Origin of the sequence: Haladaptatus sp. SPP-AMP-3 (genome assembly GCF_049568665.1) — an archaeon.
In the GTDB taxonomy this organism is placed as follows: domain Archaea; phylum Halobacteriota; class Halobacteria; order Halobacteriales; family Haladaptataceae; genus Haladaptatus; species Haladaptatus paucihalophilus.
The window spans coordinates 230,686-346,028 of the sequence record NZ_CP145902.1; the positions used below are offsets into that span (position 1 = coordinate 230,686).

Annotated in this window: 106 protein-coding genes, 1 tRNA gene and 6 pseudogenes (2 of these 113 only partly in view); 60 read left to right on the top strand and 53 right to left on the bottom strand. The window is 54.0% G+C overall.

The features are described 5' to 3' along the window. Positions 1-846, top strand: partial view of a hemolysin family protein gene (locus V5735_RS23940; RefSeq protein ID WP_423747255.1) — the 3' portion only. It extends 495 nt beyond the left edge of the window; only the last 846 of its 1,341 coding nucleotides appear in the window; its start codon lies beyond the left edge, outside the window; its stop codon occupies positions 844-846. A 169-nt stretch (positions 847-1,015) separates the two neighbouring features. Here the strand turns inward: V5735_RS23940 and V5735_RS23945 are convergent, their stop codons facing one another. After that, a complete protein-coding gene (locus V5735_RS23945) occupies positions 1,016-1,885 on the bottom strand; it encodes a universal stress protein (RefSeq protein ID WP_423747256.1) in 870 nt (289 codons plus the stop codon). 96 nt (positions 1,886-1,981) lie between these two features. After that, complete coding sequence (locus V5735_RS23950) at positions 1,982-2,836, bottom strand: DUF7351 domain-containing protein (RefSeq protein WP_423747257.1); 855 nt, start codon at positions 2,834-2,836, stop codon at positions 1,982-1,984. A 94-nt stretch (positions 2,837-2,930) separates the two neighbouring features. Between V5735_RS23950 and V5735_RS23955 the strand changes: the two genes are divergently transcribed. The 7 genes from V5735_RS23955 to V5735_RS23985 all read left to right on the top strand — a co-directional run bounded on the left by V5735_RS23955 (position 2,931) and on the right by V5735_RS23985 (position 7,828). After that, complete coding sequence (locus tag V5735_RS23955) at positions 2,931-4,322, top strand: serine hydrolase (RefSeq protein ID WP_423747258.1); 1,392 nt, start codon at positions 2,931-2,933, stop codon at positions 4,320-4,322. Positions 4,323-4,670: 348 nt separating this feature from the next. Next, on the top strand, positions 4,671-4,916 hold the full coding sequence (locus V5735_RS23960) for a hypothetical protein (protein WP_423747259.1): 246 nt from the start codon (positions 4,671-4,673) through the stop codon (positions 4,914-4,916). Between the two features lie 126 nt (positions 4,917-5,042). Then, a complete protein-coding gene (locus V5735_RS23965; protein ID WP_423747260.1) occupies positions 5,043-5,345 on the top strand; it encodes a CopG family transcriptional regulator in 303 nt (100 codons plus the stop codon). Continuing rightward, positions 5,346-5,870: a hypothetical protein gene (locus V5735_RS23970; RefSeq protein ID WP_423747261.1), complete on the top strand. Its 525-nt coding sequence runs from the start codon at positions 5,346-5,348 to the stop codon at positions 5,868-5,870. It abuts the gene before it with no gap. Between the two features lie 96 nt (positions 5,871-5,966). Next, positions 5,967-6,185 (top strand): SWIM zinc finger family protein, encoded by a 219-nt coding sequence (locus V5735_RS23975; RefSeq protein ID WP_423747262.1) that lies wholly within the window; start codon positions 5,967-5,969, stop codon positions 6,183-6,185. A gap of 132 nt (positions 6,186-6,317) precedes the next feature. After that, positions 6,318-7,262 carry a VOC family protein gene (locus tag V5735_RS23980; protein WP_423747263.1) on the top strand — a complete coding sequence of 315 codons (945 nt, stop codon included), beginning with the start codon at positions 6,318-6,320 and terminating at the stop codon, positions 7,260-7,262. Between the two features lie 20 nt (positions 7,263-7,282). Continuing rightward, the gene (locus tag V5735_RS23985; RefSeq protein ID WP_423747264.1) at positions 7,283-7,828 is read left to right on the top strand and encodes a YdeI/OmpD-associated family protein; all 546 of its coding nucleotides are present in this window, start codon (positions 7,283-7,285) and stop codon (positions 7,826-7,828) included. Between the two features lie 145 nt (positions 7,829-7,973). Here the strand turns inward: V5735_RS23985 and V5735_RS23990 are convergent, their stop codons facing one another. The 11 genes from V5735_RS23990 to V5735_RS24040 all read right to left on the bottom strand — a co-directional run bounded on the left by V5735_RS23990 (position 7,974) and on the right by V5735_RS24040 (position 21,113). Next, positions 7,974-8,372, bottom strand: coding sequence for a PIN domain-containing protein (locus V5735_RS23990; RefSeq protein WP_423747265.1), 399 nt, complete (start codon positions 8,370-8,372; stop codon positions 7,974-7,976). Further along, positions 8,369-8,614, bottom strand: a complete 246-nt coding sequence (locus V5735_RS23995) for an antitoxin VapB family protein (RefSeq protein ID WP_423747266.1) — start codon at positions 8,612-8,614, stop codon at positions 8,369-8,371. The genes V5735_RS23990 and V5735_RS23995 overlap by 4 nt, the downstream gene beginning before the upstream one ends. Before the next feature lie 130 nt (positions 8,615-8,744). After that, positions 8,745-9,197 (bottom strand): universal stress protein, encoded by a 453-nt coding sequence (locus V5735_RS24000; RefSeq protein WP_423747267.1) that lies wholly within the window; start codon positions 9,195-9,197, stop codon positions 8,745-8,747. A gap of 126 nt (positions 9,198-9,323) precedes the next feature. Continuing rightward, positions 9,324-11,417 carry a dipeptide ABC transporter ATP-binding protein gene (locus tag V5735_RS24005; protein ID WP_423747268.1) on the bottom strand — a complete coding sequence of 698 codons (2,094 nt, stop codon included), beginning with the start codon at positions 11,415-11,417 and terminating at the stop codon, positions 9,324-9,326. Further along, on the bottom strand, positions 11,414-12,334 hold the full coding sequence (locus V5735_RS24010) for an ABC transporter permease (RefSeq protein ID WP_423747269.1): 921 nt from the start codon (positions 12,332-12,334) through the stop codon (positions 11,414-11,416). The genes V5735_RS24005 and V5735_RS24010 overlap by 4 nt, the downstream gene beginning before the upstream one ends. Continuing rightward, complete coding sequence (locus V5735_RS24015) at positions 12,334-13,317, bottom strand: ABC transporter permease (protein ID WP_069451222.1); 984 nt, start codon at positions 13,315-13,317, stop codon at positions 12,334-12,336. The genes V5735_RS24010 and V5735_RS24015 overlap by 1 nt, the downstream gene beginning before the upstream one ends. 6 nt (positions 13,318-13,323) lie before the next feature. Continuing rightward, positions 13,324-15,144: an ABC transporter substrate-binding protein gene (locus tag V5735_RS24020; protein ID WP_423747270.1), complete on the bottom strand. Its 1,821-nt coding sequence runs from the start codon at positions 15,142-15,144 to the stop codon at positions 13,324-13,326. A gap of 296 nt (positions 15,145-15,440) precedes the next feature. Further along, positions 15,441-15,947: a helix-turn-helix domain-containing protein gene (locus tag V5735_RS24025; protein WP_423747271.1), complete on the bottom strand. Its 507-nt coding sequence runs from the start codon at positions 15,945-15,947 to the stop codon at positions 15,441-15,443. Positions 15,948-16,252: 305 nt separating this feature from the next. Further along, positions 16,253-18,427, bottom strand: coding sequence for an acetate--CoA ligase family protein (locus V5735_RS24030; RefSeq protein WP_423747272.1), 2,175 nt, complete (start codon positions 18,425-18,427; stop codon positions 16,253-16,255). Positions 18,428-18,540: 113 nt separating this feature from the next. Beyond that, entirely contained in the window at positions 18,541-18,915 is a 375-nt protein-coding gene (locus V5735_RS24035; protein WP_423747273.1) for a hypothetical protein, read from the bottom strand. Between the two features lie 41 nt (positions 18,916-18,956). After that, positions 18,957-21,113 carry a dipeptide ABC transporter ATP-binding protein gene (locus tag V5735_RS24040; protein WP_423747274.1) on the bottom strand — a complete coding sequence of 719 codons (2,157 nt, stop codon included), beginning with the start codon at positions 21,111-21,113 and terminating at the stop codon, positions 18,957-18,959. Between the two features lie 270 nt (positions 21,114-21,383). Here V5735_RS24040 and V5735_RS24045 point away from each other — a divergent pair, with 270 nt between their 5' ends. Beyond that, a complete protein-coding gene (locus tag V5735_RS24045; protein ID WP_423747275.1) occupies positions 21,384-21,785 on the top strand; it encodes a VOC family protein in 402 nt (133 codons plus the stop codon). Positions 21,786-21,865: 80 nt separating this feature from the next. Here the strand turns inward: V5735_RS24045 and V5735_RS24050 are convergent, their stop codons facing one another. Both V5735_RS24050 and V5735_RS24055 read right to left on the bottom strand, forming a co-directional pair. Then, complete coding sequence (locus tag V5735_RS24050; protein WP_423747276.1) at positions 21,866-22,372, bottom strand: VOC family protein; 507 nt, start codon at positions 22,370-22,372, stop codon at positions 21,866-21,868. A 95-nt stretch (positions 22,373-22,467) separates the two neighbouring features. Next, complete coding sequence (locus V5735_RS24055; RefSeq protein WP_423747581.1) at positions 22,468-23,382, bottom strand: glycosyltransferase; 915 nt, start codon at positions 23,380-23,382, stop codon at positions 22,468-22,470. Between the two features lie 99 nt (positions 23,383-23,481). Between V5735_RS24055 and V5735_RS24060 the strand changes: the two genes are divergently transcribed. The 4 genes from V5735_RS24060 to V5735_RS24075 all read left to right on the top strand — a co-directional run bounded on the left by V5735_RS24060 (position 23,482) and on the right by V5735_RS24075 (position 28,203). Further along, the gene (locus tag V5735_RS24060) at positions 23,482-24,144 is read left to right on the top strand and encodes a helix-turn-helix domain-containing protein (RefSeq protein ID WP_423747277.1); all 663 of its coding nucleotides are present in this window, start codon (positions 23,482-23,484) and stop codon (positions 24,142-24,144) included. 371 nt (positions 24,145-24,515) lie between these two features. Further along, the gene (locus V5735_RS24065; protein ID WP_423747278.1) at positions 24,516-25,577 is read left to right on the top strand and encodes a complex I subunit 1/NuoH family protein; all 1,062 of its coding nucleotides are present in this window, start codon (positions 24,516-24,518) and stop codon (positions 25,575-25,577) included. Between the two features lie 572 nt (positions 25,578-26,149). Continuing rightward, positions 26,150-27,538, top strand: coding sequence for a GntP family permease (locus V5735_RS24070; protein ID WP_423747279.1), 1,389 nt, complete (start codon positions 26,150-26,152; stop codon positions 27,536-27,538). 440 nt (positions 27,539-27,978) lie between these two features. Next, positions 27,979-28,203, top strand: coding sequence for an SWIM zinc finger family protein (locus tag V5735_RS24075; RefSeq protein WP_423747280.1), 225 nt, complete (start codon positions 27,979-27,981; stop codon positions 28,201-28,203). Between the two features lie 31 nt (positions 28,204-28,234). Here V5735_RS24075 and V5735_RS24080 read toward each other — a convergent pair whose 3' ends face one another. The 4 genes from V5735_RS24080 to V5735_RS24095 form a co-directional block, all read right to left on the bottom strand. After that, positions 28,235-28,654: a DUF3995 domain-containing protein gene (locus V5735_RS24080; RefSeq protein WP_423747281.1), complete on the bottom strand. Its 420-nt coding sequence runs from the start codon at positions 28,652-28,654 to the stop codon at positions 28,235-28,237. 62 nt (positions 28,655-28,716) lie between these two features. Next, positions 28,717-29,949 carry an MFS transporter gene (locus tag V5735_RS24085; protein ID WP_423747282.1) on the bottom strand — a complete coding sequence of 411 codons (1,233 nt, stop codon included), beginning with the start codon at positions 29,947-29,949 and terminating at the stop codon, positions 28,717-28,719. Then, positions 29,946-30,362, bottom strand: coding sequence for a luciferase family protein (locus tag V5735_RS24090; protein ID WP_423747283.1), 417 nt, complete (start codon positions 30,360-30,362; stop codon positions 29,946-29,948). Before V5735_RS24090 ends, V5735_RS24085 begins: the two co-directional genes overlap by 4 nt. After that, entirely contained in the window at positions 30,359-30,946 is a 588-nt protein-coding gene (locus tag V5735_RS24095) for an NADPH-dependent FMN reductase (RefSeq protein WP_423747284.1), read from the bottom strand. The genes V5735_RS24090 and V5735_RS24095 overlap by 4 nt, the downstream gene beginning before the upstream one ends. 277 nt (positions 30,947-31,223) lie before the next feature. Here V5735_RS24095 and V5735_RS24100 point away from each other — a divergent pair, with 277 nt between their 5' ends. Then, the gene (locus V5735_RS24100) at positions 31,224-31,853 is read left to right on the top strand and encodes a helix-turn-helix domain-containing protein (RefSeq protein ID WP_423747285.1); all 630 of its coding nucleotides are present in this window, start codon (positions 31,224-31,226) and stop codon (positions 31,851-31,853) included. 205 nt (positions 31,854-32,058) lie between these two features. Here V5735_RS24100 and V5735_RS24105 read toward each other — a convergent pair whose 3' ends face one another. From V5735_RS24105 to tenA, 5 genes and pseudogenes are all read right to left on the bottom strand, one after another. Then, complete coding sequence (locus V5735_RS24105) at positions 32,059-32,610, bottom strand: hypothetical protein (protein ID WP_423747286.1); 552 nt, start codon at positions 32,608-32,610, stop codon at positions 32,059-32,061. Beyond that, positions 32,607-33,931, bottom strand: a pseudogene (locus tag V5735_RS24110) (divalent metal cation transporter). The gene V5735_RS24105 and the pseudogene V5735_RS24110 overlap by 4 nt, the downstream one beginning before the upstream one ends. A 212-nt stretch (positions 33,932-34,143) precedes the next feature. After that, on the bottom strand, positions 34,144-35,706 hold the full coding sequence (locus V5735_RS24115; protein ID WP_423747287.1) for a sodium:solute symporter family transporter: 1,563 nt from the start codon (positions 35,704-35,706) through the stop codon (positions 34,144-34,146). Beyond that, complete coding sequence (locus tag V5735_RS24120; RefSeq protein ID WP_423747288.1) at positions 35,706-36,458, bottom strand: TenA family protein; 753 nt, start codon at positions 36,456-36,458, stop codon at positions 35,706-35,708. Before V5735_RS24120 ends, V5735_RS24115 begins: the two co-directional genes overlap by 1 nt. Next, on the bottom strand, positions 36,455-37,120 hold the full coding sequence (tenA, locus tag V5735_RS24125; protein WP_423747289.1) for a thiaminase II: 666 nt from the start codon (positions 37,118-37,120) through the stop codon (positions 36,455-36,457). Before tenA ends, V5735_RS24120 begins: the two co-directional genes overlap by 4 nt. Positions 37,121-37,295: 175 nt before the next feature. Between tenA and V5735_RS24130 the strand changes: the two genes are divergently transcribed. The 5 genes from V5735_RS24130 to V5735_RS24150 all read left to right on the top strand — a co-directional run bounded on the left by V5735_RS24130 (position 37,296) and on the right by V5735_RS24150 (position 41,578). Further along, entirely contained in the window at positions 37,296-37,538 is a 243-nt protein-coding gene (locus V5735_RS24130; protein ID WP_423747290.1) for an SWIM zinc finger family protein, read from the top strand. 476 nt (positions 37,539-38,014) lie between these two features. Then, on the top strand, positions 38,015-38,305 hold the full coding sequence (locus V5735_RS24135) for a HalOD1 output domain-containing protein (RefSeq protein ID WP_423747291.1): 291 nt from the start codon (positions 38,015-38,017) through the stop codon (positions 38,303-38,305). 186 nt (positions 38,306-38,491) lie between these two features. Next, the gene (locus tag V5735_RS24140; RefSeq protein ID WP_423747292.1) at positions 38,492-39,151 is read left to right on the top strand and encodes a helix-turn-helix domain-containing protein; all 660 of its coding nucleotides are present in this window, start codon (positions 38,492-38,494) and stop codon (positions 39,149-39,151) included. Between the two features lie 96 nt (positions 39,152-39,247). Next, complete coding sequence (locus V5735_RS24145; RefSeq protein ID WP_423747293.1) at positions 39,248-39,610, top strand: DUF7344 domain-containing protein; 363 nt, start codon at positions 39,248-39,250, stop codon at positions 39,608-39,610. A 570-nt stretch (positions 39,611-40,180) separates the two neighbouring features. Next, positions 40,181-41,578: a M14 family zinc carboxypeptidase gene (locus V5735_RS24150; RefSeq protein ID WP_423747294.1), complete on the top strand. Its 1,398-nt coding sequence runs from the start codon at positions 40,181-40,183 to the stop codon at positions 41,576-41,578. Between the two features lie 36 nt (positions 41,579-41,614). Here V5735_RS24150 and V5735_RS24155 read toward each other — a convergent pair whose 3' ends face one another. Then, the gene (locus V5735_RS24155; protein ID WP_423747295.1) at positions 41,615-42,193 is read right to left on the bottom strand and encodes a GNAT family N-acetyltransferase; all 579 of its coding nucleotides are present in this window, start codon (positions 42,191-42,193) and stop codon (positions 41,615-41,617) included. 160 nt (positions 42,194-42,353) lie between these two features. Here V5735_RS24155 and V5735_RS24160 point away from each other — a divergent pair, with 160 nt between their 5' ends. After that, a complete protein-coding gene (locus V5735_RS24160; RefSeq protein ID WP_423747296.1) occupies positions 42,354-42,857 on the top strand; it encodes a GNAT family N-acetyltransferase in 504 nt (167 codons plus the stop codon). A gap of 82 nt (positions 42,858-42,939) precedes the next feature. Here the strand turns inward: V5735_RS24160 and V5735_RS24165 are convergent, their stop codons facing one another. Then, positions 42,940-43,446 carry an NUDIX hydrolase gene (locus tag V5735_RS24165; protein WP_423747297.1) on the bottom strand — a complete coding sequence of 169 codons (507 nt, stop codon included), beginning with the start codon at positions 43,444-43,446 and terminating at the stop codon, positions 42,940-42,942. A gap of 479 nt (positions 43,447-43,925) precedes the next feature. Between V5735_RS24165 and V5735_RS24170 the strand changes: the two genes are divergently transcribed. After that, the gene (locus V5735_RS24170) at positions 43,926-45,902 is read left to right on the top strand and encodes a hypothetical protein (protein WP_423747298.1); all 1,977 of its coding nucleotides are present in this window, start codon (positions 43,926-43,928) and stop codon (positions 45,900-45,902) included. 1,021 nt (positions 45,903-46,923) lie between these two features. Here V5735_RS24170 and V5735_RS24175 read toward each other — a convergent pair. Further along, a complete protein-coding gene (locus V5735_RS24175) occupies positions 46,924-47,586 on the bottom strand; it encodes a hypothetical protein (RefSeq protein ID WP_423747299.1) in 663 nt (220 codons plus the stop codon). A 220-nt stretch (positions 47,587-47,806) separates the two neighbouring features. On the opposite strand from V5735_RS24175, the gene V5735_RS24180 reads away from it, so the two are divergent. Beyond that, positions 47,807-49,705, top strand: a complete 1,899-nt coding sequence (locus V5735_RS24180) for an ABC transporter permease (RefSeq protein WP_423747300.1) — start codon at positions 47,807-47,809, stop codon at positions 49,703-49,705. Here the strand turns inward: V5735_RS24180 and V5735_RS24185 are convergent. Both V5735_RS24185 and V5735_RS24190 read right to left on the bottom strand, forming a co-directional pair. Further along, the gene (locus V5735_RS24185) at positions 49,702-50,613 is read right to left on the bottom strand and encodes an ABC transporter ATP-binding protein (protein WP_423747301.1); all 912 of its coding nucleotides are present in this window, start codon (positions 50,611-50,613) and stop codon (positions 49,702-49,704) included. The two genes, V5735_RS24180 and V5735_RS24185, sit on opposite strands and share 4 nt — an antisense overlap. Positions 50,614-51,008: 395 nt before the next feature. Continuing rightward, positions 51,009-51,173, bottom strand: a complete 165-nt coding sequence (locus V5735_RS24190) for a hypothetical protein (protein WP_423747302.1) — start codon at positions 51,171-51,173, stop codon at positions 51,009-51,011. A 203-nt stretch (positions 51,174-51,376) separates the two neighbouring features. Here V5735_RS24190 and V5735_RS24195 point away from each other — a divergent pair, with 203 nt between their 5' ends. The 4 genes from V5735_RS24195 to V5735_RS24210 all read left to right on the top strand — a co-directional run bounded on the left by V5735_RS24195 (position 51,377) and on the right by V5735_RS24210 (position 55,327). Then, a complete protein-coding gene (locus tag V5735_RS24195) occupies positions 51,377-51,700 on the top strand; it encodes a HalOD1 output domain-containing protein (protein WP_423747303.1) in 324 nt (107 codons plus the stop codon). A gap of 676 nt (positions 51,701-52,376) precedes the next feature. After that, the gene (locus tag V5735_RS24200; protein WP_423747304.1) at positions 52,377-53,366 is read left to right on the top strand and encodes a linear amide C-N hydrolase; all 990 of its coding nucleotides are present in this window, start codon (positions 52,377-52,379) and stop codon (positions 53,364-53,366) included. A gap of 383 nt (positions 53,367-53,749) precedes the next feature. Then, complete coding sequence (locus tag V5735_RS24205; protein ID WP_423747305.1) at positions 53,750-54,226, top strand: HdeD family acid-resistance protein; 477 nt, start codon at positions 53,750-53,752, stop codon at positions 54,224-54,226. A 225-nt stretch (positions 54,227-54,451) separates the two neighbouring features. After that, positions 54,452-55,327, top strand: coding sequence for a hypothetical protein (locus tag V5735_RS24210; protein ID WP_423747306.1), 876 nt, complete (start codon positions 54,452-54,454; stop codon positions 55,325-55,327). A gap of 241 nt (positions 55,328-55,568) precedes the next feature. Here V5735_RS24210 and V5735_RS24215 read toward each other — a convergent pair whose 3' ends face one another. Continuing rightward, positions 55,569-56,342: a TrmB family transcriptional regulator gene (locus V5735_RS24215; RefSeq protein ID WP_423747307.1), complete on the bottom strand. Its 774-nt coding sequence runs from the start codon at positions 56,340-56,342 to the stop codon at positions 55,569-55,571. Then, on the bottom strand, positions 56,335-60,096 hold the full coding sequence (locus tag V5735_RS24220) for an MMPL family transporter (RefSeq protein WP_423747308.1): 3,762 nt from the start codon (positions 60,094-60,096) through the stop codon (positions 56,335-56,337). Before V5735_RS24220 ends, V5735_RS24215 begins: the two co-directional genes overlap by 8 nt. 669 nt (positions 60,097-60,765) lie before the next feature. On the opposite strand from V5735_RS24220, the pseudogene V5735_RS24225 reads away from it, so the two are divergent. Together V5735_RS24225 and V5735_RS24230 are read left to right on the top strand one after the other, a co-directional pair. Further along, positions 60,766-60,864 (top strand): annotated as a pseudogene (locus tag V5735_RS24225) (type II toxin-antitoxin system death-on-curing family toxin); the annotation flags it as partial. Positions 60,865-60,882: 18 nt separating this feature from the next. After that, entirely contained in the window at positions 60,883-61,068 is a 186-nt protein-coding gene (locus tag V5735_RS24230) for a hypothetical protein (protein WP_423747588.1), read from the top strand. Positions 61,069-61,334: 266 nt separating this feature from the next. On the opposite strand, the gene V5735_RS24235 is transcribed toward V5735_RS24230, so the two are convergent. From V5735_RS24235 to V5735_RS24250, 4 genes are all read right to left on the bottom strand, one after another. After that, a complete protein-coding gene (locus V5735_RS24235) occupies positions 61,335-61,766 on the bottom strand; it encodes a GNAT family N-acetyltransferase (protein ID WP_423747309.1) in 432 nt (143 codons plus the stop codon). Between the two features lie 462 nt (positions 61,767-62,228). Continuing rightward, the gene (locus tag V5735_RS24240; RefSeq protein ID WP_423747310.1) at positions 62,229-62,699 is read right to left on the bottom strand and encodes a DoxX family protein; all 471 of its coding nucleotides are present in this window, start codon (positions 62,697-62,699) and stop codon (positions 62,229-62,231) included. A 214-nt stretch (positions 62,700-62,913) separates the two neighbouring features. Beyond that, positions 62,914-63,150, bottom strand: coding sequence for a hypothetical protein (locus V5735_RS24245; protein ID WP_423747311.1), 237 nt, complete (start codon positions 63,148-63,150; stop codon positions 62,914-62,916). A gap of 1,781 nt (positions 63,151-64,931) precedes the next feature. Beyond that, positions 64,932-65,666, bottom strand: a complete 735-nt coding sequence (locus V5735_RS24250) for a helix-turn-helix domain-containing protein (RefSeq protein WP_423747312.1) — start codon at positions 65,664-65,666, stop codon at positions 64,932-64,934. Positions 65,667-65,756: 90 nt separating this feature from the next. Here V5735_RS24250 and V5735_RS24255 point away from each other — a divergent pair, with 90 nt between their 5' ends. The 4 genes and pseudogenes from V5735_RS24255 (at position 65,757) to V5735_RS24270 (ending at position 68,847) form a co-directional block, all read left to right on the top strand. After that, on the top strand, positions 65,757-66,035 hold the full coding sequence (locus V5735_RS24255; RefSeq protein WP_423747313.1) for a rhodanese-like domain-containing protein: 279 nt from the start codon (positions 65,757-65,759) through the stop codon (positions 66,033-66,035). 4 nt (positions 66,036-66,039) lie between these two features. After that, entirely contained in the window at positions 66,040-67,329 is a 1,290-nt protein-coding gene (locus V5735_RS24260; RefSeq protein WP_423747314.1) for an MFS transporter, read from the top strand. Between the two features lie 168 nt (positions 67,330-67,497). After that, positions 67,498-67,722 (top strand): annotated as a pseudogene (locus V5735_RS24265) (aldo/keto reductase); the annotation flags it as partial. A 327-nt stretch (positions 67,723-68,049) separates the two neighbouring features. Continuing rightward, a complete protein-coding gene (locus V5735_RS24270) occupies positions 68,050-68,847 on the top strand; it encodes a hypothetical protein (protein WP_423747315.1) in 798 nt (265 codons plus the stop codon). A gap of 116 nt (positions 68,848-68,963) precedes the next feature. On the opposite strand, the gene V5735_RS24275 is transcribed toward V5735_RS24270, so the two are convergent. Both V5735_RS24275 and V5735_RS24280 read right to left on the bottom strand, forming a co-directional pair. After that, complete coding sequence (locus tag V5735_RS24275) at positions 68,964-69,311, bottom strand: hypothetical protein (RefSeq protein WP_423747316.1); 348 nt, start codon at positions 69,309-69,311, stop codon at positions 68,964-68,966. A gap of 600 nt (positions 69,312-69,911) precedes the next feature. Next, positions 69,912-70,502, bottom strand: coding sequence for an AsnC family transcriptional regulator (locus V5735_RS24280; protein WP_423747317.1), 591 nt, complete (start codon positions 70,500-70,502; stop codon positions 69,912-69,914). Positions 70,503-70,681: 179 nt separating this feature from the next. Here V5735_RS24280 and V5735_RS24285 point away from each other — a divergent pair, with 179 nt between their 5' ends. Then, a complete protein-coding gene (locus tag V5735_RS24285; RefSeq protein WP_423747318.1) occupies positions 70,682-71,026 on the top strand; it encodes a four-helix bundle copper-binding protein in 345 nt (114 codons plus the stop codon). Positions 71,027-71,166: 140 nt separating this feature from the next. Beyond that, positions 71,167-73,404, top strand: coding sequence for a copper-translocating P-type ATPase (locus V5735_RS24290; protein ID WP_423747319.1), 2,238 nt, complete (start codon positions 71,167-71,169; stop codon positions 73,402-73,404). A gap of 596 nt (positions 73,405-74,000) precedes the next feature. On the opposite strand, the gene V5735_RS24295 is transcribed toward V5735_RS24290, so the two are convergent. Together V5735_RS24295 and V5735_RS24300 are read right to left on the bottom strand one after the other, a co-directional pair. Beyond that, complete coding sequence (locus V5735_RS24295; protein ID WP_423747320.1) at positions 74,001-75,032, bottom strand: hypothetical protein; 1,032 nt, start codon at positions 75,030-75,032, stop codon at positions 74,001-74,003. 639 nt (positions 75,033-75,671) lie between these two features. After that, positions 75,672-76,075, bottom strand: a pseudogene (locus V5735_RS24300) (DUF302 domain-containing protein). A gap of 774 nt (positions 76,076-76,849) precedes the next feature. Between V5735_RS24300 and V5735_RS24305 the strand changes: the two are divergent. Further along, a pseudogene (locus tag V5735_RS24305) lies at positions 76,850-77,290 on the top strand (HAD-IC family P-type ATPase); the annotation flags it as partial. 21 nt (positions 77,291-77,311) lie between these two features. Beyond that, positions 77,312-77,536: a DUF7123 family protein gene (locus V5735_RS24310; RefSeq protein WP_423747321.1), complete on the top strand. Its 225-nt coding sequence runs from the start codon at positions 77,312-77,314 to the stop codon at positions 77,534-77,536. A gap of 232 nt (positions 77,537-77,768) precedes the next feature. Here V5735_RS24310 and V5735_RS24315 read toward each other — a convergent pair whose 3' ends face one another. Further along, complete coding sequence (locus tag V5735_RS24315; RefSeq protein WP_423747322.1) at positions 77,769-78,506, bottom strand: DUF4396 domain-containing protein; 738 nt, start codon at positions 78,504-78,506, stop codon at positions 77,769-77,771. A gap of 414 nt (positions 78,507-78,920) precedes the next feature. On the opposite strand from V5735_RS24315, the gene V5735_RS24320 reads away from it, so the two are divergent. Both V5735_RS24320 and V5735_RS24325 read left to right on the top strand, forming a co-directional pair. Continuing rightward, the gene (locus V5735_RS24320; RefSeq protein WP_423747323.1) at positions 78,921-80,333 is read left to right on the top strand and encodes a permease; all 1,413 of its coding nucleotides are present in this window, start codon (positions 78,921-78,923) and stop codon (positions 80,331-80,333) included. A gap of 183 nt (positions 80,334-80,516) precedes the next feature. Next, the gene (locus tag V5735_RS24325; protein ID WP_423747324.1) at positions 80,517-80,873 is read left to right on the top strand and encodes an SHOCT domain-containing protein; all 357 of its coding nucleotides are present in this window, start codon (positions 80,517-80,519) and stop codon (positions 80,871-80,873) included. Between the two features lie 110 nt (positions 80,874-80,983). Here the strand turns inward: V5735_RS24325 and V5735_RS24330 are convergent, their stop codons facing one another. Both V5735_RS24330 and V5735_RS24335 read right to left on the bottom strand, forming a co-directional pair. Further along, a complete protein-coding gene (locus V5735_RS24330) occupies positions 80,984-81,256 on the bottom strand; it encodes a DUF7521 family protein (protein ID WP_423747325.1) in 273 nt (90 codons plus the stop codon). Beyond that, positions 81,256-81,618, bottom strand: a complete 363-nt coding sequence (locus tag V5735_RS24335) for an ArsR/SmtB family transcription factor (RefSeq protein ID WP_423747326.1) — start codon at positions 81,616-81,618, stop codon at positions 81,256-81,258. Before V5735_RS24335 ends, V5735_RS24330 begins: the two co-directional genes overlap by 1 nt. 280 nt (positions 81,619-81,898) lie before the next feature. Here V5735_RS24335 and V5735_RS24340 point away from each other — a divergent pair, with 280 nt between their 5' ends. Then, a complete protein-coding gene (locus V5735_RS24340; RefSeq protein WP_423747327.1) occupies positions 81,899-83,221 on the top strand; it encodes a permease in 1,323 nt (440 codons plus the stop codon). Between the two features lie 175 nt (positions 83,222-83,396). Here V5735_RS24340 and V5735_RS24345 read toward each other — a convergent pair whose 3' ends face one another. Together V5735_RS24345 and V5735_RS24350 are read right to left on the bottom strand one after the other, a co-directional pair. After that, complete coding sequence (locus V5735_RS24345) at positions 83,397-83,669, bottom strand: hypothetical protein (protein ID WP_423747582.1); 273 nt, start codon at positions 83,667-83,669, stop codon at positions 83,397-83,399. Between the two features lie 318 nt (positions 83,670-83,987). After that, the gene (locus V5735_RS24350) at positions 83,988-84,347 is read right to left on the bottom strand and encodes an SHOCT domain-containing protein (protein WP_423747328.1); all 360 of its coding nucleotides are present in this window, start codon (positions 84,345-84,347) and stop codon (positions 83,988-83,990) included. Between the two features lie 189 nt (positions 84,348-84,536). On the opposite strand from V5735_RS24350, the gene V5735_RS24355 reads away from it, so the two are divergent. Continuing rightward, on the top strand, positions 84,537-84,935 hold the full coding sequence (locus tag V5735_RS24355) for a DUF302 domain-containing protein (protein ID WP_423747583.1): 399 nt from the start codon (positions 84,537-84,539) through the stop codon (positions 84,933-84,935). 170 nt (positions 84,936-85,105) lie between these two features. Here V5735_RS24355 and V5735_RS24360 read toward each other — a convergent pair whose 3' ends face one another. After that, positions 85,106-85,336, bottom strand: coding sequence for a cation transporter (locus tag V5735_RS24360; RefSeq protein ID WP_423747584.1), 231 nt, complete (start codon positions 85,334-85,336; stop codon positions 85,106-85,108). A 22-nt stretch (positions 85,337-85,358) separates the two neighbouring features. On the opposite strand from V5735_RS24360, the gene V5735_RS24365 reads away from it, so the two are divergent. Further along, entirely contained in the window at positions 85,359-86,792 is a 1,434-nt protein-coding gene (locus tag V5735_RS24365) for a multicopper oxidase family protein (protein ID WP_423747329.1), read from the top strand. A gap of 291 nt (positions 86,793-87,083) precedes the next feature. On the opposite strand, the gene V5735_RS24370 is transcribed toward V5735_RS24365, so the two are convergent. The 3 genes and pseudogenes from V5735_RS24370 to V5735_RS24380 all read right to left on the bottom strand — a co-directional run. Next, positions 87,084-87,605, bottom strand: a complete 522-nt coding sequence (locus V5735_RS24370; RefSeq protein WP_423747330.1) for a DUF411 domain-containing protein — start codon at positions 87,603-87,605, stop codon at positions 87,084-87,086. A gap of 50 nt (positions 87,606-87,655) precedes the next feature. Beyond that, a complete protein-coding gene (locus V5735_RS24375; protein ID WP_423747331.1) occupies positions 87,656-87,949 on the bottom strand; it encodes a DsrE family protein in 294 nt (97 codons plus the stop codon). Positions 87,950-88,257: 308 nt separating this feature from the next. Beyond that, positions 88,258-89,124 (bottom strand): annotated as a pseudogene (locus tag V5735_RS24380) (MFS transporter); the annotation flags it as partial. Positions 89,125-89,251: 127 nt separating this feature from the next. Between V5735_RS24380 and V5735_RS24385 the strand changes: the two are divergent. Further along, positions 89,252-89,440 carry a hypothetical protein gene (locus V5735_RS24385; protein ID WP_423747332.1) on the top strand — a complete coding sequence of 63 codons (189 nt, stop codon included), beginning with the start codon at positions 89,252-89,254 and terminating at the stop codon, positions 89,438-89,440. Between the two features lie 41 nt (positions 89,441-89,481). Here the strand turns inward: V5735_RS24385 and V5735_RS24390 are convergent, their stop codons facing one another. Continuing rightward, positions 89,482-90,297, bottom strand: coding sequence for a hypothetical protein (locus V5735_RS24390; protein ID WP_423747333.1), 816 nt, complete (start codon positions 90,295-90,297; stop codon positions 89,482-89,484). Between the two features lie 149 nt (positions 90,298-90,446). On the opposite strand from V5735_RS24390, the gene V5735_RS24395 reads away from it, so the two are divergent. Next, positions 90,447-90,520, top strand: a tRNA-Thr gene (locus tag V5735_RS24395). Positions 90,521-91,316: 796 nt separating this feature from the next. On the opposite strand, the gene V5735_RS24400 is transcribed toward V5735_RS24395, so the two are convergent. Continuing rightward, the gene (locus tag V5735_RS24400) at positions 91,317-91,607 is read right to left on the bottom strand and encodes an SWIM zinc finger family protein (protein WP_423747585.1); all 291 of its coding nucleotides are present in this window, start codon (positions 91,605-91,607) and stop codon (positions 91,317-91,319) included. Positions 91,608-92,237: 630 nt separating this feature from the next. On the opposite strand from V5735_RS24400, the gene V5735_RS24405 reads away from it, so the two are divergent. After that, positions 92,238-92,468, top strand: coding sequence for a hypothetical protein (locus tag V5735_RS24405; RefSeq protein WP_423747334.1), 231 nt, complete (start codon positions 92,238-92,240; stop codon positions 92,466-92,468). Position 92,469: 1 nt separating this feature from the next. Here V5735_RS24405 and V5735_RS24410 read toward each other — a convergent pair whose 3' ends face one another. Then, positions 92,470-93,618 (bottom strand): LEA type 2 family protein, encoded by a 1,149-nt coding sequence (locus V5735_RS24410; RefSeq protein ID WP_423747335.1) that lies wholly within the window; start codon positions 93,616-93,618, stop codon positions 92,470-92,472. A gap of 104 nt (positions 93,619-93,722) precedes the next feature. On the opposite strand from V5735_RS24410, the gene V5735_RS24415 reads away from it, so the two are divergent. The 4 genes from V5735_RS24415 (at position 93,723) to V5735_RS24430 (ending at position 99,566) form a co-directional block, all read left to right on the top strand. Further along, positions 93,723-95,453 (top strand): alkaline phosphatase D family protein, encoded by a 1,731-nt coding sequence (locus V5735_RS24415; protein WP_423747336.1) that lies wholly within the window; start codon positions 93,723-93,725, stop codon positions 95,451-95,453. Positions 95,454-95,571: 118 nt separating this feature from the next. Beyond that, a complete protein-coding gene (locus V5735_RS24420; RefSeq protein ID WP_423747337.1) occupies positions 95,572-96,471 on the top strand; it encodes a lamin tail domain-containing protein in 900 nt (299 codons plus the stop codon). A gap of 423 nt (positions 96,472-96,894) precedes the next feature. Further along, positions 96,895-97,974: a TrmB family transcriptional regulator gene (locus V5735_RS24425; protein ID WP_423747338.1), complete on the top strand. Its 1,080-nt coding sequence runs from the start codon at positions 96,895-96,897 to the stop codon at positions 97,972-97,974. A gap of 257 nt (positions 97,975-98,231) precedes the next feature. Beyond that, entirely contained in the window at positions 98,232-99,566 is a 1,335-nt protein-coding gene (locus V5735_RS24430; protein ID WP_423747339.1) for a glycoside hydrolase family 68 protein, read from the top strand. Positions 99,567-100,158: 592 nt separating this feature from the next. On the opposite strand, the gene V5735_RS24435 is transcribed toward V5735_RS24430, so the two are convergent. Both V5735_RS24435 and V5735_RS24440 read right to left on the bottom strand, forming a co-directional pair. Then, the gene (locus V5735_RS24435; RefSeq protein ID WP_423747340.1) at positions 100,159-101,379 is read right to left on the bottom strand and encodes a Tm-1-like ATP-binding domain-containing protein; all 1,221 of its coding nucleotides are present in this window, start codon (positions 101,377-101,379) and stop codon (positions 100,159-100,161) included. Between the two features lies 1 nt (position 101,380). Beyond that, positions 101,381-102,214, bottom strand: coding sequence for a phosphoenolpyruvate hydrolase family protein (locus tag V5735_RS24440; protein ID WP_423747341.1), 834 nt, complete (start codon positions 102,212-102,214; stop codon positions 101,381-101,383). Between the two features lie 183 nt (positions 102,215-102,397). Here V5735_RS24440 and V5735_RS24445 point away from each other — a divergent pair, with 183 nt between their 5' ends. The 12 genes from V5735_RS24445 to V5735_RS24500 form a co-directional block, all read left to right on the top strand. Next, on the top strand, positions 102,398-102,811 hold the full coding sequence (locus V5735_RS24445; RefSeq protein ID WP_423747342.1) for a cupin domain-containing protein: 414 nt from the start codon (positions 102,398-102,400) through the stop codon (positions 102,809-102,811). 284 nt (positions 102,812-103,095) lie between these two features. Beyond that, the gene (locus V5735_RS24450) at positions 103,096-103,341 is read left to right on the top strand and encodes a hypothetical protein (RefSeq protein ID WP_423747343.1); all 246 of its coding nucleotides are present in this window, start codon (positions 103,096-103,098) and stop codon (positions 103,339-103,341) included. Between the two features lie 116 nt (positions 103,342-103,457). Beyond that, the gene (locus tag V5735_RS24455; protein ID WP_423747344.1) at positions 103,458-104,432 is read left to right on the top strand and encodes a transcription initiation factor IIB; all 975 of its coding nucleotides are present in this window, start codon (positions 103,458-103,460) and stop codon (positions 104,430-104,432) included. 210 nt (positions 104,433-104,642) lie between these two features. Then, on the top strand, positions 104,643-105,842 hold the full coding sequence (locus V5735_RS24460; protein WP_423747345.1) for an MFS transporter: 1,200 nt from the start codon (positions 104,643-104,645) through the stop codon (positions 105,840-105,842). A 295-nt stretch (positions 105,843-106,137) separates the two neighbouring features. Further along, complete coding sequence (locus V5735_RS24465) at positions 106,138-106,332, top strand: hypothetical protein (RefSeq protein WP_423747346.1); 195 nt, start codon at positions 106,138-106,140, stop codon at positions 106,330-106,332. 144 nt (positions 106,333-106,476) lie between these two features. Next, entirely contained in the window at positions 106,477-108,288 is a 1,812-nt protein-coding gene (locus V5735_RS24470) for an ABC transporter substrate-binding protein (protein WP_423747347.1), read from the top strand. 6 nt (positions 108,289-108,294) lie between these two features. Continuing rightward, a complete protein-coding gene (locus tag V5735_RS24475) occupies positions 108,295-109,320 on the top strand; it encodes an ABC transporter permease (RefSeq protein WP_423747348.1) in 1,026 nt (341 codons plus the stop codon). Further along, complete coding sequence (locus V5735_RS24480) at positions 109,317-110,432, top strand: ABC transporter permease (protein WP_423747349.1); 1,116 nt, start codon at positions 109,317-109,319, stop codon at positions 110,430-110,432. Before V5735_RS24475 ends, V5735_RS24480 begins: the two co-directional genes overlap by 4 nt. Continuing rightward, complete coding sequence (locus V5735_RS24485) at positions 110,429-111,496, top strand: ABC transporter ATP-binding protein (protein WP_423747350.1); 1,068 nt, start codon at positions 110,429-110,431, stop codon at positions 111,494-111,496. The genes V5735_RS24480 and V5735_RS24485 overlap by 4 nt, the downstream gene beginning before the upstream one ends. Next, complete coding sequence (locus V5735_RS24490; RefSeq protein ID WP_423747351.1) at positions 111,493-112,587, top strand: ABC transporter ATP-binding protein; 1,095 nt, start codon at positions 111,493-111,495, stop codon at positions 112,585-112,587. The genes V5735_RS24485 and V5735_RS24490 overlap by 4 nt, the downstream gene beginning before the upstream one ends. Next, complete coding sequence (locus tag V5735_RS24495) at positions 112,580-115,288, top strand: glycosyl hydrolase (RefSeq protein WP_423747352.1); 2,709 nt, start codon at positions 112,580-112,582, stop codon at positions 115,286-115,288. Before V5735_RS24490 ends, V5735_RS24495 begins: the two co-directional genes overlap by 8 nt. Before the next feature lie 17 nt (positions 115,289-115,305). Next, positions 115,306-115,343, top strand: the beginning of a protein-coding gene (locus V5735_RS24500) for a glycoside hydrolase family 3 N-terminal domain-containing protein (RefSeq protein ID WP_423747353.1). Its footprint extends 2,149 nt past the window's final position; the window shows 38 of its 2,187 coding nt (coding positions 1-38); it begins with the start codon at positions 115,306-115,308; its stop codon lies off the right edge, out of view.

A 115,343-nucleotide genomic window follows, 5' to 3' on the forward strand; every position in this document is an offset into this window, starting at 1 on the left:
TTTACCCGACTCCTGGGTATCTCCCCAGCCTCTGAAAGTGAGGAAACCCATTCCGAAGAGGAAATCCGGATGATTCTCACTCGATCAGAGGAAACGGGGCACATCGATCTTGACGAAGTCGAGATGATTGAAAGCGTCTTCGAACTTGGGGACACCATCGCTCGCGAGGTCATGATCCCACGCCCTGATGTAGAAACTGTGGTCGCTTCGATGCCCCTTTCAGAACTTCGATCAGTTGCCGCCAATGGGACCTATACGCGATATCTTGTACTCGATGAAGAGGGCGAACATCCAGTCGGATTCACCCACGCAAAGGACATCCTCCGAGCAATCGAAACGGAAACGAATCAAGATGACTCTCTCACGGCTCGTGACCTCGCACGAGACGTGCTCGTAGTCCCGGAAACAAGGCGGATCGACGAGATCCTTGCGGAGTTTCAGACGCACGGGGGCGGGCAAATGGCAGTTGTGATCGACGAATGGGGGGTTTTTGAGGGAATTGTGACCATTGAGGACATTCTCGAAGAGATTGTAGGTGATATCCGAGACGAATTCGACACAGCACCTCAAGAACCATTCATCGAAACGCAAGATGATGGAACATACATCGTCGATGGGAGTGCCCTTATCCAAGAAGTAAACAGCTGGCTGGATACTGAATTCGAGGCTGAAACCGTGGAGACGATCGGAGGGTTCGTTTTCAGCAATTTAGGGCAAGCACCCAAGGTCGATGACCGGATTGAACAGGGAGGATACATTTTCAAAGTGGCTGCTATTGATGACGCTCGTATCACCCGTCTTGAAATCCAACAAGTTCAATCAACTCAAGAAATGGATGATGAATGATACATATACATGAATATTATGACTTAATCGCATGATCGTAGAGTTGCCGCAAATCTACCTCTCTTTGATATCATTCGGACTGGGAGGCCCCCGCGTCTCACTTTGTGTCTACTGACTCTACGGGTCGTGTCTTGATAGTATTATATACACCGAAAGAAAGCTAATCAAATTATGAGTTACCAGCAACTGTAATCACCGGAACTGGAGCAGAACGCACGGTGGTTTCGGCAACACTGCCGAGCAGTATTCGATCGATTCCTTGTCGTCCAGTCGTCCCCATGATGACAGCGTGAATATCATTTGATTCGATGGTGCTCTGTATCTCCGTAGCAGGGGATCCTGACCCGATATGACCGATTACGTCTGTAAGACCACGCGTTTTAGCCTCGGTCACGATCTGGTCAACCGCTTTTGTTGCAACTTGTTCGAGTTCCTCCGTCAAAAGTTCCGATCGGATATCAGGGCCTAGCGAAGCGTCATCGACCACTGATAGAACATGGACGGTAGCGTTGAGGGATTTCGCGAGTTCGAGTCCATGGTCGGCAGCGGTCGTTGCTTCCGCGCTTCCATCTGTGGGAATGAGGAGATTTTTATACGGAAATTCCAATTGTTCGTCTGGTTTCATCCGAGCGGTTAGCACGGGAACCGGAGAGAGACGGACGACTTTTGCGCTGACACTTCCGTGAAGATACCGTGACACACCTCCGCGACCATGAGAAGGAACTACAACTAAATCATGATTATATCGTTCAGCATAGTCTACAATGGTCGGCGCAGGATTTCCTTGGACTACGTCAGTAGTGTACTCGACACCAAGCGAATTCAGGGTCTTCCCTGCCTCCTCAACGACTTTTTCTCCCTCTTGTACCAACGTGTCGACGACCGTATTTTCGACGACAGCGACACTGTCCCGTGTTGTATCCGCCACGAACAGGAGTCGAACGGTCGCGCTTGTCCATGTGGCAATTTCACCAACATGGTGAAGGATTTCCGCTGCGTCGTCATTTCCATCGACCGGTAACAGGATGTTTTCATACATGGTCCTATATGCCAGTATACGAGCGGCTGTTTCTAAGGTATTTCCTCGATATCCTTCGAGCAGTCCGAGCCGTCTCTGTCACCTAGTTGTCAGAAGTTACGCACCATCCTTCGCAACATCGATAACCGTCGCCGAGTCGTCCAACGTGAGCTTCAACTGCTCTCCTTCTAGGGAGACACCGACCTGAACGCGGAGTGGTTCCTCGGTGCATACTGCTGCAATTCCGACGTTCTCGACGAGTATCTCCCAGCTATGCTGGAACACGTCAACGCCATGCTGGTAACAAAACCCAATGACCGCGGGATGAAAAAGGACACAGCCCCCAGCGCTGTTCTGAAGGAAGATACCGCATTTGTTGCACGACCATTCATAGGAGACGGGGACAGACTCACCGGGAAAACGGGATACTGTCCCGGCGGTCTGTCCTTCACAGTACGGACAGACTCCGTCCATCGTCGATTTGGCTTCCAACAGCGTCCGGCGAGTCGCTATGTTGAGTGCGTTTGTCATCGAGTGTGAATCGAGGAGTTCAGGCCCGACGTTCAATATCGAAGTGTGGTCGTTTTTACAAACCGTCCGGAGCGACCCGTTCTCGTAGGTGACTGTCGCGGATGTTCCACACACCAGACATGAGGTCTCGATTTCGGGAAACTCTTGTCGCCTATTGGGGTCGAAACGACCGGAGCGAAGCACCGCGAGGAAGTGATGACCCACGTCCGAAAGCCGGTACTCCTCGCCAGTTTTCTCCACGAACGTACCCAACAGCCGTTTGAGATGGTAGTTGAAGTTTCCCGGGTCGTCGTGCCCAACTCGATCACGTAACTCCGCGAATCGGAGCGTCTCATTGCGGGGTCGTTCCTGCATCCGCTCGGCGAGAGCCAGCAAAATTTCTGCACGAACCTCGTGGCTTATAAGATCAATCCCTTTACTGAGTGGCTGATTCGCCGACATGCTGTCTCGATAATTGGCTACCACACAGATGTAAATTTGTATATAGTAATCTATTGCTGCAGACACTTATCTTATCATGTGATTTTCATCATGTATGGCCACAACGAAGCCGACAACAATCGAGGTCGAACAGCTCGAAGAGAGAGCACGAAAACTCCACACAGAGCAGAGCTGCCCGGGAATCAGCGTCGCAGTCGTCGACGGGACAGAAACCGTGTTTGCGGACGGGTTCGGCAAACGACAGCTCGACCTGGAAGCACCAGCAACCCAGGATACGCTGTACGGAATCGGCTCGTCAACGAAACCATTCACGGCGATGGCAGTGATGATGCTGGTCAACGACGGCAAAATCTCACTAGACGACACCGTGTCCTCGTATGTCCCGTATTTCGAGGACGCTCCCGGGGAGCCGATTCGAGTGCGCGAACTCCTCTCGCACACGTCCGGGATGCCGTCCGACGATACTGCCACAATCATACTGATGGGCACAATCCTCGGTAACGAGTTCGACGATTCGCTGAACGGCTGGGAGGAGTTCCGGGAGTATGTCGACGGCTCGGTCGAACGCCGCCGACTCGACGGGAATCGGTGTCTGTACTACAACAGCGGATATATCGTGTTGTCACGACTCATCGAGGTAGTCAGCGGTACCCTGTTTGCCGAGTACGTCGAAACGAACATTCTGGAGCCCCTTGGAATGAATCGGTCGACATTCGATGTGGATGTCCTCAATAGCGACACGCACGACTCTATGACGCCATACTACGAAAAAGACGACAAGATGCACGGCGTCAATCTCCCGGACGATCCCCTGTTCGAGGGTCCCGGCGGGTTGCAGGCTCCAGTGACGGACTTGGCGAAGTTCATCGCAGCGTGGAACGAACGGGACATTCCAGTCGACGACGATCTCGCTACAGAGATGGTCGAACCAGTCACGGTATTCAGGACGCTTCTTGATGGAACGGAGATTGGCTACGGCTATGGATGGATGACTCGCCCATTTGGAGACGACATGCTGATCGGTCACAGCGGAGGAACTGGTGTTTCCGCGGGATACTTGGGGTTCCTCAAAGACCGAGGGATAGGCATCGCACTGGGCTGTAACGCACAGCCGAACACATCGCCAGAGAGACTGGCAATCGAGCTCCTGGCGGAGATAACGGGAACAAAACCGGAGAAGGTATTGCCGAAACGGGAAATCGAACGAAAAGAGCGTCGTGTCACAGGCGAGTACACAGCCTACGGCGAGATCCAGGAAGCAACCGTCTCCCGAACTGATGAGTTCCTCGAAATAGAGTACAGCAGTCCGTTGGGAGCAGAATCGATGCGACTGATGCCGACTTCATTTGATCCACACGACTACACCTTCCGGGTTGCAAAGCGAAGCGGGAAACGAACCACTGTAGAGTTTTTCGTCGAAGACGACGGTGTCGAACTGCTTATCAACCGTAACCTCTACGAACGCGTCGGTGAGCTAGACGAATAGAATTCGTCCTAAATTCCCTCGTCGGGTGTGAGAGGCATCTGGGAAACGAGATTGTATCGAGAACTAATCCTTCGATGTGCTTGCAATCATTTTTCAATTATCCACTGTGACTTCCGTTTTCCATCCGTCAGTCGGAACCACTGCATCTGCTTCAATTTCGATCAAAGCGTTGTCATGCGCTAAGTCAGAAATCTCAACGAACGTGCTCGCGGAATAGCGTGGCTGAGTAAAAAATCGGCTCGAATTTTATGAATGAGACGCCGATTCTTGGCCGATCATCTATTCCTCCGGAGCCCACCAGATCACAACCCGCGGACTCAACTTCCCACGTTCCAGCTCACCCTGTTCATGCAACTCCTTGAGTCGCTGATGCACTGGCCTCCGTTCCATCGCAACCGTATCTGCGACCCACCAAGCGGTCACCGCCGGAAACTCGGCCACCGGAACGCCGTCTGCAAACACATGGCCGCCGTCGAGAACGCAACCGACGACGGGACGCTCAACGCCTTCCCGTCCGAGACAACGATGCCGAACCCGACAACTGCAACTGCGCTGGCCTCGGTGACTTCCCGTGCTGGCCGTGTGTGCGAATAGGACGAAAAGAACTGCCGAACTAACAACGGATTCTGACGCTGATTATTTTCTCTTCATCCACTGGCCCATTAGCTCACTAACTGTCAGAGAACCTTTTTGCCCCTGTAGGTACAACGTACCCACACCATGAGTACTCGGAAAGTCAACTTTCGTCTTCCAGAAGAGCTCGTGACTCATGCCGATATCGCTGCTGAAGTCACGCACAAAAACCGAACCGAACTCCTCATCGAAGCACTCCGAGAATACCTCAAGGAAATCGAATCAGAAGAGAGCTTTCAGGAAGCAGTCGTTGAGCTCTACCTCGCAGACGAACTTGATTTCGAAACCCTCATCGACATAATCGGTCGTCAGGACGCAGAAGCAGTTCGTACCTCAAAGCAACTTCTCGATCGGGGAGACGACCTCGCCGACAAACTTGCAGATTTGTAAATGCTGGTTATCGATACAAGCGCGTTCATTTCCCTTGCTATTGGTGATGCCCTCGATAACGTGCTAGTCGAATACGACGTCGTAACTACGACACTCGTCATCGAGGAACTTGAATCGACTGCAGAATATGATGATGTCCATGGCCACGGGGCACTAGCCGTCCTCGAACGTTCCGACTGCTTCGAGATTCTGGATACCTCTGCACCAGAATTTTCCTCAAGTCGAATCGATGCTGGCGAGGCGAGCTGTGTCGCGGCCGTTGAAGAGACCGATGCAGCGTTTCTCATCACAGATGACTTTCGGGCACTTCCTGAACTCACTACTCTTGTCTCGACCGATGTTGCTCTTTCACCAATTCTTCTCCGCGCACTCGTCAAACGTGGTGTCCTTACTGATTCTGAAGCTCGATCTGCACTCGATACTATTGCACGTGATCGGGACTGGTTTGGTGCGCCAATCTATCGATATGCACAACGTCTCTTTGAAGGAGAGCCGAGGACAGAATCACCCGATAGCGACTACTGAATACGGGTCGCAAAAGAACTCGAGGGGAAGAACGATGTCCCCGGACTCATCAACATCACTAACGAGACGCCTGAAGACCACCAATACGTCGTCACGATGCATGACGTGATAGCGTGCACCTGCCCGCACCACATCCACCGAAACGTATTCTGCAAACACATGGCCGCCGTCGAAAACGCAACCGACGACGGGACGTTCGATGCCTTCCCGTCTGAGAACGACGATGCCGAACCAGACAACTGCGACTGCGCTGGTCTCAGTGGGTTCCCGTGCTGGCCGTGTGTGCGAATAGGACGAAAAGAACTGCCGAACTAACCGCCGCTACAGCTCTTTTAATATATCTAATTTTAGGGAGAATGGAGAGGCGAGTAATGCTGGTTCACTTTCACTGCACTTGGTGCGTTTATATGACGCTTGCTAGCCTATCTCTACTGGAGAGGTGTAGGGATGACATCATATCCTGAAACGGAAAATGGGGTCGAGTCCAGGCAAAAAATCACTCCGAATCTCTGGTTCGATGACCAGGTAGTGGAAGCCGCAGAGTTTTACACCTCCGTGTTTGAAAACGCGGAGATCAAGGGCACGACCCATTACCCGGATGCCGGGCAGGAGATAACCGGCAGGGAAGCCGGCAGCGTGATGACGGTTACCTTCCAGGTTGAGGGGTTCACGTTTGTCGCGCTCAACGGCGGGTCAGAGTTCAGTTTCAACCCGTCGATATCGTTTTTCGCAAGTCGAGAAACAAAAAAGGAAATGGATGAGTTATGGGCACGGCTTGTCGATGGTGGGGAAGTGCTCATCCAGCTTGATAAACACCCGTTCAGCGACTATTACGGGTGGGTGCAGGATCGATATGGCGTCACCTGGCAGCTCATCCTCCCCAGCAACGACGGCGACTGGCGGCCGGATCTGGTGCCGTCCCTCATGTTTACGCAGGATAACGTCAACAAAGCCGAGGAAGCCATCGATTTTTACACCAGTGTCTTCGCTGACTCCGAACTGGGACACCTGGAACGATATCCGGAAGACACCGGTCCAGCGAAAAAGGGGGCGCTTGCCTTCGGAGATTTCAAAGTCGAGGACGTCTGGCTGGCCGTTATGGATACCGGCGTCGAACAGGACTTCGCGTTCAACGAAGCCATCTCACTCATCGTCAACTGTGAAAGTCAGGACGAAATCGACGAACTCTGGGGCGCACTCAGCGCGGCACCCGAAGCCGAGCAGTGTGGCTGGCTGAAGGACAAATACGGAGTCTCGTGGCAGATTACGCCGACGATGCTGAATGAACTGCCGGACGACGACCCCGAGGCCAATGCGCGCCTGATGGAGGCACTGCTGGAGATGAAAAAGCTCGACATCACAGAATTGCAAGCAGCATATGACGGAGACTAACCTGCTTTAACCAAAGAACAATGTCAAAATCAGAAACCCACTTTACCGCTCAACTGGTTACAATCGGCTCGCGGACAGTCCTCAGGCTACCTGAGCGCGCGAGTGAGAAGCTCCCATCACGCGGCATGGTAATGGCCCGCGGAACCATCAACGGATTCCACTTTCGGACCCCGCTTGAACCAGACGGTGAAGGAAGCCACTGGTTCGAGGTCGACAAATCCATACGTGAAAACGCTGGAGTAGACGCTGGCGACACCGTGACACTGGAGATTGAGCCGGTAAGCGAATGGCCGGAACCCACGGTGCCAGCGGACGTGGAGAATGCTCTTGCAGACCATCCAGAGGCACAGACTCTCTGGAAGGATATCACGACGAAAGCTCGCTGGGAATATATCCGCTGGATCCGCTCAGCGAAAAAGTCTGAGACGCGAGAGCGGCGGATCGAGACGGCCTGTTCGAAACTGGCGGATGGTCAGCGCAGACCATGTTGTTTTGACCGCAGCGCCTGTACCGTCCCCGACATATCGAAGAGTGGGGTGCTGATTGAGCCGATGGAAAATCGGTGACGTGGGACGTCTACGACTCGCATGGCTGGGAGCGATTTGACGAGCAGTTCGTGCAGATGGTTGAGAGGTGTTAGAATCCGCTGGATGGGTCCAGCGAACGCTCACGGAGGGTGTAAATGTGGCGACTAACGACTTCCCAAGAGACTTATCGGTACTTTTCGACGTCAATCACTTTCCGTGTCTCTTCATGAGTCAGGTCACCATCTCCTGAAACTATTGGTGCATCGAGTTCACGACCAACCGCAGCAATAAGAGCATCAGGTCCGTCGAGATACGGACCACCGGGAGCGATCTCGTCTACAATTTTCCCGGCGGCAATCGCTGTTCGCTTGTCGGTGGTATATACTCCTCCCCAGGAGAGAGCAGCACGCACTCCGTCGACGTCACCATTTGGAAGGTTGCCCGCTCCGACAAGCACCTCGGCATACGCAACGAGAGGGATGATCCACTGCTCTTCGGCACCACCTGCTTCCTTGTAGAACGTCTTAGTGGACTCAACACCTGCGAGGTAGTCGATTAGAAACGATGTGTCGAGAACCTTCACGCGTCGCCTCTACCGAGTTGTTGCATTCGTGCCTTTCGCTTCTCTTTGGCCTCTTTGCGACCCTCACGGACACGTTCAGCCTCTTCGTCCGACCAGCGACCAAATCCATCAGCGAAATCGCCGCTATTGTCGCCGAGCATACGCTCAAGAACGTCGTTGTAGCTCTCACCTTCCCGCTTCCGACGTTCTAATTCCCGCTTCACAGTATCGCTAACGCGAATCTGCTCGTTTGCCGTGCCCATCGTGCGTTGACATTCGTGTTGACGCTACTTCGTCTTTGTGTTTGTGGGATCCGATTCAGGCACATTCGTTGTAGTTCGATAGGGGCAAGAGGTGTGAGACCACTACCTTAACAGCCAGCTCTTTGCGCCTCTATTCGCCGCCGTCGATCGCAGACACAACAGGACAAGGCGCATTCAACAACAGTCTCTGGGCCGTGCTCCCGAAGACTGCTTTCCCGACTGGTGACCGTTGCCGTCCACCAATCACCAGATATCTGGGCTCGCTGTACTCGACTTCGGCCAGTATCTTGTCGGCAGGGTCGCCGACACGACCTCGAGTTTCGATTCGATCCATGTCGTAGTCGTCGAGTAATTCGTGGATGGCCTGACGGGCGACTTCAGCCCCACTTTGCTCCTCCTTACTGATGGCAAAGTTATCGTACGCGGGCGTGCCTTTGACCGCTTCTTTGTGTTTGTTGAAGTTCTCTTTCGGGATCACGTGCAGGACGACTAACTGCTCGTCGTAGGTCGTCGCGAGATCGTACCCGACCGTGAGCGGTTTGTTCGAGTGCAGTTCCTCTCCGACAGCTGTGAGTATCGACATGTGTAGTCTCCGTGAATGGTTCGCTGTGAGACCACCGGCGGATTCAACTTCGCACCGCCACCGATGGACTACCGGATGGTTGCTCGCGCTGTTCCGTGATTCGAACGCGGGTGACGCGGGTATCGTCTACGCCTCCTTGGCGGACTCACGCTCGCTTCGCTCGCGTTCGCGTGCGTAGTGGGCCAGCAGTTCGCTTTCGATGTCTTCGACAGGGAAGTGACACGCCGCCTCGTGATCGTCGTCCTCGAACGTCGAGCGGGCGGGGTCTTGTCGTCGACACTCCTCGGTGGCTTTCGGACAGCGGGGGGCGAAGTTACAGCCACCCGGAAGCTCGATCGGATTCGGCGGTTCACCCGGGAGCAACACCCGTTGACGGTTAATCTGCGGGTCGGCCTTCGGTGACGCTGAAAGGAGAGACGCCGCATACGGATGCCTGGGGTTCTCGACGACCTCGTCAGTGGTACCCATCTCGACGATTTCGCCGAGGTACATCACCGCCAACCGGTCGGTGATCTGCGAGAGGCTCGCCAAGTCGTGGGAGATGTAGACGATGCCGATGTCTCGCTCGTCGGCCATCTCGCGCAGGATGTTGAGGATGTTCGCCTTCAACGAGACGTCGAGCATCGAGGCGGGTTCGTCACAGATGAGCAGTTTGGGCTCGAGCACCAGCGCCTGCGCAATTGCCACGCGTTGGCGCTCGCCCCCCGAGAGCTGGCCGGGGTGTTTGTCGAGGTACTTTTCGGGGGGATTGAGCCCCACGTCTGCGAGCGTCTGGCGGACTCTCCGGTCGATCTCGTCGGGGGTGTGTCCTTGAATTTTCAGTGGTTCGCTGACCGCGGCCCGCACCCGCTGTCTGGGGTTCAACGAGTCGAACGGGTCCTGAAAGATGAACTGGACCTGCGAGCGGAACTCCTGGGCGTCCTCCTCCAGCAGGTCGTCAACCGGGTCCCCGTCGATGAGGATATCCCCACCAGAATGCGACTGGAGCGCCGAGATTACTTCGGCAAGTGTCGATTTCCCGCAGCCGGACTCGCCGGCGACTCCCACAATCTCGCTCTCACGGACATCGAGGTCGACGCCGTTGACGGCTTTGACGTAATCCGGTTCCTCGCCGAGAAGGTCCTCGATGATGGGCTGTGACTGCTCGAACCACTTCTCCAGACCGTCGGTCTCGACGATAACCTCGCCCAGATCACGCGACTCGGATTCTTCGGGCACGTCGATGCCCCACGTTTCGGGATCACTCGCCTGCTCTTGCATCTCGTCCGCCTCGTCGGCGTAGTAACAAGCGGTGACCTGTTCGCCGCTTTCGACGAGGGGCGGGTGCTCGCTCTCACACTGTTCGGTCGCGAACGGACACCGGTTACGGAAGACACATCCCGTCGGTGCCTCGGCGAGGTCCGGAAGCGAACCAGGGATGGATATCGCCTGTTCATCGAACTCGTCGACCTCCGGGAAGGCGTTCTTTAGCCCCATCGTGTACGGATTCCGGGGGTCGTGGAAGACGTCGAACGTGTCTCCCTGCTCCATTACCTTCCCGCCGTACAGCACCGACACCTCGTCACAGGTTTCCGCGACGACGCCGACCTCGTGGGTGATCAATAGTAGTGAACTGTCGATCTCCTCTTGAATCTCCATGAGCTTGTGGACGATCTTGTCCTGGACGATGACGTCCAGCCCGGTCGTTGGCTCGTCCGCGATGATGAGGTCTGGGTCGAGTGCGAGCGCCATCGCGATGGTGACGCGCTGGCGCATGCCACCGGAGAACTCGTGAGGATACTCGCCCGTCCGAGCCGGGTCGAGGCCGACGATCTCGAAGACTTCCGCCACTCGCTCGTTGGCTTTGGCCTTCGATATGTTCTTGTGCTTGCGAATCGCCTGGCGTATCTGTGCACCGACATCCATCACCGGGTCGAGCGAGTCCATCGCACTCTGGGGAATGTAGGCGATTTCCTCCCAGCGGACGTCCCGCCACTCCGCTTCGGACAGGCCGACGAGGTCGCGGCCTTTGAACGTGACACTCCCAGATCGGACCGCACCGTTGTCGTCGAGCAGTCCAAGAACGGCCTTCGCGAGAGTCGACTTCCCGGAGCCGGACTCGCCAACGAGGCCATAGTTATCACCCTCCTCGATGGAGAAGGAGGCGTTGTTAACGGCGTGGACTTCGCTGTCTGGGGTCTGGTACGTGATCTTGAGATCGTTGACTTCGAGTAGACTCATTCTTGTTCAGTCTTGAGTTCGGGGTTGACGATCTCCTCGAGCGCACGGCCGACGAGGAAGACCGCGGTAGTCACTGCAGCGATACCGAACGCTGGCGGGAGGACCCACCACCAGGCGACCCGGATCGCACCCGAGCGGAACACCTGCTGGAGCATTCGCCCCCACGAGGTCGTCGTCGGGTCGCCGAAGCCGAGGAACGCGAGCGACGCCCCGACCACGATGGACCACCCGACTGCGTACGCCGTGTACAGGAACCCGATGCCCAGTACGTTCGGTGCGACGTGTAGGAACATCGTTCGGAGGTGGCCCGCCCCTCTCGCCCGGGCCGACTTCACGAACGTTCGCTCTTTGACTGTCATCACCTCTGAACGGATGACTCGCGCAGGCATTTTCCAGAGGAAGATCACGAGGATAGCGGTGATGAGCCAGACATTCGGCGTCACGAACGACAGTATCACCAGCGCCATCGGCAGGAGCGGGAGCGCGAAGGTGAGGTCGGTCAGCCGCATCAGGCCCTCGTCGACCCGGCCACCGAAGTAGCCGCTCGTGAGTCCGACGAGGAAGCCCAACACGCCGGTCCCGACGCCACCGAAGAATCCCATGATGAGCGTTGGCCGGGCACCAGCCAGAAACTGACTCAGGACGTCCTTGCCGAAGGCCGTCGTCCCGAAGAGTGCCTTCGAGTTCGGACTCTGCAGTTTCATAATCGAGTAATCCTGGCGGAGCGTGTCCTCGATCGGATGGTGCGGGGCGATGTGCGGGCCGAACAGTCCCATGAACACGAAGACCGTGAGGATGATGAGGCCGACCTTCGCGGCGGTGTCCTGCCAGATAACACTCATGAGATGGTAGGAACGGTCGAGCTCGGTACGGAGACGGTCCCTCACGGTATCGGCGTCGAGCGAGTATCCAGACATCAGACATCACCTGCTTCGATGGTCGGGTCGAGTTTCGCGTACGCCAAGTCGGCAGTGAGATTCATCACGATAACCGCCAGCGCCATGATGAACACGGCGGCCTGGACGGTCGGATAGTCCTGGTTGAGTATCGCCTGGACGAGTGCGCGACCGATACCCGGCCACGCGAAGACCACTTCCAGGGTGATGACACCCTGGAAAATCATCCCCGTCCGGAGAGCGAAGTAGGTCACCAGCGGAAGCAGAGAGTTGCGACCGGCACGGGCGAGCTGCTCTCGCTCCGAGAGCCCCTTAGCACGATGGAGCTTGAGAAACTCGGAACCCTTTCTCTCGACGATGGAGTTGCGGGCCAGCATCAAGAAGTCGCCGCTGAAAAACAGCACCGACGCCGTGAAGGGGAGGATGTAGTGTTTCAGGAAGTCGACGGAGAGGAACTTTTCTGCGTACCCCTGTGGGTTCGCCATCGGGCTGCGCATCCCGAAGGCGGGCAGCCAGTTCAGTCCGTACGAGAAAATGATGAGCAGGAAGATGCCGGTGACGAAAATCGGGGTCGCGCGGAAGAACGTGGTCGTCACGATAGACCACTGTTCGAACCACGACCCGCGGTTCCAGCCGGCGTACATGCCAGCGATGGAACTGACGATCGCCGTGACGACGAGCGCCGGCAACAGCAGGACGAGCGTGTTGACCAGTGCGGGGACGACGATGGTTCCGACCGGCCGTTGCTGCGTGAGAGAGACCCCGAACTGGAACGTGAACAGGTTCCTGACGTACTTCAGGTACTGCACGTATATCGGTTCGTCGAGGCCGTACATCGCGCGCAGCTTCGTGACCTGATCCGCCGTCAGCGAGCCGGACGCGACCAGACCGCTGAACGGGTCGCTCGGAAGGAGCCGAAGCGTCGCGAAGATGATACTGACCGACACCAGGGTTAGTATCGCCGCGATCGCGGTCCGTTTGATGAGGAATCTTCGAAAACTCATGGGTGATCAGGAGAAGTCGGGCTGGTCGAGCCCTGTGTGGGTGGCGTGACCGTTCTCGACGCGCTTGGCGAAGGCGTCCCAGGCGTCACCCTCCGGCCAGACGAGGGTGTCCTCGCCTTCGAACGTGTATCCCGCCTTCTGGAGCATCGTCTTGGCCTTGCCGACGTTGTACTTGTACGGGTCCGTCTCGGCGGCGAAGGGCGTCAACAGGCTCGTAATCAGACGCTGCCCCTCGATGGCGGTACCCCGCCCGCCGAGCACGTTCTCGACGAATCCCTCCTTGTCGACCGCGTGGCTGAGCGCCACGCGGAACGTTTTGTCCCGGAACAGCGGGACGATGTGGTTGAGGTGAACGTCCGTCGGAACGTAGTTCTTGGCAGTTTGCTTCTCGACCCCGTTGGCCTTGGCCGCGCGGTCGGCTTGCTGGTTCGAGACGGTCGTCCCGATAGCGTCGATATCGCCGGATTGCATCGCGCCGATGAGCGTCGAGATGTTCCCGACATTGGTCTCAACCAGTTTGTCGATACCGTCACCGGGGACGAAGTGCTTGCCGAGCATCTCCTTGCGGATGTCGTCGTCCCAGAGCCAGTGGTCCTCGTGCTTCTCGAGCCTGAACTCGGTTCCCTGCTCCCAGTTGACGAACTTGAATGGGCCGGTCCCGATGGGATTCTTCGGGTTGTGCTGGCCAGGGCTGTCGATATCCTTCCAGCGGTGTTTCGGGATGATGGCGCTTCGGACGGCCCGTTGAGTGAGGAAGGATGCGTCGGGTTCGGTGAGGTTGAACTGGACGCGGCCGCCGCCGCTGTTCGACACGACTTCCACGCTGTCGATGGTCCGGTAGAACGGTCCCTGCTGGGGTGCCGTGTGCTGCTTGTATTTCTCGACGCTGAACTTCACGTCCTCGGGACTGAACGATTTGCCATCGTGCCAGGTGACGCCTTCGCGGAGGTCCATCTCGACGGTGGTCTCGTCTACGACCTCGTGCTTGGTCGCGAGACCTGGGACGATTTCCAGTTGTGGGGACGCGTCGTAGAGGCCGTCGTAGACGTTCAACAGACGCTTCTCCTCCATTCCCCCGGTCGACCAGGGCAGATTCGTTCCTTGCATTCCGGTGAGGACGCCTTTGACCCACGTAGTCGAGTTGCCCTGGGGCTGAAGATTCACCTGCGTCCAGATGAACGAGTCGCGTGTCGTCCCGTTCCCCGGCGTCGGAACGTATCCCTTCCAGTCGGCGGTGTTGGCCACTGTGATCACGTCGGGGAAGTTCGAGGCGATAACGTACGCGTCCTTGCTGAGTTTCTTCTGGATCTTCTTACAGAGCTCGGCGCGTTTTTCCACATTGCCAATCGTCGCGGCCTGTTCGTCCAGCAGTTCCGTGATTTCGTCGTTCTTGTAGTTGTAGTAGTTCCCTCCCGTCTCAGGATGTGCGCGCATCAGGAACGGATTCGGGTCGAGTCCCCGCTGTGGGTCCGGTCCGTGGAGGTTCATAACGACGGGCGTCGGGTGTCCGATGTCGGCACGCCAGTACTCGCCGTATCGGGTGCTCGGCTGGACGTTGACGAGGTTCGTCGGGACACCCAGAGAGTTGAACGAGTCCTTAATCATCAACGCGTGCTCGCGCATCCACGGCGTCTCCGACTGCGCGAAGTGTATATCCACGGCGGACACCGGCCGCCCCTCGACCGCGTTGTACTCGAACTTGACGGCTTTGTCGTTGACCGATTTCCCCTTCGTCTCGACTGGCCACTCCTCCCAGAACTTGGTCTTGATGGTGCGGCCATCGCCACCGCTACCGTCGCTGTTGTTGTTGCTCTGGCACCCGGCCAATCCAGCGATCCCAGCTGTGCCTGCGATCCGGATGAATCTGCGCCGAGAAGCAGAACCTGTCTCAATTTCGAATTGTTTTCCCTGCGTCATTGCATGCCATCCTTTCCCACTTACTGGCGTGAATCTACTCCCGATGCCGGTCAATCATCATCATATTTTATATACACACCCGTACTCACCGGATTCACCCGACCCGCGGCCACAGCACTAACGATACCATTACATACATATTCAGTGATTAGTAAAATTATATACGTATTCGGGGAGGGGGTGCGTTCCAGGCTGGGTCACGCCGATTATTTGTCGCCTGACTCAGCGTTTGACGACTCTTCATCGGTGGAGAAGACGAGGTCGAAGAGTTGCTTCTCGGCGAACCGGAGACGTTCGCTGAGCGTCGACTGGGCGATGTCCAGTTCCTCTGCAATGTCGTCTGCCGACGCCTGTCGTGGCACGTCAAAATAGCCCATAGAGTGGGCGGCCCTGAGGACGGTCAACTGTTGCTGCGAAAGTTCATTCCGGAGGACGCGGCCGAGCTGTCCGCTTCCGAGCGGTTCGCCTGTCGTCTCTACCTGATTCACGCTCAGGAGTTCGAACCGGCTGAACTGCTCCTGAATTCGGTCCGCCAGCCGCCGGAAGTCTTCCCATACCTTTACCGTGACGACCCCGTCGAAGTGGTCTCCGTGTAGTTTCAGCCGGTTCGGCACACCCTTCTCCCGTAGAATCACACCAAGGATGAACGGGTATGGCTCGTGAGCGACGATGGTCAACCGGTAGGTCGGCTGTTCGGAGGTGTCCGTCGACACCTTTTCGTGGTGGAACAGTTCTGCCCGGGAGAGAGATTCAATTGCCGCTTCCAGGTCACGCTCACTATCAGTTGTGACCAGAAGGGATTCGATCCAGTCGCCTTCGTCGGCGTAGAAGGCGTTCTCAAATTCGATTCGACGAACGTCAGGGACCTGCGTCCTGAAGTCGTCGATGACACCGGACGGGGTGGTCTGGAACTCGATGCGTAGAATATTGAATCACCCTGGTCAGATGTACACTCCCTTCGAGTGTACTATATAAAACGTTGGTCACTTAGTTAAGATTCGCCTCTGGCTGTGTCGGCTCACTCACCAGTGCGGACGAGTGCGTCGACGGCGATGGGGCCGTCTTCAGTGACGACGACAGGGTTCAAGTCGAGTTCGACGACGCCGCCCACGGAGTGAGCTAGGCCCCCGACGTTCACGAGCAGGTCGACGACCCGATCGACTGGCAGCGAGCCACCATCTCGTCGGTCGATGAGCAGGTCCTCAAGGACCGTCTCTTTGACCGCTCGCCGCGCGTCCGACCGCGAGAACGGCGGGACCAGTGTCGCGCTATCGTCCAGCGCTTCCACGAGGACACCACCGGCACCGACGGTGACGAGCGAATCGAACACGTCCCCGGGGGCAACCCCCACCATCGTTTCGACGCCGTCGTCGACCATGGGCTGAACCAGCACGCCTTCGATGTCGCTATCGTCGACGTGGGACCGTGCTGCCGAAACCACGTCGTCATAGGCCTCGCGTGCTTCCATGGGAGAGTCGACACCGAGCAGGACGGCGCCGGCGTCGGTCCTGTGCGGGAGTTCCGGCGAGTCGATCTTGAGGGCGGCAGGTCCGGGTATCGACTCGACGGCGGCGGCCGCCTCGTCAGCGTCGGTGGCCAACCGGGTCTCGACCGTCGGGACGTCGAACGCGGAGAGCAGCGACTCGGCCTCCGTCCACGTGAGGACCCGTCCTCGCGGCAGGTCGCCATCGAGTACGTCGGTACCGGGGTTCCCTGAACCGCTTTCACCGTGAGTGGTGGATAGCGAGTGCCGTGGCGGCCGGTCGGCGAGGCGGTCGCGGTCGGCAGCGAAGTCACACGTCGACGCAACGGCGTCGAGACACCGGCTCGGGTCCTCGTAGACCGGCACCGACTGGCGCAGCCGAGCGTAGGGTGGCGTCTCAGTCGGGTCATCGGGTTCCTTGCGTCCAGTCCAGAGCACGTACACCGGGTCCTCGGCCCGGTCGGTGATATCTTCCAGATCGGCGGCGATGTCGGCTGCGCGGTCATCGACCCCCGAGAGACCGATGGCGAAGACGTACGCGTCGAAATCGTCGTCAGCGAAGAGTGCATCGGCGATTTCGGGAATCGAATCGGCACCGTACCCCCGAATGTCAGCGGGATTGTGTAGTTCGCCATAGGTCAGGAGTTCGTCCATCTCCAGTAGCACACGTTCGGTCTCCCCATCGATGTCAGGGAGAGAGAGGCCACGCTCAGCAGCCATGTCGGCGAGCAGGCTCGCGAGACCACCGCTGGTCGAGGCAATACAAACGCGGTCACCGTCCGGGGCGTCGTAGGCAGTATGCGCGTTCGCAAGGGCGAGGAGGTCGGGGATGTCAGGGACACGCTGGACCCCCGCCTGGGCGAAGGCCGTCGCCCAGGCGTCGTCGTCGCCGGTGAGCGATCCCGTGTGCGAGAGTGTGGCTTCCTCCGCAAGGTCGGACTGGCCGATCTTCACCGTCAGGACGGGCGTGCCGTTGCGGATAGCAGCTTCGGCGACCTGCATGAACCGTTCCGGGTCGTCGATTCCCTCGACGTACGTGCAGACGACGTCAACCCTCTCCTGTTCGGCGAGATACGCGACGTAATCCGTGAGCGTCAGGTCGGTCTCGTTCCCAGTGGAGACGATGTGACTGAAGTGCAGGTCCTGGTCAGTCGCCCGCTCGAAGAACGTCGTGAACGCCAGCGCCCCTGACTGGCTGACGAGACCGATTCCACCCGGCCCAGGTTTGCGTGAACACGTCGAGGTGAGCGTCGCACCCCGGGCGGCCATCACGCCGATACAATTCGGCCCGACCACCCGGATTCCGACCTCGGAAGCCGTCGCGGCGAGGTTCCGTTCCAGTTCGGCCCCCGTTTCGTCCGCCTCGGCGAATCCCGCCGTGAGGACGAGCGCGATGGGGACACCTCGCTCGCCTGCGGTACGGACGACATCGACGACGTACTCGCGCGGGACACTCACGACGACGAGGTCGACGGTCTCCGGCACGTCTTCGATGGTGTCGAAACACGGGCGGTCCCAGGCTTCTTCGCGGTTCGGATTGACGGGGTAGAGGGTCCCATCGAAGCCGTAGTTGAGGAGATTGTCGACGAGATTGCCCGAGTAGAACGATTCCGGGCTCGCGCCGACGACCGCGACGGAGTCGGGGTCAAACAGCGATCCCAGTTCCGGCGTCGTTCGTGACTCTGTGCTCTCGGTTCCGATTGTCGTCATGGCACTGAGTCGGTTCCTCCAGCACCCGCGTGAACCTGCCCCCGATGGGGATCGATTATCTTCACCCTATAAGTACCACTCCACGAGCACACCGTGATTCTCGGGGTGGGGTGTCACCGAATCACCGCGGCCGCTGCGCGGTCGAGAATCGTGTTTGCACGCTCGACCAGCGGCGAGTCAATCATCTGGCCGTCGACGGTGAACACCCCGCTTCCCTCCTCGTCTGCCTTTCGCTTACCTTCGAGCACTCGCTCGGCCCAATCAATTTCGTCCGAGTCCAAGGTATAGGCCTCGTTGCTTACGGGGATTTGGTCGGGATGGATGGCAAACTTTCCGTCGAAGCCGAAATCCACGACCGTCCCGGTCTGGGCTCTGACCTCCTCGACATCCTCGATGTCGCTATCGACCGTCTCGGCGGGTGTCTCGATGGTCTTTTCTAGCATTTCGCGGTCGTCGCCCGGCCAGTACTGAACTGAACGCTGGACCATACGGGCAGGCATGTAGCCTGCTAGAAAAACCCGAGGGAAGCTCAATCGCTCCCGATTTCCTGGTCGACCCGGTTCGGTTCGTCTGACTCGTCGTTAGCCGGGTGGAAACACGCTGCCGAGTGATGGTCACCTGTCCACTCGGTCAAACCGAGCTCTTGATCCCAGCAGCGGTCGGTCGACTTCGGACAGCGCGGGGCGAACCGACAGCCAGTGGTCGCCCGTGAGGGGAGCGCCGGCTTCCCGTCGAGGGTTATGCGCTCGCGGTTCCCTTTCGGGTCCGTCTCCGGGACCGCTTCGAGCAGGGCCTCTGTGTAGGGGTGTTGTGGGTCGCTCACGATTCGTTCTGTTCGTCCGCGTTCGACGAACTTGCCGAGGTACATGATCGCCATGCGATCGGCGATCTTCGAGAGACTGGTGAGGTCGTGGGAGATGTACAGCACACCGATGCCCTCGGTGTTGGCTAGCCCACGAAGGAGATTGAGCACCTCTGCCTGCAGCGAGACGTCGAGCATCGAGGCGGGTTCGTCACAGATGAGCAGTTTGGGCTCGAGCACCAGCGCCTGCGCAATTGCCACGCGCTGGCGCTCGCCCCCCGAGAGTTCGTTCGGGTACATGTCCAGATACCGTTCGGCCGGCGCCAGTCCCACCTTTTCGAGTGTCTCCTCGACGACCGTCTCACGTTCGTCGAGTCGGTACTCGTGGATAGTCAGCGGTTCTTTGACGAGCTGTTCGACTGTCAACCGAGGATTCAGTGATTCGTACGGATTCTGAAAAATTATCTGTAACTTCCGCCGGAACGACTGGAGGTTCCCCTGGTAGTAGTCGTGTGAGCGACCGTCGAACATGAACTGGTCCACCGTGGGCTCCTCCAAGAGTGCAAGCGTCTCTCCGAGCGTCGACTTGCCACACCCCGACTCGCCGACGACGCCGAGTATTTCGCCGCGCGCGACGCTCAACGAGACGCCGTCAACCGCGCGGACGTGGGACTCCTCCTGCCCAAACATCTCTTTGATCACCTCGCCACGTCGGTCGTACCACTCGCGGATACTGCCCGTGAGTCCCGTGATGGAGGGTTCGATACTCTCGAACGGCAGGCGTCCCAGCAACGAGTCCTCGCGCTCGTACCACTTGCGAAGCCCCTCGACTTCGAGTAACACTTCGCCGTCCGGCGTGCGTGACCCCTCCACAGCACCACCCCACGTCGAGGAATCCTCGGCCTCGGACCGCATCCGATTCGATTGTTCCACGTGATGACACGCGATCCAGTGGTTCCGGTACGGGAGTTTCTCGAGGTCCGGAACCGTCTCGGAACACGTGTCGGTGGCGAACGGACACCGCGGCTCGAAGACACACCCGGTCGGTTTCGAATCCAGATTCGGTGGCTCTCCCGGGACCGAGACGAGGTCCCCATCGTGTTCGGCGTCAAGGGCCGGATACGCGTTTCTGAGCCCCATCGTGTACGGATTCGACGGGTTGAGAAGGAGGTTGTCGATGCGGCCCTGCTCCATGACCGTCCCACCATACAGCATCGACATCTCGTCGCAAGTCTCCGCGATGACACTGAGGTCATGGGTGATCAACAGTAGCGAACTGTCCGTTTCTTCCTGAATCTGGAGGATGTTGTCGATTATCTCGTCCTGGACGACGACGTCTAGCCCCGTTGTCGGCTCGTCCGCGATGATGAGTTTCGGGTCGAGTGCGAGCGCCATCGCGATGACAACCCGTTGGCGCATCCCGTCCGAGAACTGATGGGGGTAGTCCTCGGTCCGTCCGGGGTTGAGTCCGACGGTTTCGAACAACTCGCGAGTGCGTCGGCTGGCGCGCTCTTCGGAAACCGTCCTGTGGATCTGAACGGCCTGCCGTATCTGTCCACCGACGGTCATCATCGGGTCGAGCGCGTCGATGGCAGTCTGTGGGATGAAGGCGATTTCCTCCCAGAGAAGGTCTTGTCGCTCCCCTGGCGTCATCGTTCGTAAATCTCGCCCCTCGAATTCTATTCTCCCCGACTCTATCACCGCATGGTTCGGTAACAGGCCAAGAATCGCCTTTGCAGTCGTCGATTTGCCCGATGCTGACTCCCCTGAGAGCGCGTAGTTGACACCGTCCTCGATCGTGAATGAGACACCGTTGACGCTGTGGATTGGTCCGTCACCCGTATCGTACCGCACCACGAGGTCTTTGACATCGAGGAGTGTCATTCTCGTCCACCTGTGAGAAACATCCAGAACACAACTGTGGTTCCACGCCACTCCATATTTCCGAGTGTGCACTGGATCCCACGGTCAGGCCAGACCATTCTGTGACAGAATATTCCGGGTATCGGTTATAAATCTCCGTTTGTGATACATCCCCAACACGAGTCCCATATTGCCGCGTTCCGTCACCGCTACCGAGATCACTTCCACCCCGCACGGATTAGTTATTTTATTGGGGGGGTCAGTTGATCATACCGAAGACAAACGGAACTCATGAACATGAACGTCAAAGCCGCAGACTTCGTTTTTCAGACCGTTACGGACTTTAGTACCTCTGTTCCGTTCTATCGTGATACGCTCGGATTAGAGCCCGAGACAATCGATGAAGACAGTGGATGGGCGGAATTTGCATTCCCCCCGACCACGCTCGCACTCGGAGAAGCCAGCCCGCAGATGCCGTTCACACCGGGAGAAAGTGGCAGTGGTGTCGCTATGGCCGTTGATGATGTCGAAACAGCTACCGAAGAACTCGAAGATGATGGTGTGACGATTCTGATGGACCCCATCGATAGTGGTGTGTGTCACATGCCAATCATTGCTGATCCGGATGGTAACCCGATCATCTTGCATAAGCGCAACGATGGCACTCACGGACGGGTTGACCCGCTCCCCTGAGTACAGAGTTGCGGCTGATGTGAAAGAGAAGACCACCAGAATCGGAGATGAGAGCGACTGTACTCCTTTCCGAGACCAATCTACCCAGTTGTGTTCAATTGGTAATTTTTCTCCATCGGACGGGTATACAACTCGACGATGTGTTCGTCCGGATCTTTGAAATATAATGACCGATATGGGGCTTCCGCGTCGTACTCGCGTTTGGTCACCGGAACATCTACTTGCCGAAGGAACTCATATGCAGCGTCAAAATCGCTCTCATCAATAAAGAGGGCAAAATGGACGTGATCGCCACCTTCGTCGTATAATGCAGAATTGGGCCATTGGTTCACAGGTTGTGCTTTCCGTTTCTCGTCTTCATCGGAAAACTCGCGAGGTAACCACAAACCCAGGCGAGTATTCCCTCCGACATAGATCCACGTTGCCCAGACCTCGTCTCCAGAGGTTGATCCTGTAAATTGCCCATCAGCGTACCCCCACTGGTCGATAATGGGAAATCCGAGCGTTTCTGACCAAAATCTAACGGTTCGATCCATGTCTGCAACTTCGAGGACGAGTTCAGAAACGCCCTGTACTGGGAGTGTCATACGGTCTCATTCATATGGATACTATTGAAACTGATGCCGCCCTCCAATCAACACGAAGTGATTTTCTTGCCTTTTCGAAGTCAGTCGTTGAGTTACTACTCACCAACCCTCACGTCGTACTTCCCACACCAGCAGTATCGTCGACCACCCCAGACGAACGTTCGGCGGGCGAGTCCATACAGAATGAGGGGCACAAACACGAACAGTGCTGGATAGGCCAGTACGGCTGTCCACCGACGGACACCCAGAATCTCGTTGACGGCGAAATGTAGCACGGTTAGGATGACCACTGCTGGAAACGGAGCGAGGGTCGCACCTGCGAGGACGAGCAGTGAAACGAGAACTGTCCCGACAATAGCCCCAGGGAAGTGCCACCGGAGAATCTGCGTCCATCGAACCGGCCGCTCGACCGCCTCGTGGATAGTCCCTCCAATGGGAACGATGTGTGTCCGATCGACTGTCGTCACTTGGAGGTACTCCATGAGGAGTCCGTCGTCGCTTACCGTTCGTCGAAGTTCATCGAGAAATGTGGTCTCGTCGATGTCGCCTCGCTCGAACATGACCGCGCCGCCCCATATTTGGTTGCCAAGATAGAGGCCTAGAGAGCCAGCCGAAGCGTACAACGGCTCGAGCAGCACCGATAGGGGATCTTGTCCGACGAAGTACGGCACCTCCGACACTGGCCCATGGTCCTCATAATCCGCGCTGAGCGTGACCAGCCAATCCGAGGGGTGATAGAAGTCGTCGTCCGTCCAAACGATGCGGTTGTGGCGGGCGGCTTCCATCCCGGCAGCGATGGCGTTAGCTTTTCCCGAACAACCTTCCGGCTCGCCAGCGGCGATAAATCGGACACCTTTGGGGTAGTCTTCCAGATCGGTGACAGGGTCGTCCCCGTTATCGTGGATGATCAACAGCTCGTCGTTGTCTCCGAGCTGGGCGGCCAACTGCGCGCATGCGTCGGTCCATCTCGTAGTCGGCAAGAGGACGCTCGTCGGCGGGTGATCGGACATGGTGGTTAACCCTTTCCAGCCGAGGGCCATGAGCCCGCTGCCGGCGATTCATGGACGCTTATGCTGAAGAGCTATAAGATAGCACCCAATCGTTAGGACATGCGCTACGTCACCGTCGTGGCTTACCCCGACGAAGAAGGAATCAACCGCCTCGACCGACGGGTTATCGAGCTTGGCCTGGACTACCGGGCCATCCATCGCATGGAACTCCTCGCTAACGATACCGTCGCGATGTTCGCCGAGGGTCGTGGCGATATCGAGGGGCTCCGTCAGATCCTGTCGGAGTCGCCGGAAGTCTTCGAGTTCTCAGTCTCCGGCGACGAGGACGGATTCTTCTCCTACACACGCTATGCGGCGGATGACCTGACTCGGATGCTCATGGAGGACCGGCGCGAGTCGTCATACCTAATCGATATGCCAATCGAACACACCATCGACGGCGGTCTCCGGGTGACTTACATCGGGACGGAAGCAGCCTTCACCGACGTGCTCTCCGAACAGCCAGAGGGTGTCAGAATAGAGGTCGAACGAACTGGCACATACACTCCCGGCCCCCGCCACATCGTCTCTCGGCTGACCGAACGTCAGCGGGAGGTGCTCCGTGCGGCGATAACGCTCGGCTATTATCAAGAACCTCGCAAGGCGACCCACGACGAAATCGCGGCGGTGGCTGGACTCTCCGAAACGACAGTTGGCGAGCATCTCCGGAAGGTCGAGGCGACCGTGTTCTCCTCGCTCCACATGGGGGCAACCGATCGGTGAAGTGACTGATTGTCTCAGAGGTATCCGGTACTGGTCAACTACTCACTCATTGCGACCGAGCACAGGTCAGGATAATCGTGGCTTTGGGGAGCCACTGATGTTACGGACGCACTTCGACGAAGTGAGGATCTGAATGCACCGGCCACTGAACCATGGATCGAGGCTGTTATCCTGCTATCGTTAGTCCCCGTTGTCGCTTCGACATCCTTGAATATGCGACATAGAGGACAGCCCTATCAAGTATCTCATTGTGAACTCCACTGATATTCAGTCCGAGTATTCTGGTGAACGAAACAATAAAGAAAGCACCTATAAGATTCCGGGAATCACCGGCAGAGCGCTCACCGCCCTCAAATGAGAAGAGGTAACAAATGAGACTCGTCGAGGCAATTGCGGAGATGCTGGGATTCGGCCCGAATGTAACCGTCATAGAACAACTCATCGCGTCATTACTCGGTGCCACCCTGATTGGGATATTCTGCCTGATTCACATGGCAATTGCTGGTCCGTGGGCGAAACGAAAAGTGAACGCAGCTTTCGTGGATCGAATCGCCGTGAATCGAGTTGGTCCATTTGGACTGTTGGTCATCGTCTCGGACATCGTCCGACTGATTTCGAAGGAACTCATTATCCCAGATGACGTGGACCGTCCTGCCTGGGATCTCGCCCCCGTCCTCCTCTTCTTCTCCGCATGTGTTGGCTTCGCCGTTGTTCCGATGGGGACTATCGCTGGCATTACGATCCAACTTGCCGACCCCGAAACCGGCATCGTGTTTCTCTTCGCCATCTCGTCGTTAGCGAGCCTCGCGTTAGTTATAGCTGGTTACTCGTCAAATAACAAATATTCATTCCTTGGCGGGATGCGTGCAGTAGCACAGAATATCGCGTACGAGATTCCACTCGTGGTCACGGCCGCATCAGTCGTCCTGTATATAGGAACACTTCGAGTGAGCGAAGTCGTTGCGTTCCAAACCCGACCATTGGTGGACGTGTTGGGCGTCCAAATCCCATCGTGGTTCGCCTTCGTCAATCCATTCGCTTTTGCACTGTTCATGGTGGCGAGCTTAGCGGAGATCGGACGAAATCCGTTTGATACCCCAGAAGCACCGCAGGAGGTTATCGCTGGCTATCAGACCGAATACTCGAGCGTCTACTTCGTCTTTCTCTATGGGAGTGAGTTTCTCCATATTTTCCTCGGCGGTGCAATCATTACGACGTTATTTCTTGGGGGACCGAATGGGCCGTGGCTGCCGGGGTTCGTTTGGTTCCTCCTCAAAATATGGAGCGTATTCTTGTTCACGCAATGGGCACGAACGGCAATACCGCGCGTCCGCATCGATCAGCTCATCGAAATCGGTTGGAAGGGCCTCCTCGTTCTTTCATTCGCCAACTTTCTTCTCACAGCAATTCTTATTCCAATTCTAGGCGTGTAGTGCTAGCCTCCTTCCTCAATTGGGAAAGTGTGATTCTCCGGATTTTGCTGTTCTCTGACCTTCTTCGAAACAATCACTGTCGCAGAGTTCAATGACTAAGGAATAAATTCTCCTCAATACAGAACGATTAGAACGCCCTCTGCAAACACATGGCCGCCGTCGAGAACGCGACTGACGACAGGACGCTTGATGCATTCCCATCGGAGGCCGACGAAGATGGTTCCGAATTAACTCCCGTTTCAGCCTTCTTTATCCATGGTACATCAAGCGACGCCCCCGAATAGCGCCGATAGCGAACACACCGACCAAAGACGATGACATGCTAATGACAAAGTTCAACCTGTTCGACCAAGCGCAAGCAACCAACGTCGCGGCGAGCCGGACGGGTGTCTCCGGACTTGAGGTTTGAGAGCGCGTCAACGCGCCCCTCTGCGTCGCCTTCTCCGCTTTCACAGGGGCTCTCTTCTGTTTCCGTTACCACGATAACGACAATATTCACGTTAATTTTCCCAGTTTATAAATTCATGCTAATATACATGGATTTTATGAAGATGGCCTTGAACTGAGTGAGCATGGTTCACGTGAACATCCCTCTGGTGTTAGGTGGACAGGGGCCGCTTATCTCACTGCTCGCCGGTGTCATCGCCGTCGTACTTCTCCTCGTCGTGCTCGACCTTCCAGCATTCGTCGGACTCGTCATCGCGACGTTCGTCGTCGGAACAGTCTCTCCGCAAGTCGCGTTGGGCGATGTCGTGAGTAAAACGGCCACCGGATTCGGCGACGGGATGGCCGGGATCGGAATCCCGATCCTGATGGCAGCAATCATTGGGAAGGCGATGACCGAGAGCGGTGCGGCTGACCGCATCGTGCGCGCATTCGGCACGCTGAGCAATGGAAAAACCGAAATTTCTCTGTTCGGTAGCAGTTTCGTGATGGCGATCCCCGTGTTCTTCGACAACGTGTTTTACTTGCTCGCGCCCCTTGCGCGGTCCGCTCGATCACGGACAGGCGGGAATTACACGCTTTACATCGTGGTCCTCGCCGCCGGTGGAGTAGTGACACACGGGTTCATTCCACCGACACCAGGACCATTGCTCGCAGTCGATAATATCGGGGCCAATCTTGGAACCACAATGCTGGTCGGCGGGGTCGTCGGTCTTCCAACCGCACTCGTGTCTGGACTGGCCTACGGTCACTGGATCAACCGCCGGTTGAATATCCCGCTCCGGGACGCGATGGGGACGACGGTCACGGAAATCGAGGAGGTGGCCACGACGCCGATAGATCAGCTTCCTGGGTTATTCGAATCACTGCTACCGATTATTCTCGCCGTCGGACTCGTGGGCGCGGCCACGACCGTTGATACGTTATTCTCCGATAACGCGTTTGCTTCCGCTGTAACGGGATACGTCGGTGATCCGAATTTTGCCCTGACCGCTGCTGCGATGGCGGCGGCAGTCACATACTTCCGTATCAGCGATATAGGCCGGTCGGAGTTCTCCGACGAGTTGACCGACGCTCTCAAAAGCGGCGGTAACATCGCCGCAATCACCGCCGCTGGGGGCGCTTTCGGAGTTATGTTACAGGCAGCGGGTGCCGGCGATTACATTGCTGGAGGACTCAAGGGCGTTGGATTCGGGCTACTCGTGACGGCGTGGATCATTGCCGCCGGAGTGCGCGTTGTTCAAGGATCGGCGACCGTTGCTATCGTGACTACGTCCGGAATCATGGCCCCGTTCGCCAGTCAACTCTCGGTCAACCCTGCGTACCTCGTAATGGCGATTGGTGCCGGAGCCTCAATCTTTTCATGGTATAACGACAGCGGCTTTTGGATTGTCAAAGAGATCGGCGGTCTCACACAAAAAGAGACCCTCAAGACGTGGACGGTAGTCACCACCTTGATCGGCGTTGTCGGTCTCATTACTACGCTGATCGCCTCACGAATAATCCCGCTCGCCTGAGGAGCAACCTCCTTTTCAGTCGAACCGTTTCTTTCCGTTCAACTCTGTTTTCTGTGCTCTCGGTAGCCGTGGAGTTGTGGGATCTACGCCTCGCGATGAGACAGTTGAACACATCAACGATAGTGTTATCTCAGCCGAACGCGCCTGTCGTAACGAAGACAGGCGTTTCGTCTGCTTCTCATCTCGAACACATCGACGGGGACGCTGACGTCGATCTCCTCCTCGCGAAAGTTTGATCGCATCGAGATTGTTGAGCATACTTTTGCGCCGGACCTACGGGTGAGGAGAAGAGACCAAGGGATTTCCAGTCTCCTAGATGTGGACAGGGTAAATTACCTAGCCGAAGAGGTGAGTATGTACAATGTCTTCCGACTCATCGACGTCACCAATGAGAGCCACGAGAACCCGAAGACCACCGGTACACCGTCTCTATCGACGACGTGACTAACGAACTGATGGCCTGCACATGCCCGCATCACGTCCATCGGAACGCCTTCTGCAAACACATGGCCGCCGTCGAAACCGCAACTGGCGACGGGACGCTCGAGCCGTTCCCATCCGAGGCCGACGACGATGCTGAACCCGACAACTGCGACTGTGACGGCCTTGGTGGCTTCCCGTGCTGGCCGTGCGTAAGAACCGGACGAAAAGAACTGCCGGACTAACCACCCTCTTCGAGCTTTTGTCTACGCCATCTCAACGTGAGCGTTGCTGGTAGTTCCACGTCGCCACACAGAACGCAATCCCACCGAGGAGCCACCATGGTCCCCACATAAACGTCTGCCAATGCGTCGCTGTCCACACTGCAGGAGCGGGAAGATCAATGAGTCCATTCTCGGTGAGTGCACCCTGAATGATGAAGTCACTCCCATGGAAGACCAGAAGAGCACTCACTCCCCATGCAGCAATAAGCACCCCTCGGCGGGGTAACAACTTCCCCCATGACTGAACGAGTGCGAGTGCGAGGACACCACCACCGAGTTTCAGCATGCCAGTCAGCCAGAGGACGGTGATGAACCAAGGTTTTCCCGCGAGTTCTTGACCGAGCGAAACGGTGTTGATTCCGGCCGTGCCACCGAGTGCCCAGTAGAAACTCATTGCGGCGAACACAACCATCCATGTACAGGCCGCGTAACCTGCCCATATTAGTGACCATGATCGCACAGTGGACGGCATTTTCAATGGTGTAAGTATACCTCTGATTCTGAGTCGGTTAACGACGTGATATACCCATTCGTGAGAGCAATTATAATTGCTCCGCCTGCTAATAATGCTCCAACGCCAAGAAACGCTGTCCCAAGACCCACGATTTCACTCACTGGGCGTACTACAATTGGCGAGAGGAACTGACCGAGGAAGAACGCACTGGTCAGGAGACTGAGCGCCCGCCCACGAACGGACTCTGGAGTGACCGCCGCGATCCACGCGTTAAGATTCGTCAGGAGGAATCCACTCCCAGCACCCGCAATCGTCACCCCAACGACAACACCGAAAACCGACCTACTCACGCCGATCACGGTATATCCAACACTCATGAAGCCAAATGTGAGCGCAACGATAGCGATCACACTCAGGGACCGGCGGATACGACCATACAGCAGTGAGGCGACTCCACCGGCTCCCGTCGATGCTGCCAACGCAGCGCCGATCATCGTGCCACTTGCTCTAGTCTGCATTTCGAGATAGAATGGGATCTGCAAGGGAGTCATATAGAAGATGATCTGACCGATTAACCCGAGCGCGGCGATAAGTCCGAGCGTTCCGACTGGGAGTCGAGCGAGCGTCTGGCGGATGTCATCGAGACTCGTTGGATGGTCCCTCGTGGGCTCATGGCGGCTCGGCTCTGGCAACCCGAGCACCATTGCCGGGAGGAGCACTAACGCTACCGTATAGACGAGGAACGGAACCCGCCAGTTGATGTCAGCGAGCACGCCCGCGAGGGGCAACAGGACGACGCCGCCGATGGACATGAACGCACCCTGTCGCCCGAGGATCGTATCTCGGCGGTTTTCCTCGTAGTAGTCGGTAATCAGTGCGGTTACCGTCACCATCACGCCCGCAACCGCCAGGCCCAGCACTGCTCGCCCGACAAGGATCGCTATCAACGAATCCAACACGAATCCAGAACCACCAGCGAGTGCGTAGACAACCGTTGAAACTAAGAGCAACCATCGGCGACCGTATCGATCAGCGAGCATCCCGATGATGGGTGACCCGACTGCAATAAACAACCCGTGCATCGTGAGCACGAGCCCAACGAGGACTCCCGCGTTCGGCACATTCACAAACTCTCGCTGAATCGCGGGCAGTGCTGGAGCGATCGTTGCTCCCGCCATGATGGTCAACATGCTGGCGAGCAACAACGTTCCCTGGGTGAGCCGCGGGCGCGGGATTTCCGTCTCACCACTCATGCGGTTCTCATCTCGTTGAACACGTCTTCCAACGTGTCGCTCATATCCAACTCAATGAGGGCTGCGTCGATATCAACTCCATCTTCCAGAGAATACTCCTCACGTTTTCGCATCGTGACCACGTGGTAGAGATAGGCGACGCGGAAGAGCCAGAGTGCTCCCTCGATGTCTTCGTTCGACTGAATGCGATAGGAAACCCATCCCGAATCGGGCATGACGTGGTGCTTTTCGGCCCGATTCTCCTCGATAAGGACAGTACGAATGCGCTTTGTAAACGGGATGTCAACGAGTTTACCACGGTGGATGTGGCCGATCTCTCGTCCCTCAAGGGTGAACTCGCGACCACCTCCACGGTCGTGTGAATCGACCTCTACGCCAGGCCAGTCACCAACAGAAGACTCGATCGAATTCATACGCTAGTCTCCGGGGTAGTGCTGACAGTAGACGGGACGAACTGTTCAGCATGCTCAACAACCTGTTCTACAAACTCCTCGAACCGATCCTCGTATGTCTTGTCAATGAGGGTGCCGTCCTCGTCGAAGGCATCATGTACGTTCGAGACGGGCAGATCGGGGCCAGGATGCGCGTTGAACTCCAGAGTGATATCGTGGAGATGACTGAGTGCTCGAACACCACCAAATCCTCCCGCTGAGACGGTGACGTACGAAAACGCTGTGTCCTCGTATTCGGGGTAAAGGTGATCGAGTAGGTTCTTTAGTGTACCTGGAATCGAATGGTTGTATTCTGGCGCGACAATGACGAGTGCCTGTGCCGCTTCCACTTTCTGACCAAACTCGTCTACACCGGGATGTGGATAATCGACTGCGTTCCGCTGGTTCCTGAACAGGGGAATGTCGTAGTTCTTCATATCGAATAACTCGACATCGTGGCCTTTCTCACGGAACTGAGCAGTGACATAGCGAGCGGGATGGATCGAATTTCGTCCTTCTCGGATTGTCCCTTGAACAACGAGGATGTTCAGCGAGGAAGTAGTCATGGGCGTTCAGCTCCTCTCTGTAGTAGCCTCCGGTGTTGGTGGTTCTCGGTCTGTCCGTGAGTAGTGGTTGTTCGATGGTGGTTTGATGACACCATAACTCGGAAAACGGGAGATACCACTGTGGATATTCGCGTGAATATATTCACCTTCAACAGCCATCCTGCGCTACGGATCCGATAATTATTCTTTTCTCACTACTAGACAGTGAGCGCAGTCAAGGTTTCGAATATAGTCGTTTTACGGATTTATATTGCCTGGTATATAACTCTCAGATACGATGCCCCGCATACAGGTCACATTCAACGCTGCAGCACGCCCAGACCCACTGGCCGCAATATCGACTGAATTGCCGGACGAAGAATTCAGAATACTCTCGAGCCATCCCACGGACAATGGAATACTTGGACTCGTAGAACTCGACACACCGGAGCCGGAAACTGTCATACGACATTTCGACGATGCCTCAGGGATGTCATTTGAGGTACTATATAGCGATGAACAGACGGTGGTAATTCAGTATTTGATTCCGGAAACGGAATCGAATCAGGCACTTCGTGCATCAGGTATTCTGCCGCGATTTCCCGCCTACTTGCGAGATGGATGGTTAACAGCCGAACACACTGCCGCACACGAGCAAGTATCACAATTTCCCAAAGAAATGGACGCCGTTGGCATTCCGTATGAGATCCAGTCCATAGCACAAGCTTATGATCCGAGAGAGTTGCTCACGGGTCGTCAACAAGAATTCATCACCGCAGCGGTTGAGCATGGGTACTACGATAGTCCACGTGAGTGCACTCTCACAGAATTGGCGAGGGAGTTTGACGTAAACCCATCTGCTGCGAGCGGCGTGCTCCACCGTGCGGAAGAAACAATCATCAAAGAAGTTATCAACAAGTCACAATAGTCAAAGTAGACGAAAATGAATGGGAGAATAGGTATTATTATGCTTCCCAATGAACGAAGACACAACCATCCGTAACCCGTGAAACTGACGAGCCGGCACAGCAACGCGCACAATGAGAACTCTTCCGCTTATTGTTGAACCTTCGATCTGACCGGAACTTCCATATTGGACGATCAGACCAACTTGTGAGAGGGGTCTTGTCTATCTACTTTAGTGATATCGCTCGATCGGCCCATTCTCGGAGAATCTTGAGAGCCTCATGTTCGCAACGCGAGACTGGATCGTCTGTCCCGAGTTCATTGCTCTCAAAAGCGTTCATCACTATGCATTCTGCATCTGTACAATAGGTCGTGAACTTTTGAAGATCAGATCTTGCGTTCTGAAACGGTATGGTGGAATCATTGATAAATACTGCTCGGGGTTGGGGAGCCTCATCGAGAATTCGTTCCGCTCGCTCGGCGTTATCGCCGGCGAGTGCGACCACCTCCTCTTCAGTCTTGCCTTCCGATCGCGGGGCATTCGCATCGAGGACACCGTACCATACTCGATCAGGAATCGTCGTAAAGCGGTCGAGCCTGCCGCCGAGCACCCATCCGTCGCGTTCGACCTCGGGTGCGAACTCTAAGACGACTACGCCCTCAGTACCCTTCCGTTCGATCCAAGCATCGAGCGCTTGGGCGGTGAGACGGGTCTTCCCAGTCTGAGAAGGGCCGACAATCAGGGTTGAACTGAGGAGTGGGAACGGCAGATCGGTCATATGATAGCTGTCTCTTCACGGGTATATTTCCCAAGGAGGACGAGAGTCGCGATCCCGAGGATAACGGCAAACGCTAGGACGATTCCCGACGCCGAATCGATGCCGCCTGCAATCTGTTCGCGAACGAAGTTCACTGCAAGCGCCCCCGAAACGAGAAGTAAGGCGATGCCCCCACTGTTGGCGAGCGTCGAGTTCGACTCTGGCACTGCCTTGGAGTTCAGGAGGTAAAGGACGATGGCGAGAGCAAACGGCGTTCCAACTGTGCCAAGCGCAAGGACGAGCACGAGCTGGCCGATAACTTCCCCACCGATGAAGGCACCGGGAGCAGACAGCAGCGCGAATGCGGCGAGGAGTGTCCGGTACCGTGAGTCTTCGACCGTCGTGTTCCAGCCGAGTTTATCAGCGACGAGGAACGGTGGGACGATCGTGTTCCCACCGAGCGTTGAGACTGCCGCACCACCAAGCCCAAGGAGGAAAAGCCACTTTGCGCTCGATCCGACAAGCGGGCCGAGAGCCTGTGCCGCGCTCATCGTCGTCAGGTTGGGGTCGGTGAGCACACTTGCAGTAACGAGGAAGATCGCAACGCTGTAAATGCCAAACGCGACGAGCATCGAGGCGACGATATCGAAGGTCGCGAGGCCGTACTCACGATCAGTCCACCCGCGAACGTGCATTGTATAGGACTGCATCGTAATCAGCGTGATATGAACCGCACCGCCGAGGATGCCCGCAGCCACAACCGCACTGCCGGAGGGAAATGACGGAGAAAGTCCCCGAACGGCACTCCCTGGGTCGATCGGAACGACGGAAAGGGATGCGACGAACGCGAGGACGACCGCGGTAACGAGGATCTTCGCAAAAAATTCAATGAAACGATACCCCCGCCCGGCGAGACCGACGGCGAGAACCAGCGCCCAGATACCCCCCATATTCTGGCGTCGATTCCCGTTATCGTCGACGAGACGGAAGCGACGGTGTTCATGATCACGAGCTGTGCGACGCCAGCTGCAATCACCACATCGATGACGAGAATCCAGGCCCACCACTTCCCGAGATACTCCTCGACGATGCCCACAATTCCCCGCTCGGTGAGGAGTCCCAATCGCATTGCGAGATACTGCGCTAGTGCACCTGCGACCGCAGAGAGAATCACGACCCAAAGCAGGGCGTAGTTGAAGCGTGCACCCGCAGTGAGTAGACTCGCCATCGTCGCCGGCCCTGCGGCGATCGCCCCGGCAATCCACGATGGGCCCATCTCACGGAGGTAGTCGCGGACTGCTCTGCCCTCCGCGGTGGTCACAGTAGTCGGTGTCTCGTTCATAGCTTGGTAGTATTACCGGGGAATGAAATACATACCGACTCTATGGACCGAGCAGGTCGATTATCTCGGGTTGAGATCCCAAGCGGTTCACCCTCAGTCTAACTGACGGATATCTCTAGTAATCACGGCTATCTCATAGCAGAATACGAGGAGAACGCCGAGAAGACTTCCCCAGAGAACGATCGCGAAAACCATCAGACCAATAACAGCCATTACTTACTCACCTCCGCGTCAGTGTCCGTGTCCACCGGCAAACCGCCATCGGTTTCCGGTTCGTCAAATCTGCGAATCTCGCGGGAGAGTCGAGCTAAGTCGAACTCTTCGCTCGAAAATCGTGCAATAATCAACGTTAGTACAGTCGAGATGAGAAACGCGCCGGCGAAGGGAATTAGATACGTCGTGTCGGCAGCCGGGAGGGTACCTCCGAGCAACGAATTCAATACCTCGTGGAGGCCGAACGGGAAGGGAAAGTAAGCACTGCCGGCCGCGAGTCCGCCGAGACTGCTCAGGAGGGCTCCGGTGCCTGAGAGACGGCCACTAAACAGGCCGTAGACGAGCGGGAAGCCGACGGCGGCACCGAGGAGGTCGGCAACGAAAAAGAGGCGAAGGACACTCTGAGCGCGAAGGCTTACCACGATTGCAGCGACCGCAATGACCACGGTAAACGCCCGCGCACTGAATCGCAGAGTTCGGTCATCCTGGTTTTCGAGCAACCTCGGGAGATCGGCCGTCACGAGGCTCGAAAACGCATTGAACAGGGTGTCGGCAGTGCTCATCACTAACACGAGCGCTAGCAAGAAGACGCTGAGGACGACCCACTCTGCGACGTTGCCCTCGAGCAGAACGAAAAAGGCAATTCCAGCGTTATAATTCTCACTGCCGAATTGGGTGACGACATCGGCATTACCGACTGCGACGACACCGAGGAGCGTGGCCAAGAGGAGAACTAGGCCATTGGCGATGGTCGCGGTGCGGAACCCTCGTTCAACCGTGTCGGATCCGCTAGCGGCGTAAATACGCTGCCACCACGTTTGATTGATGAGTTCCGCGCCGAGGATCGCGAAAACCAGCGCAACGCCGAACCTGATCCCTGGAACGAACCCGGGATCAAGAAGCGTGGAGTCGGCAGACACAATCCCCTCGTAAACGCCGCTGGTTCCGCCGAGCACGAGTACAACCGTGACGATGCTCGCGACGAGTAGTGGGAGGATCAACGACATCTGTATCGTGTCGGTGACGATGCTCGCCCGAAGGCCACCATAACCGGTGTACAGAAGGACAAATCCACCGACGAGAACCGACGTCTGCCATTGAGGAACTCCCGCTACGTGGTGGAGCGCCAGCGAAATTCCGGTCAGCTCCGCAGCGAGGAACACGAACATATAAAGGACGCTGACAGCGATCACGAACGCGTACATCGCACCGCCGTACCGCACATAGGCGTACTCGGTGAGCGAATGGCCTTCTGGAATCACCTCGCGGATCCGCGGGCCGAGCTTTGAGTACGCGAGCATCGGAATGGCCTCACCGACCCCGTAACCCACCACGGCCGCGATTCCGTAGAGGGCGCCAGCTTCTGGGGCCGAAAGGAGAATCCAGACACCCATGGCCGAGGCGATGAGCGTGGCCGACGTTCGCCCTTCCCCAGTTGAATTGCGCGCAGTGATGAGATCCTCGACAGACTCGACCCTCCCATGTGAGAACCAAATCCCGATCCCGGTAAAGACCGCAAGCGTCGCGATCGTCAGTCCGAGCGCCACGGCAGAGCTCACCATCACTTCTCCCCTTCTTCGGCATCCATCGCACCGTCGGTGTCGTATGCCATCTCAAAAACGGCGATCTCTAGCGAGACTGTTCGCTGGAAGAGCCGTTCGATCCGTCGCCGACGACGGGGTGAGGCAGCCTCGCCTTCTTGATCGAGTTCGTCGCGGAGCCACGACACGAAGGCCTCAAACCTCTCGTTGGCGTGGAGGTCGATCCACTCCGCAAGGTAAAATCTCGAGGGCGACTCGTCTTCAACGGTATTGGCCCATTCCAAGTAGATCCACTCCGCGGGAAGGAGAACGGCAAGCGTCTCGGCATACCCGCCTTCCCTCGCGGCTCGCTCTAAGAGATCCTCGAACGCCTGCGTTTCGGGGGTTAATTTGGGATCAGCGTACTCAGCTTCTGGAACGTCGAGTGCCTCGAAGGAGCGCTCGAAGTAGTCGTTCTCGTCGGCGGTCAGGGTCCCAAGAAAATTGACGAGTTGTGACTTCGATTCCATAGTCGGTGCATCTCCAACGGCGTATCCGAAGGCCCCGACAAGCGTCCTGACGAAGGCGTAGTCCTGTACTAGATACCGCTGGAAGACCTCATCGTCGAGGTCGTCGGTTCCGAGTTCGCGTGTGAACTGATGGGACGTCGCTTCCGACCATTCCGGTTGCGCACGTTCGCGAAGCCAATCGGTGAATCCGGCCGTCTCATATGCCTCGGCGTACTCCTCGAAGGTCTCGGGAACGCTGGCAACGTTGGTATCACGGCCAGTCATACCGACCATTCCTCCTGTCGCCAAGCGGCATCCCAGAAGCGATATTCGTAGCGGGCGGACGTTCGAAACAGGTTCTGAAAACGCTCACGCTCGACCTCATTTTTATCCCTGGCCACATCGTCCATCAGCTCCTTACACCACGTCGTAAGTTCCGTGAACTCATCGCCAGCGTACATCTCGACCCATGTAGCGTACCGGTCATCGGCAGGAAGTCCACGCGCCGCAAGTCGCTTTCCTGTCTCATTGAAACCCCACATACACGGCAAGAGTGCAGCAACGAGATCACCGAACGTCCCCGTCGTTGCGGTACGCACGAGGAAATCGGTATATGCCCTCGTAGTTGGCGATGGTTCGGTAGTTTCCAGTTCGGTCTCCGATACGCCGAACTCGGTTGCATACTCGCGATGGAGATCCATTTCGGTGTTTATTGTCGACTCGAGCAGCTCCGCGAATGTTCTCATGCGCTGGAGATTGGGGGCCTTCGTCGCACCGTGAGCAAAGACCCGTGCGTAGTCGATCAAGTAGACGTAGTCCTGCTTGACCCAGTACCTGAATGACTCCTCATCGAGAGTTCCTTTCCCGAGTTCTTCGACCATCGGGTGCTCCAGGATGGCGTCCCAAATGGGTTCGGCCATTGGGTCGAGGTCATTTGTGAAGCTCATGCCTAAATATGGGTGTTCCTCTCCAATATAACTTAGTAATATAAATGAGTGATTCAACGAAATTTCTTGATTTTTGAGACGTGCATCGGCTGAATAGTTCGTCGTCGACGTCGATGCTCCCGGACTCATCGAAGTCACCAACGAGAGCCAAAAGAACCCCATAGATCACCAATACGTGTTCTCCATCGACGACGTGACCGAAGACCCGATGGCCTGCACGTGCCCGCATCACGTCCACCGAAACGCCGTCTGCAAGCACATGGCTGCCGTCGAGAACGCAACCGACGATGGGACGCTCGACGCCTTCCCGTCCGATGGCGACGACGAGGCCGAACCAGACGACTGCGATTGTGACGACCTCGGTAACTTCCCGTGCTGGCCATGCGGGCAAACGGGGCGAAAAGAACTGCCGAACTAACCACCGCTTCAGCTGTTTTTAGCCATGACACGCCAATTGACGGTCTCGGATATCACCGACCAGCGAACGCTCACAGAAAGCGCGAAAGCTGTGACCGACGATACACCGGAGACACCGACAGTCCTGCTCGACCGAGCACGACAGCACGCAACGAACGTCGCCGCCGAGCACTTCCCGTATCTGCCGGTCGAAACGATCAGCTGGGAGATTTCACACCGAACCCAACGACTAGCAGTGGTCACAAGGATGATCGAGAACCGGACGAGAATGTGGACTGAAACCAGCAGAGGGGCTACTCGAGTGAAATTCACTGGCTTCCGTTATGGTATTAATACGCTCCCCTCGTACAGCTATATAATGATTATTCGTACATTTTCATCAACCGCCAGAGAATGTTTATAACTACCGTCCGTAGCACAGATGAAGTTCTCACGAGGGGGTTCGAATGTGGGGCTTCAGAACGAGCGTGAGACAGAATGGGAAAGAGCAATGCCAATACACCAAGGAGCAACCAAAGTAGAGCAACGAGGCTATCCATCACTGTCCGCATTCAGAAAGCGATTGCGGCACGAAAACAGTCTGAATGGAGCGGCTGCCCGCCGTTGTACGACGTTATTGACCCGGATGCACTCGATAGATTGTTTGCACCCACACAAGCAGGCACTAGACGCCATGGAACTGTGACCTTTCAGTACTGTGGTTATCAGGTAACGGTCAACAGCGATAGAACGGTGGACCTCGATCCAATCAACGCAGATGAGCGCTGATCTTCTTTTGCTATTTCTTCGCCGAACGATTGTTTTTGCACACCTTGAATAGTCCGGATTACAGCGCACTAGTACCACTACAGATCTGCGGTGGTTCGTACATGAAGAATGCGATCTCCCATCTCGGGAGTTGCGAGTTTATCGCCCAAGTTACTAAGATAGTATGGATCGATTGTCCTTGAACACATGGCGGTCATTGTTGAACTGTCTCTCCCCCCGGAAAACTTCCCGTTAGGGACGATGCTGACGGCCGACTCGGACCTTCATATCGAGTTCGAGCGTATCGTCCCTGTCGGTGCCGACGTCGTCCCGATTTTTTGGGCGTGGGATGGCGACTTAGATGCCTTCGAACAGCGCGTTCGCAAGGATATCAACGTTCAGCAATTCGTTGCAATCGATGAAGTGGGCGACCGTCGATTGTATCTCCTCAATTGGGATATCCCCGCCGATGCCTTCCTCGAGGGACTCACCACCACTGAGGGGATTATTCGGAATGCACATGGATATGGTACTGACAATTGGGAATTCAAATTGTTGTTCCCCTCCCACGAACATTTGACGCGGTTCCATAACATCAGTCGGGAGAACGATATCGAGTATACGCTCGGCAAAATGCAGTCGTTATCCGAGGCTGGTACTGCACAACTTGAAAACGTCCTTACGGACAAGCAACGGGAAGCACTCGTGCTCGCATTCCAACGTGGCTATTTCGAGACGCCACGGCAAGTGACGCTCTCGGAGTTAGCGACAGAACTCGATATCACTCAGCAGTCATTGTCGGATCGGATTCGACACGGTATCGAGGCTATCGTCGAGCATACATTGTTCGGTGCGTCCGAGCCATGACCGTCCGGTCTGCTATTAGTTCGTTAGTTCCTCTTAAAGTACTCTGTCTTAACAGGCCATGCCCTTATAGAACTTCCCCCAGTACTATCGATAAAAATGGACGCTTCTCCAAACGATACCGACGAGCGATGTTCACTTGACGAGGTATTCAAACTCCTGGCTGATACCCACAGACGCCACATCCTTATCCATCTCATCGAGACCGCAGATCAACCTGTGCCGCTCGAAACACTCGTCGAGCATCTCCAGACCCGCGCTAACACTAATCGTGAGCAGTTGCAAACTCATCTTCATCATCTCCATCTGCCCAAACTTGCTGATTATGGCGTAATCGAGTACAATTCCTCACTACAGCTCGTTTCGTACACGGAGCACCCACGTCTCGAAGCACTATTGCAGGTGGGACAAAGCCTCAGTGACCGGGACTATGAATCGGATGTGAACGAATCCAACTCGTAGCACTCTACGGATCGACGGCAGCAACGGAAACGGTCCGGTCAGAATGAATCGTAATGTGATACCCAATATACTCAAAGCTCACTTCTGGCGACCATGCTGATAGAGCGCTTCGAGTGCATTTGTGCCTGTTTTAGCAATATCGGCGTAGGAATCCCCTTGTGCAGTGCTTTGTCCGGGTCGACCTTCGTGACGTGATCCCACTGCGTCCATGGAGCCGCCATAGCTCACCGTAATGCAATGAGGCGCAAACTGCTTTCCCTTTATCTACGTAGAGTTCGAACTGTGAACTTGATCCACTCCCTATGAAGAGTGGATTGGTTGAGGCCCATTCGCCTCACTTCTTCATGTTGCACTAAGCAGAACTAGACGAGTCTGGTAAGTGTCTTGAGTGATGTATCTCCGTTTATGTCGTCAGAAAGTGGGACCTTGTCTTCAGGCTCAATAACGGAACTGTATTGCTTATTCGTGAGCCACCAGTTGCCGGATGTAATTCTTTTCGCAAGGTTAAACCACCACTCATATTGATTAGATAGTTATCATTATTGTGCAGCTCATGAAATGATATAACATATGAGTGACTCCGAATCAAACCCGGCTCGCACGTTCAAATCGGTCAACGAGGCGGTCCCCCGGTACGAATCGTTTCTCACAGTCGATGAACACCGAGAACGCAACCAGGCGCTCGCGTGCAACCACGATCATGTCACGTACGAGGAACACGGCGAGAGCAAGGGCGGAGAGACGATCTGGACGGTCACTATCGGCACGGGTGGCCGAAGTGCACTCTTGTTTGGGGCGCCTCACCCAAACGAGCCGATCGGCTCGATGACAATCGACTTTCTTATCCACGAACTCGCGACAAACGACGAGCTACGGGCGTCTTTGGACTACGAATTCGTCTGTATGCCGATTGCCGATATAGACGGTGTGCGACTCAATGAAGGATGGTTCGACGGGCCGTTCACGCTCTCGAACTATATCCAGAATTTCTACCGTCCACCGCCAGATGAGCAGGTCGAAGCAACATTCCCAGTCGTATATGAGAACTACTCGTTCGACGAACCGATACCGGCGACTCGTGTATTAGCAAATCTAATCAAAGCACACCAGCCAGACTTCATCTATAGTTTTCACAATCTCGAATTTGGGGGCTGTTACTACTACCTCACTGAGCCCCTCGAACCGCTTCACGACGTTCTGTTATCACTCCCAGAAGAGTATGGAGTCCCACCCCATCACGGTGAGCCAGAGTGGTTCGAGAACGACGCGTTTGATGATACCATCTATCGTCTTCGAACCTTCGAAGATCAATACGAGATGGTACACGAGGATGATGATACCGAACCCGAAGAGGTACTGCTCGGTGGCAATGCCTATGACTACGCTAACCGGTTCGATGACGATGTCGTTGAGTTCATCGTTGAACTCCCGTATTTCTACGACCCACAGATACAGGACCAGACTGAACTGAATCGCACCCGTGAGGATGTCATCCAAGAGGGTGTCGAGAGTCGGCGAAGACTCCTCGAAGAAATGGGGAATGTCGTCAAGTCCGTCGGTGAGTACCTGCCGGACACGCCGATGGCACGCGAGTCGATGGGGGTCGTCGCTCATTTCGAGGATGAAGGTGAGTCAAAAGTCGAATGGGCTGAATCAGCCTCCGAGACGGACAACCCAGCAACGGTTGCCCAGTACGTCGACGAGGGGTTTCTCAGACAGTGTTATGTGTTGAGATATGCTGGGATGTTGTTGCGGTCGATCGATCACACTGCAATGAGTGCTGACGAGGAAACACACGAGCAACTCATGGACGCAAAGGCAGTGCTCGAGGACATCTTGCACGACCGAATCAGCGAGATACGGGAGCACCTCAACTACGAGACGATTCCGATTTGGAAGCTCGTCGCGATTCAGGCTCGTGCGGGCTTAGTGTGTTTGGACTATCGGCAAGGGGCCGCTGATGAATGACTCGGTAAGATAGCGGACCAAGAACCGAGAATATTTTCACTGAGTCGCGTTCTGATACTGTTCTTGAGTGACCGTGTACCGATGGGCATTGGCGAGATCACCATTATTCGGCCGAAAATTCCTGAAGAGCCCATCGTACTGCCCACCGTACTGCTCAATGTATTTCTCAATTGCACGTCGTGACTGCTCGTTCCCTTCGAGAGTAAAGACTGCAAGCAGTTCGAGATCAAGCGTTTTGAAGACAATTTCTGTGAGTACTGCGGCTCGTTCGCCAGACAGACCACGTCCCCAGAACTGCTTTCGTAACCAGAGCCGAATTGTTCCCGTTCGACGACCCCAATGCACATCGATCCCAGTCATCCCCACAGGTTCGGAGGATTCGCGAAGGCGAAGCAAGTAACGAAAGTCCTCTCCTTGCTCCCAGTTTGATTCAGCATTAGTGAGTAGATCGTGAGTCTCTTTTGGTGTCTGATGAGGATCCCAGGGAAGGTACTCTGTCACGTCTTCGATACCAGGATCGCTGGAACAAATGTTATAGAGGTCGAAGAGATCGATGGCATCGTGAGTCAGTCGCTCGAAGATGAGGTGGTCGGTTTCGATTCGCTCAGGAATCATATCCGTAGTTGCTGGGTAGCTACTATGAAGATTCGGTGAAGAATCACGTATTGAGATGGATTGGAAAATTACACGAGTTGGGACGAATGCGAGGTTCAATTCGACAAAAGATGATTCTCCGAGAGCGTGGACTTATTAGTGATTTTGTTGGAATGTTCGTATGGATGTGAACCTCCGTGAGGCTGATCCAGCCGACGCACAGAGCATCTGTGCTGTCCACCTCGCGTCGATCGAGGGGTTAGCTGGACAGAGTTATACCGAAGTCCAGGTCTCAGCGTGGGGCCATGAGCGGAACCCCGAAGAGTATCCTATCACCGCTTCGGATACATACTTTCTTCTGGCCGAGAATGAGCATCGACTTCTGGGATTTGGATGGATGAAACCGAACGCCGATGGTTACTTCCAGAGCGATGTCTACGGAGAAATCACCGCTGTCTATGTCCATCCATCGGTTGCCCACCAAAGGATTGGATCCCAGATTTACACCGGATTAGAATCCTACGCTCGGGAGAAAAACATCGATTCGTTGGGACTGTGGGCATCTCTCAATGCGGTACCATTCTACGAAGCGCATGGATACACCCAGGTCATTGACCACGTACACGAGTTTGATGACAGCATCGAGGGGACTGTCGTGGAAATGCGCAAACCTCTCGAAGATTAAACAGGCGCCACGAGTCGCGCACAGATTGATTTGGAGGTGTCGGTGTGTCTCCATTTCCACGTATTATGTAGCAAAAAACCGGCTAGCGGTGAGACCGAACTCGTTTGAGAACCCGTTGTGCTAATTCCCGTTCGAAAACATTCGGTGGAAGTGTTTCAAACCACTTTGCATCAGTAATCGGCTCCCCTGGTTCGCCAAGATTATCCCCGATCTCAGGTGACGTGGGGTGTGCCGAGAAAAGAACAACATTGAATGACCGCGACTGACCATCGCATTCGACACAATTGTGGACCACTGCATGCGGACGATGAGGAACAATTTCGACGCCCGTTTCCTCCGCTACTTCTCGAATGGCTGTATCCGCCAGGTTTTCACCCGGGATAACAGAGCCACCCGGAAGCAACCACGACTCGTCGTCATCATGATACGCGAGGAGGATCCGATCATCGTCGTCGAGAACCACCGTTGTGACGACCCACCCAGCGGTGAATGCTTCATTATGGGCAAGGGCATCAAATGAGGCAGCATCGACGTGCTCAGTAACGGTGTCCTCGATTAGTTGTGAGTACTGTTCTCGCGGATCGCTCACGTCCATTCCTAATCAGCTAGATGAGAGCTAAATATTTAATATGGTCCATCAAGATAGTTTGAATGTCTTCTCTAGGCCGTAGCGACAGCACTCAGCTGTCAGCGGCCGACTGTCACACGTCACGTGGCATACCAGCTATGAAACGAGATGTCCACGACGACCTCGCAGCACAGTTTACGAGCTACCGAATCGTGCGCCAACTTCACGATATGCCGCCGCACGAAGTCCGTTGTCTAAGAGTACTTGTAAATAGAACTGAAATAGCCATATTTAAGATAATACGATAGATAGTCAATTATAAATGGACAAGGCCCTCCAACCGTTTGTTCACTCTCCCTCTAATAATCAATATTCAAATCACACTCTCACAGAGGAATGGTCGATAACGGCCAGAAATTTGCAACATCGTTCAGCAACGATTGAGCCACCTGTTTCCACGTCAGAGATCCGTTATCTGAGAATTGAACGAGGTGAGACGTATGTTGGGAAAGATAAGTAGTTGGTTACAGCACCGCCGGTTCGACGTGGATGCTGCAATTCTTGGCTTGCTCCTCGCACTAGGATTGTTTCCATTGCGATTTTTTGCTTCCCAGATCTATATCAAGACAATCCCCATTTTTCTCGGTCTCGGCTGTGCGCTGTACTTGCTCGCTGTTCGGAATAACCGAGCCTCTCCATATGCCTATCCATCGGTGTCTCGCTCGGTAGCACAGCTCCTGTCAATAATTGGCTTTGTAATTATGACCGTGATGGTAATCGAGGCACTCCACGCAGGGGAGCGGTCACCACTATTTCACATCCTTTCGGGAGGGACTGGTACACTCATCCTCTTACAGATCTTATTCGTCGACGACGAGGACTTCCGCCCGTCACTCCTGTTGATTCAGATCCTCTCACTTGCATTCGTCATCCGGTTTATGGCGCTGTATACGACACAGACGTACATTGGGATCGACATCTGGACCCATATGACACAGTTGGCACAAGGAGTATATAATCAGCATTCGCTCGCCGCGATGAATGGGAACAAGCACATTGCTGCTCCATTGTACCATCTGTTAGTTGTCTCGGCCTCGATGCTGTACGATGTCTCGCTCCGCAATGCCCTGTACCTCTCTGTGGGAGTGGTAATGCCGATGAGCATTCTGCTCGTGTACGGCGCAGCGAAGCTGATGACTCCGATTCGGTGGGCAGTGTTTGCCGCGATGCTCTACTCGTTTAGTGATTATTTCTTCGAGTGGGGAATTCATCTCATCCCAACGAGTCACGGTCTTTTGTTCTTTATTGCAATTATTTTCGGGCTATTGCGAATCATGCAATTAGACTACGATGCACGCGATTTCGGTTTGCTCGTTTTCCTGTCGGTCGCAATTATCCTTACTCATCAAGTGTCGACATTTATCATGCTCGTCGTCCTGCTTTCAGGGCTGCTTGCCCAGCTACTTCTCCGGTCCAATCTGCTTCAAGCCACAGCACAACGGCCGGGGAAATACCGTAAGCGAGAGCAAGTCAATCTGGCAGGATTGCTCACGTTTGATTTAGGGCTCATGACGTTCATGTGGTCATTCACGCCATACAACGGCAATTCATTCATGGAAACGGTCCTCTTGTATCTCGAAGAGACGTTGGTCTCGAGTGCTGGGTTTTTACAGCTCGCAGAGAACAATTCGAATGCGATTTCGCTCCCTCCACCAACGTTTACACAGCAGGTTGTGACGTATATCGATACGATGGGTTTCCTGATTCTCTTCGGGTTAACTGTCGTTGGCTGTCTGTATATCTTGCGCCGGAAACGGATGACCCATTCACAGTTCACACTCCTATTTGCGACTGTTGTGATGACGGTTTTTACACTGGGATTGCCAATGTTCGGTATTCGGAACTTCATTCCTCAACGCTGGTTTGCGTTTCTCTACGTGCCGATGGCCATTCTTGCTGCCTTCGGAGTGAAGTATCTGGTGAACAACCTGAATCGCCAAATCCTGGTTGCGACCTTGCTCGTCGTTGCGATGCTCTATCCGAGTGTGATGGTGATATCTAGCCATGGAACTATTGACAGTCCGCTGTTTCCGGATGAGCAAGGACAACTAACATACACAGAATCCGAAATCGTCGCTGTTCACACGATTGGAACACTAGCTGGATCATCGGAGTCCGCGCCAGATTCACCAGTCCTTCGGATGGACCAACCCTACAATACCGTATTCAATCGTACTGGTGCGTATCCTGCGGATGTGATCAATCTCTCGGTGACTGGTGGGGCGACAAACCACCCCATGACGGTGTATCGCACGGCCCAATCGTCAGCGTCCCCGAAATTTGTACTCGTGAACCGGAGTGCAAATGCGAGTGTTCCCGTTCGCCGGTCTATTCTCAAAGAGCGAATTTGCCGGCCAAATCAGAGTGTACTCTACAACAATGGTGAGGTTCTGCTCTGTGTGAATAGGACAATCTGAGGCAGCTTCTTTGCCCGCTTCTGCTAACGAGGTTGGATAGCAGAAACTCCTACGGAAAACAGTTACCGGAATTCCGCAGTAATATCTTGTTGTAGAATTTGGACATCAACATTGAAAGAGCTTCCGATAGATTATTAATATACAGCAATGAGGAATCAGTTACTGCAGTACGTCACAGAATGGCGGACATGGTGGGACCTTGCGGCGATAGCGTTTCTTATCGCGTCGCTATCTCTTCTGCTCCGTCTGTCGATCCCGCATGCTCTCTTGGTTATGCGGTGGGGATTTCTTGGGTCAATCGTGCTCTTTTTCATCGGCTTTGGCTGCCTTCATTGGACCCAAGAATCATCGAGGTCCTCATAATGAAATTCTCGAGGGAGCCAAAGGTAAAGCGAAGGATGGTTTGACTGTGGCTGTGGTGATCGGCCTACTGCTCTTGGTAGCCTCAGGAGACGTGGACAGACCTAATTTCGATGAAGTGGAACAATCGAGAGAGACACAACTAACTTCAGGAAGAGTACAGGACGCGTAGCTAACGGTCTAATGGGCACTGTCTAGATAAGGACGAGCAGGTCGAAGAGCTAGTTGTTCATGCTACTCTCAAACCTGCTCGTCCTTATCTAGACAGTGCCTCTAAATAAGAAATGTCAAGCGAAAACGGTACGATCGACGAGGTTTTATGTACAATTCAAAAGCGACCGATTCTTGAACAAGAGTGGCTCCACTGTGAGAAGACGGGACCCGGCTACTTTACCAGAAATATAATCATCGTGTTGACAAATAGTTCGGTAGCTATACACGGGAGAGACATTGAAACGCCATTCTACAACGGTATTTCTTAACTAGACAATCAGATTTTTCGTTATTCCTATAATCACTGGAGACGACTCTAATCGCCCGACAACCGGATACCAGTCGAGAAAGAGCTCAACTAGACGGTTCCTGGCTCGCTATTCTTCGATGAAAATAATTTTATCTATATTATGGTTCTTGGAGTATAGATTATCCACCCAATCTTGTACTAGAGAACTTTCCTATTCGCACTTTTATTGATATTGCCGTTGTCGTATGCAATAATATCTAATATTGCCTGATTCGTGGAAATATGCTGTCCTGCGACCGAGTGACTGAACCGTAACTTTCGTTTTGCATCAACAGCCCCAGCAGTATCCACATTTGAATAATCTATTCCTTTGTAATGCCACAGCGAGTTCGGAGCATTCCCGTTTGAAGAAAGTGATCTATAAGTAACGTTATTGTTACTGGGGTAATAGTCACAGTCCAGAGTCATAGATGCTTTCCAGATTGTCGTGTTTGTCTCCTTTACCTTATGTGTATACGACACGCTAGGAGATATGGGAATGGATTTAGGAGTGATAGCATTCTCTGGGCTGATTTCCGTTGTCGTGACTCGCTCGTACGCATCTCTCACCAATTCGAGTTGCTTTTCGTCCAATTCACTGTAAGCTTTGACGACACTGTCGGTTTCTCCTTGTTCAAGCGACCGTGTCACGAACTCATCGACCTGATTGGGCTTGTTCTCAACGACCATATCGGCCGAAACTGCGTCATCTTGACTGGGCGTTGCACTACTTAGGCCGCCAAGTAGACCGACGCTAGCCGTAACTCCAAGACCTTTGACTACGTTCCGTCTGTTCAGCTGATTGCGTTTATCTTTCGCCATAGGCTACAAAATTCTATTACTTCCACCTCAATATAATATTTTTGTATTTAATGAATATAAATAATATAAAATATAGAATTTATATATTTAGTATAGTGTGATAAGAAAATATTCCAGATAAGTACGATAACTGTTGTTTTGATGGACCTGGATTTATACTCGTTCAATACGCTTAGAAGGACAGGTTTAAGCAATCAGGGCGAAGTTCTAACCGTGAAGAATGCGTGTGCATTTTACTAAACTACTCTCGGTTTCACGAAGAGAGTACCAAACTATTCTTAGCCGACGACTGTTTCTAATCGTCTCCATTACTGCTTTCGCTGTAGGGTTGGCAACAACTTCATTACGACCAACGACTGTCCAGACACTCGGTGGGGCGACACCCATTGCAGACGTTCAGGGGACAATTGCTTTGTTAGTACCATTCGTTGCAGCTACATTTGGTTACCGTGCGGTCGTTGGCGAACGGGAGTCCGGAACAATTCGCATTCTCGCGGGAACCCGTCTTTCCCGCACGGATATCATCCTCGGAAAAATCGTCGGACAAACAGTTGCAACATTCACACCAGTTATCTTTGGAACCACTCTTGTCGTCGTCGTCGATATATTCTCATTGAATAGGTTTTCCGTTGGAATCGCTCTTGAGTTCGTAATAGTGGCACTAATATACACTTTTGCCGTCGTCGCTATCATCGTCTCTATCTCGACGCTTGCCTCCTCATCGGTTCAATCAGCAGTCCTCATCGGTATCACCGTGCTTGCTGGATTGCTATTATGGAGCGATTTGATGGTGATTTTCCTTTGGGATACGTTTACAGGCACAGTTCCTGGGAATAGTTTGCGGTATCCGAACATCTTCGAGCTAGCTTCCCGATTGTCACCGAATGATGCCTACTATGTCCTCACTAATTGGATTCTCGATGTACCAATCGGAACGGATAGTGCCGTTACTCAACTTACTGGGCCATTGAATGAAGGTGTAAAAGGAGAGTCACGACCTCTCTATCTCACACCGTGGTTCTCTCTTATACCTCTTGTTGGTTGGCCATTTGTGTTAGTGTTATTCTCACTTCTAACGTTTGAAAATAGATCACTTACTGTCCGGCCCGATGAGAAATTTAACTGGGTTCGCCGACTGCAAATCCCATGGAATCGTCTATCTAATTGGGTTTCTTTTGGGAACATCCTTAGCAGAAGAGATCTCTTCTCTTGGCTCCCCGGACGATGGCAGTCGATCGCACAACGTGAGTTCCGTATCCTCTCACGATCACCTGGAATCTGGCTCCTCGGTGTTCTCATTTTCGTAACCAGCATCTCCAGTCTCGCTGTTCAAGATATCGTCAAGAACTATCTTGGTCCACTCGTCCCATTAGCTGTTTTGCAAACTCCTGGAATTACATTGTTCGCAGGTAGTGGTGCCGTATTTTTCACATTCCGTGCACTGTCCGAAGAGCGTCGTTCGGGAAGTATTCGCTTGACAGCGGGAACAAAAGCGTCGCGTGCTGACGTCATTATTGGTGTCCTTATTGGACGTACAATTGCTTTCGTAATTCCTGTACTGATAGCAATTGTACTCACCTGTGTCGTTGCAATTCCGCAGTACAGTGCTGTTCCTCCAGTGCAGTTACTCGAGTTTCTCGCGGCGAGCGTGGGATTTTTGTTCGCAATGGCTGCTGTTGGAGTTGCGATCTCTACGCTTAGCCGACATCGAGTTGTCGTTGGTGGGTTAGCATTTTTATTCGTTGCTCTGCCGTTTTATTGGGAACCACTAATAAATTCGTTTTATAGTATTGCAACCGGGAACACGGTCGATCTCGTCCACCCACCACAGGATCCGACATACTTCCTACTTAAATGGTTGTTGCCACAGAATTTGTATCGCGTTCTCACGAACTGGCTCCTTGGTGTTCCAAATTCGAGTGGAACTGCCCTTTTTGTTACATCAGACATGTTACAACAATCCACCGTCTCGAATATCACAACAGTGGGGTCTGTATTTGGGACAAATATACCGGTTTGGTACCTTCATCCAATTATAGCCGTGGTTGGCTTGATGCTCGTGCTTGGAGTCTCGCAGATCTTCTCTGTTCTTGTCTTCTCTCGTAGCGATTTAGATTAGTTCTTGGGTGTATTGTCAGCTAACATGATGAAAGCATCTTCGATGGTCTCGTTTTCGACGTGGAAGTCAGAAACAGAAAGATCAAATTCGAAGATTAATTCGAGGATTCTGAACTGGTCTTCGGGTCGACAGATGATTGTCACCCCTTTCTCTTTCTCGTTGATTCCAGTGACGGATTCCATATCTTCGAGAAGCCGATGGAGTTTCTCTGGTAGCGGCGTGTCGATTGACAGCCGTCGTTCAGTTCTAACAGTTTTCCGGAGCTCCGTGGGAGTTCCTTCGAAAAGAAGTGTTCCATCGTCCAGTAAGCCAACTCGATCGCAGACACGTTCGACTTGATCGAGAACGTGGGATGAAAACAAGACAGTTGCGCCGCGCTCGCGCTCGTCAGCGACGATCTCTCGGACTAGACGAACACCATGCGGGTCAAGACCAGAGAATGGTTCATCGAGAATGAGTAGATCTGGCTTCCCTGCGATAGCCATTGCGAGCCCGAGGCGCTGTTGCATACCCTTTGAGTAGTTGCTAGCATACTCATCAGCTGCACTGTGGAGTCCAACCCGGTCAAAAATGAGGTCAATATCGTCGCAATCATCATTTGCGTCGAGAATATATTTGACGTGTTCACGCCCTGTAAGCCGCTGATACACGCCAAATCGGTCTGGAAGAATTCCGGTCCGTGAGTGGATGGTTTCGGACTCTGTCTGCACATCGAGGTCAAAGACTGTTGCACTACCACTGGTGGGTCGTGTGTAGTCCATTAACATATCGATGGTGGTCGATTTTCCGGCTCCGTTCGGCCCCAAAAAACCATACACTTCTCCGCTTTTGATGGTGAGTGAAAGATTGTCGACGACTGTTTTGTTATTATATGATTTCGTGAGATTAGTAGTGTTAACTGCAATCATATTAGAGCATTATCGAGCAAATTAAAAAATATACTCATCTCTTTGGCCGAACAGCATTGCTCTGTAGGGTGTTAGGACATCACGATCTACTTCGTGGATAGAAGTACGATCACGGCACATAGTTTGATAAACCAGATGAAGGCCTTAATCTCTACGTGATGTGTCTGATAAGTTCGAAGATATTGGGCGTCGTCTTATTAGACCAGTTTGTTAAGCGAGCAATCCGTTGGTCTTGGTGCGTATATCCAAGGAATCGCTCACCGAGATGTTAGAACGGAGAATTGTGTATATCGAAACCAGGAAAGCAGCTAGCATCGCATTACGAATCATACATAGATTGAGTCGGGGGTCCCGGGGTGGTGTTACTTCCGCTTATGGAATTAACAGGCAGAAAATCAGGTCCAGTCTTCTTGTTTGTCCTCGTCAGTGAAGGTATTGTCAATCGCATTGAGTAGACTACCAGATGGCACTTCTGGCTTGGTGGCGATTACTGCCATCAATTCCCACGCTCGTTGTTGCCGATCTAAATCAAATTGTTTGGTGGGTTCATCGCCAGCCATACCACACGTGAATACATATAGCGTTAGTATGATCTACTAATCCATGTGAATACCTATATCATACAAAAACGAGTGAGAGATGAACAAGAGAAGGCCGAAAGCGTTCGCTGGTCGGTAATGTACGAGACGGTCAATTGGCGTGCCATGAATAAAAAAGACTGAAGCGGTGGATACAAGCCATCCAGTTTGCTAGTTTTGATTTGATGGCGACCCAACAACTGTCTCTTCAGTGTTCCTGTACCCCGGCATACAAAACGTGGGCAAAGCCAGAAGGAGAAATACCCCCATCTGCAGCAATTATTGAAGGACTCGCTGAAGTCGAAGACGCCAATCCATTAGAACTCGATCCGCTGCTTGAGCAGATTGACCTTGATGCTGTTGATCAACTGTTGGACCACTCTGACGGAGCCCAATCAGCACTTCTTAGTTACTCTCTTGGTCGCTGGAACGTGTTTGTTCGACAGGATGGACACATTCTCATCTGTGACTCTGACCGGCAAACAGATCCGTCGCCTATATTCGACTGAGTTAGCACGGAGAAATTCATGTTGATTCATATAGGGCGTAGGTAGAGTAACATCGAGAGCGCTACCTACCATACCAGGGTAAAAACAGCTGAAGTGGTGGTTAGTTCCGCAGTTCCTTTCGGCCCGTTCTCACGCATGGCCAACACGGGAACCCATTGAGGCCGCCACAGTCACAGTCTTCAGGGTTGGTATCGTCGTCCTCGGATGGGAAGGCCTCAAGCGTCCCGTCGTCGGTTGCATTCTCAACGGCAGCCATGTATTTGCAAAAGGCGTTCCGGTGGACGTGGTGCGGGCAGGTGCAGGCCATCAGTTCCTCAGTCACATCGTCGATGGAGACTGTGCACTGGTGGTCTGCGGGCTTGTCGTGGCTCTCGTTGGTAGCTTCGACGAGCCTAGAGATCGGTTGAAAGAAAACTGTTGGGCTTGTGCGCGGTTTTGTGCCGTCTCATGAGCGTTACAAGCTTGGGTCAGAATGCCCCTAACGATGAACTATAATTCCGACAGACAAATTATCAACCATTCTAAATTATAGACATTCATTTGACAATGAGTATGTAATACTGACGGCGGTGTACCGTGACTCCGAAACGAATGTTTATGGGATCAGATGTCGATCTACTGACTCATGGGTCTCATTAATGTGTTACTGCCCCAGCCCATAGGAGGTCAGTCCTAAATGTGTACTCGTCTCTCCTATCTAGGACCTGACGATCGGACTCTCACTGCCCGATCAATGGATTGGAAAGAAGATATCGGAACGAACATCTGGACGCTTCCCCGTGGCATCGAGCGCGATGGCAAGGTTGGTCCAGCCTCGATGAGCTGGACAGCTCAATATGGAAGTGTGGTCGCTACCGCCTATGAAGTGATCACGACTGATGGCATGAACGAAGCTGGTTTAGTAGCCAACTTGCTTTGGTTGCCCGAGTCGGAATATCCAGATTGGAATGGCGACTCACCAGCCATGTCAATCTCGTTGTGGGCACAGTACATGCTGGATAATTTCGAGACAGTCGCCAAGGCTGTAGAGTATGTTCGTCGCGAGGATTTTATAGTTGTAACCGATCAAGTTCCGGGCCAAGATCGGTTGGCGGCACTGCATCTATCTCTATCAGATGCCACGGGAGACAGTGCGATTATGGAATATATCGATGGCGAGTTGGTCATTCACCATAACCGTGAGTATCAAGTCATGACCAACTCGCCGACTTTCGACAAACAGCTTGCATTAGCCGAGTACTGGGACCAGATCGGTGGCACGGTCATGCTACCGGGAACAAACCGGCCAGCCGACCGGTTCACGAGAGCCCGTTTCTACACCAACGCGATTCCCCAGGTCGAAGATCGCCGTACCGCGACTGCCAGTGTATTTAGTGTAATTCGAAATGTATCGGTGCCTCACGGTATCAGCACTCCGGATGCACCGCATATTTCGTCAACACGCTGGCGAACGGTTGTGGATCATAAAGATTTAATTTACTACTTTGAATCTGCGCTTACGCCCAACGTCTTTTGGGTAGAATTAGACAATATCGACGTCTCATCTGAAGCCGATGCACAAGTCCTCAATCTGGGACCGAATCAGTCTAACACCTTCTCCGGTGAAGTGTCCGATCAAATGGTTACAAGCGAACCATTCTCGTTTCTCGGAGTTACTGCCGAGTAGTAAGCACGTTATTGGGCCGTCGAACACCGAATATAGGCAAAGTAACCGTCACAGACCACTATTTTGGGTGGTGGATTTTTTGCCGTTTTGCGATGAGTGTTCTTCGATCGAGTAAATGATGTCCAGCGTAATCGTATGAGACTTCTTCTGCAGAGGTCACGTGATTGCTCTTGATAGTACGGAGAATCGCGATACGGAAGTACTCCTCTCACGATCTTGTTTAAAGCGAAAACACAACCCTAACCGGATACATCGTATGTATTCGGAGTTCAACGACAGTTACACGTGCTCGCATTCTGGAGGGTGATGATGTGCTACCAGAACTGTGTTTGAACGATTTTACGCTTTTTTACCCTTCTTCATGAACTGCGTTCGGGAAAACAATGAGTCAAGCTACAAGCGTCGACACGAGTTTAGAGCAATTCCACGGCGGGGTGGTAGCAGGAGCCATCATCGTAGTACTCGGTTTTCTTGCAATCCTATTCCCATTTTTCGCGGAAATATCGGTATCGGTACTTTTTGGTGCGCTCTTGGTTGTCGGTGGAACCGTTCACGTTGGGCATGCATTCTCGGTTGGTAGTTTCTGGGGAGTTGTCTGGCAAGTTCTCCTCGGGATTCTTTACGGCATCGTGGGAATCATGTTCTTAGCGAATCCAGTTGTCGGTCTCACGTCGCTAACGATTCTTGCGATTGCGTCCTTCATCGTTGATGGGGTCGTTGAAATCGGGTGGGCAGTAGCGGGTCGGGGGAATAGACGATGGATTTGGCTCCTTGCAAGCGGTATCCTATCGCTAATCGTCGCTAGCCTGCTCTGGGTTGGGTTTCTGGCCACAGCAGTGTGGGCGGTTGATTTCTCGTGAGTATGACATTGAGCATATTTTTGCCTTTGATCGGGATTTCACGACGCTTGGGCTGACTCGCGTGCCTGCGGATATTCACTTTCCGGAGTGACGTTGGTTTGGGGATTGAGGATGGCTTTAGCTGGCTGATTTGTGTGCGTCTTCTGTCCCGTGATACAGTCAAAGATACCAGCGTGCACTCATTCGTCCGGTAGTATTTTCAACAACTGCGAGGAACTAGTGAGTATGGCGACACGTACTGAATCTCGGGGGGGTCTATCGAACGATGAACGCCCCGACACGCTCTATGCGTTCGTCGCTGGTCTCTACGTTGCCATCCTCCTTACCCCGATAGCCATTCTGGGGATTTCAACGGTTAGCACGGACGGTGCCACCCTATACGTCAGCTTCCTTGTTTCTATCACTCTCTTGGGAATCATTGCTGGGTGGCTTATTTCTCACACAGCTGGACTCGCAGTTCGGCTTGGTCGCCACGACATGGTCTGGCTGCTCGTTACGGTTCCGTTTGTTCCATTCGTCGGTGTTTTTGCAGCAGCAGGAATCGGAATTTCACCACCCGGTATTGCAGTTGTACTTGCAATGGTGACGATGATCGGTGGGATGTTTACGAGTCTGCCTCTCGTCACGATGAGCCGAAATAGATACACTACTGCTGCTGTTGCAGGGACGACTGAAATTACAGAATGGGAGGCACGGTGGCCACGACGGTGGCGACAGATCTCGTATGGCGCGATGATTATTGCAATGGTCGGTGGCGCTGTTGGAATGGTCGCCGAAGTTGTGTTTGGAGTTGACTGGGCGGGAAACCTCTACTTGCTGCTTTTTGTCTGGGCACCGCTTGCAGGAGCAGCGAACCCACGGACGTTTCGGGTTACAGATGCTGGCCTCGTCGTTGAGCGACCGATGCTGCATCGATTCCGACCGTGGACAGCGTTCACAGGCTATTCACTCAGCGACGAGGCGCTGGTGTTACACCGAAAGCGGTGGTGGCGTCAGAACCTCCGGTGTGATCGAGACGATATCGAAGATATCGATGCAGTCATTGCAGCACTCGATACGGTGATAGCTGACCACACTAGTTCATTCTCAAAAAATGTATGACTGTCTTATTTTTTAACAGTTGCACAAAGCATTTACCGAACCCCACGAAGCCACTGATTGTGGCGCGGTCATTGCTGGCACCCTGAATGGGTCCACACTGTGGGTCTGGCGCCATCACTCTCGATCCATACTCCCCCTTGCGCCTGCCACCCTCTCTTTCCTGCTCGAACGCGTGCCATTCTCTGCCCGAGCAGGAATCAAACATTCATAGCGCATTCACTGCCCCGATTTTCCAACAGGCCTACGGCTCAATGATTTTTGAAAACCAGGTCTCCAAGAGACCGATCAGAATACTGGCAAACCCAGTTCCATCGCTCCAGAAGGCGACCTCGTTTTGAGTCCTATCGTGGGTTGGAACGAGGACACTCATGAGAATAACATCGGAATCGATTGCCAGAACACGGCCACTCCGATCATTGTCGTCCGGCTTCATCGGGAACTGGCACGCCTCGAGACCGCGCTCTTCGAAAAGCTCACAAACCTCGGGATTCCCACTCGTGATGAAGACATCGATACCATCCGCTTGTGCCTTCGAAAGCGCCGTGACCACATTGTCGTCCAGTATTATCGGATCGCGTGCGCCGAAGATAATCCGGTTGTTCGCGTTGCTGGTGAGTTGGGTGACACGATCGTTGATCGTCTCTTGGCCCTTGAGCGTCCAAATATCTTCTTGGGTTTCCGTTTCGTCGATCGGCTGTTGTTGCAGAGAATCGAGTGCCTCGAAGGCGCGATCCTGCTCACGCTCGATCTTGGCCTGTAGATGGGCACGCGCTTCGTCCAGTCCCACGGCACGGAACTGTTGGGGGTTGGATTGTTGAACATCCACCAAACCCAGTTCTTCTAACCCATCGGCGGCCCCGTAGACCTGTGAACGCGGCACGTCGCTGGTTTCGCTGATCTCGCTCGCGGTCGCCTTATCGATCGGCTGCAGGGCACAGAATACCTGTGCCTCGTACTTGGAGAGTCCCAGTCGCTGTAGCGCAGCTATCGCGTCGGCTTCCGTCGAATCAGTCATTCGTTGCTCCCACATTATCCACGGTAGATTTGTCTGCCGGTTCGGCCGTCATCGAACCACCTGGTCCCAAGTACCGGGTCCACAGGGCGAGTAGGCTGGGTAGCACGAAGACACTCGCAAGGAACGAGTAGATGATCGTGAGACCCGTAATGATTCCAAACTGCTGGAGGGGAGGCAAGATGGCGAACACGAGGACACCAAACCCGCCCACGGTAGTCGCGGCACTGCCGAGAAGTGCCCCACCAGTACCGGTGACGCTCTTTCGCATTGCAACCCACACCGACGGTTGCTCGTTGAGCTCGTGGATATAGCGCTCGCTGAGATGAATACTGTAGGCGATTCCCAGTCCGACGGTCAGGCTGGTGATCAGTCCGGTTATCACGTTGAACGAGATTCCGAGGAGGTACATCGTCCCAAGAATCCAGGAGACGCTGAACGCCACAGGAAGCATCGTGATGAAACCAAGCGTTGCACTTCCGTGCAGGAAGTAGTACGTGATCATCAGGAAGATAAACGTCGCTCCGAGCGTGATGAGGAGACTTTCGATGACCGAGTTGAGCAGTTGGTCTTGAACGATCTTGAAGATGATCGGCTGCCCCGTCGCGACAGCACTGAGAGTGCTTTCCTGTTCAACCGTCTCGGCAACTGCTTTCATCTGCTCGCTAACCGCACCACCGCTTGCGCTGCCCTTGACCGAGACCGTCATGTGAATCGCTTTATACTGACCGTCATCGGTACGATAGAGCACACCTTTTGCTTGGTCGGGGGCGACAGTATACAGTTTGTCGTAGACCGACTTCAGGTTCCGATCCGGGACACCATCACCATTCGTGTCCGCATTTTCGAACGTCGTTTTGAACGAATCGTTCTCGTTCGCGACGGACCGCATAACGGACAACGGACTATCGATGTCGGGGTCTCCACTGGAGAGAACGACCGTTGAATCCTTCTCGGCCGCTTCGTTCTCTGCTTTTTCAACCGTTTCGAGCGTGGATGGCTGGGTTATATCTCCTCGTATCAGTATCTCCGCGTTGGAATCCTGGCGAAGGAAATTGTTGTTCACGTATTCCAGCGAGGATTTTACCGTATACTCTCCGGGGGCGAAGGGTTCCGGCAATTCGGTCAGTACGCCCGACGGATTGCTCGCCAGGAAATCCTCCTGCGAGAAGCTCGTATCGACTTGTGCTGCACCAGCACCGCCGAGGACGGTGAGAATCACGGCGATGGCAAGTACGATGCGTGGCGCTTTCCGAGCTACCGTCGCACCGCCAGCGAGCACCGCGCCAAGTCGTCCACCTCCGGTCCCGAACGCTCTTTTTTCCCGGTCCCAACCGCGGGCTTCCAAGAACGAATCGAGTTCGGTTTTCAGAGCGGGAATGAGCATGCCGAAGATGATCAATGCCGCCGTAATCCCGACGGAACTCACGATACCGAACTGACGAATCGGGGGCACGTCGCTGACGAGATTCGAGAGGAATCCGATCACAGCGGTTACAGTCACGAGAATCAACGCGATTCCGAGACTCGATAACGTAACCTTCATCGACCGTTCGACGCCTTCAGTACGACCTCGTTCCTCGCGATGGCGCATGAAGACGTGGATGGCGTAATCGATTGAGAGACCGATCAGTAACACTGGGACCGCGATGAATATCTGGTTGAAGTTGATACCGGTCCAGCCCATGAAACCGAACGTCCACACGAGAACGAGGGCGATGCCGAAGAGTCCCAGAACGATGTCGAGAAGATCCCGATAGGCAAATATCAAGACGCCGAGAACGAAGATGACCGCTAGGGGTCCGACGATAAGAATACTGTCGCTCATCGAACGCTGAGTCTCGTCCGAAATAATGCCGCTTCCGAAGACGAGGACGCTTGACTGGTCTGTCTTGAACTGCTCGTGAGCGATCGTCTGCATGGCGAGCTGTGAATTCATGATCCGATCGCTCGACGTCTGACTACTGGTGGTTTCACCCTCCGTCTGTTGGGTGGCAACGATCATCGTCGCGTTCGCGTCCGTGCTCCCGACTTTGTAGCTGGTCGGCATGAACGCGAACGCGCCGTCACCACCGGCACTTGCACCACCAAAACTGGAGTTCTCGGCCAGAATGGTCGTGGTCGCGTTATCGATTTCCGACTGGTTGTGTGATTCGAGGATCGACAGCTGCTCGGAAAGAGTGAAATTAGTCCCGTTTTGGAGTGCTTGCTGCTCGTTCTTGAGTTCCTGTCCGTCCTCTTTGAGCGATTCCTGAGCGTCTTTGAAATTGTTGAACTGCTCTTGGAGCTGTTGACCCTCTTCTTTGAGCTGCTCGGAATCGTTCTCCAACTCCGCTTGTGCTTCTTTCAGCTCTTGAGAGTTCTCTTGAAGTCGTTGTGAATCTTCCTTGAGTTGCGCACCGCGCTCCTTGAGCTGCTGTGAATCCGCTTCGAGCGCGGCCTGTTTTTCCTGCAGTTCCTCTTTGTCCTGCTGGAGTGCGCTAAATGCTTGCTGAAGCTTCTTGCCTTCTTGCTGTAGTTCAGCCGACCGCTCTTCCAGTTCAGCACGTTCGGCCTGCAACTGTTCTGCACTTTCTTGGAGCTGTTCGGATTGCTGTTCGAGTTCTGCCTTATCCGACTCGAGTTCGGCTGCTCGCTGTTCGAGTTGTTGGGCATCCTCTTCGAGCTCTTGGCGGTTCTGCTGGAGTGCAGCCAATTCGTTCGCGAGTTGAGCTTGGTCGGCTTTCAATTCGGCCTGCTCTTCTCGAAGAGAATCGAGACGCTGCTCGTACTCGGTATCGTTGATCGTACCATTCTGGTGGGCCTCCTCGATGGTTGCCCGTCGCTCTTGCAAACTCTCATTCCGCGCTGCAAGCTCCCGTTGGGTCTGATTGAGTTCTTGACCCCGTGCTTCCAAATTCGACTGGCGTTGTTCGAGCTCGGCTCGGCTCTCGTTGAGCTCCTGAGCACGTTGTTTGAGTTCCTCGCTCTGATTCTGGAGCTGTGCTTTGCTCTCGTTCAACTGTTGGGCTTGCGCTTGTAGCTCCTGGCCCTTCACTTGAAGCTGTACCTTGCTCTCGTTAAGCTCGTCAGAGCGTTGTTGGAGTTTTTGTCCACGTCGTTTGAGTTCCTGGCCCTCCTCTTTGAGCTCTTCACCGCGCTGTTGGAGTTCCTGTTTACTCCGATTGAGTTCGTCCGAGCGCTGTTGGAGTTCCTCTCCTCGCGCTTGCAGCTCTTCGCCCCGCTCTTTCAACTGCTCTCCCCGTTGCTGGAGTTCTTCTTTACTCTCGTTGAGTTGTTTCGAGCGGTTCTGAAGCTGTTTACCCCATTCGGTGAGATTTCCCTTTCGTTCCTGGAGGTTTTCGCCACGAGATTTGAGCTCTTCCGCTTTGTCTAATTGATTAACCGTTGTGGCGAGGATATTCGCTATCCCAACCGTTGGAGAGTCTTCGGTGAGAGTTTCGTTTACGGTGCTATTATTTCGCAGTGCTTGCTGTAACTTGATTTGATTTTTGAGTGATTCCTTAGAGAGAGTATTGTTATCACGGACGATTATTTGAGCGCTCGTCGTGTTGTTCGATCCCGTCGAAAAGTTCTCGCTAATGTAACTCTGTGCCTTCGCGGCAGAACTGCTATCACTTTGAAACGAATCGAGGGAAGAGGATTGTCCTACCATCGACGCACCCGATCCGAGAATCAACGAAAAGACGAGTAGAGTGACGATAAAAAGACGACTGTGTGTGACGATCTTGTCGCCGAGTTTGTCAGATAGTGACATTTTCACCACGTTTTCTGCGGCCTCTCAGTTTTGTTTGTAGCTGCCTACTCACAACCATTGTCGGTATTCTCCTACTCACAACAGTCCCATATTCTTTCCGAATTCTAAGAAGTATTATTGAAATATGATGTGAAAATCAGAGAATTCCTTCAGGAGGATGTAGAAATGCAGAGGGCAGCATATGGATCCATCACTTTTACCACCACTCGGGATTATATGGTTTCTATATTATCACTACGGATGCGAACGGACGTGGATTTTGTTTTTCTCGATACGGTGGGGGAAAACATCCAGATCACTGCCAAACTGACATCTGGGATATGATTTTTGAAACCTACACTGCGGGGTATCAAGCGAAACCACCTTCGTGAGGAGACCGATACGGTGAGACAGGATAGAGTGAGTGCGATGAATAAGGCCGATTTGTAGGGCAAACGAGTGGAGACGTATCTTTCGAGTGATTCGTGAGTCGGAGCTTCCAGCAGTGACTGCTCGGTGGGTCGCAGATACAGTTGAAATGGAACCGCGACCAGTGCATCACCGGCTCGAGGAGTCGCATGAACAAGGAGAATTGAAACGGAAGAAAATTGAGTCCACGGGTTGTTATCTGGTGGATTCCGGACGATGAGGGTACCACGTCGAATAGGATGGTTAGCACGCGAGAGCGGTCAAATTCGTGCGCTATTGCATCGGTTTGCGACTGACGAAGCCGCGGTCGATATTGAGACTGCAGTTATCTACTTTCGGGCGTGTGCTCGTCGCAACTAATAAAGGGGCACAGAGAGTATGTTCACAACAGAAATGGCGTCTAGTACCGATTCCTCAGAGACGGTCGATGCAGAAGTCCGCCGACTATACGAACAATATCAGTCGGCAGAGAGCGATGAGGAGCGGCAGAAAATTGCCCTTGAAATGGGGAAACTCGATGGACGTCGTCACGCCGACATCTACGCGGCTCTTGAGGGTGAGTGACTACAATTTTACAAGAGTATTGTACGTCTATCAATTTGAGGAGCACACTGCTAAGAGATGAAAACCATTTGTGTTAGTAGTAAAGAGCACCTGTCGAGGAGGAGCTAAACTAGACAGTGCCCTGCCAGCCTTTCGTTATCAGATGAGCTCCGAAAAAGCAATTGGAGATACCTTTTTCAGCGGGAAGCTGGCTGGCTGAACTTCGAGAGACCACACGTGTGTCTTCTCGCCAATCCCTTGAACAAGTCGGGGGCTACAGCAGACAATTAAATTGGTTGCTTGTAGACGTAACTGGCTTGGTCCATTTCGGCACGATCCTCATAGAATCGATGTGCCTCCTCGCGTTGGAGCCCCGATGAGAGGGCAACGAGTTCGCAGTCGTGTTGTTCAGCCCACTCTTCAACAAACGAGAGAAGTTCTAACCCATGACCTTCAGACCGATGATCTATATCCGTTACGAGTTCGTGAACCCAAACGTGGCGACCGTAGTACATGGTGACACGGATTTCGACTCCAGCTAGTGAGACGATTTTATCGTTTACAGAGACGGCAAACAGTCGGTATCCGTTGTCAGTCATCTCACGCAGATACTCAAGGTAGGACTCCTCGTTAAGGTGAGTTCGGAGTTGTTCCATCACTTGGAATGCATCCAGCCACTCAGCTTCGGATTCCAATTCGTAGATCTTCGACTCAGTCATCACCTTGCACAAGTAGTGAAAGTTACTAATTGATTTGGGTAACGTCAAAACAGCCAATATTCGTTTTGGACGCAGTGTTTCTTTTGGATTTAAGTACTTGACGAAAAAGTTGGTTTAGTACTCATGTGGCATTTTTGTCTATTTGTTAGGGGATAAAAGTGGAAATCGGCACGCTCCCAGGGAAACTACAGAACATTATGAAATGGCTAAAATCGACCAATTAGTAATCCCTACATTATTCAATTGTCCGAATATGCTCACAACGGTTTACACTGTCTGGCGACGAACTTGATGACACTCTCGATTCACGTTCACCCGAATGAATCCCGTGCAGATGACTAAATGTGCTGTGGACAATCGCGAATTATAGCTATAAAACGGAAGAGTGGAAATAGTCCAGCGTTTATTTTTCAAAATTAAGAATTTGATGGGGTGTATGCTTCATTCAACCATACGACTCTATCACTCACCGACTGATAACATCGAATTCGGCCGGTCATCGACGACGAATTCATCGATCGATAGCTTTCCTGCCCCGAATGATATGAGGGCCAAGGAAACCAGGCACAGCACGATAGTAAGTTCCGAGTCAGAGAAACCTTCTGGAAGATGAACTAGTAACGTCGCAGCGAGCATATCAATCCCAACTACGAATGCGGCAAACCGCGTGAGGAATCCCACCAGAATACAGAGACCACCAACGAGTTCAATAAGTGCAACGACCCATGCAGCGATAGATGGTGCTGGAACACCAAGACTGGCGAGAAAACCCGTAAACTGATGTATCGACATTGCTGCTGGGCCGACCGAAAACAATTTTCCAGTACCGTGGACGATCATGATGCTGCCAACGGCTAGGCGAATCAAAAGCGTGCCAATCGAGAGATTGGTGGATATAATTAGAATGTGACGAATGAGAAGAAATAAATTCATGATGCAGCAAAATAATCCGGCTACCTTATTTTTCAAGTATTATCCAATCCTGTTAACCCAGGGAAACGTACTCAATCAGCTTTTAGCTGGAGTGTGTCGTGTTCGAGAGACACGAGGATCAGGATTGTACATCATTGCGGCTGCCGTTCGATAACTACGTCTATGAATTAGTTCATAGGTTCTGCTGAAACCCTCACCACCGAGGTCATCTTCGCTATTCAGAGCCGTAATCAGTGAGTCGGAGTTTTCCCTCGACTTCGTACACATGTCCCTTATTGTACAGTCGTTCGATGATATCTTCGGCAGCAGGCCGCTCGAACTCTTCTTTCTCAGCCAGAACGGCATAGGCTTGCTCGTAGGTGAGTTCACCACCAGGTGAGATTATGCTCGCGAGCGCCTCAAGTGCTTCTTGCGCAAGTGGTGTGAGTGGCGATGTCTCATTTGGACCCATTCGTACGGCCAGATTCGAGGACACGACAGGTAAACCCTCGGACAGAGTCTACTCGTGACACTACCTAACTCATTGTGACAAGGGGAACGAGCAAACGACGTGGAAGAATGGGTTGGTCTGGGCACGGGAGTCCACGTCGCCTACTGGGTTACGTTGACTGCACTTGACGCTTGGTACCCGATGGATAAAGCTGTCAGCCAACCGGCGCGGAAGTGAAAATGAAGACATGTGAGAGGATTTTCGACCCCAACGCTTCTCATCAACAACGCCGAGCCGAGAGCGCATCCACCAAGGCGAATTTTCTTGGGTTAGTATATTATACTATCCGCCAAGTCCAACACAATCAAGCGGTCCGACGATGGCCTCGCTCTCCAGGTCACAAAGCCTGCCCGAGTCGCTGGACTCGTCGAAGAAGCTGACGACGAGCCGACCCGTCTCGCGGACATCCGCGTATTTGCATTCGACGGTCTCCTGCCCGTCATCGACCCCGACCGAATCACCGACGAGAATATCGTCGAACTCGCAACGTCAGCCGCGCTCGACACTGTCTCGATCCACCGAGTTGCAAACGCCTCACTGCAAACTGCGGGCAATAGGTACAACTGCCGGGTGCTGCAGATGCAGATTCAACGCCGGTGATCGAGCGCCCTGTACACCAGCGTCAAATCTGCTCGTGATTGCAGCCAAAGGATCGGAACGAGTGGCAGCTGACATAGCGACGATTCGTCGAGAGCAGGTGTAAAATCGTCTGCTCTTGGTTAGTATACTATACTAACGGAAGACGGATCCAGCCGGTCAATCGAATTGACAATGGTGGCCGATTTCGAGAAAACACCCCCTCATCGAAGTACAAATGAAACCAGTTCCATAGAAAGGGGAGGGTCCGAAGAATAGAGGGGGATGGTATGATACTCAAAGATAGTGCCGACTTTCGTAGCAGTTACACTACCCTATACTGTCTCTTCCGACTATATAAACGGACACGCCCCCACTACTTCCATCATATGTCGAACGCACGTCAGACCTTCGTTTCCAACCCAACCATCTATTCCAATCTTTAAGTCAGTCTCCCCCATCGTTTCCAACTTCACCACCACAACAAGTGGAGCAGCTATACATCGAATAGTATACTGAGGAAAGATTTATTTATTAGTGAGTAAAACTGTATCCGTATTGGCTATAAAAGAGTGGCTAGTAACCCTCCGAAGTGGTTAGTACGTTATCGCTTCCGTTGTTTCCTCGAGTATTGTGTTTCGTCTATCACTGAAGTTGGAAACGGTGGGGTGGGAGGGGGCTATAAAGAAACCCGTGGTTGGAAGCACTGGTCCGGGTTGGTATTTCCTCTTTGTGAGATAGACACTCGACTTGAAATGATGGTATATCAGACACTATATCAACACTTTGGTTGTAATTGTGCACTGTTGATCTCTTACTAGCCTCTCTCTTTCTAGCTTCACTTGCAACTGTGGTGTCTGACAATGAAGACACTTCCCAGCTTTTAAGCTCTCGTGTTCTGCTCGAATCGAGTAGGTACTCACTCGACTGTTTTCACTGAAAATGAGGGGTGTCTCTCGTCGCTTTTTGACCACCAACCGTCCATATCCACACGCTCTCGATGCTTGTTCTGCGCCTTTCACTGAAAACCGGGGGAGCAGTAGAACTCACGTAGACGACTTCGAGACAATCGCAATGGTTGGTATAGTTTTCTGTTGTACTAATTTCAACTTAGAAGTGCTGTTATTCGGACAATCAAACGTTCGTTTCAGTGAAATTCCGGCAGATTAGTCGGCGGTCCGTCCAGTCTGTCGTGTCTTTTCGACCTGCAACGGATCCGCCGCCGACGTCGCGGTGACCAGTCGTAAGAACTGCCCCGCGTTTGTGAGGAGTTTGTTTTCCGCCTTCCGGAGATGTTCTTCGTAAGTCGAGCGAGCGACAGCAGTCTGGTCGGCCAAGTCTCGTAACGATGTCTTGCGAGGCTGTTCGTAATAGCCGCTTTCTAGTGCCAGTCGAAGCGCCGCCATCTGCCGTTCGGTTACATCCTCGAACAACCGATCGACCGGAGCCAGCATACTGTGAGGAATCTGTTGTTCTGTAATCGTCGTTTTTGAGAGTACCTCGATATCACGATCGGCCTCTAGTTCCCGAAGGAGTGCTCGAACATCGCTCTCGTCGAATGCAATAACGGTGTAGTGCTCCCAGCCCTGGCGATGAATCGTCGGCGGCTGGTACAGGCAGTTGTACGTTTCGAACCGTTCGATGATGGAGTCTTCCAGCGAACAGAGACAGGATTGGGTGACGACGTGGAGCCCGGATTCGCTGACTGACTTGTGGAGAACCGTCCCTAAGCGATCGATATCATCGAGTAGTTCGTCTGTTGGCGATCCTGGAGCTGTGAGTTCGATTACTTGGCAGTCGCTCAAATACCACTCACGGATCGTGAGGTCTGGGTAGTGTTCCGAGATTTCTCGATACGGACACTCGTGTTTGACCCGGAACGAGGCCTCGTATAGGCTCATACAGGTATTATTTGACCCGGTTTCAATTAACGGTGCCGGTCATGTCCGGCAGTACCTATACTCTAATACTCACCATATAGATGAACACTGATGTCGGAGATTACTCCCGAGAAGCTCGGTCAACGATTACAGGCCAACGAAGATGACCTGCTCGTGCTTGATATCCGCCACGAGGAGGATTTCGATGGCTGGCACATCCCGGACAGTACCAACCTCGATGTGTATGACGAACTAACTGACAACCTCGACGCGGCGGAGAACGTTCTCGCAGACCTCTCCGACGAGAAGGAGATTGTCAGTCAAGAATCAGTCCCTGCCGACGAGGTGCGCGAATTGGAACTGGGTCCCAACAACTGCGCGGCTGAGTAAGTCTATGAGTACAGGAACTGAACTCAAACAAGGAATTCGCGAACACCTTGGGCAGTTCTCACTGCACGTCGTCTTAGTATTCGCTACGGGACTGACCATCGGGTCCGAGCGTGCCGTCGTGCCCGTCCTGGGCCGTGACGTCCTCGGTGTCAAGTCGTTATTCGTCATCGGCTCGTTCGTCGTTTCCTTCGGGATTGTGAAATCGGTGATCAACCTCTATGCTGGCAAATGGGGCGAAGAGTTCGGTCGTAAACCCGTGCTCATCCTCGGATGGGCGACCGCACTTCCGCTACCAGTCATTTTGATTTTCGCTCCAAATTGGTGGTGGATCACCGTTGGCAACATCTTGCTCGGTATCAACCAAGGGCTCACCTGGAGCATGGCAGTGAATGCGAAAATCGACCTTGCAGGGCCGGACCAGCGTGGTCTCGCCGTCGGCATTGATGAGGCATTCGGGTACACCGGCCTTGCGGTCGGTGCGTGGATTACCGGCGCAATCGCCGCTCAAACGAGCCTCCGACCACAGCCGTTCTACTTCCTCGCTGTCGTGGTGGTGCTCGCATTCCTTATCGCAATCTCTCTCGTCAAGGAGACGGTTCAGTACGCGCATGCGGAGGATGACGAAGACCACCACGACGCGAACCTTCCGTTCAATGAAGTACTGAAGCGGGCGACCTACGGTGATCGAACACTGTTTGCAGCTGCGCAGGCAGGTCATATCGAGAATTTCGTCGATACGCTGTTCTGGATTGGGGTTCCGCTTTACCTCACAAGCCAGGGGCTAGGTATCGCGGCTGTTGGTGTTGTGGTTGGCGTCCATAGTGCCATGTATTTCCTCCAAATCGGTACTGGTGGCCTTGCCGACAGAATCGGGCGGCGGCCGCCAGTGATTATAGGAATGTTCGTGGCCGGTGTCGGTGTCTTAGGGATGACAGTCGTCGAGGGATATCTTCTGTGGGCCGTAATGGCGGGAATTTCGGGCGTTGGTATGGCGTTACTTTATCCGAATCTGATGACGGTTCCGGGAGATGCGGCGCATCCGACGTGGCGTGCCTCTGGCATGGGTGTCTACCGAATGTGGCGTGACTCCGGCTACGCGATCGGGGCGATTTTGATTGGGCTCACGATGCAATTTGTGAACATCAAAGCCGCCTTCTATATGACCGGTTTGTTAATGTTCGTCTCTGGCGGCCTTGTGCATCTGTGGATGGAAGAAACGCATCCTGACTTCGGTACTCACGAACCACCGGCACCTGCTCCAGAGACACCCAACCCCACAACGTCTGAAGATTGAGTACGCCACCATTTATTCGATTTCGAACATTCTGGACTCTCTAAACCTCCTATACTCTCAACTTCCACAACCTCGGAATTACAGTTCGACTGGATTCGGTCGATTCAGACGTATCCGAACCGATTATTCGTGACCGTGATAGACCGCCCACACGCAGAGGAACCCTTCCAGTTCGCCCGAGCGCTCGCTGCCAGCGACTCAGCGAACCGCGAACGGTTCCGAACGATGCAAAATCATTACAACCTGGTCTACCGTGAGGAGGAGCGTGAGATGCTCCCCCTCTTCGAGAAGGAAGGAATCGGTGTTATCCCATGGAGCCCGCTCGCACGCGGCTACCTTGCTCGTCCTCACACGACTGCGGACACGCAGCGGAAAGAGAGCGACGAGTACATCGATCGATTCTCCGAAAGTGTGAACTTCCACAGCATCAAATCCCATATCGGTCATGTGATTTATAGAACCCGATTACGCCGTATTCTGGCGGTAGGGTTGTTATTTCGGCCGATTACACTATAATTGGTATCGCCCAGCCCACTGCCGCATATAATCCTAATCGGTGAACAGCCCATAATTCCAAGCCTAAATGATTATAGAATGTCGGGTACCCGTTCTTTCTCTCAATAGATATTTCATGAAGTCGCCAAGATTACTTCTGAGGGTGTTTTCACTGGATGAAAACGCTCGTGGCGAACTATATCTCATCGTGGTCAACCGCCATTGATGAAGCCCAACTGGCAACGAATTGGACGCGTACTCCTCGTACTGAGCATCGTCTTTCTGGTTGCTTCACCAGGTTTTGCGATGGCAAGTAGTGAAGATCATACAACAACGTCGACGACATCGAGTCAAGACGATGGCCATCACGACGGGGAACAACATGGTACAGAGACGACAAGCGAATCAGGACACAGCCATGGAACAGAGACGACAACCGAATCGGGTGGCGGTCATGGAACCGAAACAACCACTGCATCAGAACCCGGACATGGTGGCGAGACTAACGCAGGGGACGATCACGCGGGGGAAGGGCAGTCCGAATCAGGCCACAGCCACGAAGGGGAGGGACACAGTGGTGATGAAGAAGGATTCCTGAATGGTTGGCTGATGATGGTCGGTGGACTGTTCCTGTTAGGGACAGTTGCAACAGCACCAGCGTATCGGTACACCAGTACACGCCGGCAGAATTTCACCGTCTCTCCGATTCACTTTGGCGTCGCATTACTTGCACTCTTTACTGCTGCCGTGCACTTCTATCTCTATTTCGAGCATGGCGAACAGATCATGGCCCTTGCCGGACTCGGATTCCTCGGTGGCATCGGTCTGTTCTTCATCGGTGTCAATCGATTGTATCTCTATGGTGTGGGTATTCTCTATACAGTTGTTCAAATCCTGCTGTGGATTAATGATGGAATGCCCCACGTTGGAAGTTTCGGTCTAATTGATAAAGTGGTGCAAGTACTTCTCATCATTACTCTTGGCTTCCTAGTTCTGCGTCACCGCCAACGCGCTCGGCACTGAGCAAAGCAAAATAATAGCAAATTTTCCTTGAACCACTCGCCTCCCCGGTAGAGATTTGAACCGCTGTGAGCATCCGATGTCACTAGCGGTGTCGACCACAGGCTCTAAATCAGCAATTATGACCCTCCGTTGTTGCCATTTTTGTCTTCGTGGCCGTGATTTTCGGTGTTTCCTTGATTGCTTTCATCACCATGATTCCCACTATCACCGCTTTGTTGGGTCATTCTTACCTTCCCGACCATCGTCGTTGGGTGAGTGGTACAAAGATATTGGTTGATGTCACGGGTCGCAACGAATGCCAGCACTTGAACGGCCCCTTTCTTTGCGAGTTGTGGTGTGACTTTGATCGCATCCTTCGGAGGTGTTCCCCCGTTTTGGTGATCACCCATCATCGAGCCATTTTCTCCACCCATCATGTAACCGTCTTGTCCTCCCATCGATGTTCCATTTTGGCCTCCCATCATCGACCCTCCATTCTGCATCGTTCTCACATTCGGAAATATCACAGGGAGGTTTTTCCCATTCGAATCCCGCAACGCGAATGTATGCGGCTGTCCATCCAGGTTCCGCCACATGACTCTATATGTTCGGCCCGGTTCGAGTTGGAGTGTTGGATTCTTTTGCCCTGCGATGGATTGTGGCCCCCGCCCTTGCCAACCCGAGACACGACCACCAAGCGCGAAACAACACATTTCTTGGTGAGTATCATCCGATGATGTTTCCTGTGCGGCCACGGTAGACGTCATTCCGATTGCGGTTCCGCCTACGATACCGAGGAACTGTCTGCGTGTCTGATTCGTAACTCGCGATCTGTCTGCCATGGATTTTCCCCCGGGGGAGTAACGACCCTCTTAACAATAAAGCAAACTATTTAGGGGTGGGTGTGGGACCAGGTATTAGTAGATATAGATATAATACTAAAGATGTCCTCCTCCTTGTTACAGTTATAGAACCCGAGTCTCACACGGGAACGAGGGACGAACCTGCAACCTCTATCCAACGTCGAAACCGCTCGGTTTGCCGTACAGGTTTGACGCGTACTCGGAGGACCTACCATCTCCTTTTCAAACCCCGCTTTTCAATTCGTCATATCGGTCTCGGAAGAGCGATTCACACGACGGACAACAGAGATAGTATTGTTGCTCTTCAGTTTCGAGTGTTATGCCATCTCCGTGGATTGGCTTTCCACATTCGATACATTCGATCGCAAGATCGGATCGGTTGATTTGTGGCTTCCAGACGGAATTCACTATCTTTCGTATCTCGTAACTCTGGATGTGTTGATCGTCCAATATCTCGGAGAAGAGGTGCTGGATCTCTCGATCGTTCATATACGCGTGAGCACTGATTCGCATATCGACTGCTTGCAGAATGCATTCGACTGCGTCCACATTCGACAATGACTCCACAATCGCCTCTTCACTGCCCGGCTGTGCTTCGATTTCGATCAAGATATCATCACCCGTGGCCAGCATCGAACGGTCGATATTCACAGTAAAGCCGTTGATCACCCCGAGTTCTTTAAGCTGCGTGATACGATTCGAAACGCTCGGGGCCGACAGCCCAACTTGCTCGCCGATGTCGGTGTACGAACGACGTGCATCGTCCATTAACAGTTGCAAAATATCGGTATCTGTTTGGTCGAGTTCTACCATGATCTCTAACCCTCTTCCTGGGTATCTACTAGCGAGGATGTAAAGTATGTCGGCAATCATCAGCAGAAACGCTAGGTACCTTTTAAACCCAACTTTCCCTCCCTCTTCATTCAGTGGTTCGTCCCTAGACCCTGTTAGCAACAAATGGGGAAAACAGAGACGTTGAAGTAATGAATGCGATGGCACTATCAGAACTCGAACTGAGCGATACCGGAGAAGAGTGTATGAACGACTGCTTCGAGGCGGTACAGGCCTGCGAATGGTGCGCTGACGAGTGTCTGGACGAAGAGATGGACATGTCGCGGTGTATTCGCCTGTGTCGAGATGTGGCCGATCTCGCCGCCGACCATGCCCGATTCATGGCGCGCAACTCCAACTATAGCCCACAACTTGCCGAGGCCACCGCTGGTGCAGCCGAAGAATGTGCCGAAGAATGTTCGCGACACGACCACGAACACTGCCAGGTCTGTGCCGATGTCCTCGAAGAGTGTGCAGAGAGCTGCCGTGACATGGCGTCTGCGTAAATCGGAATTCGGACGTTCTCCCGAATCCCTATACGATTTTTTGGAACGTGCGTTCGTACGTAGGTAGAACAATCCAAAGGTGAAAACCAACCATACTTCCTTTACGCTCGATGACGTAGCTGACTCTTCGAGGTTTAGTAATGGACGAACACGACGACTCGACAGGGGATGTAGAAAAAACTGAGGATAAAATCAATCACCACAGGCACCCAAACGACGAAGAACAATCTAAGCAGGAACGGAAGGTGTCTCACGTAGAGCGTTCGCTCTTAGAGGAAGAAGCACGAGACACGGAAGAACCAGAACACGAAACTCACAATCGACACAAAGACGGAGATCAAGACCACAATGGCCATGGCGGAATGCACGCTGGCCACGAGCAGATGTTCCGACGGCGCTTTTTTGTGTCGACGCTCCTTTCGATTCCAGTTCTCCTCTATAGTGAGGCTCTCCAGCAGTGGCTTGGGTTCTCGGTTCCCGCGTTTCCTGGGAGTGAATGGATCAATCCCGTGTTCGCGATAATTGTTTTCGGCTATGGTGGTGTCCCATTCCTGAAAATGGCACTCCCGGAACTACGAGATCGTTCACCGGGCATGATGACGCTCATCTCGATGGCGATCACCGTTGCCTTCGTCTACAGTCTTGCGAGCGTCATTCTTCCGACAACATCAGCATTCTTCTGGGAACTAGTGACGCTGATCGATATCATGCTGCTGGGTCATTGGATTGAAATGCGGAGTGTCCGGCGTGCATCTGGTGCACTCAATGAATTAGCAAAACTGCTTCCCGACACTGCAGAACGTATTCGAAACGATGGTACTACGGAAGAAGTCCCTGTTAGTGACCTTCAGACCAACGACCGTGTTCTTGTCCGTCCCGGTGCCAATGTTCCTGCAGACGGTGTTGTTGCGGAAGGACATTCTGAGGTCAACGAATCGATGATCACGGGCGAATCTCGTCCTGTTCCCAAGGAGTCTGGTGATGAGGTTATCGGTGGGACGATCAATGGTGATGGCAGTCTTCGCGTTCAAATCACGGCTACTGGCGATGAGACAGCACTTGCTGGTATTATGCGACTCGTCGAGGAGGCCCAACAGAGTAAGTCTCGAACACAGGTCCTTGCTGATCGAGCTGCCGGATGGCTATTTTATGCAGCAGTCGCCGCAGCGGTCGTCACGGCTATCGGGTGGACCATTGCCATCTCTTTTAACGCGATGGTGATTGAACGAGTTGTTACAGTCCTCGTTATCGCGTGTCCCCATGCACTTGGTCTGGCAGTGCCGCTTGTCGTCGCTATCAACACGTCACTTGCGGCCCGGAATGGGATGCTCGTTCGTGATCGGATTGCTATGGAGCAGGCACGTGAAGTCGATATTATCGTTTTCGATAAAACTGGTACTCTTACGAAAGGTGAGCAGGGCGTCGTTGACGTTATGACCGTCAGTGGAATCAACGATGATGAAGCTGTTGCAATGGCTGCTGCTGTCGAGCGCGATTCGGAGCATATGATTGCCCAAGCACTCCGTGACGCAGCAGCCGATCAGGGACTGTCCGTCCCACAAGCAAGCGATTTTGAAGCCATCAAAGGCCGTGGTGTCCGCGCAACCATCGATGAGGATCGAGTATTTGTTGGCGGTCCAAATCTCATCGAACAGGAGGCTATTGAACTAGCTCCTGAACTAACGGAATTCGCGAATGTTGCTGGAAAAAACGCACAGACTGTCGTCTATCTGCTGCGGGACGACGAAGCCATTGCCGCATTTGCGCTTGCAGATGTAATTCGAGACGAAAGCCGACAGACTATCGAAGCACTTCACGAATTAGATATCGAGGTTGCGATGTTGACCGGCGACAGCGAAGGCGTTGCACGAGCCGTGGCGGATGACCTTGGCATCGACACGTACTTTGCTGAGGTGCTTCCTGAAGACAAGGATTCGAAAATATCTACCCTACAAGGACAGGGGAAACTCGTCGCAATGGTCGGCGATGGAGTTAACGACGCCCCAGCACTCACTCGCGCCGATATTGGTATTGCAATCGGGAGTGGTACAGATGTTGCAGTCCAGTCTGCAGATCTCATCCTCGTTCAGAATAATCCCCTTGATGTCGTGCGACTCGTTAAACTCAGTCGAGCGAGCTACCGAAAGATGCAGGAAAATCTCGTCTGGGCAGCCGGTTACAACGTTTTTGCCATTCCATTGGCAGCGGGAATCCTTGCTCCAATTGGTATCCTTTTGTCCCCTGCCGTCGGTGCCCTTTTGATGTCTCTCTCTACCGTCGTTGTCGCTGTCAACGCACAATTCCTCCGAAGAGTAGATCTGGACCTTCCGAATTTACCTGGTCTTCCCTCATCGCAGGAATCACAATCAGCAGATTAGTGATGCACGTGGAGATATGCGAGATCTCCCTCGCGCAGGACGACCAAATGGCCGAGTGCCCCAAGATATGGTTCTAAGTCTGCTACGGAACCATCATCTTGATATATAAAATATCAATAATTAGAATTACTAATAGTAACGTTGTCTGTGAGTAAGTCGATCACGTACCCCTTACAAGTGGCTTGCCGTGACGTACCTGGCCGCTCTTCTACGGTTACTGTTCCCGGTGCAAAGAGGTCGAATCCAAGCGTCGTCGAATGGCTCTCGATGACTACATCGACGAATGCACGGTATACGCCCGGCTCAGGCAACGAAAAGCCTCTAACACTGCATGTCCCGTCCGATTATACGTCAGGATACTCTGTACTATGAAAAATCATATTTATTTGATAATAATTGGCCTCTGCGACCAATAATCGAGACCACCGATTGGGCTACGTTCTATTAGGTATAATCCCACAATATTTCTGCTCATTTCAATCTAGAAATAATGTGTGGCCCAATTCTAGTGGACGAAAACAACTCAAAGCAGCGAGCTCTCCGGAGTGAAACTGCAAATGTCCTCTCCATACGAGGTGCAGAACGAATATCTAGTGTCACTCGTCGATCGACTCTAACTTTGGTTCCTTCTGAAGAACCATCGGCCCGATGTTTGCTGTACGTCGAGCGACTGTCGCAGTCCGGAGAATATAACTAGCTAAGAGTGCGATCGGAAGGGTGCTAATCGTGATCAATACTATTGCTACCGGTGAGACCAACGATTTAGAAATCAGTACCCCCGTGCTTCCACCGTAAATGGCGCTAAGAACGTACGCGCTTAGAACTCCAGGGATTCCAATCAGGAGAAAGTAACGAGATGCACTTCCTAACTCCCGTCGTATATATATGGTCTTGAAGTGTGTCCGTGCAATACTGAATACTTTCATTAGCTCGATTATCGATTCGAGTGAATCGAGTGATTCTTCCGAAAGATGATCGCCATATTTAGCCTGTATCTCTCGAGCTAAATGGGCTTGCCATCCATAGTTTTCGGAGATAGCACCCGATAATGCACTGAATGCCCCTGGTTTCGATTCGTCTAGTATTTTTTGGATATTTGCAATACTTTCTTTAGTTAGTGTGCAGTATGACGAAATGAGATTTTTGAGATTAGAATTTTCGATCCCGGTAGTGGTGGATTCGAGTCGGTCGACTTCACTCATCGTACTGTGAGCGAGGGCGTTCAACATCTCTACCGGTTCTGGGGGTGTTACATCCACATCAGCGACCCGCTCGAATCGATGTCTAAATTCCATCATCCCATCCAATCGTTCCAGTATCTTCCCTGCTGGACCCATCTCTTGGGAGAGGATTAACTGATTGATGGCTAGAACGATTGTCAAGAGGGAGAATTCACCTGCGATTAGCCCACTTGAGAGTCGTGTGATTGCGGATGAATTCTGGAAGGAAATGATACCTGCTTCCCACAGACCGTACAGTACAACGAAAACCGACAATCCGATTAATCCAGTGACGACTAAACGGTTTCCATCAAGAAGTATCCAATTTTTCACCGTAGACGATAGTGAATCATCTTTATAAATCACGCTCCGATGCTGTTCTGGTTCTCGGGACAACTCACCAGACACTGCATACACATTCTAAGAGAGTAAGTAAATCAGTGTCGGCCTTAAGCGACGTATCAATCGACCCCTTCGTCTGTTACAGTACGACTGCACAGGAGCGTATATCTGATACTATCCGATTTTTTTACGAAGAGGTGTTAGAATCGCTAGATCATGTATTTTCTGTGAGCGAATCGCTCACGGAATCTATCTAGTGTCTTAATTTGTTAACCAAAATCGCATAAAGTGGGTAACACCTTCTTCGTATCTCTTTTAAGTACGAACCGGATTACATTACAAACCTATTTCTGTAATTGGTCCTGTATTCCTTCCCGATCGTGACACTGAACTCGTAGCTCCTCTATCGACTATAATATTATGCGTTGTTACTTTCTCGGAATTTGTGTTTCTGGCGGGTTTCAGCCCGCAAACGTCACTTCAGAAGATTAAGCTAGTAGTATTTGAATGACCTCGGATCGAGACATTCCCCAAATGAGTGGTGTAAGACAATGATTGGACGTCGTTGGCTCGTTTCGTTAGCTCCTGTAGATATTAGCGGACAGCACTTTTAACCGTGATATCGAACCAACAGACAACTCAATGATGGTCGCTCACGTAGCAGACTAACGATGTACATGACCGATGAGGCGGTGATCGACATCGTCACTCCCCACCGTTCGTTTCGATATCGGACAGAACGCGTTCAAATCGTCCGTGGACCTCGTTGGCGACCGAATCAAGTTTGGAATTGTCTGCAACCCCCACCAACTGTTTCGGGTCGACGGCACTCACGGTAACACTACCATCGTCAGTTTCGTAGACGATCACGTTACAAGGAGGAGGGCACCAAGCTCGATCTCTTCCTCTAGCGCCTGGTGTGCTAACTGAGGATTGCAGGCCCCCAGAATCCGATAATTCCGGAAATCCTCATCGAGCTTTTCTTTGAATGTCTTCTGGACATCGATGTCACAGAGGACTCCAAATCCTTCCTTTTCGAGTGAGTTGATCGTCACCTCTACGACAGCGTCGAAATCACCGTCGATTTCCTCATTTAGGGTATAGGGCATACAGTACAATTTTGCCCCAAGTAGCATAAAGAGATTGTGGAGAATCTAAAAGCACGAGACGCGAACCACCTCCCTACCGGCCATTCGATATGATATTATCGACCACCTGACTACTCCTGCCATCAATCAAACAGTTATGTAGGTCGGAATCGTATTCATGTATATGTGTAATCGTCACGTGGCTCATATGATTGCCGAGTACGAAGAAGCGAAACTGGACGACGACGAGAATGCGGAAGAACAGACAGACTCAAACAGCTCAGAAATCGAGTCGACCAAACGGACTGGATTGCTGGCGACAGTTAAGACTCGACTTGTTCGCTAATTATGGATCGTCTCTCTTTCGGACACATTCAACCAATATGACATTGGTGCATAATGCCTGACCAATAATTGGATGAGAGTTGGTCTGAACTTAGCAGGGCCACTCACAAGCGGCACCATCAGTCAATCCCTCTTCTTCGATGTGTGTTGCGAGGCAGGCATAATTGCAGAACTGTCCCGCTTGGTTCGTACTGGTGTTCGTGCCCGCATTAACGAATACAGGGTCGTGTCGCTCGATATTGCTACCACAGTATGTGCATTCGTTTCCCATATCTATCTTTTTGGAGTGCTGACGGTAAACTGTTTCCCAGTACGTTCCAGCATGAGTTGCGTACTTTATCGGTTCTTAATGTAGTGGTCGTCGACATTGTAACACTACCACGGCTCTGGATACCCGAGTACTCGAATAATACCTCATGGCGTCTGTCGATTGGTCGCTACACTTTTTGCAACGTCCGTGCGGAAGTTCTGCCCGACGAGAAGTCTGACGCGGTCGAAGCTATCCAGGACGAGGGCCGCAAAGCGATGATGGTTGGAGACGGTGTGAACGATGCGCCAGCACTTGCCGTCGCGTATGTCGGGACGGCTATCGGCAGTGGTACCGATGTCGCTATCGAAGCCGCCGATGTGACGCTGATGCGTGATGATCCACTCGACGTCGTGAAGGCCATCCGTATTAGCGATGGGACCATCGCAAAGATCAAGCAGAACCTCGTGTGGGCACTGGGTTACAATACCGCAATGATCCCGCTGGCGTCGCTCGGTCTGCTCCAGCCTGTGCTTGCTGCAGGTGCAATGGCCTTCTCCAGTGTGTCGGTGCTCACCAACAGCTTGTTGTTCCGTCAGTACACGCCAGATCACGACTACAAGCTCCTCGGGTGGCTGCGCTGATCATCGATATTCTGATTCAATATGTCGAACGTTACCCGTCAAACGGTTCGAGCGTATCTCGTCGAGAGAGCCGACACCGAGCCGACGTACCTTCGGGCTCGCGATATTGCCAGTGAGCTCGATGGGTCTCCGAAGGCTGTCGCGCAGTATCTCAGCCAGCTTCGGGACGAACTCTCAGACATCTCGCTCAAGCAGTGGGGTCGCTCGAAGAGTACGACGTGGCGAATCGAATTGATGGAGTCATGAGGTAGACCCCGTTTGTTCTCATCTCAGCGAGGTTCATCGACGTATTGATTTTCCCATGTACGCTTCGAGCTGCTGGTTTTTCAATATCGGTGAGACCAGTCCTGGCAGCGATGTGATATATTTCGCGGCAGTTGTGGACTGATTGTCAGGGGGATCAATTTACATCCCGAACTCTCCTCACGCAGCTGGTCGATAGCTTCCACATTAGTAGAGGGCACGAGAGACTCGGTTGCTAGTCAGCCGTCTGTGCCTGTCCCTGATCTCGTCCTATCTCTGCTGGATTCATCATGCCCTCTTTTACACCGAAGTGGACGAGGAGAGCGTTAACCGGGAATGCGAAGAGGAACCCGATGGACAGCGAAAAGGCAAGCGCACCCCAGAACAGTAAGTCGCTGATCTTCGCTTGGCTAGCGATCAACAGGTCCGTTCCAATTGCTGCGATCTCCATAATCGTGATGCTCGGTGTTTCGCTGTAGAGCGCGTCGAACATCGCCTCACGGAAACCAACGCCCTCCTGCATAAGCGGGCCAACGGTGAGTGCGTAGCCGAAGAGGTACGCGAGTGTAAACGTCCCTAACGTCGTTATGAGCGTACTCTGGAGCGCAAGAAGCCCTGCGAGCAGCGCGAACCCAACGACTTCGCCCGCTCCGCATCCCGAATAGCAGTGGGCCGTCGAACGGAAGCCGCGCCGCCACAGCGAATCGTGACTGATCTGAGTCCGCCCGGAGTACCAGTAGACAGCGAGTCCGAACGGACCGGAGTAGAGCACGACCAGTGTCCAGACCCCCTTCATTAGCGACGGCAGCGCTTGGTTGCGGCGGCGTATGTCCCGGAGGAGAATCCCAACCGAAACGACGACGAGAAGAGCCCAGATTCCCATCACAATAGGATTCGAGAGGACCGGTTTCATCACGTGTCGAACTGGAGCGAGCGCGTGTTCGGTCTGTTTTAGGAGTTGGTGTACTTGCATGGTTTTCGTACTGTCGTTTGTGGTAACCGAATCAATCCCGTACCTCCTCGTCGTTCCGTGGTAGAACACCTTTGTGGTGATGAAGATAATAATATTGTGGCTGCTATTCCAAACTGCACAGGATATGGTACCCCTTTACTCCAAATTCGATTAGGGCTGTGCTGACCGAGATCTTTTGGAGTTAACTGACTCAGATCCGCCTATATCCTATCACACTACGAAATCGTCGATCTACAGAAAATACAGCGCGAGTGCGCCGTGGCTTGACCGCGAGGTACGTTCACAAAGATCGGTTGCGTCGTCGGTTAACAATTTCACTATCGAATCTCTATAGACGGAACTGCTGAGTCTCTGGGGTTCGAGCCCAAACTCACACAAGAAAGATGGTTGATGAGCACGTTTCTTGTATGGGGTATGATAGCGTCACTCGTGGCAAATGTCTTGGAAGCGCTACGCATTGGTACGGGGTTTCTCTGGACGGCAGCGTGGGCCATCATCATGGGGTTGATCATAACGAGTTGGGTGCAGGTCTACGTCTCCAAGGAACGGATGGCCCAACTTCTGGGAAGTGAATCCATCTCGAGTCTTGCCAAAGCGACTGGATTCGGTGCAGCGAGCAGCGGCTGTAGTTTCGGCGCTGCAGCGATCGCAAAAGGCCTCTTTCGAAAGGGGGCCCATCCGATGAACACCCTCGCGTTCATGTTCGCGAGCACGAACCTCATCGTCGAACTTGGGTTGATGATTCTTATCCTTCTTGGATGGGAGTTCCTCGTTGCCGAACTTCTTGGTGGGCTTATTCTCATCCTCGTGATGGGCATCATCATCCACTTTACCCTTCCCGAGGAGATGTTTGAGCGAGCTCGTGACGAATTGAATGCACGGGATTCCGAGGGAGGAATCGAGATGGATCCGACCTGTGGAATGGAGGGGAGCGAGGAATTCACTCTCGTCACTGACGGGGGAGACACGCTCGAATTCTGCTCGCAAGGGTGTATGGAGACATACGAACAGAAATTGGCGGGACAAGGTGGCTGGCGTACCGAACTCACATCGTGGGGTGGATGGTACAAACTCGGCAATCAGTACCGCAAGGAATGGTCGATGCTCTACAAGGACGTCATCGCTGGCTTTCTCATCTCCGGATTCGTCATCGTGTTCGTCCCTCAATCTGTGTGGAACACGCTATTCCTTAAAGGAAGTAGCACGTTCGTGAGTGCTGAAAACGCGGTGATGGGTGTCGCTATTGCGGTAATCAGCTTCGTCGGAAGCATCGGAAACGTCCCGTTCGCTGTTGCACTCTGGTCTGGCGGTGTGAGCTTTGCTGGCGTCATCGCGTTCGTGTATGCCGACCTCATCACTATTCCAGTACTGAACGTCTACAGGAAGTACTACGGCTGGCGCGTCATGCTGTACATCTTCGGCGTCTTCTTCGTGACGATGGCGTTCACGGGTTTTCTCATGGAGGAGTTGTTCGACCTATTTGGCATCGTGCCAAATCTCGCCGGTGGCAAAACTGCAACCGAACAGACGTACTTTGAACTCAATTACACTTTCGTCCTCAACATAATCGCGTTCGCTCTCTCGGGATTCCTTTATTACGTCTACCGAAAGGGTCTCGGCGCACCGAGCCAAATCCGAGATCCAGTGTGTGGCATGCGGGTCGAACCGAACGGTATCTCGGTAACCCACGATGACGAGACGTTCTACTTCTGCTCGGAGACCTGCAAGCGAGCCTTCGAGCGAGAACCGGAGACGTACCGTTCCCGGTCATGGGAAGGGCTTCCATCGGAACCGACCCATGAGGATCACGGTCACGACCATCGCTGACCGAACAGCCCCTCCGTGAAAATCGGTAGTCGTTGTGGGTGAACTACCTACCCTACCGCTCGCCTGACTGCTTGCGCTTGACGGTGGGACTTCCTGCTTCGGTGACGCACTTTGCAGAAATTCGGTCTACTTCGTTTGTATCGGGTTAACTTGTATGTGGTTCCAGCCCCTATATCCACACCTATGACGACAGCAGATCAAAGCGGTTCGTTCATCCGAATCGTCCTCATCGTTCTCGCAATCATTCTGCTCATCCCGGTAGTAATGATGCTGATTGCATTCCCTCTGATGGGTGGATGGATGATGGGACCGGGGTATGGAGGTGGAGTTACTCCGATCTGGGGGTGGATACTGATGCTTGTTCCACTGCTCATCTTACTCGGAGGCGGCTACCTCCTCTATCGTGCATTTACCAGAAATGACGTGGGGACCGACCGGGCGCTCGAAGAACTCCGATTAGCATACGCACGTGGAGACCTCTCCGAAGAGGAGTTTGAGGCTCGACGTAGCCGCCTTCGACGGGACAGCAACGATCGGTGATCGTACATCCGGAGTATCATTGGAGAATGTCCCGTTGTCCACGTGTCGATATCGCTCAAAACTGGATTTGCACCGTTCAGATGCGAGATTTAATCGGTTCTACTGCGCTTCTACGTCGGTTGGTAGTAGAGGGAATAGAGGATAAAGCTCATTCCAACGATGACGATTATCGACTGGATCATACCGGAATAGAAAATCGACACGTCGGCGATGTCGAACAGCACACCTTCAATGACGGCGCCGATGCTGATAGTTACAAACCCGATCGCGAGATAGAGCATCGGTTGATTGTCGTATCGCTCGTACGCACGATAACTTTGGAGTGCGATAAGGACACCAAGTATAACGACGATGATTTTCGCGGCGATGAGACCCGCGTGCATTAGGAATCATCCCCCCGAATGTCATCCCACAACCGATTGAATCGCTCCGGAGCATCGGTCACCGACCTGTCTTCGATGTCTACCTCAAACTCTCCTTGATGAAGTCGAACTCCGATACGTTCGATTGTCGCTTCGTACTTCTTGTAGTGATTCCCGTCGGGTGCTATCTCGTTCTGTTCGGAAAGCAAGTCGTGTTCGACCAGTTCCTCCAGCCGTCTGTACACAGTCGGTAGTGAAATACCACAGGTATCGCTCAGTTCGTTCGCGGACATGGGTTGCTCACTCGTAACAGATAGTATGGTTTGGACGTGTTCGTCACCCAAGAGGGAGAGGAGTTTACGAGGGGGACTGTCCTCACACACGGATGTGGATGGTTGTGGCTCCAATAAAGCAGTGTGGATTTTCTCTGCTTATTGTTTTTGCTCGGTCCGGAATCATTTAAAATCGTCCCAATCGGGCTTCTAAGTGAATTGTCTGGCCAATTCTCTCTCCTGAATCGCGAAATACCGCGGCTCGGTTCCATCTCCACTTTGGAAATCTAAGTAGACCGCCAGCATAGTTAGTGAGCAGGCACTCCTGACCGAGTATACTACCGATGTGTTAGTCATAACACGATTAGGTGGGACTCCCGTATTACGTGACATGGAGAAAAGAGAATACGCGATCCTCGTCGTCATCGCCCTCGCTACCATCGGTATCGGCGTATTTACGACTTCAAAACCGCTGAGTACGTTCTTTATCGAGAGTACGAAGCACGCGGCGACGACTACTATCGCCATGGCATGGATTACGTGGTGGGCGCTCGTAATCGGGTTCGCCATCGCTGGTGGCGTGGAAGCGTGGACGTCGAATGAAGAAGTTGCAGACCTACTCGAGGGACATGGCCTGCGTGAAATCGGTTATGGCTCACTGTTCGGATTCATCTCTTCGTCGTGTTCCTACAGTGCCATCGCCACGGCGAAAAACCTCTTCAAGAAGGGTGGCTCTGCAGCCGCCACCATCGGCGCGTTCATGTTCGCGTCGACGAACCTCGTCATCGAGATCGGCGCGGTCATTTGGATCCTCCTCGGGTGGCAGTTCCTCGCCGCGGACATCATCGGCGGGTTCATACTTATCGGGGTGATGGCATTCGGATTCGTTTATCTCGTGCCCGACGAGGTTCTCGATCAAGCCCGACAGAACGTCCTCGACGAAGGGAGTCCAACCGTACAAGACCCAGTCTGTGGAATGGAAGTTAATCCCGAGGAGGCCGACTACTCGACCGAACACGACGGACAGACCTACTATTTCTGTTCACAATCCTGTAAGGAGAGCTTCGACCCTGAAGAGGCTAACACAACCATTCGTGAGCAGGCAACATCACTCTCCGGGTGGAGGTCGCTTGCCGACAAACAGTGGAAAGAATGGGGAATGCTCTGGGATGAAATCGCTATCGGGTTCATCTTTGCCGGTCTCATCGCCGGATTCATTCCCAAGCAAGTCTGGACGTCGGTCTTTTCGGGACCGGTGTTCGGTGTGCCGGTGTACATCTTCTGGACCGCGGTTGTCGGCGCGATTATCGGCGTCGCCACCTTCGTCTGTTCGGTCGGGAACGTTCCGTTCGGTACCGTCCTCTGGACGAACGGTCTCCCGTTCGGTAGCGTCCTGAGTTACATCTACGCGGACCTCATTGTCCCGCCGATCATGGACGCTTATCGGGAGTACTACGGAACGAAATTCGCGGCCATCCTCTCGGGGATGATTTTCGTCGCAGCAGTCTTCACTGGGTTTGTCATTCACTTCCTGTTCCTCGGTGCCGGTCTTATCCCGGATCCCTCGACTGCCAAAATCGCCGAGGTCAAAATCGAGATGAACTACAAGATGGTGCTGAACGTACTGGCGACTGGGTTCTTCTTGTTCCTCTACTGGCTCCATCAATCCGAATCCACGGAGGACCACGGCGAACACACCCAACCAGCGGACTAAGCCTCTACTACTAACTCATCTTCAACATGTTGGAAAACGGTAGAGAATCTTTGTCACTGAACGGGCCGAAATTACTACATCGGTTAGAATTGTACCTGAATCAGATCCGCTTGTCGAAATCGAGTCGATTTTATCCAGGTAGTTCACAATGCGTGCGATGGAAAATTCTACTCAGTTAAATCGAATCGTCGGGGTCGTGTTTGTCGGACATTCGATTGACTTCGGCTTCGTACCGTTCTTGTAGGCTCGAATCATCAACGGTTTCGAGATCGTCGGGAGAGACATTCTTTGCAGCGGTCACCGAATCCATATCGACTGCATGTGCAGCGAGTTCTCGCCGGAAGAGCCGCTCACCATCGGGGGTCGCGTATTTGAGGATGATGAGGTCGCGGTTGTTGTATCCACGTTCGACAAGCCACACACGGATCTCTCCAGTTTCATTTGCCATAGTAATCGTGATGGGAACCACGCGGTTAGGTAGTTCGGTCCACTTTCTCTCGTCGAACCACAACCATCGATTGTGTGATTGTTATCGAGGGTTAACCTGGTATTTACCGCTAGATCACTGTTGGACGACATCCCCACTGCCCTGAAGGGTGATTTCCCCGAACATTGGAATATATCCACCTAATGGAAGCACAGGCGTGTGGGGCGTCTTCATTTTCGGGTACTGCTCCTTTTGGAATCGACCACGACCAACTGGTCACGAGAGGTAACGCATCACTGGCCGCTGGGACAAGCCCCACGGTTGAAATAGAGGGCTGAGCTACGAGAGTTTCGCTCGTAGCCGTTCGAACTCATCGTCGTCGATCTCGCCGCGGGCGTATCGCTCTCGAAGTACCGCCGTTGCAGGGTCGGTCCCGCGCTCGGTTTCGCGGCGCCTAGCGAGGTACACGAGTGCAAGAGGTATCGCGATAAGGAGCCCCATCCAAAAGAGTCCCCAGAGACCCATCCACCCAGGACCAGCCATCCAGCCGTCACCCCACATGTGACCGCCCCACAAGTGGGCGCCGCCGATAGCCCCGTTGGTGTGAGCGACGACCGTTCCCGTCGTCGTTGCGAGGAGCGTCGTCGCGAGAGTGGCCAGCGTCGCAGTTCTCGTTTCGAGTCGGCGTGCGAGAGTCATGTTTAGTTCACCCTTACATCTAGTACTACAATGACTGATGAATTATATCGAGTCGTTGATTCTCGTCCCCTGAGAACGAAACTTAGTCGCACTGTAGGAATTTCATCCTCGTGTTTCGAAGGCATGTTCGTAGCCACCATGAGTGTACCTTAAACACTATACTGATGGCGGACGAACCGTGAGATGGTTATGAGCTACACGATGACCCGCCGCGTTGATGGCCCATTTCAAGATGTTGTCGACTCGACTGTCAACGCGCTAGAAGCCGAGAAGTTCGGCGTGCTGAGCGACATCAACCTACAAGCGAAACTCGAAGAAAAACTCGACATCGAGGGATATCCGGAGTACCGCATCCTCGGCGCGTGTAACCCACCGCTAGCCGAACAGGGACTGGACGCCGAACGCGACCTCGGCGCGCTGCTGCCCTGTAACGTCGTCGTCTACAAGGACGACGGCGACGTGGTCGTCAGCGCTGTTGACCCCGATATCCTGCTGGGTGTCGTCGAGAATCCAGCCCTCGACGGTATCGCCGAAGACGTTCGCGAACGATTCGACCGCGTGTTAGACGATGTCGCCGCCGAGTACTGATGAGTTATTCCTGCCTGTGAGTGACTGGATTATAAAGACTCGACAGAGGTACTCCGATAGAGCATCTACAGGCGGAACAGGCCGAATGCCTCGGGGTCGTTCGAGAGAGCGTCGCTCTCTCGTGATGACGAGACGCCTTCGGTGTCTCGAACCACTTGACCCGAGGCGGTTCACCTATCGGAGTTACTGAAACGAGCGTGAGGACACGACAGATAGTAGAGAACCAAGACGATGTAGCCTGCGTCCTCGATAGCTTGTGCGATGGTGTTGACATTGGCACTCCCCTTGACCCTGACCAGGTCGGCCTCGTTATCTACGGTGACGGTCTCGACATCACCTCGTTCATATTTAGATCTTCTTCCAATATTTTTCGTAATATTCCCAATACTGCACCTTATTATCCTTCAGTTCGTACGCCAACCGATGACGAACGACTCACGTCTCTCTCGACGCGCCCTTCTCCGTGGACTCGGTGTCACAGGAATTGGTGCCCTCGCTGGCTGTACCTCCAGTTCTGTCACACCGTTCGACGAGCAAAAGACAGTCGCCCCACGGACGGCGGTGTCGGGCAACCCGGACGTACAAACCACACTGACTGCCTTCCCTGGTACAGTGTCGCCCGCCTCTTCGTCTGCACAGAATTGGCTGTACAACGGGGCGTTCCCTGGCAGCGAACTCCGCGTCACCGAAGGCGACGTCGTTCGCGTCGACTTGCAGAACCAGCTTCCTGCGGAAACGACGGTCCACTGGCACGGGCTTCCTGTTCCCAACCAAATGGACGGCGTACCGAACGTGACCCAACAGCCTATCCAACCCAATGAAACATTCACGTACAAATTCCGGGCCGAACCGGCGGGAACGTACTTCTTCCACAGCCATGCTGGCCTCCAACTTGATCGTGGACTGTACGCACCGCTCGTAATCGAAGAAAAATCGCCACACGTCAAGTACGACCGCGAATACATCCTCCTCTTCGACGACTATCTCACCCGTGCACCCGAACCGCTCGGAGAATCGTCGAGTGGTGGTGGCGGAATGGGTGGCATGGGTGGTATGGGTGGCGGTGGAATGATGGGTGACCAACGCCCACCGTACGCCGGCTTGCTCGTAAACGGACGCCTTCCAGCAGACCCTGCTTCCTTCGACGTGACGGAGGGAGAACGAGTTCGCTTACGGTTCGTCAACGCAAGCAGTGCGACAGCGTTCCGTGTCGGGATTGCCGGACATAAACTACAGATATCGCACGCCGACGGACAACCTGTTGACACCGTCCCGGTCGATTCGTTCGTTTTCGGTGCTGGCGAACGCTACGATGCCGTCGTCGAAGCAACGAATCCCGGTGCATGGGAAATACGAGGGGAGGCAGTCGATGGTGACGAACAGCCGGCTCGTGCAGTCCTCCGGTATGGTAATACGTCGGGGTCACCCACCCGTCTCAACTCGTGGGGAAAGACACTCCAGTATAGTGATCTGCGAGCAAAGCAGATTCCGAAGCAACTCCGCGGAAGCCCCGACCGAACGTTCGATTTGACCCTGTCGCCCGAGATGGGCGATTCATATAGTTGGCTCATCGATGGGCAGGCATACCCCGACGCCGACCCGTTACAGATACGGGAAGGCGAACACGTGCGCGTGAAGATGACGAATCGGAGTCCGGTGCTTCATCCGATGCACCTCCATGGGCACTTCTTCCGTGTCGAGGACGCGATGAAGGATACGGTTCTCGTGCCGGGTCACATGGGATCAGTGACATTCGACTTCCTCGCGGACAACCCCGGAAACTGGCTGTTCCACTGTCACAACCTCTATCACTTGGAGGCGGGAATGGCCCGTGTCGTCAAATACGTAACGGGGTAGGGACTCTTCGGAACACGCTCAATCAATGCGATCCGTTCCAATAGCGGTTCCGCTCCACTGACGAGCGTGCGGAGAAACGGATCTGTTACCTGTGGATATAATCGTGGAAAACGGATGGATGATGAATCTTCACACGAGCTATCGGTACGATATTTTTTCAATTTATCACGCTAATCGAAACGATGCGCTCGTACTCTCCACTAGTTCGAAATAACTGTTACCCTCTCAAATGAGCGGTGTATGCTGGTGCATTTACGCGCTGTGAATACTCCCATTCATCGGTTTGTGGTATCAGATAGTCATAAACTTGCGATAGGAGCCATCCTTTTTCATCGCGGAAATGACGAACTCCTCGGTTTTTTCGCCTCCCATTCCGGGTGACCCCGCCGGCATTTTTGGGAGTGCAATGCCAAGGACGTCCGGCTTTTCAAGTGCAAGCTTTCCGATTACTTCTCGAGGGATGTGACCTCCCACAATGTATTTCCCGATGTCCAATGTGTGACAACTCACGAGATTTCCCGGAACGTTGAATCTCGACTTTACGTTCATTAGGTTATCCACCTCTTTCACCGTTATATCCACATCTGTTGTTGATTCGAGGTACTCCTTGTGTCCGTCACAACACATACAGTTGGGTGCTTTGTAGAGGGTAGCTTTCGTCAAATACGTCGTCGCTGCTTGACGGAGTTGCTTCTCGTTCCCACCCGTCTCGTAGTTCTGGTTAGTCTGGTTACTACTCGTGCAGCCAGCAATTGCTCCAAGTCCTGCTGTCGTTAGTGTGCCAAGGAAGGCACGGCGATCGAGGTTTGTCATAGGTATTGTCTCCACGTGTTAGAATATTGATTCGGCATCGTGCTTTTGTGCTAGGGGGCCTTGATGTATCCGAAATCGAGTGCTTGCAAGCGGGCGAGTTCACCGACACCAGACAGGACCCGTTCGACTCCCGGAAGGAGATCGTCCGTTGTGAGGCCTAGCATCTCCATTGCATTCTCGCAAGCACGGAACGTGACGCCACGGTCTTGGAGCAACGCGATCTGGTCTGCGAACTCGTTGTCATCGGTCGGTGGTGTGTAGAGTTGTACCCCTTTGCCGTTCGCTAATACGACGAGATCCTTAACAGGAACACTCTCATCGTCCAGAAGGTTCTTTGCGTTCATCAGGGCACCTTTGTGGGCCATCGAGTTGCCGCTCGAGAGATGGAGGACTGTTTTGGTTTTCGGTGCGGGGCGCGCACACGAGTTTTGCTGCGCGGGATGATCCGCGTGCCTCGCACTTACCGATTCACTTCCAAGGAGTAACGCACCGAGCGTGCCAGTTACTCAGACGAAGTTCCGTCGTTGCATCTACTGATACCGTTGTACGATATTGGGATAAACCTACCGTACTAACTGCGAGAGCTGAAAAGTAGCAAAATGTATTTGTATTCCAATTAAGGCTCTGGATGGGAATCTTGAATCTATCATCGTTAGCTAAAAATATGGCTTTGTGTACTCTGGCCTGTCGAGCTCGAAGAGCTATCAGCTACTGGAACTTCCCATAGAAGAATCGCTCCCGAGCCAGTGATAAGGACTACTCCACCAATAGCCAATGCAAACAACGGTGATACAGAGTCGGAGATAACGCCACTACCAAGTTGAAATGGCACGACTGCCAAGCCGCTCACCATCGCCATCGCACTCAGAACGGTCGCCCGACCAAGGGTCCCAATACGGTCGTTGACGTATTGGCCGGCGAACGACCGTGTCATATCAGATAGACCCCGTGCAACTAAGAACGTCGGAAGAGCAAGAACGGGAACAAAGTACATCCCAACCAGCGCCACTTCAACAACGAATGGCAGAACGAGGAACCACGTCCGGACACCAACGTACTCCTTGATTGCACCCGTGTAATAGCTGAGCACTGGTCCAAAGAGGCTGTAGCCCGCATAGAACCATCCTAGCAGCGATTCGACTTGGGATTGGGATACACCGAGGTCCACGACGACCGTCTGGAATATTGGGTGGAGGAACACGAATATGAGATACGTGACGGCGGCATAAAGGACGTAGTAGTAGAGGATAAACGCCCGGAGATTTCGGCGGGAGAGCGCATCCTTGACGATTCCAACAGTTCGGCGGATGCTCAACTCGTCAGTATCAGTTTCTTTGTACGTCTCTGGTTCATCCATCGTGAGAAGCACGATAGTCCCGAGTCCAGTCACCGCAGCTGCCACGAACCACGGATATGAGAGGTCGATACTCCCGAGATAGCCACCAACGATGGCGGCACCGGCACCAACTGCGAGCGCGACAGATTCTCCTCGTCCGCGAACATGGGCAAATTCACCCTCGGGAACAAAGAGAGCAATTCATCGGTACGATAACTTAGTGGGTGTTGAATGTTCTTCAAAAAGATAGAGATACGCTAATTTCGATCCACTCGTAATGTTTATTCAGAACACTATCCAATAGATTTGTATGACAGCAAACTCCGCTCGCTCATCTCCCTCCTCTCGAGAACTCTTATTCGATAAGCAGCGTCTGGCGTTTTCTGTTCTCGTTGGAATCATTGCTGTACTCGTCAATCTCCTCATCGGCAATATTCACACAGTCAGTGATGCTCTCACGCCATTCCTTGGTGCGACAATCGCATTGTATCTCGTTTAGACCCCGATTCGCCGTGTCCTCTCTCGGTAGAAATCTTTGTTCTAATTTTCGTTTACATACTTCTGAAGTGACTGGACAACCGAGTCAGAATTTGGAATCGATGCGAGTCGGCATCGAAATGGCAGTGGCCACGGTAATCCCCGATGAAGCGTGAGAACATCCCCATCGCATTCGACCGAACGTAGCTGATCGCGTGGAATAAACCGGTTGTTGAGTGTGCCACTCCGCTTTACCAGAAGGCCGCTCTTAACCAAGGTGTAGTGCTTGGCTTTTCCTATGACAATTGCATTGCCCAAGAGAACGCCTCCGATCGAGGGGAACAAACCTTGAATTGGTTCTATCGGGATGTGGAGTATGAATCCGCTCACAAGGAAGATGAGACCGCCCACGATCGATAATAGTCGAACGAAACGGAGATACGAGGTATCTGGTCGCCCAAACCACTCAATGAGAACTTCTTCATGACGGCGGAGGACCACAGCATAGTAGTTCATCGTTGTGACATAGAGGAAGAATCCAGCAATTGTGAGAAGTAGAGCTTCGGCGATCCAATTCTGTAGTACGGTCGAATCTGGACCCATGCTAAATGCGGTAACACCTTCGCTGATCAGATACACAAAGAATGGTCCGATCGAGAGTATGAGATAGAGACGAGTGCGAACAAGCGATTCAGCGAGATCGTCTCGAACAACTGCAAGAGCAATACCAAACAAGAAGCCGAGGCATGCTGTAATGAGTGAAATGGGTGAAAAGTAGTGAGTGCTCGTGAGGAGCGCAACGACCACTGTTGCAAGAATGCTAGTATAAATCCCACACGCGAGATCAAAGAGAGTGCGCTGTACCGGACGTTGGAGCATTATTTGAAAGTCTTTTCTATTTGATCAAAGTTCTTGTGTGTCAACTAGTTACGTGATATACCAGTTGGAAGGAGGACATAGAATCAATTACGGTAGCGAGAGATAAGGAAAGGAGAAAGCCTTTGTTGGGTGCGTTTTGATATCGGAGTGCCTTGGTAGCTCAGGCTGGCAGAGCAACTCCTTTGTAAGGAGTCGGTCGAGAGTTCAAATCTCTCCCGAGGCTTTTCAACGAGTTTTGGTTGGCTATAGTAGGTGAGAAGTTTCACTATGGGTGTCTGAAGTTAGTATTGGCTACTAACCAAACTCCATCTGAATTCCGATGCAAACACGATAGAAATGACTCGGACAAGAAGCAATACTTCCCAATAATCTTCCTCGTGTCTAATTCTCTATCGCGGAGATTGTCCATTGCTCTCCTCACAAATCACCCACCAGTTCGGCGAAGTGAACCCTTTACAGTACTGTGAGGTGTCGAACGTATCCGTCCATCGGGTTAACGTTGTGCCGTGATCTGCGTCGCCGAATTCGTAGTACTACCAAGAAGTTTTGTTGCAACCTTATTACTCCGAAATTGCTTTGAGTAGAATCGGCAAGAAACAGCTCTGCGGCGTGATCGTTACTACACACAAATTATTTCTGAATGAGACGTTTATCCAAAAATATCGATGGTAAGCCATGAAAATTGGAAAACAATCGCCTTTGTCGTCGTAGCCCTCCCCGTAGCGTACGCAGTCGAATTCTTACTGAAATCAAACGGCATCGCTCAAAATACGGCCTTTATGATCTCGTTTTTCGTACTGCTTGTTGTTGGCGGTGGTCTCCCAAGACTTGCAACACACAGTGGATGACCCCAGTCACGCACTGTCTGTACTTGACGACATCAAGTAAGACGGTCTTCGTCGTCTGAATTACGTCGTATTTGTTAGTCGTGCATCCGCGCTTTCGGTGAGCGTTCGCTGGTCGGTAATATCTGTGAATGTCAATTGGCGTGCCATGGATAAAAAGAGCTGAAGCGGTGGTTAGTTCGGCAGTTCTTTTCGTCCCGTTCGCACGCATGGCCAGCACGGGAAGCCACCGAGACCGTCACAATCGCAGTCTTCCGGTTCGGCGTCGTCGTCGCCCCCCGAGGGGAAGGCATTGAGCGTCCCGTCGTCAGTCACGTTCTCGACGGCGGCCATGTGTTTGCAAAAGGCGTTCCGATGGACGTGGTGCGGACAGGTGCAGGCTATCAGTTCGTTGGTCACATCGTCGATGGAGACAGTGTACTGGTGGGCTTCGGGGTTCTCGTGGGTATCGGTGGTGACTTCAATGAGTTCGTCTCACTGCTCCATGTTGCACTAAGCAGAACTAAGAGAGTCTGGCAAGCGTATCGAATTTATGTATTTTCGTTTTCGGTTTAATGGAGCAGAGCATCAACTTCATACTTATTAGAGTGGAAGTAGTCGCCAAGCGCCCAGTCCTTATTCCATTTTCATACTATCTATAAAATTGTTCAACGAGATTATAATTCCATACCTTTTAGCCCCCAATAAGATTGCAATAACGATTATCGTGCTCACGGCAAAAGGGTACTTTCAGCCAGATTCTTGGCTATTAAGACGGTCGTTCAAACTGTCTCATCCGATTTTATGGGTCGTCCTCGCACGTGCCGGATACTCATTCCGCTTACGAATGCTACCGTTCCAATTATAATAGTATACGACCCGGGAGAGAGCAGCAACGAATTGATTGCACTTACTATTGTTGGATCCCTACCTAGAGGTGCATCTGAGAGTGCAAAAGATAAAGCAAATGGAATTAATCCTGATGCCGCGAGGTACCAGCTTAGAAAGATTCCTGATTAAAATAAGCACAAAAAAGTAACGATAACGAGTGATTGGAAATAATGAGTACTAGAAATCCATTGTGCATCGGGAGAATACATAAGTATTGAAAAGAGGATGGCAAACCGTGCCCGCCAATCGGTTTCGACGATGGACGAACACATCCGCGCTATCAATGGTCTCCTTCGCAATCTCGATTCACGCCGTTCCCAGCAACTTCGACTCGATGTCGATTCGCTGTCGCGGTCGGCGGACTACGGGGGGGAACATTACTTAAGCGGCACTGCAGAAGGCTACTCCTCGGCCCTGAAATCCCGCGACCACTCGACGACTCCTCCCGGACGATGAATCACGGTCGTTTCCCGGAATCACCACACGTGGTTGCCGTGGGTTGATCGTCCTCGAGAACCGAGGTTTGCATACGGCAGTGATACGTCACGTTGTCGTTCGGAGTGCGAACCGTCTCTCCGGTTCCGTGTGGGTCCAGCACGAGGTGTGCTCGTACATCGATGTCGGACCGTTCGCCGCGTCGTACGTGTGACCGAAACCAATCGTCGACTCGATCGTTGTTCATCGTGATTGCGAAGGTAACGGTACGGGTTTCGCCGGGACGGATGAGCGATGTCGCATTCACTGTCTCCGGTGACAGGGCCCCGTTCCCGGTGTGGAACAGCTCGATGTCGTTCATCGCGAGAGACATTCTAAGTCCCGTTGAGTCGACGGCGAGCGGAACCGTATCGCTCGGATTATGAATCCGATAGTGTATCAGTAGCGTCGTTCGTTTCGCATCGATTCGTCCCCATGTCGCTCGCGCATCTTTGACCTTTGCACCGACGACGACCTGTCGATGGGAAATAGGACTCCGGCGACTAGTGACGTACCGTCCCTCCGTTCGTTCGACGACGCGTGTAATCGAATCGAGGATCGGCGTTCGATCTTCGAATTGCGTGTCCGATTTCGTCGTCCCGTACGTCCAGTTCACAATCGGCGTAGTGATGCGAACCTGACCGTTTACCGTCGCGTCGAGAGTTTCGTTACCGCTGAGAAAGCGTACCCACCACGCAGCGAGTCGGTCGGTATGAATGTACGTCGTTTGTGTTTGTGACGTGTTTCCGCGTGGGAGGTCGATACGATCTCGAGAGCCTTCCGCGATAGAAACCCCGTTGAGAGTGAGGGAATAGCGGGTGTGAAGAAATTCGCCCGTTGTGAGGTCGATTGGGTAGGGGTTGTCCGTCCAGAAGGTCGTAATGACCTCGACGCGGTGGTCGGTGACGGTTCCCCAGTCGCCGTAATCCTGAATTCCGGCGTTCGGTGTCGGAACCGACTGTCCTCCGATTACAAAGTAGCCACTTGCCGTGAGAATCAACACGGCCAGCAGCAGATTGGATAGTGTGTCTCTCTTTCGTACCATTCGAAATCGGGGTCTTTCGAGGAACAACCCACCCTCGACTTTCAGCGTGTTCGACGTCTTTCCGTGTCGAACGGTTCGGGCCTGCATATGTGACCGTTTATATTTCGACGAAATACCGGAAAATATGGCTCTAAATCACTATATATAATATTTCCATTAAATATATATCTACGGTGTAATTGAATCAAATTATGGAATCCGATAATGATTCTGGGAGTGAGGAAATCAACCGTCGTGGATTCTTCCGTAGCGTCGCTGGAACAACCGCCGCCGGAGGGCTATCTAGCCTCCTTGCAAAGCGAACGATTGCTCAGCCGACGACTGCGAACGTAAATCGATCCGAAGAGGTCTTTTCGTACGACCCGACCGCGGACCCGGATACGACGTTCCCACAGTCGATCATGAGTGGCGGGCCGACCGACTCGGGAGCGATCATCTGGACTCGAATCGCCAAAACGGCATATCGGGAACAGCAATCCGTCGGCATTCAGGTAGCCCGTCGTTCGACCTTCGACGATCCGGTTTTCGAGGGAACGGTCGAACCGACGGCGGTTTCCACAGAGCGGGATTACACAGTCAAGGTCGATTTGGACGGCGAACTCGACGCAGACAGTTTCTATTACTACCGATTCATTTACGGCGGGGTAGCCAGTCGAACCGGCCGCCTACGGACGTTGCCGACCACCGAGCAACACGTCGAAGACCTCTCGTTTGCGGTCGTCACCTGCCAAGATTACCAAAACGGCTACTACGGTGCGTTCGAACACATCGCCAACGAACCCGTCGACTACATCGTACACCTCGGCGATTTCATCTACGAATCCTCCGATGGAGCGTACGTCTCTCCCACGGAGGGTATCAAGGAGGGGCGCGATTTCGACCTTCCGAGCGGTGCCAGCCTCGCCGAATCCTTGGACGACTTTCGCTTCCTCTATAAGACATACAAATCCGATTCGCTCCTCCAATCAGCTCTCGAACGACACACCCTCATCGCGGGGTGGGACGATCACGAAATCGGAAACAACCGATACTGGGATTACGCAACCGACGCTCCGGTCGTTCCCAACAAGGAAAACGGCTCGGACCCTTCGGCTGCCGTTCGGATCACCGCGAACGGGATCCAAGCGTGGATCGAGCATATGCCGATGCGTGTCGAGTACGACCCATCGAAGGACGACCTTCACGAACAGCTCAAACTGTGGCGACGGTTCGAGTTCGGCGACCTCGTGGACCTCGTTCTTACCGACGAGCGCCTCTTTCGTGATGGTCCCCCCTGCGAAAACCGAACGGTCACCTGCACCAACGAAGATGATCCGGATCGGACGATGCTGGGTTCCGAACAGAAATCGTGGTTCACAGAGGTCCTCTCCGAATCATCGGCACGGTGGACGACGTGGGCGAATGAAGTACTCACGATGCCGTTGACTGCCGGAGAAACGTGGTATCAAGTCGAATTTCTTCACGACTCGTGGGACGGCTTCCAAGCCGAGCGCGCAGAGCTGATGAGTGCCGTCGACGATACAGGTCTCAAGAATTTCATCACGCTCACCGGGGACCTCCACTGCTCGATGGCCGGCTATCAGCATGCAGGCTACGGGGATGTTTCGTGGAATATGGATACCGTCGGTATCGAGTTCATGACACCATCGGTTACGAGCGTGAACGCGGCCGATGTCGTGGACTTTCCCAGCGACTGGGACGAAGAGGCGTTGGCCGCGATAGCGAAAGAGGAAAACGACCACCTCGAATATGTGAATTGGCACAAACACGGTTATTCGGTCGTCGAATTTTCCGAAGAGGAGTGTACTTACACTGTCTATGAAGTCGATAAAGAGGAAGATTCAGCTGAAGCTGAGAGAGATATGTTAGTACAGTATCGGGTTCCAGACGGGGAACTCTCACTTGAGTTACTGTCGAAGTGAACAGAATATCCACCGGTGAACTCCCATCCCGACCGAGTTCAGTGCGGATATATTCTCCTATTTATTCCACTAGTAGACAAATACAAATTTATTTAAAAAGAGGTATTAATTCATAATTGTGGAAAATAGCACTAAAGATGGGCTCGCTGTAGTATTGCTATCGACATTACTCGTCTGTGGCGTAACAGTCGCAATCATCGTCACACCGGCCACCGCTGAGATAAGCGGTAGCCAACAAGTGACGGTAACGAACGTCGTCGATGGCGATACCCTCGACGTCCAATATGAAAACGGAACCACCGATACCGTTCGATTGTTGGGCGTCGATACCCCAGAAACGTACGGTAAAAATACGCCCGATGAGTGGGAAGGCGTTCCAAATACACAGGCTGGAAAGGATTGTCTCCACTCGGAGGGGGAGGACGCGAAGGCGTTCATGAAAAACAACCTCGAAGGCAAACGGATAACGCTCAAATTCGATTCCGAATCGGACCACCGAGGTTACTATGGTCGTCTTCTCGCCTACGTGTACTACGGTGGTGAGGATTACAACTACAAACTCATCGAGAGTGGCCAAGCCCGGGTATACGACGCGGCATTCTCCAAGAGTAGTTCCTACTACAGTGCCGAATCGTCGGCCCAGAACACCGAACAGAATGCGTGGACCTGTCGAAATGTTGGTAGCGGTGGTGCGTCTGTGAGTATTTCCCAGATTCACGAGGATGCAGCGGGGAACGACAACGATAATCTGAACGACGAATACGTCGTTTTCGAAAATACTGGTTCCACATCGATCGATCTCTCCGGGTGGACCGTTACGGACGAATCGGGGAAGACGTACACGTTCTCAAGTCTGACGCTCAGTCCAGGCCAGACGGTAACGCTTCATTCGGGGAGCGGGTCAGACACGAGTAGCGATGTCTTCTGGGGCCGCTCGACTGCCGTGTGGAACAACGGCGGTGACACCGTTTCGGTTTCCGATGGCAGTGGGGCATCAGTAGCCACGAAAGTGTACTAGCACACCGTTCCGTTTTGTACAAACCACCTATTACATTATTTTCCTCCGAACTAGCCGCTAAACGACGCAAACTGGACTCAGTATACTGCCCTAACTCCCGTTCAATATCCGATTCTCGACACCCCAGCGGTGACGGTACACAGTAGGAGCAACAAGTCCGAGCAGCGTCAAGCCATGTGATAACTGCACATAACTAAGCAAAAGGAACGCCACATCGAGCAAACGGTGTAGGGTCGTTTGAGATTGCAAACTCACGGTACCGATTGCAGTTCCATAGAGCAGCATCGTCGGAATTGTTGCGACTCCCAGAACGGCACGCGATTTCACAAGAGTTTGCACCAATAAAGATAAGGTCATTTACGCCCCAGACGACTTCACACGAATGAACAGCCAAATTATCTCTGAGTCCCAACTACCAGTATAATGTCTCGGAACGGTGCGCCAAACGACGCAATGCTTAGAGAAGAGCTAGGCGAGTTCGGATTCTCCGACAAGGAGATTGATGTCTACCTCACCCTCTTAGAGCTAGGTGAAGCAACCACAGGTACCATTTCGGACGACGCTAACGTCACACAGCAAGCAGTGTACACCATCACCGATCGGTTGGAAGACCGTGGCTTAGTTCGCGTTAACGATCACGCGTCGCCGAAGACAATTCGTGCCATACCGCCGGAAGAATCGATGACAACCCTCGCAAGTCGAATAGATTCGATCACACCGGTTCTCAAAGAGCGGTTTAACGACACAGAACCTCGGACTCCCGAACTGAAGATGGTAAAGTCTCAAAAAACCGCAATCAAACGACTGCGAGACGCCATCTCGAAAGCCCAAAGAGAAGTCATCGTTGCAATTCCGGAACAGATATACCCAGAAATAGAATCAGAGCTAAAAGATGCGATCGAGCGAGATCTCCTTGTCTTCCTTCTCATCCAAGACGTGGATAATCTTGAAGAAGCGCGAAATCGATATAGAGGTGCCGCGGATGTTGTTCGTTGTTGGAGCGAGAATGTCTTGTTTCTGTTTGCAACAGATACCCAGTCAAAAAGGCATCAGACAACACAGTCAGTTTTGATAGGCGATGCTCAATTATTGTCTGGAACTCACGATCGCGGCGACGGTGTCGCAGTCTCGGAACAACACTTAGCAGGCTCTGTTCGCGGAATGTTCTTTAGCGCCTATTGGCTGGCAGGGGAGGAAGTCTTCGTCACTGAACCAGATTCGCTCCCGAAAACGTTCGAGTGGTTTTGGCAGGCAGTTCTTCACGCACGGCTGCATCAAAAGTCGGGGATGGATCTCTGGGCGGACATCGAAACGACCGATGGACAGACAATCTCCGGGACAGTGAGCCAAATTCGCCAAGCACTCGTCGAACCACCGACTAACGAACACACATTGGAGACAAGTCTCTACATTGAGACCGATGCGGGCGAGGTCAGCGTTGGAGGGCAAAATACGATTTTAGAAGATTACGAAGCGACGTCGGTCATTCTTCGACCTAATTGATCGGTTGACTTGTTTACGGGATTAAATACTCTCCAAGTTGCTTCAAGTTCTCGGCGCGCTACGGATGTGTCGCACTTTACCAATATTTTTCATCCACTACCCACGTTAAACTGGAATATGATGACAAAAATAAAGAATTATATGGAGTGTTAAGATTTTAGTAAATTTGTTAGATAGCATTCGTAAGCATCGTTATCTCTATAATCAAAATTCTCGCCAGAAAATTATTCAAGTGTTAGTTTAAAGATTTGGTTGCGATGGTAAACGAGAACGACTCGCCGAAAACGAACCGACGAAATTTCATGAAAACAGCCGCTGGTCTTGGTGTCGCCAGTTTGAGTCTCTCATCAATGAGTGGCTCTGCAACTGCTGTTGAAACAGGCAGTACCGACCAATGGACACGCACAGAAGCAGAGCAAATCGAGCTAACTGATGCTACCACTGCACCGGTAATCAGCGACAATCCAAACTCGATTTCCGATCAATATTGGATCTGGGACACGTGGCCGCTTCGGACTCGTGATGGATCCATTGTGAAGATTGACGGGTGGCAAATCGTCTTCTCACTCACAGCACCCAACGACCTCGTCCCAGGTGCCCGTCACAATGCGGCGACCATCCGGTACTTCTACTCACGGAACGGTAAGAATTGGCAAGAGGGCGGGGAAGTATTCGATGCTCCACTTGGCCATCACCAATGGGCTGGCTCTGCGATGTATGATCGGACCGAAGAGCAGATTTATCACTTCTACACGGCTGTCAGTCCCGAACCGGAGTTCCGACAGCGGCCCGCAGTGGGCATCGGTGCTTCGATCGAAACGAATCCCAAGGGCATCGAACTGACTGGCGATCAAGAACACGCCATCATGGGTACGCCCGACGGAGAGATGTACCAGACTCTCGAACAGTCTCGGGAGCAAGGTATCGTCTATGCGTTCCGTGACCCGTGGTATTTCAAGCATCCAAAAACGGGCGAAGACCTTGTCGTGTTCGAGGCGAACACGCCAACTGGAAGTAAGGATCCAAGCGACCCGAAAAGTTTCAACGGTAACATCGGTGTCATGCGAGCGATGAATGACAAGTTGACCGAGTGGGAACTATTGCCGCCGGTGATGGAAGCGATCGGAACCAACCAGCAGCTTGAGCGTCCTCACTTCGTGTTTAACGACGGTAAGTGGTATCTGTTCACCATCAGTCATAAGTTCACATTTGCGCCCGGTCTGAGCGGTCCTGACGCTCTGTACGGGTTCGTGGGCGATTCACTGTATGATGACTACGAACCGCTCAACGATAGTGGACTAGTTATTGCAAATCCCGAAGAAGCACCGTTCCAAGCGTATTCGTGGCTTGCGATGCCCCACGGGGACAACATCTTGGTCGAAAGCTTCGAGAACTTCCGTGGGCTCGACAATACGTCCCGCGGTTCGATCAGCCTCGACGAGGTTGGTTACCTACCACCAGAAGAGCAAAAAGAACTCTTTGGGGGAACGCTTGCTCCCAGTCTGAAAATTCAACTCAACGGTACAGAGACGAAGATTGTCGCCGAACTCAACGACGGTCACTTCTTGCCGTCAGTCGGTCAATCGAGGTGAGGTCTTACTAGAATATCATCCCTCCCAGCGGAGGTAAAGACCGAGGTCATCGACGACCTCGACGATGCGTTGCTCGCCGCCGCCCGTTTCGACTAACGAGTGCTCCAGCAGTGAACGCCCGCGGTCGATAGCCACAGCCCTCTCACTCCGATTGCCGAGTCACGTCTCGATCCGTCTGCCGTCTCAAGTGACGAATACAAGCAACACGAGAGACGAAACCTGATTGTCGCCGCGTACCGAGGACTCCTGTCTATACCAAGCCCACCGTCCGGCGACTCGACAGGAGAGACATCGCTCGGCGAATCGTCGTCCAGCCGCGAAACCCAATTCTGCAGACTACCTCGCGCTCGATGCACGAGACACCCCTCGATGGGAGTGATATCACAATCGTCGGTCTTCTTCTCGTCCACACGCTTCCAGCAACTCCGTCCGGTCGATGGAACCGAAGACGGTGCTCACGGTGGACAACGACCCGAAGGCACACGAACCACGAATGGACACGACCCACTCGAAGAAATACGCCACTCCGGACGACAATGGGACGTCCGGTACTGCAACGGGTCTCCTACGAACTTCCAGAGAACATAGTTAGTTACTGACTGCTATCGGCCGCGCGCAGATACTCGTCGAGCTTTTCGGCGATTGCCGTCGCGAACCCCTCGTCGTTGATGGGGGCATCGACTTCGACCAACTCCACGTTCCCGTCGAGGTGTTCCCGCAGGGCGCCGAACAACTTCGAATCCGCCTCCGGGTCGTGGAAATCTTCTCCCTCGACGTCGATGAGCGAGACTCCGCCGAGCGGGAGAAACAGCGCGGTCGGTCCCGTGGACGCGTTCAGTTTCTTCGCGATGATTTCGCCGAGCTCGGCGTTTTCCTCGGGTGTCGTTCGCATCAACGTCACCTGTGGATTGTGAATGTGGAACGTCCGCCCCTCGAACGTCTCCGGGACGGAATCCCGCGGACCGAAGTTGACCATGTCGAGCGCACCCGGCGAGACGACTTGTGGAATTCCCATCTCCGCGGCCGCATCGAGCCGTGTTTCCCCGGCGCTCAGAACACCGCCGACGAGTTCGTCGGCCCATTCGGTCGTCGTAACGTCGAGCACGCCGTCGACGACGCCCTGTCTGACGAGTTGCTCCATCGCGCGGCCACCGGTTCCGGTCGCGTGGAAGACTATCGTCTCGTACCCCTTCGATTCCAGATACTCGCGTGCCGCATGCACGCAAGGAGTCGTCACCCCGAACATCGTGATGGCGACCGTCGGCTGTTCTGTGATTGAGATATCGGGTTCGTTGGCGACCATACCGACCATCGCGAGCGCCGCGTTGGAGATGACGCGGCGAGAGAGCTGATTGAGCCCTTCGATGTCGGCGACCGAGTACAGCATCATCACGTCTTTCGCGCCGACGTACGGTTCCGTGTCGCCGGAGGCCATCGTCGAGACCATCAGCTTCGGAACCCCGACGGGCAGTGCGCGCATCGCTGTAGTCGCGATAGAAGTGTTGCCTGACCCGCCGAGTCCCACGATACCTTCGAGAACGCCCTCGTCGTGAAGTCGAGACACGATGACGGCAGCGCCGTCGCCCATCGTCTCGATGGCGTTCCCACGGTCGGCTTCCTCTCGAAGTCGTTCGAGGCCGGTACCACCCGCCTCGACAACATCGTGTGCCGACGTCTCCGGTTCGACGTCGGGGTCGTTCATCACCCCAACGTCGATCAGGTGAACATCGATATCGTGGGCTTCGATGATTTCTCGGGCGAACTCCAGTTCTTCCCCTTTCGTGTCCAGCGTCCCGATGAGTACGACTGCCATGCTAGAACTCGATCTCTTTGAAGTCTCGGGCTTGGTTCTGAATCGCTTCTTCTGTCGGCAAGCGCTCGAGACTCGATGCACCGAAGAAGCCGACGACGCCGTCTGTATTGTTGAGCACGTACTCGGCGTCGTCCGGCCACGCTATCGGACCGCCGTGACAGATGACCACGACATCATCGTTGACCGCTTTTGCAGCGTCGTGATGGGCCTGCACACGTTCCGCGGCATCGTCCAAATCCAGCGCCGTCTCCGCACCGATATCGCCGGAGGTGGTGAGTCCCATGTGCGACACGATGACGTCGGCACCGACCTCGGTCATCTCGCGGGCGTGCTCTTCGGTGAACACGTACGGGCAGGTCAACATGTCCTGTTCGGCAGCCTCTTGGATCATGTCTACCTCCTTGTCGTAGCCCATCCCCGTTTCCTCGATGTTCTGCCGGAATTGACTACCTTCGTCGATAAGCCCAACCGTCGGGAAGTTTTGGACGCCCGAGAACCCACGACGTTTCAGATCTTCGATGAAGACATCCATTTGGCGGAACGGGTCGGTTCCGTTGACCCCTGCAAGGACCGGCGTGTCTTCGACGACCGGCAGGACTTCGTGTCCCATCTCGACGACGATTTCATTGGCGTCGCCGTACGGGAGCAATCCAGCGAGGGAGCCTCGACCGTTCATCCGGTACCGCCCCGAGTTGTAGATGATGAGCATATCGACGCCGCCTCGCTCCGCGAACTTCGCCGAAATACCGGTTCCCGCACCGGCTCCGATGATGGGTTCGCCGCTGGTTATCGTTTCTTCGAGTCGCGCGAGCGACTCCTCACGTGTGAATTTCATACGCCGCGCGCATCTACAGCGAGAAGGTTAATCAATATTCACAACGGAGTGATACTGATTCGGTACGAGTTACTCCCAGTCGGAGTTTTTCCGACTCGTCGCACCAGTGGGTCCGTCGGCCCGCTTTCCGACCGGTACCCGCGATACAACTATGATTGTGTACGCCGAGGGATGCGTGGGACAATGACAGACGAGAACTTCGTCAGCAGCGAAGACGTACCGACCCAGTTGTTCGATTGGGGAACGCTCAAATGGATGGCCACACCCGACGTCAACGGCTCCGAGCGATTCAGCGCCGGTGCCGTCCAGCTAGCGCCCGGAAAGGGCCACGAGTTACATACACATCCAGATAGCGATGAAATACTGTACGTCATCAGCGGGGAAGGAGAACAGACTATCGAGGACGAAACGCGCGAGGTCGGACCCGGCGAAATGATATTCGTCCCTGCTGGAACCGAGCACGGAACGATAAACACCGGCTGGCAACCGCTCCAATTACTGGCAGTGTACTCACCACCCGGTCCAGAAGATGTCTTGGCCGATCTCCCGGAATGCGAAATCGTGCCTGCTGGAGAGATACCAAGTCGGGACAGCTAACACCCTCGATTGCCCGCTGCCGTTTTCACCCCTCGAACAGGTGCATCGAGAACGGTCGCTTGGACACCACTACTTAGGGAACCGATTAACAACCGTCGGGTCGAGGATGTACGTCAACGTTTCGCGGGACATGCGTTTCTCGTCGGCGATGTTCTTTAGCGAACTGCCGACAATGATGTTATTGGCGTAGTCGTCGAAGTTCCAGAGGATGCCGAGCAACTACCCCGCGACGCCAACTTTCCGATAGGAGTCGATTCGCCGGGTAACGAACTACATAATGGCCAGTGTCTACCCAACCACCAGATGAGCGCGATTCCATCTCCCAACAGGAGCGTAAAGACGAGGATTTTCGCGGTGAATATACTCTTGCCGATGGAGGAGACTATCCAATCGAACGTCTGCGCAATGCCTACGTTCCCGCTTTAGATGATTCCATCCGTCCAAACGCCGATGAACAACAACAACAACAACAACAACATCGCCCGGCGCATGAGACAGCAATTCTCGAGACGATACCAGGCCGTTCATGAGTAGTGGTTTTCCTGGTCTACCGACCCCATTCCTACTTTGTGAAAATCATCGACCCAACTATTGTGTATGCCAATCACTCTCACAGAGAGACCGAAGATGCGAAAGGACTCGTACAATGGAACAAGGAACACGATCCCCTGACCAGCAAACTGAACATCACGTAACTCGTGGAAAACAGAGCGTCGATATCGGCACTCACGAATGCCCTGAATGTGAAGCCCAGATATCGGTCTCGGACGATGCAGTCGAGATAGTCTGTGATGACTGTGGACTGGTCGTCTCCGATAGCCGCATCGACCGCGGTCCTGAGTGGCGTTCGTTTTCTACCGAGGAGAACCAGCAACGCAGTCGCGTTGGTGCGCCCATGACGCGTCAACTCCATGATAAGGGATTGAGTGCAACGATTAGCCGGCAGAACGTGGATGCGTACGGGAATACTCTCGCGAGTCGAAAGCGGCGGAAAATGAAGCGGCTTCGTGCATGGGACGAACGGTACCGCTCAAAATCGAATCAAGAACGGAATCTCAAGCACGCACTGGGGGAGATATCCCGCATGGCAGCAGCCCTCGATATCGCGAAAGCAGATACCGAAACTGCTAGCGTGATTTATCGACGCGCGCTCGAAGACGACTTGCTCCCCGGACGATCGATCGAGGGGATGGCAACCGCGAGCCTCTATGCCGCGGCCCGACAGGGGGATGTCCCACTCAGTCTCGATGATTTTGCGGACGTTAGTCGAGTCGAACGGCGCCGCATTCAACGAGCGTATCGCTACCTCACCAGCGAGCTAAAGATCGGAATCGCACCGACCGATCCGACGCAATTTGTTCCACGTTTTGCCTCCGAACTCGATTTGAGCGACGAATCAGAGCGGCAGGCTCGTGGCCTACTTGCTGCCGCAAAGTGTCACAACATACATTGCGGAAAGAGTCCAGTCGCACTCGCGGCTGCAGCAGTGTACGCGGCCGCAACGCTCAGCAATGAATCGGTAACACAGGAGTCGGTCGGGACAGTTGCCCACGTTGCCCCGGTGACTATCAGGAAACGATATACGGAGCTTTTAGACGTGTACGAGGACGGAGCACGGTAGAGCATTTTCTGCTCGCGTCCCGATTCGTTGGTCCAATAGCAAAGCAACGTCGTAGACGATCGATTTGAGTCAAGAAGGTTCGAATTCGAACCGCTTGGAGCCTTACCACCGTTCCGACGCCTGTTTATGTGGCGATTTTTTGGATGAAATGCTCGAAAATCACGCCCTACGCGACATAATATATTTCCGGCGATGCGTTCTGCCCAGCATATGGAAACGGTCGGCGACGACGAGAGGAAACTGGAATTCAACAGCCGTCGCTGGTGGACACTAGCGATTTTCGCATTTATCGCGCTTGAAGGGGCCACGTTGCAGATGCGAGGGGCCATTATCCCCATCTTGCGGAACGACTTCGGTACCTCTCAATGGCAACTGGGCCTCGTCGCACCGGCGGGGACGATCGGATTTTTGGTTTTCGTCGCCACCGTCGGTGTGGTTGCTGGCCGGTACGATACACGAACGCTCCTATTGCTCGGAATCGCCGGTACTGGCGTCGGCGTCTTTGTGATGGGGCTCATCCCGTCGTTTGGGTTCTTTCTGGTCGCCTTAGTCCTTCGTGGGTCGTTCAGAGGTATCGGACGTGGTAATGATAGACCACTATTGAGCCATTTGTACCCCCACCGACGCGGTCAGCTGTTCGGTTACTACGATATGATGTGGGCCATCGGAGCGACGCTTGGACCACTTGCCGTGACTGCCGCGGTCTGGGTTGGCAACTGGCGATTCGCGTACTATGCGCTCGGTGCGTCGTTTCTCCCGGTCGTCATACTCATCTGGAACCTCCCGAAGCCATCCGTCGACGGTGGCGATGACCCACTGACGATGGCGGGATTGCGTCGAATCAGTCGCAATCCTGCGGTGCTGGTGATGGCAGCCGGTATCCTGTTCTCGACCGGTGTCGAAGGGGGATTATTCACGTGGCTCACGACGTACGCCGAAGGGAGGCTCCCTGCGTCGCTGGTAACCGTCTCACTGAGCGTGTTGCTAGTTGCCTATATTCCTGGGCGGTTCGTCGCGGGGTCGCTTGCGGAGCGCTTCGGTTACATTCCACTGACCTTTGGCCTAGGAAACCTTTGTTTGCTCTCTGCCGTATATACGTTCGTAGTGGCGTCAGGGCTCACCGTACTGGGCGGCGTCTTCTGTCTCGGACTCTCCCTCTCTGGGCTGTATCCCACGTTAATGGCGTACGCGACGGATAGCACGCCTGAACATAGTGCCCCAGTCAACGCCATCGGTCTCGTCGTCTCCTCGTGCGGCATCGCCGGCGTTCCCGCGGCGATGGGGTTCGTTATGGGTAACATCGGTGTCGCTTGGACCATGCGACTCCTATTCATCCCCCTCACTGGCTTACTAGTCGTCACCGCCATAGCGTGGTCGCGTAGTGGAGAGATCGCTCACGTGCATGCGTAACCGAAAATTACTACCACTCGGAATCGCGTTCGATCCTTAAAATGCTAGCTAGCGGAAAGTATAAAATTAATTTAGTTACATAAAATATAATTAATATCGATATAGTGGTTTGTGGAAGGAAACAAAACAGTTACACAGTTAGTAGCACCGGAACGGTCCGCCTGTCCGGATTTGTCACCTTATATAGATTATATCAATTAGCTGTTTAGTCTGGGAATGAAAAAGGGGAGATTGAGTTAGTCTTTCCAGCATTGGTCGGCGGAACACTCTTTAGTGTGGCTCTCAGCGACTCTGTATGCGTCAGAACGTTCTTTCCATCCTGTTCGCACTCGATTCCACACTCTTGGTACTCTTACTCATCTCCTTTCAGTTCGTTCAAACCGGAACGAGCGAGTACGCGATTCTACAGGTGTCACTCGGTGTTATTTTCATCACGTTCGTTGGCCTTATCATTGCGGCTCGCCGGGGATTGACGCTGCTCGAACCCTGACTCCACGGATTCGTGACTCGTTCCCGCAGGTGCAGTAAAACATTCTCACTGGTTATATTATTTGTCAGTCAAGTTATTTATTGACCCCCTACACCAAAATTATCATGAAAAATACATATGTATAGAGAGGGGCATTGACAGTCCATGCCCAACCAAGACACGGGCCGCAGACAGAGAGACCGACGAAACACGCGCCGACGCTTCCTCCAATCGGTAGGAGCGGCGGGAACAGTCGCCGTCGCCGGTTGCGCGGGGTCGAACAAGGATGCTGCAAACAACGGACAGACTTCCGCGGACTCCGATGACGGAGCCACAGGCAAAGACGGTGATTCGAAACAGATTGAGATGACCAACCGGACGTTCGTGACGTCGACGACGAACGTGCCAAAGGACATGCAGTTCAACCCGTACGGCCAGAAATACCCCGACCGGGCGGCGCTTGCCCTGTTCGAGAACTTCATCTACGTCAACGAGGCGACGAGCAAGTTCATGCCGGGCGTCCTCGAATCGTGGGACATCGGCGACAAGTCAGTGACGCTCTCCGTGCGCGATGGATTTCACTGGCACAGCGGCGACGCCGTCACCGCCGAGGACGTTGCGTTCAAGCTCAAACTCGAGATTCAGAACGGGGCCGCGGTCGGCAACATCGTCGCTCCCGAGGACGTCAACGTCGTCGACGACTCGACAGTCGAACTTGGACTCCAACGACCAGTCGCAGACGAGGTGTTCCTCTATTCGTTGAAACCTATCGCCCTCGACACGCCGCGTGCGGAGTTCCAGGAGTTTCTAGACGCGTACGAGTCTGACGGTGAAGCCCCTGGGCTCGCAGAGAAGACGCTCGATGAACCGAACGGAACGGGACCGTTCAAGTTCGTCCACGCGCGGAACCAGGAACTCGTCGCGGAACGGTTCGCGGACCATCCCGACGCGGATAAAATCAACTTTCAGCAATTTCGGTGGAACTACCTCCAATCGAATCAGAAGCAGTGGCAGGCACTGAGTACTGACAGCGTCGATGGCCTCGACAACATCTTCACACCGAAGAACATCTCCCAGTCCTACGGTGACCACATTCGCGAGATTCAGATGCCCGCCAACTGGGGGATGGGCATCATGTTCAACCACGAGCACAAACACTACGGCCAGCAGAAAGTCAAGCAGGCCATCCAGTACGTCATCGACCGCGAGCAACTTGCTCAAACCGCGGGCGAGAAAATGCACGTCCCGGTCGAGATACCGTGTGGCCTCCCGGGCAACTTCGACGGCAGTTACAAGGAGTGGCTCGGTGACTCGCTGTCGGGGTTCAACGCCTACGAAACGAACACTAACAAAGCCGCCAAACTCCTCAAAGAAGCGGGCTTTTCGAAACAGGGAGGAACGTGGGTCGACGGCAGTGGCAAGACACTGAAGTTCCCGTACAAGATCCCGGCCGGATGGAACGACTGGACGGCGGGTGGGCAGTCCATCGTGCAGGACCTGAACGACTTCGGTATCAAGGCGTCGCTCAATCCGAGCCAGTCCTACTGGGACGACATCTACGGCAATCAAAAGTATACCGTCGCCGGGCTCGGCTGGGCCGACGGGAAGCTCTACCCGTATTTCTCGCTCAACAAGCTGCTCAACGGCACCCGCTCGCGGGACATCCTGAACTTCCCGCGCTCCGCCGACGTACCTCCGATCGGTAAGCCGAACGGCGAGACGCGAACGGTCGACTTCGAAGCCGAATTGCAGGAACTCGCCGGATTGACCGGTGAGGAGGCGAAACAGAAGACCCAGGAACTCGCGTGGGTCGTCAACCAGCATCTCCCGATGGCGCCGCTGATGGAGAAGATCGACCAATCGTGGGTCACGACCGACGACTGGAACACCGTCACGCAGGATGACGAGGACGCTATCGTCGACTACCCGCAGTACTACCTGCCCCGGGAGGGCAAGCTGACAGCTAAGTCGGAGTAATCGTCCATGTACGAGTACTTCGTCAAGCGAGCGGGGCAGGCACTCTTTACGGCGTTCGTCGTGGTGACCCTCTCGTTTGCACTGGTCCGACTGATGCCGGGAAACCCTGCGGACCAGCTTCGTGGCCAGCTCATCCGTAACAACCCGGATCTCTCCCAGCAGGAGATTAACCGCCGGGTCGCCAACTACATCAACATCGACCTCACCAAACCGCTTCACGAGCAGTATCTCTCGTACATCACGGGTATCCTGCATGGCGACCTCGGTCAATCCATCAGTCAGAACGCACCAGTCTCGAAGATTCTAGGCGAGGCACTGCCGTGGACGGTCTTTGCGTTCTCGGTCGCCATTCTGCTCATGTTCGTCGCCGGTATCGCCCTCGGGTCGCTCATGGCCTACTGGGAGGGGAGCCGCTTCGACGTGGGAACGACGGGTATCGGCATTCTGCTCAACTCGACGCCGAACTACGTGACTGCGCTGTTGTTCCTCTATGTGTTCGGCTTCACGCTGGGGTGGTTCCCGACGAGCGGCCACATCTCGTCGGACATCATTCCCATCATCGACCCCCTACGGCCGGTCGCAACCTTCCAGTTCGTCGCTGATGCAGTCTACCACGCTAGCCTGCTCATCGCCGCCGTCGTCATCACCGGTTTCGGTGGGGTTGCGCTTGCGATGCGCGGAAACAGTATCCAAGTGCTGGGTGAGGATTACCTCCGTGTCGCTCGCCTCCGTGGGCTCTCCGATTCCCGAATTGCACTTCGATACGTGGCCCGTAACGCGATTCTTCCGATGTACACGGGGCTCTTGCTCGCGTTCGGCGGCGTCATCGGGGGCTCGGCCATCCTCGAACAGGTATTCACCTACCCTGGACTGGGATACTACATCGTCGCCGCCGTCGAGTCGCGTGATTATCCGTTGATGATGGGTGGATTCGTCCTCATCACGCTCGCGGTGGTCCTCGGTGCATTTATCGCTGATCTGACCTACGGACTCGTCGACCCACGGGTCTCCACAGGAGGTGATTCCTCATGAGCCGTGAGAACCGGGTCAACAGTTTCCCTGATGACTACGGCGGATTCGACACCGTTGCGAATTCATCGCTCACCCGCACCGAGCGAACCCATCGGTTACTCGATCTCTGGCTCGTAGCCCCCATGCGGGTCGTCTGGAACGACGTGCGCGCTCGTATCGGTGCAACGCTCGTCGTCGGCTTCGTCCTCATGGGCGTCGTCGGGCCAGCGTTCGTGGCTGCGCCCCGAGTCGGCCAAGCGCCGCTCCTCGTCGGCCCCTTCCAGGGGGGCATCATCGGTGGTAGCTGGTACGGATTCGTGAACACGTCGCTGTTCGGCGTCTCGGTTCCGTGGGTGGTGTTCCACTGGCCGCTCGGCACCGATAACGTCGGTCGTGGTATCTTAGAGCAAGTCGTCCACGCGACTCCCCGAATGCTCACGATGATTACGAGCGCGGGCGTATTCGTTACGGTCCTCGGAACGAGCGTGGGCGCACTCGCCGGCTACAGCGGTGGGCGCGTCGACCAGGTGCTCTCGACGGTCGTCGACATCGTGATGACGCTCCCCGGACTTCCCCTCTTGCTCATCCTCGTCGCACTGCTCGAGCCGAAGAATCCCATCGTACTCGGTCTCGTGCTTTCACTGCAGGCCTGGGCCGGCATGGCCCGTGCCATTCGATCACAGGTGCTGACGATTCGGTCGACCTCGTACGTTGAGGCGGCCCGAGCGATGGGACTGTCGACACCAGCCATCGTGGCCAAAGAAGTCGTCCCCAACATCATGCCGTTCGTAATGATCAACATGGTCAACGCGATGCGTGGGGTCATCTTCGCCTCCGTCGGCCTGTACTTCCTCGGTCTGCTCCCGTTCTCGGAGGTCGTCAACTGGGGCGTCATGCTCCAGCTAGCCTACTCGAACGGCGGAATGCTCACGCTGGACGCTGCTCACTGGCTCCTCGTTCCGATGGTTGCTATCGTTCTCCTGTCGATGGCGCTCATCCTCTTCGCACAGGGGATGGACCGCGTGTTCAACCCGCGTGTCAGGGCTCGACATGCTGAGACGACATTGGGGGCCGATGACTTGGAAGCTACCGAGACGGCAAACCGGATTGCACCGGTCGGAGGTGACCCATGAACGAGTCAGCGCAGACGACTCCCGTTGCGCCTGATGCGACGGAGTCCGGTGACGAGGATATCGTCCTCGAATGCCGGAATCTCTCGGTCGCGTTCGACATGGACCGCGGGACCTCCCGCGTTCTTCACGACGTCGACATCGACATCCGTCGCGGCGAGATTATCGGAATCGTCGGCGAGAGTGGCTCCGGCAAATCGATGTTCGCTTCGGCGCTCCTGAACGCGGTGGTCGACCCCGGTCGAACCGATGGCCGAATCACGTACTACCCACACGAGGGTGATCCGGTCGACGTACTCGGTCTGGAAAAGGGTCCGCTACGGAGCCTCCGCTGGGAGGACGTCTCGATGGTGTTCCAGGGAGCGATGAGTTCGTTCAATCCGACGATGGACTTCCGCGAGCAGTTCGTCGAGACGCTCGATGCCCACGACTACGACGTCGCAACGGGCATCGAGCGGGCAGAAGAACTCCTCGTTGACCTCTATCTCGACCCAGACCGCGTGTTGGATTCATACCCCCACGAACTCTCGGGTGGAATGAAACAGCGGGCGCTCATCGCGCTCGCGCTCGTGCTCGAACCGGAGGTACTTGTCATGGACGAACCGACGGCAGCACTGGACCTGCTCATGCAGCGCTCCATCATCAGCCTGCTGTCCGACCTTCGCGATAAATACGACCTCACGATGGTCTTCATTACGCACGACCTCCCGCTTGTGACGAAACTCGCTGACCGAATTAGCGTACTCTACGCATTCGAGTTCGCGGAGGTCGGAGACACGGCGGAGATGGTCCGTAATCCACGACATCCGTACACCCGTGCTCTGCTCAATGCGACACCGAACCTCGACGCACCGCTCTCCGAGATGCGCCCCATCGCGGGTTCTGCACCCGACCCGGTCGCTGTCCCGGCGGGGTGTCCCTACCACGAACGGTGTCCGATGGCGACCGAGGAGTGCACGGATGTGAAGCCACCGATGGAAGCGGTGTCGGCTACCCACGAGGTGGCCTGTCATCACTGGCTCCGGACCGACGAGGAGATTCCGCTCTCAACGGGGGTGGAACGATGAGTACCGACCCGGTCCTCTCGCTCTCGGACGTCGATGTCCACTTCGAGAAAGACGGTGGAGGGCTGAATCCCTTCGCCGACCGTCCGACGGTTCGGGCCGTCGACGGCGTCAGCCTCGACATCGGCAGCAACGACGTCGTCGCCATCGTCGGCGAATCAGGGAGTGGGAAGACGACGCTCGGGAAGACCGCGGTCGGCCTGCAACAGCCTACTGGAGGCACCATCGAGTATCGCGGCCAGGATATCTGGCAGGCGAAAAAGTGGCGGTCGGATCCATCGATTCCCTTCGACGAGATTCGACGCTCACTTCAGATCATCCATCAGGACCCCGGTGCGTCGCTGAACCCGAACCGAACGGTCCTGTCGTCGCTCGCGGCACCGTTAAAACGCTGGCAACCCGAACTCGGCCCGGAGGACCGTGAGGCTCGTGTCCTCCACTTCATCGAACGGGTTGGGATGTCGCCGCCGGAGGATTACGCCCATCGCTACCCGCACCAGCTTTCCGGTGGCGAGAAACAGCGCGTCGGCCTCGTGCGGGCGCTCCTCATGAACCCGGACGTCATCCTCGCCGACGAAGCGGTGAGTGCACTCGACGTGAGCCTCCGCGTTGAGATGATGGACCTGATGCTCGAACTGCAGTCGCAGTTCGGCACGTCGTTCCTCTTCATCAGCCACGACCTCTCGAACGCCCGGTACATTGCCGAACACGCCGGTGGCCGGCTCGGAGTGATGTATCTCGGCGAACTGGTCGAGCTCGGTCCCGCTGACGAGGTCCTCCAGAACCCACAGCACCCCTACACGAAGGTGCTGAAATGGGCAACGCCGGAGCTCGGCGTCGAAGAGGAAGCAACCGAACCACCAGTCCGCGAGATCGACATCCCGGACCCCGTGAATCCGCCGTCCGGCTGCCGGTTCCACACCCGCTGTCCGAACGCGACCGAGCAGTGTCGCACTGCCGCACCGGGAGCAGCAGTCGTCGACAGCCAACACCACGTCGCATGCTACCGTTCGACTAACGATACCGCCTACTGGGACAGTGACCCGCTCGACGGAGCAACACTTGCGACTGACGAGAGGACGCAGAATGACTGACGAACACTCGACGGACGAGACGAACGGTATCCTTTCCCGCCGCCGCTATCTCATCGGGGTCGGTATGCTCGGTACCGCCGGACTCGGCGGCTGCACCGGCGATACCCGCACGATAGGAGCGCAAGCCAGTCGACCATCGGATGACGCCGAGAGCCAAGCCGTACAGGCCACCTCGGACGTAGTCAGCGTCGGCGCTGGCAGTTACACTACCACGCTCCCCACCGGAGAAGAGACGCCGCCCGAGCAAATCTACGCCACGAACGACCTCTCTTCGCCGTATCCGACGAACGACTGGTGGAGTAGCATTCTCTTTGACCAGTATGGCTCACCCCTGTGGGCACACCCACTCGTTGGAACGCCGACGAGCGAGGGGCTCGACCTCTCACACCCCACCGAGTGGACGTTCTCGAACGTCGCGGGTGACAAAAACCGCGACAACATCGCGGAGATGGACGATACGACCGACCTCACACTGTCGACGACGAGGAGGTCGTTTCTCGACACGCGGTGTGCGGGCTACGGTGACTGGCACACCGACGTTCGCTGGGGTGCAGATGACACTTCCACCCCCACGCTCGACGTGACGCTTACACAGGGGTCGCCCTTCGTCTTCGCCGAGATTGCAGGTGCGGACGCCGAACTCTCGTTCGCGTCGACACCGACAGTGTGGGCCAACCATGGAAACGTTCTCGGTCTCACGGTCAACGGCCACCACTACGGTCTCTTCGCGCCGAGCGGGGGCACATGGAGCGGTCTTGGGTCGTCCACGTTCACAAGTGCTCTCAACGGGAGCAATTACCTGACGGTCGCTATCCTTCCGGAAGCGACGACAACGGCGCTCTCACGTTACGAGTCGTACGCCTACAACACCATCACCGGGACGACCGTCTCGTGGACCTACGACGAGACAGCCGGTGAAGTGCGGACGACCTTCACGTTGGAGACGACCGCTCGCGCCGAGTCGACGGTGACTGGGACCATCACCGCGCTCTATCCCCACCAGCACAAACACACCACCGCCACACTGGACAGCGACACCTTCGTCTCCCCACGTGGAACGATGCAGACAACGACGGGCACGTCGTTCAAGACGGTGCTCGACCTACCGCCGATAGTGCCGTACATGCCCGACGTCGGCAGTGTCGACCAGACACGACTCGCCGGTTACGTCGATGACGTGGAGGCCGAATCACCACTGGTTCGCGCCGGGCCGGACGCTCCGGGCGACGGCACCTACTGGACGGGGAAGAACTACGAGCGGCTCGCCCAGTTGCGACCGATAGCCGAACAGGTCGGGGACGCAGTCGCTGCCGACTCGTTCCTCACGGCACTTCGCGACGACTTGGAGACGTGGCTCGACGCGACTGTCTCCGGCGCTAGCGACTCCGAGGACGTCTTTTACTACGACGATATGTGGGGGACGCTCATCGGTTACAACGACTCCTTTGGTTCCGGTGCGGACCTCAACGACCACCATTTCCACTACGGCTACTACGTTAGGGGAGCCGCCGAAATCGCACGGACCGACCCGACGTGGGCTGACGGGACCAACTGGGGCGGGATGGTCAACCATGTCATCCGAGACTTCGCCAACCCGTCGCACTCCGATTCGATGTACCCGTTCTTACGCAATTTCAGTCCTTATGCGGGTCACTCGTGGGCCTCTGGGAATGCGGGATTCGACCTCGGTAATAACCAAGAATCCTCGTCGGAAGCCGTCAACGCATATGCCGCTATTCTGCTCTATGGCGAATACACCGACAAGACCGAACTCCGTGACCTCGGGGCATATCTCGTCGCCCACGAGACGGCGGCCGTAGATGAGTACTGGTACGACGTCGACGAGGAAAACCATCCCGCGTCGTGGGATTACAGCTACGCCGCAATGGTCTGGGGTGCTGGCTACAAGTACGACACCTGGTGGACCGACGACGTGGAGGCCATCCACGGCATCAACGTCCTCCCGGTCGGCGGCCACTCACTCTCGCTTGGGCGCAATCGCACAGCAGCGGCGTCGATCTACGACGAACTCGTCACCGCCAACGGTGGCGACTACTTCGACTATTGGCCCGACGTCCTCTGGATGTACCGCTCGTTCAGCGACCCAGTCGACGCACTCAGCCTGTTCGAGGGGAGAGCGTCGAGTTACGCCGTCGAGTTCGGCGAGTCGAAGGCCCACACCTACCGCTGGCTGACGGCGATGGACGGTCTCGGTGCAGTCGACGCTAGTGTCTCGGCCGACACGCCGCTCGCCGCCGTCTTCGACGACGGGACCGCAAAGACCTACATCGCCTACAATGCCGGCGACGCCGAGACGACCGTGAACTTCTCGGACGGAACGTCGCTCTCGGTCCCGGCGAACTCGCTGGCGACCACGGGCGGGAGCGATTCCGGGTCAGGTGGTTCCGACGGGTCGAGTGCACCCACCATCGACTCGATGTCGGCGACGGCCTACTCCAGCGGAGCGTGGAACAACGCTACCGTCGACTGGGCCGTCTCCGACGCTGACGCTGACCTCCAGTCCGTGACCATCGAACTGTTCGACAGTTCTGGCACAGTGCTAGACACGCGGACCATCTCCGTCTCCGGCGGTTCCGCCTCGGGATCGACGAACGTTCGGTCGAAGAGCAGTCCGTCGTCAGTCTCTCTGACCGTGACCGACGACGCGAACAACGCGACCACCAAAACTACAACACTATGACGATTCAGAAAAAGCAGATGACGCAGATAGACGACGATATAGGGACCCTCCTCGA

What these genes read in the sequence shown, in the direction of transcription:
- V5735_RS24460 (WP_423747345.1), top strand. Translation starts at nt 104,643, where the DNA reads ATGGAAACGGTCGGCGACGACGAGAGGAAACTGGAATTCAACAGCCGT.
- V5735_RS23950 (WP_423747257.1), bottom strand. Translation starts at nt 2,836, where the DNA reads ATGTCGGCGAATCAGCCACTCAGTAAAGGGATTGATCTTATAAGCCAC.
- V5735_RS24100 (WP_423747285.1), top strand. Translation starts at nt 31,224, where the DNA reads ATGCCCCGCATACAGGTCACATTCAACGCTGCAGCACGCCCAGACCCA.
- V5735_RS24425 (WP_423747338.1), top strand. Translation starts at nt 96,895, where the DNA reads ATGTCTCGGAACGGTGCGCCAAACGACGCAATGCTTAGAGAAGAGCTA.
- V5735_RS24065 (WP_423747278.1), top strand. Translation starts at nt 24,516, where the DNA reads ATGAGACTCGTCGAGGCAATTGCGGAGATGCTGGGATTCGGCCCGAAT.
- V5735_RS24050 (WP_423747276.1), bottom strand. Translation starts at nt 22,372, where the DNA reads ATGACACTCCCAGTACAGGGCGTTTCTGAACTCGTCCTCGAAGTTGCA.
- V5735_RS24405 (WP_423747334.1), top strand. Translation starts at nt 92,238, where the DNA reads ATGGCAAACCGTGCCCGCCAATCGGTTTCGACGATGGACGAACACATC.
- V5735_RS24355 (WP_423747583.1), top strand. Translation starts at nt 84,537, where the DNA reads ATGAGCTACACGATGACCCGCCGCGTTGATGGCCCATTTCAAGATGTT.
- V5735_RS24280 (WP_423747317.1), bottom strand. Translation starts at nt 70,502, where the DNA reads ATGGTAGAACTCGACCAAACAGATACCGATATTTTGCAACTGTTAATG.
- V5735_RS24160 (WP_423747296.1), top strand. Translation starts at nt 42,354, where the DNA reads ATGGATGTGAACCTCCGTGAGGCTGATCCAGCCGACGCACAGAGCATC.
- V5735_RS24340 (WP_423747327.1), top strand. Translation starts at nt 81,899, where the DNA reads ATGGAGAAAAGAGAATACGCGATCCTCGTCGTCATCGCCCTCGCTACC.
- V5735_RS24035 (WP_423747273.1), bottom strand. Translation starts at nt 18,915, where the DNA reads ATGGTCCAGCGTTCAGTTCAGTACTGGCCGGGCGACGACCGCGAAATG.
- V5735_RS24095 (WP_423747284.1), bottom strand. Translation starts at nt 30,946, where the DNA reads ATGACTACTTCCTCGCTGAACATCCTCGTTGTTCAAGGGACAATCCGA.
- V5735_RS24370 (WP_423747330.1), bottom strand. Translation starts at nt 87,605, where the DNA reads ATGACAAACCTCGATCGCCGTGCCTTCCTTGGCACACTAACGACAGCA.
- V5735_RS24365 (WP_423747329.1), top strand. Translation starts at nt 85,359, where the DNA reads ATGACGAACGACTCACGTCTCTCTCGACGCGCCCTTCTCCGTGGACTC.
- V5735_RS24105 (WP_423747286.1), bottom strand. Translation starts at nt 32,610, where the DNA reads ATGACCGATCTGCCGTTCCCACTCCTCAGTTCAACCCTGATTGTCGGC.
- V5735_RS24330 (WP_423747325.1), bottom strand. Translation starts at nt 81,256, where the DNA reads ATGCACGCGGGTCTCATCGCCGCGAAAATCATCGTCGTTATACTTGGT.
- V5735_RS24275 (WP_423747316.1), bottom strand. Translation starts at nt 69,311, where the DNA reads ATGATGGGAGGCCAAAATGGAACATCGATGGGAGGACAAGACGGTTAC.
- V5735_RS24150 (WP_423747294.1), top strand. Translation starts at nt 40,181, where the DNA reads ATGAGTGACTCCGAATCAAACCCGGCTCGCACGTTCAAATCGGTCAAC.
- V5735_RS24170 (WP_423747298.1), top strand. Translation starts at nt 43,926, where the DNA reads ATGTTGGGAAAGATAAGTAGTTGGTTACAGCACCGCCGGTTCGACGTG.
- V5735_RS24190 (WP_423747302.1), bottom strand. Translation starts at nt 51,173, where the DNA reads ATGGCTGGCGATGAACCCACCAAACAATTTGATTTAGATCGGCAACAA.
- V5735_RS24220 (WP_423747308.1), bottom strand. Translation starts at nt 60,096, where the DNA reads ATGTCACTATCTGACAAACTCGGCGACAAGATCGTCACACACAGTCGT.
- V5735_RS24055 (WP_423747581.1), bottom strand. Translation starts at nt 23,382, where the DNA reads ATGTCCGATCACCCGCCGACGAGCGTCCTCTTGCCGACTACGAGATGG.
- V5735_RS24210 (WP_423747306.1), top strand. Translation starts at nt 54,452, where the DNA reads ATGGCGACACGTACTGAATCTCGGGGGGGTCTATCGAACGATGAACGC.
- V5735_RS23955 (WP_423747258.1), top strand. Translation starts at nt 2,931, where the DNA reads ATGGCCACAACGAAGCCGACAACAATCGAGGTCGAACAGCTCGAAGAG.
- V5735_RS24465 (WP_423747346.1), top strand. Translation starts at nt 106,138, where the DNA reads ATGCGTCAGAACGTTCTTTCCATCCTGTTCGCACTCGATTCCACACTC.
- V5735_RS24230 (WP_423747588.1), top strand. Translation starts at nt 60,883, where the DNA reads ATGTTCACAACAGAAATGGCGTCTAGTACCGATTCCTCAGAGACGGTC.
- V5735_RS24015 (WP_069451222.1), bottom strand. Translation starts at nt 13,317, where the DNA reads ATGAGTTTTCGAAGATTCCTCATCAAACGGACCGCGATCGCGGCGATA.
- V5735_RS24135 (WP_423747291.1), top strand. Translation starts at nt 38,015, where the DNA reads ATGGGAAAGAGCAATGCCAATACACCAAGGAGCAACCAAAGTAGAGCA.
- V5735_RS24060 (WP_423747277.1), top strand. Translation starts at nt 23,482, where the DNA reads ATGCGCTACGTCACCGTCGTGGCTTACCCCGACGAAGAAGGAATCAAC.
- V5735_RS24155 (WP_423747295.1), bottom strand. Translation starts at nt 42,193, where the DNA reads ATGATTCCTGAGCGAATCGAAACCGACCACCTCATCTTCGAGCGACTG.
- V5735_RS24195 (WP_423747303.1), top strand. Translation starts at nt 51,377, where the DNA reads ATGGCGACCCAACAACTGTCTCTTCAGTGTTCCTGTACCCCGGCATAC.
- V5735_RS23995 (WP_423747266.1), bottom strand. Translation starts at nt 8,614, where the DNA reads ATGGGCACGGCAAACGAGCAGATTCGCGTTAGCGATACTGTGAAGCGG.
- V5735_RS24045 (WP_423747275.1), top strand. Translation starts at nt 21,384, where the DNA reads ATGAACATGAACGTCAAAGCCGCAGACTTCGTTTTTCAGACCGTTACG.
- V5735_RS23970 (WP_423747261.1), top strand. Translation starts at nt 5,346, where the DNA reads ATGCTGGTTATCGATACAAGCGCGTTCATTTCCCTTGCTATTGGTGAT.
- V5735_RS23985 (WP_423747264.1), top strand. Translation starts at nt 7,283, where the DNA reads ATGTCAAAATCAGAAACCCACTTTACCGCTCAACTGGTTACAATCGGC.
- V5735_RS24175 (WP_423747299.1), bottom strand. Translation starts at nt 47,586, where the DNA reads ATGGCGAAAGATAAACGCAATCAGCTGAACAGACGGAACGTAGTCAAA.
- V5735_RS24485 (WP_423747350.1), top strand. Translation starts at nt 110,429, where the DNA reads ATGAACGAGTCAGCGCAGACGACTCCCGTTGCGCCTGATGCGACGGAG.
- V5735_RS24410 (WP_423747335.1), bottom strand. Translation starts at nt 93,618, where the DNA reads ATGCAGGCCCGAACCGTTCGACACGGAAAGACGTCGAACACGCTGAAA.
- V5735_RS24180 (WP_423747300.1), top strand. Translation starts at nt 47,807, where the DNA reads ATGCGTGTGCATTTTACTAAACTACTCTCGGTTTCACGAAGAGAGTAC.
- V5735_RS24495 (WP_423747352.1), top strand. Translation starts at nt 112,580, where the DNA reads ATGACTGACGAACACTCGACGGACGAGACGAACGGTATCCTTTCCCGC.
- V5735_RS24010 (WP_423747269.1), bottom strand. Translation starts at nt 12,334, where the DNA reads ATGTCTGGATACTCGCTCGACGCCGATACCGTGAGGGACCGTCTCCGT.
- V5735_RS24215 (WP_423747307.1), bottom strand. Translation starts at nt 56,342, where the DNA reads ATGACTGATTCGACGGAAGCCGACGCGATAGCTGCGCTACAGCGACTG.
- V5735_RS23960 (WP_423747259.1), top strand. Translation starts at nt 4,671, where the DNA reads ATGCAACTCCTTGAGTCGCTGATGCACTGGCCTCCGTTCCATCGCAAC.
- V5735_RS24315 (WP_423747322.1), bottom strand. Translation starts at nt 78,506, where the DNA reads ATGCAAGTACACCAACTCCTAAAACAGACCGAACACGCGCTCGCTCCA.
- V5735_RS23975 (WP_423747262.1), top strand. Translation starts at nt 5,967, where the DNA reads ATGCATGACGTGATAGCGTGCACCTGCCCGCACCACATCCACCGAAAC.
- V5735_RS24475 (WP_423747348.1), top strand. Translation starts at nt 108,295, where the DNA reads ATGTACGAGTACTTCGTCAAGCGAGCGGGGCAGGCACTCTTTACGGCG.
- V5735_RS24320 (WP_423747323.1), top strand. Translation starts at nt 78,921, where the DNA reads ATGATAGCGTCACTCGTGGCAAATGTCTTGGAAGCGCTACGCATTGGT.
- V5735_RS24235 (WP_423747309.1), bottom strand. Translation starts at nt 61,766, where the DNA reads ATGACTGAGTCGAAGATCTACGAATTGGAATCCGAAGCTGAGTGGCTG.
- V5735_RS24030 (WP_423747272.1), bottom strand. Translation starts at nt 18,427, where the DNA reads ATGACGACAATCGGAACCGAGAGCACAGAGTCACGAACGACGCCGGAA.
- V5735_RS24490 (WP_423747351.1), top strand. Translation starts at nt 111,493, where the DNA reads ATGAGTACCGACCCGGTCCTCTCGCTCTCGGACGTCGATGTCCACTTC.
- V5735_RS24140 (WP_423747292.1), top strand. Translation starts at nt 38,492, where the DNA reads ATGGCGGTCATTGTTGAACTGTCTCTCCCCCCGGAAAACTTCCCGTTA.
- V5735_RS24070 (WP_423747279.1), top strand. Translation starts at nt 26,150, where the DNA reads ATGGTTCACGTGAACATCCCTCTGGTGTTAGGTGGACAGGGGCCGCTT.
- V5735_RS24385 (WP_423747332.1), top strand. Translation starts at nt 89,252, where the DNA reads ATGACAGCAAACTCCGCTCGCTCATCTCCCTCCTCTCGAGAACTCTTA.
- V5735_RS24245 (WP_423747311.1), bottom strand. Translation starts at nt 63,150, where the DNA reads ATGGGTCCAAATGAGACATCGCCACTCACACCACTTGCGCAAGAAGCA.
- V5735_RS24090 (WP_423747283.1), bottom strand. Translation starts at nt 30,362, where the DNA reads ATGAATTCGATCGAGTCTTCTGTTGGTGACTGGCCTGGCGTAGAGGTC.
- V5735_RS24470 (WP_423747347.1), top strand. Translation starts at nt 106,477, where the DNA reads ATGCCCAACCAAGACACGGGCCGCAGACAGAGAGACCGACGAAACACG.
- V5735_RS24260 (WP_423747314.1), top strand. Translation starts at nt 66,040, where the DNA reads ATGAGTACAGGAACTGAACTCAAACAAGGAATTCGCGAACACCTTGGG.
- V5735_RS24250 (WP_423747312.1), bottom strand. Translation starts at nt 65,666, where the DNA reads ATGAGCCTATACGAGGCCTCGTTCCGGGTCAAACACGAGTGTCCGTAT.
- V5735_RS24310 (WP_423747321.1), top strand. Translation starts at nt 77,312, where the DNA reads ATGTCGAACGTTACCCGTCAAACGGTTCGAGCGTATCTCGTCGAGAGA.
- V5735_RS24455 (WP_423747344.1), top strand. Translation starts at nt 103,458, where the DNA reads ATGGAACAAGGAACACGATCCCCTGACCAGCAAACTGAACATCACGTA.
- V5735_RS24085 (WP_423747282.1), bottom strand. Translation starts at nt 29,949, where the DNA reads ATGAGTGGTGAGACGGAAATCCCGCGCCCGCGGCTCACCCAGGGAACG.
- V5735_RS24440 (WP_423747341.1), bottom strand. Translation starts at nt 102,214, where the DNA reads ATGAAATTCACACGTGAGGAGTCGCTCGCGCGACTCGAAGAAACGATA.
- V5735_RS24435 (WP_423747340.1), bottom strand. Translation starts at nt 101,379, where the DNA reads ATGGCAGTCGTACTCATCGGGACGCTGGACACGAAAGGGGAAGAACTG.
- V5735_RS24000 (WP_423747267.1), bottom strand. Translation starts at nt 9,197, where the DNA reads ATGTCGATACTCACAGCTGTCGGAGAGGAACTGCACTCGAACAAACCG.
- V5735_RS24120 (WP_423747288.1), bottom strand. Translation starts at nt 36,458, where the DNA reads ATGACTGGCCGTGATACCAACGTTGCCAGCGTTCCCGAGACCTTCGAG.
- V5735_RS24270 (WP_423747315.1), top strand. Translation starts at nt 68,050, where the DNA reads ATGAAGCCCAACTGGCAACGAATTGGACGCGTACTCCTCGTACTGAGC.
- V5735_RS23980 (WP_423747263.1), top strand. Translation starts at nt 6,318, where the DNA reads ATGACATCATATCCTGAAACGGAAAATGGGGTCGAGTCCAGGCAAAAA.
- V5735_RS24350 (WP_423747328.1), bottom strand. Translation starts at nt 84,347, where the DNA reads ATGACTCTCGCACGCCGACTCGAAACGAGAACTGCGACGCTGGCCACT.
- V5735_RS24205 (WP_423747305.1), top strand. Translation starts at nt 53,750, where the DNA reads ATGAGTCAAGCTACAAGCGTCGACACGAGTTTAGAGCAATTCCACGGC.
- V5735_RS24415 (WP_423747336.1), top strand. Translation starts at nt 93,723, where the DNA reads ATGGAATCCGATAATGATTCTGGGAGTGAGGAAATCAACCGTCGTGGA.
- V5735_RS24290 (WP_423747319.1), top strand. Translation starts at nt 71,167, where the DNA reads ATGGACGAACACGACGACTCGACAGGGGATGTAGAAAAAACTGAGGAT.
- V5735_RS24445 (WP_423747342.1), top strand. Translation starts at nt 102,398, where the DNA reads ATGACAGACGAGAACTTCGTCAGCAGCGAAGACGTACCGACCCAGTTG.
- V5735_RS24480 (WP_423747349.1), top strand. Translation starts at nt 109,317, where the DNA reads ATGAGCCGTGAGAACCGGGTCAACAGTTTCCCTGATGACTACGGCGGA.
- V5735_RS24145 (WP_423747293.1), top strand. Translation starts at nt 39,248, where the DNA reads ATGGACGCTTCTCCAAACGATACCGACGAGCGATGTTCACTTGACGAG.
- V5735_RS24115 (WP_423747287.1), bottom strand. Translation starts at nt 35,706, where the DNA reads ATGGTGAGCTCTGCCGTGGCGCTCGGACTGACGATCGCGACGCTTGCG.
- V5735_RS23965 (WP_423747260.1), top strand. Translation starts at nt 5,043, where the DNA reads ATGAGTACTCGGAAAGTCAACTTTCGTCTTCCAGAAGAGCTCGTGACT.
- V5735_RS24390 (WP_423747333.1), bottom strand. Translation starts at nt 90,297, where the DNA reads ATGCTCCAACGTCCGGTACAGCGCACTCTCTTTGATCTCGCGTGTGGG.
- V5735_RS24185 (WP_423747301.1), bottom strand. Translation starts at nt 50,613, where the DNA reads ATGATTGCAGTTAACACTACTAATCTCACGAAATCATATAATAACAAA.
- V5735_RS24285 (WP_423747318.1), top strand. Translation starts at nt 70,682, where the DNA reads ATGGCACTATCAGAACTCGAACTGAGCGATACCGGAGAAGAGTGTATG.
- V5735_RS24005 (WP_423747268.1), bottom strand. Translation starts at nt 11,417, where the DNA reads ATGAGTCTACTCGAAGTCAACGATCTCAAGATCACGTACCAGACCCCA.
- V5735_RS24375 (WP_423747331.1), bottom strand. Translation starts at nt 87,949, where the DNA reads ATGAACGCAAAGAACCTTCTGGACGATGAGAGTGTTCCTGTTAAGGAT.
- V5735_RS24040 (WP_423747274.1), bottom strand. Translation starts at nt 21,113, where the DNA reads ATGACACTCCTCGATGTCAAAGACCTCGTGGTGCGGTACGATACGGGT.
- V5735_RS24200 (WP_423747304.1), top strand. Translation starts at nt 52,377, where the DNA reads ATGTGTACTCGTCTCTCCTATCTAGGACCTGACGATCGGACTCTCACT.
- V5735_RS24080 (WP_423747281.1), bottom strand. Translation starts at nt 28,654, where the DNA reads ATGGTTGTGTTCGCCGCAATGAGTTTCTACTGGGCACTCGGTGGCACG.
- V5735_RS24240 (WP_423747310.1), bottom strand. Translation starts at nt 62,699, where the DNA reads ATGAATTTATTTCTTCTCATTCGTCACATTCTAATTATATCCACCAAT.
- V5735_RS24430 (WP_423747339.1), top strand. Translation starts at nt 98,232, where the DNA reads ATGGTAAACGAGAACGACTCGCCGAAAACGAACCGACGAAATTTCATG.
- V5735_RS24325 (WP_423747324.1), top strand. Translation starts at nt 80,517, where the DNA reads ATGACGACAGCAGATCAAAGCGGTTCGTTCATCCGAATCGTCCTCATC.
- V5735_RS24345 (WP_423747582.1), bottom strand. Translation starts at nt 83,669, where the DNA reads ATGGCAAATGAAACTGGAGAGATCCGTGTGTGGCTTGTCGAACGTGGA.
- V5735_RS23945 (WP_423747256.1), bottom strand. Translation starts at nt 1,885, where the DNA reads ATGTATGAAAACATCCTGTTACCGGTCGATGGAAATGACGACGCAGCG.
- tenA (WP_423747289.1), bottom strand. Translation starts at nt 37,120, where the DNA reads ATGAGCTTCACAAATGACCTCGACCCAATGGCCGAACCCATTTGGGAC.
- V5735_RS24255 (WP_423747313.1), top strand. Translation starts at nt 65,757, where the DNA reads ATGTCGGAGATTACTCCCGAGAAGCTCGGTCAACGATTACAGGCCAAC.